The 115,343-nt window shown below is 46.0% G+C and carries 104 protein-coding genes and 4 pseudogenes (2 of these 108 running past the window's edge); 60 read left to right on the plus strand and 48 right to left on the minus strand.

Annotated features, from left to right (window positions below; all coding sequences use genetic code 11):
* Positions 1 to 1,466, plus strand: partial view of a sodium:solute symporter gene (locus tag BST99_RS12830; RefSeq protein ID WP_105002148.1) — the 3' portion only. The gene continues 208 nt to the left of window position 1, outside the view; 1,466 of the gene's 1,674 nt are visible here — the last part of the coding sequence; the start codon falls outside the window, past its left edge; the stop codon is at positions 1,464 to 1,466.
* A 57-nt stretch (positions 1,467 to 1,523) separates the two neighbouring features.
* Here BST99_RS12830 and BST99_RS12835 read toward each other — a convergent pair whose 3' ends face one another.
* The 3 genes from BST99_RS12835 to BST99_RS12845 form a co-directional block, all read right to left on the minus strand.
* Positions 1,524 to 3,647, minus strand: coding sequence for a glycoside hydrolase family 97 protein (locus BST99_RS12835; protein ID WP_105002149.1), 2,124 nt, complete (start codon positions 3,645 to 3,647; stop codon positions 1,524 to 1,526).
* A gap of 75 nt (positions 3,648 to 3,722) precedes the next feature.
* Positions 3,723 to 5,327 carry a RagB/SusD family nutrient uptake outer membrane protein gene (locus tag BST99_RS12840; RefSeq protein ID WP_105002150.1) on the minus strand — a complete coding sequence of 535 codons (1,605 nt, stop codon included), beginning with the start codon at positions 5,325 to 5,327 and terminating at the stop codon, positions 3,723 to 3,725.
* A 16-nt stretch (positions 5,328 to 5,343) separates the two neighbouring features.
* A complete protein-coding gene (locus BST99_RS12845) occupies positions 5,344 to 8,487 on the minus strand; it encodes a SusC/RagA family TonB-linked outer membrane protein (RefSeq protein WP_105002151.1) in 3,144 nt (1,047 codons plus the stop codon).
* Between the two features lie 374 nt (positions 8,488 to 8,861).
* Here BST99_RS12845 and BST99_RS12850 point away from each other — a divergent pair, with 374 nt between their 5' ends.
* From BST99_RS12850 to BST99_RS12875, 7 genes and pseudogenes are all read left to right on the plus strand, one after another.
* On the plus strand, positions 8,862 to 9,881 hold the full coding sequence (locus BST99_RS12850) for a LacI family DNA-binding transcriptional regulator (RefSeq protein ID WP_105002530.1): 1,020 nt from the start codon (positions 8,862 to 8,864) through the stop codon (positions 9,879 to 9,881).
* Positions 9,882 to 9,924: 43 nt separating this feature from the next.
* Positions 9,925 to 12,238: pseudogene (locus tag BST99_RS12855) on the plus strand (glycoside hydrolase family 65 protein).
* Positions 12,235 to 14,115, plus strand: a complete 1,881-nt coding sequence (locus tag BST99_RS12860; RefSeq protein WP_105002152.1) for a glycoside hydrolase family 13 protein — start codon at positions 12,235 to 12,237, stop codon at positions 14,113 to 14,115. The pseudogene BST99_RS12855 and the gene BST99_RS12860 overlap by 4 nt, the downstream one beginning before the upstream one ends.
* 3 nt (positions 14,116 to 14,118) lie before the next feature.
* Positions 14,119 to 16,005, plus strand: a complete 1,887-nt coding sequence (locus BST99_RS12865) for an alpha-amylase family protein (protein ID WP_105002153.1) — start codon at positions 14,119 to 14,121, stop codon at positions 16,003 to 16,005.
* 12 nt (positions 16,006 to 16,017) lie between these two features.
* Positions 16,018 to 16,761: a glycerophosphodiester phosphodiesterase gene (locus BST99_RS12870; RefSeq protein ID WP_105002154.1), complete on the plus strand. Its 744-nt coding sequence runs from the start codon at positions 16,018 to 16,020 to the stop codon at positions 16,759 to 16,761.
* On the plus strand, positions 16,758 to 16,916 hold the full coding sequence (locus tag BST99_RS15145; protein ID WP_394335627.1) for an NAD(P)-binding protein: 159 nt from the start codon (positions 16,758 to 16,760) through the stop codon (positions 16,914 to 16,916). Before BST99_RS12870 ends, BST99_RS15145 begins: the two co-directional genes overlap by 4 nt.
* Complete coding sequence (locus tag BST99_RS12875; RefSeq protein WP_394335628.1) at positions 16,892 to 18,028, plus strand: aminoacetone oxidase family FAD-binding enzyme; 1,137 nt, start codon at positions 16,892 to 16,894, stop codon at positions 18,026 to 18,028. Before BST99_RS15145 ends, BST99_RS12875 begins: the two co-directional genes overlap by 25 nt.
* Here BST99_RS12875 and BST99_RS12880 read toward each other — a convergent pair.
* From BST99_RS12880 to BST99_RS12890, 3 genes are read right to left on the minus strand one after another with little or no spacing between them, the layout of a single operon-like run.
* Positions 18,025 to 18,777, minus strand: a complete 753-nt coding sequence (locus tag BST99_RS12880; protein ID WP_105002155.1) for an MIP/aquaporin family protein — start codon at positions 18,775 to 18,777, stop codon at positions 18,025 to 18,027. The two genes, BST99_RS12875 and BST99_RS12880, sit on opposite strands and share 4 nt — an antisense overlap.
* A 33-nt stretch (positions 18,778 to 18,810) precedes the next feature.
* Positions 18,811 to 20,304: a glycerol kinase GlpK gene (gene glpK, locus BST99_RS12885; RefSeq protein ID WP_105002156.1), complete on the minus strand. Its 1,494-nt coding sequence runs from the start codon at positions 20,302 to 20,304 to the stop codon at positions 18,811 to 18,813.
* A gap of 10 nt (positions 20,305 to 20,314) precedes the next feature.
* Positions 20,315 to 20,788 carry a TspO/MBR family protein gene (locus BST99_RS12890; RefSeq protein WP_105002157.1) on the minus strand — a complete coding sequence of 158 codons (474 nt, stop codon included), beginning with the start codon at positions 20,786 to 20,788 and terminating at the stop codon, positions 20,315 to 20,317.
* A gap of 80 nt (positions 20,789 to 20,868) precedes the next feature.
* Between BST99_RS12890 and BST99_RS12895 the strand changes: the two genes are divergently transcribed.
* The 5 genes from BST99_RS12895 (at position 20,869) to BST99_RS12915 (ending at position 25,738) form a co-directional block, all read left to right on the plus strand.
* Positions 20,869 to 21,975, plus strand: a complete 1,107-nt coding sequence (locus tag BST99_RS12895) for a diphosphomevalonate/mevalonate 3,5-bisphosphate decarboxylase family protein (protein WP_105002158.1) — start codon at positions 20,869 to 20,871, stop codon at positions 21,973 to 21,975.
* Between the two features lie 64 nt (positions 21,976 to 22,039).
* Complete coding sequence (locus BST99_RS12900; protein ID WP_105002159.1) at positions 22,040 to 22,972, plus strand: mevalonate kinase family protein; 933 nt, start codon at positions 22,040 to 22,042, stop codon at positions 22,970 to 22,972.
* Positions 22,973 to 23,027: 55 nt separating this feature from the next.
* A complete protein-coding gene (locus BST99_RS12905; RefSeq protein WP_245916269.1) occupies positions 23,028 to 23,888 on the plus strand; it encodes a geranylgeranylglycerol-phosphate geranylgeranyltransferase in 861 nt (286 codons plus the stop codon).
* A gap of 30 nt (positions 23,889 to 23,918) precedes the next feature.
* Positions 23,919 to 24,896 carry a carbon-nitrogen hydrolase family protein gene (locus tag BST99_RS12910; RefSeq protein WP_105002160.1) on the plus strand — a complete coding sequence of 326 codons (978 nt, stop codon included), beginning with the start codon at positions 23,919 to 23,921 and terminating at the stop codon, positions 24,894 to 24,896.
* Positions 24,896 to 25,738 (plus strand): pseudouridine synthase, encoded by an 843-nt coding sequence (locus BST99_RS12915; RefSeq protein ID WP_105002161.1) that lies wholly within the window; start codon positions 24,896 to 24,898, stop codon positions 25,736 to 25,738. The genes BST99_RS12910 and BST99_RS12915 overlap by 1 nt, the downstream gene beginning before the upstream one ends.
* 7 nt (positions 25,739 to 25,745) lie before the next feature.
* Here the strand turns inward: BST99_RS12915 and argH are convergent, their stop codons facing one another.
* The 14 genes from argH to BST99_RS12985 form a co-directional block, all read right to left on the minus strand.
* Positions 25,746 to 27,032, minus strand: a complete 1,287-nt coding sequence (gene argH, locus BST99_RS12920; RefSeq protein ID WP_105002162.1) for an argininosuccinate lyase — start codon at positions 27,030 to 27,032, stop codon at positions 25,746 to 25,748.
* Complete coding sequence (locus BST99_RS12925; RefSeq protein WP_105002163.1) at positions 27,029 to 28,093, minus strand: M20/M25/M40 family metallo-hydrolase; 1,065 nt, start codon at positions 28,091 to 28,093, stop codon at positions 27,029 to 27,031. Before BST99_RS12925 ends, argH begins: the two co-directional genes overlap by 4 nt.
* Before the next feature lie 7 nt (positions 28,094 to 28,100).
* Entirely contained in the window at positions 28,101 to 28,898 is a 798-nt protein-coding gene (argB, locus tag BST99_RS12930; protein WP_105002164.1) for an acetylglutamate kinase, read from the minus strand.
* Positions 28,895 to 29,839 carry a Rossmann-fold NAD(P)-binding domain-containing protein gene (locus tag BST99_RS12935; RefSeq protein WP_105002165.1) on the minus strand — a complete coding sequence of 315 codons (945 nt, stop codon included), beginning with the start codon at positions 29,837 to 29,839 and terminating at the stop codon, positions 28,895 to 28,897. Before BST99_RS12935 ends, argB begins: the two co-directional genes overlap by 4 nt.
* Positions 29,836 to 30,954 (minus strand): aspartate aminotransferase family protein, encoded by a 1,119-nt coding sequence (locus BST99_RS12940; RefSeq protein ID WP_105002166.1) that lies wholly within the window; start codon positions 30,952 to 30,954, stop codon positions 29,836 to 29,838. Before BST99_RS12940 ends, BST99_RS12935 begins: the two co-directional genes overlap by 4 nt.
* A 2-nt stretch (positions 30,955 to 30,956) precedes the next feature.
* Positions 30,957 to 31,754, minus strand: coding sequence for a pyrroline-5-carboxylate reductase (gene proC, locus BST99_RS12945; protein ID WP_105002167.1), 798 nt, complete (start codon positions 31,752 to 31,754; stop codon positions 30,957 to 30,959).
* A 12-nt stretch (positions 31,755 to 31,766) separates the two neighbouring features.
* Complete coding sequence (gene argC, locus BST99_RS12950; RefSeq protein WP_105002168.1) at positions 31,767 to 32,741, minus strand: N-acetyl-gamma-glutamyl-phosphate reductase; 975 nt, start codon at positions 32,739 to 32,741, stop codon at positions 31,767 to 31,769.
* A complete protein-coding gene (locus tag BST99_RS12955) occupies positions 32,738 to 33,916 on the minus strand; it encodes an argininosuccinate synthase (protein WP_105002169.1) in 1,179 nt (392 codons plus the stop codon). The genes argC and BST99_RS12955 overlap by 4 nt, the downstream gene beginning before the upstream one ends.
* Positions 33,891 to 34,532, minus strand: a complete 642-nt coding sequence (locus tag BST99_RS12960; protein WP_105002170.1) for a GNAT family N-acetyltransferase — start codon at positions 34,530 to 34,532, stop codon at positions 33,891 to 33,893. Before BST99_RS12960 ends, BST99_RS12955 begins: the two co-directional genes overlap by 26 nt.
* Positions 34,533 to 34,738: 206 nt before the next feature.
* Positions 34,739 to 36,091 carry a mannosyltransferase gene (locus BST99_RS12965; protein WP_105002171.1) on the minus strand — a complete coding sequence of 451 codons (1,353 nt, stop codon included), beginning with the start codon at positions 36,089 to 36,091 and terminating at the stop codon, positions 34,739 to 34,741.
* Positions 36,092 to 36,094: 3 nt separating this feature from the next.
* Positions 36,095 to 37,579, minus strand: a complete 1,485-nt coding sequence (locus tag BST99_RS12970; protein WP_105002172.1) for a cellulose synthase family protein — start codon at positions 37,577 to 37,579, stop codon at positions 36,095 to 36,097.
* Positions 37,580 to 37,584: 5 nt separating this feature from the next.
* Positions 37,585 to 38,268 (minus strand): glycosyltransferase family 2 protein, encoded by a 684-nt coding sequence (locus BST99_RS12975; RefSeq protein ID WP_245916270.1) that lies wholly within the window; start codon positions 38,266 to 38,268, stop codon positions 37,585 to 37,587.
* Between the two features lie 18 nt (positions 38,269 to 38,286).
* Positions 38,287 to 39,879: a 4Fe-4S binding protein gene (locus BST99_RS12980; RefSeq protein ID WP_105002174.1), complete on the minus strand. Its 1,593-nt coding sequence runs from the start codon at positions 39,877 to 39,879 to the stop codon at positions 38,287 to 38,289.
* A gap of 3 nt (positions 39,880 to 39,882) precedes the next feature.
* The gene (locus BST99_RS12985; protein WP_105002175.1) at positions 39,883 to 41,232 is read right to left on the minus strand and encodes an NAD(P)/FAD-dependent oxidoreductase; all 1,350 of its coding nucleotides are present in this window, start codon (positions 41,230 to 41,232) and stop codon (positions 39,883 to 39,885) included.
* Between the two features lie 170 nt (positions 41,233 to 41,402).
* Between BST99_RS12985 and BST99_RS12990 the strand changes: the two genes are divergently transcribed.
* The 3 genes from BST99_RS12990 (at position 41,403) to BST99_RS13000 (ending at position 43,517) form a co-directional block, all read left to right on the plus strand.
* The gene (locus BST99_RS12990) at positions 41,403 to 42,419 is read left to right on the plus strand and encodes a glycoside hydrolase family 113 (RefSeq protein WP_105002176.1); all 1,017 of its coding nucleotides are present in this window, start codon (positions 41,403 to 41,405) and stop codon (positions 42,417 to 42,419) included.
* A gap of 112 nt (positions 42,420 to 42,531) precedes the next feature.
* Positions 42,532 to 43,122 carry a hypothetical protein gene (locus BST99_RS12995; protein ID WP_105002177.1) on the plus strand — a complete coding sequence of 197 codons (591 nt, stop codon included), beginning with the start codon at positions 42,532 to 42,534 and terminating at the stop codon, positions 43,120 to 43,122.
* Positions 43,101 to 43,517, plus strand: a complete 417-nt coding sequence (locus BST99_RS13000) for a hypothetical protein (protein WP_105002178.1) — start codon at positions 43,101 to 43,103, stop codon at positions 43,515 to 43,517. The genes BST99_RS12995 and BST99_RS13000 overlap by 22 nt, the downstream gene beginning before the upstream one ends.
* Here BST99_RS13000 and BST99_RS13005 read toward each other — a convergent pair.
* The 5 genes from BST99_RS13005 to BST99_RS13025 are packed head-to-tail and all read right to left on the minus strand — an operon-like array spanning position 43,506 to position 47,109.
* On the minus strand, positions 43,506 to 44,213 hold the full coding sequence (locus BST99_RS13005) for a TIGR04283 family arsenosugar biosynthesis glycosyltransferase (RefSeq protein WP_105002179.1): 708 nt from the start codon (positions 44,211 to 44,213) through the stop codon (positions 43,506 to 43,508). The two genes, BST99_RS13000 and BST99_RS13005, sit on opposite strands and share 12 nt — an antisense overlap.
* Entirely contained in the window at positions 44,204 to 45,169 is a 966-nt protein-coding gene (gene arsM / locus BST99_RS13010; protein ID WP_105002180.1) for an arsenosugar biosynthesis arsenite methyltransferase ArsM, read from the minus strand. The genes BST99_RS13005 and arsM overlap by 10 nt, the downstream gene beginning before the upstream one ends.
* On the minus strand, positions 45,166 to 45,981 hold the full coding sequence (locus BST99_RS13015; protein WP_105002181.1) for a purine-nucleoside phosphorylase: 816 nt from the start codon (positions 45,979 to 45,981) through the stop codon (positions 45,166 to 45,168). The genes arsM and BST99_RS13015 overlap by 4 nt, the downstream gene beginning before the upstream one ends.
* Positions 45,978 to 46,610, minus strand: a complete 633-nt coding sequence (locus tag BST99_RS13020; RefSeq protein ID WP_105002182.1) for a TIGR04282 family arsenosugar biosynthesis glycosyltransferase — start codon at positions 46,608 to 46,610, stop codon at positions 45,978 to 45,980. The genes BST99_RS13015 and BST99_RS13020 overlap by 4 nt, the downstream gene beginning before the upstream one ends.
* Entirely contained in the window at positions 46,603 to 47,109 is a 507-nt protein-coding gene (locus tag BST99_RS13025) for a rhodanese-like domain-containing protein (RefSeq protein ID WP_245916271.1), read from the minus strand. The genes BST99_RS13020 and BST99_RS13025 overlap by 8 nt, the downstream gene beginning before the upstream one ends.
* Positions 47,110 to 47,179: 70 nt before the next feature.
* On the opposite strand from BST99_RS13025, the gene BST99_RS15055 reads away from it, so the two are divergent.
* The 4 genes and pseudogenes from BST99_RS15055 (at position 47,180) to BST99_RS14830 (ending at position 48,757) form a co-directional block, all read left to right on the plus strand.
* On the plus strand, positions 47,180 to 47,365 hold the full coding sequence (locus BST99_RS15055) for a hypothetical protein (protein ID WP_317046176.1): 186 nt from the start codon (positions 47,180 to 47,182) through the stop codon (positions 47,363 to 47,365).
* Positions 47,366 to 47,415: 50 nt separating this feature from the next.
* A complete protein-coding gene (locus BST99_RS15060; protein WP_317046192.1) occupies positions 47,416 to 47,610 on the plus strand; it encodes a glycoside hydrolase family protein in 195 nt (64 codons plus the stop codon).
* A pseudogene (locus tag BST99_RS15065) lies at positions 47,610 to 48,199 on the plus strand (glycoside hydrolase family 32 protein); the annotation flags it as partial. The gene BST99_RS15060 and the pseudogene BST99_RS15065, both read left to right, overlap by 1 nt.
* Positions 48,200 to 48,301: 102 nt before the next feature.
* The gene (locus BST99_RS14830) at positions 48,302 to 48,757 is read left to right on the plus strand and encodes a GH32 C-terminal domain-containing protein (RefSeq protein WP_262494670.1); all 456 of its coding nucleotides are present in this window, start codon (positions 48,302 to 48,304) and stop codon (positions 48,755 to 48,757) included.
* Here BST99_RS14830 and BST99_RS13035 read toward each other — a convergent pair.
* Complete coding sequence (locus BST99_RS13035) at positions 48,754 to 48,981, minus strand: hypothetical protein (RefSeq protein ID WP_105002184.1); 228 nt, start codon at positions 48,979 to 48,981, stop codon at positions 48,754 to 48,756. The genes BST99_RS14830 and BST99_RS13035 overlap by 4 nt on opposite strands.
* A 222-nt stretch (positions 48,982 to 49,203) precedes the next feature.
* On the opposite strand from BST99_RS13035, the gene BST99_RS14240 reads away from it, so the two are divergent.
* Positions 49,204 to 50,520, plus strand: coding sequence for a PD40 domain-containing protein (locus BST99_RS14240; protein WP_146106298.1), 1,317 nt, complete (start codon positions 49,204 to 49,206; stop codon positions 50,518 to 50,520).
* Entirely contained in the window at positions 50,442 to 50,957 is a 516-nt protein-coding gene (locus BST99_RS13040) for an alpha/beta hydrolase family protein (RefSeq protein ID WP_181044231.1), read from the plus strand. Before BST99_RS14240 ends, BST99_RS13040 begins: the two co-directional genes overlap by 79 nt.
* 4 nt (positions 50,958 to 50,961) lie before the next feature.
* Here the strand turns inward: BST99_RS13040 and BST99_RS13045 are convergent, their stop codons facing one another.
* The 5 genes from BST99_RS13045 to BST99_RS14535 all read right to left on the minus strand — a co-directional run bounded on the left by BST99_RS13045 (position 50,962) and on the right by BST99_RS14535 (position 57,805).
* Entirely contained in the window at positions 50,962 to 51,825 is an 864-nt protein-coding gene (locus BST99_RS13045; RefSeq protein ID WP_105002186.1) for a hypothetical protein, read from the minus strand.
* Between the two features lie 280 nt (positions 51,826 to 52,105).
* Positions 52,106 to 53,002 carry a sugar phosphate isomerase/epimerase family protein gene (locus BST99_RS13050; protein WP_105002187.1) on the minus strand — a complete coding sequence of 299 codons (897 nt, stop codon included), beginning with the start codon at positions 53,000 to 53,002 and terminating at the stop codon, positions 52,106 to 52,108.
* 3 nt (positions 53,003 to 53,005) lie between these two features.
* Positions 53,006 to 56,266, minus strand: coding sequence for a VPS10 domain-containing protein (locus BST99_RS13055; protein WP_105002188.1), 3,261 nt, complete (start codon positions 56,264 to 56,266; stop codon positions 53,006 to 53,008).
* Positions 56,267 to 56,342: 76 nt separating this feature from the next.
* A complete protein-coding gene (locus BST99_RS14530) occupies positions 56,343 to 56,852 on the minus strand; it encodes an alpha-amylase family protein (protein ID WP_219843845.1) in 510 nt (169 codons plus the stop codon).
* 35 nt (positions 56,853 to 56,887) lie between these two features.
* Positions 56,888 to 57,805 (minus strand): alpha-amylase family glycosyl hydrolase, encoded by a 918-nt coding sequence (locus tag BST99_RS14535; protein ID WP_219843846.1) that lies wholly within the window; start codon positions 57,803 to 57,805, stop codon positions 56,888 to 56,890.
* Between the two features lie 179 nt (positions 57,806 to 57,984).
* On the opposite strand from BST99_RS14535, the gene BST99_RS13065 reads away from it, so the two are divergent.
* The 10 genes and pseudogenes from BST99_RS13065 to BST99_RS13100 all read left to right on the plus strand — a co-directional run bounded on the left by BST99_RS13065 (position 57,985) and on the right by BST99_RS13100 (position 68,869).
* Entirely contained in the window at positions 57,985 to 60,348 is a 2,364-nt protein-coding gene (locus tag BST99_RS13065) for a hypothetical protein (protein ID WP_146106299.1), read from the plus strand.
* 88 nt (positions 60,349 to 60,436) lie between these two features.
* On the plus strand, positions 60,437 to 61,066 hold the full coding sequence (locus BST99_RS13070; protein WP_105002190.1) for a hypothetical protein: 630 nt from the start codon (positions 60,437 to 60,439) through the stop codon (positions 61,064 to 61,066).
* Positions 61,067 to 61,173: 107 nt separating this feature from the next.
* The gene (locus BST99_RS13075; RefSeq protein WP_105002191.1) at positions 61,174 to 62,481 is read left to right on the plus strand and encodes an MGH1-like glycoside hydrolase domain-containing protein; all 1,308 of its coding nucleotides are present in this window, start codon (positions 61,174 to 61,176) and stop codon (positions 62,479 to 62,481) included.
* 29 nt (positions 62,482 to 62,510) lie between these two features.
* Complete coding sequence (locus tag BST99_RS15070; RefSeq protein WP_317046177.1) at positions 62,511 to 62,738, plus strand: sodium:solute symporter family transporter; 228 nt, start codon at positions 62,511 to 62,513, stop codon at positions 62,736 to 62,738.
* 14 nt (positions 62,739 to 62,752) lie between these two features.
* Positions 62,753 to 63,534: pseudogene (locus tag BST99_RS15075) on the plus strand (sodium:solute symporter family transporter).
* On the plus strand, positions 63,531 to 64,112 hold the full coding sequence (locus tag BST99_RS15080) for a sodium:solute symporter family transporter (RefSeq protein ID WP_317046178.1): 582 nt from the start codon (positions 63,531 to 63,533) through the stop codon (positions 64,110 to 64,112). The pseudogene BST99_RS15075 and the gene BST99_RS15080 overlap by 4 nt, the downstream one beginning before the upstream one ends.
* A gap of 4 nt (positions 64,113 to 64,116) precedes the next feature.
* A complete protein-coding gene (locus BST99_RS13085) occupies positions 64,117 to 65,247 on the plus strand; it encodes a glycerate kinase (RefSeq protein ID WP_105002192.1) in 1,131 nt (376 codons plus the stop codon).
* 9 nt (positions 65,248 to 65,256) lie between these two features.
* Positions 65,257 to 66,390, plus strand: coding sequence for a DUF819 family protein (locus tag BST99_RS13090; RefSeq protein ID WP_105002193.1), 1,134 nt, complete (start codon positions 65,257 to 65,259; stop codon positions 66,388 to 66,390).
* Positions 66,391 to 66,395: 5 nt separating this feature from the next.
* Complete coding sequence (locus tag BST99_RS13095) at positions 66,396 to 67,430, plus strand: succinylglutamate desuccinylase/aspartoacylase family protein (protein WP_105002194.1); 1,035 nt, start codon at positions 66,396 to 66,398, stop codon at positions 67,428 to 67,430.
* 353 nt (positions 67,431 to 67,783) lie between these two features.
* Positions 67,784 to 68,869, plus strand: coding sequence for a zinc metalloprotease (locus BST99_RS13100; protein WP_105002195.1), 1,086 nt, complete (start codon positions 67,784 to 67,786; stop codon positions 68,867 to 68,869).
* A 62-nt stretch (positions 68,870 to 68,931) separates the two neighbouring features.
* On the opposite strand, the gene BST99_RS13105 is transcribed toward BST99_RS13100, so the two are convergent.
* Together BST99_RS13105 and BST99_RS14245 are read right to left on the minus strand one after the other, a co-directional pair.
* A complete protein-coding gene (locus BST99_RS13105; RefSeq protein WP_219843847.1) occupies positions 68,932 to 69,255 on the minus strand; it encodes a carboxypeptidase-like regulatory domain-containing protein in 324 nt (107 codons plus the stop codon).
* Positions 69,239 to 69,406, minus strand: coding sequence for a DUF4382 domain-containing protein (locus tag BST99_RS14245; protein WP_146106300.1), 168 nt, complete (start codon positions 69,404 to 69,406; stop codon positions 69,239 to 69,241). Before BST99_RS14245 ends, BST99_RS13105 begins: the two co-directional genes overlap by 17 nt.
* A 202-nt stretch (positions 69,407 to 69,608) precedes the next feature.
* On the opposite strand from BST99_RS14245, the gene BST99_RS13110 reads away from it, so the two are divergent.
* Both BST99_RS13110 and BST99_RS13115 read left to right on the plus strand, forming a co-directional pair.
* Positions 69,609 to 70,082 carry a lipocalin family protein gene (locus tag BST99_RS13110; protein ID WP_105002197.1) on the plus strand — a complete coding sequence of 158 codons (474 nt, stop codon included), beginning with the start codon at positions 69,609 to 69,611 and terminating at the stop codon, positions 70,080 to 70,082.
* Positions 70,083 to 70,084: 2 nt separating this feature from the next.
* Entirely contained in the window at positions 70,085 to 70,789 is a 705-nt protein-coding gene (locus BST99_RS13115) for an OmpA family protein (RefSeq protein WP_105002198.1), read from the plus strand.
* A gap of 93 nt (positions 70,790 to 70,882) precedes the next feature.
* Here BST99_RS13115 and BST99_RS13120 read toward each other — a convergent pair whose 3' ends face one another.
* From BST99_RS13120 to BST99_RS13130, 3 genes are read right to left on the minus strand one after another with little or no spacing between them, the layout of a single operon-like run.
* Positions 70,883 to 71,452 (minus strand): T9SS type B sorting domain-containing protein, encoded by a 570-nt coding sequence (locus BST99_RS13120; RefSeq protein WP_105002199.1) that lies wholly within the window; start codon positions 71,450 to 71,452, stop codon positions 70,883 to 70,885.
* A complete protein-coding gene (locus BST99_RS13125; RefSeq protein WP_105002200.1) occupies positions 71,419 to 71,943 on the minus strand; it encodes a hypothetical protein in 525 nt (174 codons plus the stop codon). The genes BST99_RS13120 and BST99_RS13125 overlap by 34 nt, the downstream gene beginning before the upstream one ends.
* Positions 71,944 to 71,953: 10 nt before the next feature.
* On the minus strand, positions 71,954 to 73,450 hold the full coding sequence (locus BST99_RS13130; RefSeq protein WP_105002201.1) for an MSCRAMM family protein: 1,497 nt from the start codon (positions 73,448 to 73,450) through the stop codon (positions 71,954 to 71,956).
* Positions 73,451 to 73,846: 396 nt separating this feature from the next.
* Here BST99_RS13130 and BST99_RS13135 point away from each other — a divergent pair, with 396 nt between their 5' ends.
* The 3 genes from BST99_RS13135 (at position 73,847) to BST99_RS13145 (ending at position 75,812) form a co-directional block, all read left to right on the plus strand.
* Entirely contained in the window at positions 73,847 to 74,281 is a 435-nt protein-coding gene (locus BST99_RS13135) for a hypothetical protein (protein ID WP_105002202.1), read from the plus strand.
* A complete protein-coding gene (locus BST99_RS13140) occupies positions 74,281 to 74,814 on the plus strand; it encodes a helix-turn-helix domain-containing protein (RefSeq protein ID WP_105002203.1) in 534 nt (177 codons plus the stop codon). Before BST99_RS13135 ends, BST99_RS13140 begins: the two co-directional genes overlap by 1 nt.
* Before the next feature lie 95 nt (positions 74,815 to 74,909).
* Entirely contained in the window at positions 74,910 to 75,812 is a 903-nt protein-coding gene (locus tag BST99_RS13145) for a hypothetical protein (protein ID WP_105002204.1), read from the plus strand.
* 9 nt (positions 75,813 to 75,821) lie between these two features.
* Here BST99_RS13145 and BST99_RS14430 read toward each other — a convergent pair whose 3' ends face one another.
* Together BST99_RS14430 and BST99_RS13150 are read right to left on the minus strand one after the other, a co-directional pair.
* A complete protein-coding gene (locus BST99_RS14430; RefSeq protein WP_181044234.1) occupies positions 75,822 to 75,986 on the minus strand; it encodes a hypothetical protein in 165 nt (54 codons plus the stop codon).
* A gap of 125 nt (positions 75,987 to 76,111) precedes the next feature.
* A complete protein-coding gene (locus tag BST99_RS13150; protein ID WP_105002205.1) occupies positions 76,112 to 76,987 on the minus strand; it encodes a pirin family protein in 876 nt (291 codons plus the stop codon).
* Between the two features lie 125 nt (positions 76,988 to 77,112).
* Between BST99_RS13150 and BST99_RS13155 the strand changes: the two genes are divergently transcribed.
* Genes BST99_RS13155 through BST99_RS13170 form a run of 4 tightly spaced genes read left to right on the plus strand, consistent with a single transcriptional unit; the run spans position 77,113 to position 80,769 of the window.
* Entirely contained in the window at positions 77,113 to 77,466 is a 354-nt protein-coding gene (locus BST99_RS13155; RefSeq protein WP_245916272.1) for a VOC family protein, read from the plus strand.
* Positions 77,463 to 78,860: a Gfo/Idh/MocA family oxidoreductase gene (locus tag BST99_RS13160; RefSeq protein WP_105002206.1), complete on the plus strand. Its 1,398-nt coding sequence runs from the start codon at positions 77,463 to 77,465 to the stop codon at positions 78,858 to 78,860. The genes BST99_RS13155 and BST99_RS13160 overlap by 4 nt, the downstream gene beginning before the upstream one ends.
* Positions 78,861 to 78,862: 2 nt before the next feature.
* Positions 78,863 to 79,915 carry a mevalonate kinase family protein gene (locus BST99_RS13165; RefSeq protein ID WP_105002207.1) on the plus strand — a complete coding sequence of 351 codons (1,053 nt, stop codon included), beginning with the start codon at positions 78,863 to 78,865 and terminating at the stop codon, positions 79,913 to 79,915.
* 2 nt (positions 79,916 to 79,917) lie between these two features.
* Entirely contained in the window at positions 79,918 to 80,769 is an 852-nt protein-coding gene (locus BST99_RS13170; RefSeq protein WP_105002208.1) for a sugar phosphate nucleotidyltransferase, read from the plus strand.
* 180 nt (positions 80,770 to 80,949) lie between these two features.
* Here the strand turns inward: BST99_RS13170 and BST99_RS13175 are convergent, their stop codons facing one another.
* A complete protein-coding gene (locus BST99_RS13175) occupies positions 80,950 to 82,635 on the minus strand; it encodes a GMC oxidoreductase (RefSeq protein WP_105002209.1) in 1,686 nt (561 codons plus the stop codon).
* 7 nt (positions 82,636 to 82,642) lie between these two features.
* Complete coding sequence (locus BST99_RS13180) at positions 82,643 to 83,218, minus strand: gluconate 2-dehydrogenase subunit 3 family protein (RefSeq protein ID WP_105002210.1); 576 nt, start codon at positions 83,216 to 83,218, stop codon at positions 82,643 to 82,645.
* Positions 83,219 to 83,476: 258 nt separating this feature from the next.
* On the opposite strand from BST99_RS13180, the gene BST99_RS13185 reads away from it, so the two are divergent.
* The 6 genes from BST99_RS13185 to BST99_RS13210 all read left to right on the plus strand — a co-directional run bounded on the left by BST99_RS13185 (position 83,477) and on the right by BST99_RS13210 (position 87,177).
* Positions 83,477 to 84,469 carry a CPBP family intramembrane glutamic endopeptidase gene (locus BST99_RS13185; RefSeq protein WP_146106302.1) on the plus strand — a complete coding sequence of 331 codons (993 nt, stop codon included), beginning with the start codon at positions 83,477 to 83,479 and terminating at the stop codon, positions 84,467 to 84,469.
* Between the two features lie 57 nt (positions 84,470 to 84,526).
* Entirely contained in the window at positions 84,527 to 84,778 is a 252-nt protein-coding gene (locus BST99_RS13190; RefSeq protein WP_105002211.1) for a hypothetical protein, read from the plus strand.
* 6 nt (positions 84,779 to 84,784) lie between these two features.
* On the plus strand, positions 84,785 to 85,222 hold the full coding sequence (locus BST99_RS13195; RefSeq protein ID WP_146106303.1) for a hypothetical protein: 438 nt from the start codon (positions 84,785 to 84,787) through the stop codon (positions 85,220 to 85,222).
* A 35-nt stretch (positions 85,223 to 85,257) separates the two neighbouring features.
* Positions 85,258 to 85,797, plus strand: coding sequence for a Crp/Fnr family transcriptional regulator (locus tag BST99_RS13200; RefSeq protein ID WP_105002213.1), 540 nt, complete (start codon positions 85,258 to 85,260; stop codon positions 85,795 to 85,797).
* Positions 85,798 to 85,876: 79 nt separating this feature from the next.
* Positions 85,877 to 86,236 carry a nuclear transport factor 2 family protein gene (locus BST99_RS13205; RefSeq protein WP_105002214.1) on the plus strand — a complete coding sequence of 120 codons (360 nt, stop codon included), beginning with the start codon at positions 85,877 to 85,879 and terminating at the stop codon, positions 86,234 to 86,236.
* A gap of 11 nt (positions 86,237 to 86,247) precedes the next feature.
* Positions 86,248 to 87,177 carry a DUF5996 family protein gene (locus tag BST99_RS13210; RefSeq protein ID WP_105002215.1) on the plus strand — a complete coding sequence of 310 codons (930 nt, stop codon included), beginning with the start codon at positions 86,248 to 86,250 and terminating at the stop codon, positions 87,175 to 87,177.
* 34 nt (positions 87,178 to 87,211) lie between these two features.
* Here the strand turns inward: BST99_RS13210 and BST99_RS13215 are convergent, their stop codons facing one another.
* Positions 87,212 to 88,147, minus strand: coding sequence for a CPBP family intramembrane glutamic endopeptidase (locus tag BST99_RS13215; RefSeq protein ID WP_105002216.1), 936 nt, complete (start codon positions 88,145 to 88,147; stop codon positions 87,212 to 87,214).
* Between the two features lie 199 nt (positions 88,148 to 88,346).
* Here BST99_RS13215 and BST99_RS13220 point away from each other — a divergent pair, with 199 nt between their 5' ends.
* From BST99_RS13220 to BST99_RS13240, 5 genes are read left to right on the plus strand one after another with little or no spacing between them, the layout of a single operon-like run.
* Positions 88,347 to 88,865, plus strand: coding sequence for a DUF4442 domain-containing protein (locus BST99_RS13220; RefSeq protein ID WP_105002217.1), 519 nt, complete (start codon positions 88,347 to 88,349; stop codon positions 88,863 to 88,865).
* Positions 88,862 to 89,410 (plus strand): hypothetical protein, encoded by a 549-nt coding sequence (locus tag BST99_RS13225; RefSeq protein WP_105002218.1) that lies wholly within the window; start codon positions 88,862 to 88,864, stop codon positions 89,408 to 89,410. Before BST99_RS13220 ends, BST99_RS13225 begins: the two co-directional genes overlap by 4 nt.
* A 33-nt stretch (positions 89,411 to 89,443) precedes the next feature.
* Positions 89,444 to 90,643 carry a S41 family peptidase gene (locus tag BST99_RS13230; protein WP_181044236.1) on the plus strand — a complete coding sequence of 400 codons (1,200 nt, stop codon included), beginning with the start codon at positions 89,444 to 89,446 and terminating at the stop codon, positions 90,641 to 90,643.
* The gene (locus BST99_RS13235; RefSeq protein ID WP_105002220.1) at positions 90,644 to 91,864 is read left to right on the plus strand and encodes a sulfite oxidase; all 1,221 of its coding nucleotides are present in this window, start codon (positions 90,644 to 90,646) and stop codon (positions 91,862 to 91,864) included.
* Positions 91,861 to 92,337 (plus strand): monoheme cytochrome C, encoded by a 477-nt coding sequence (locus BST99_RS13240; RefSeq protein WP_105002221.1) that lies wholly within the window; start codon positions 91,861 to 91,863, stop codon positions 92,335 to 92,337. The genes BST99_RS13235 and BST99_RS13240 overlap by 4 nt, the downstream gene beginning before the upstream one ends.
* Here BST99_RS13240 and BST99_RS13245 read toward each other — a convergent pair whose 3' ends face one another.
* Entirely contained in the window at positions 92,338 to 94,374 is a 2,037-nt protein-coding gene (locus tag BST99_RS13245) for a lipocalin-like domain-containing protein (RefSeq protein ID WP_105002222.1), read from the minus strand.
* Between the two features lie 106 nt (positions 94,375 to 94,480).
* Here BST99_RS13245 and BST99_RS13250 point away from each other — a divergent pair, with 106 nt between their 5' ends.
* From BST99_RS13250 to BST99_RS13285, 7 genes are all read left to right on the plus strand, one after another.
* Positions 94,481 to 94,831, plus strand: coding sequence for a hypothetical protein (locus tag BST99_RS13250; protein ID WP_105002223.1), 351 nt, complete (start codon positions 94,481 to 94,483; stop codon positions 94,829 to 94,831).
* A 75-nt stretch (positions 94,832 to 94,906) separates the two neighbouring features.
* Positions 94,907 to 96,169 carry a DUF7477 domain-containing protein gene (locus BST99_RS13255; RefSeq protein ID WP_105002224.1) on the plus strand — a complete coding sequence of 421 codons (1,263 nt, stop codon included), beginning with the start codon at positions 94,907 to 94,909 and terminating at the stop codon, positions 96,167 to 96,169.
* Positions 96,170 to 96,216: 47 nt separating this feature from the next.
* Positions 96,217 to 97,950, plus strand: a complete 1,734-nt coding sequence (locus tag BST99_RS13260; protein WP_245916273.1) for an alpha/beta hydrolase-fold protein — start codon at positions 96,217 to 96,219, stop codon at positions 97,948 to 97,950.
* A gap of 724 nt (positions 97,951 to 98,674) precedes the next feature.
* Entirely contained in the window at positions 98,675 to 99,928 is a 1,254-nt protein-coding gene (locus tag BST99_RS13270) for a S8 family peptidase (RefSeq protein ID WP_219843848.1), read from the plus strand.
* A gap of 148 nt (positions 99,929 to 100,076) precedes the next feature.
* Positions 100,077 to 101,366: a YncE family protein gene (locus BST99_RS13275; RefSeq protein WP_105002226.1), complete on the plus strand. Its 1,290-nt coding sequence runs from the start codon at positions 100,077 to 100,079 to the stop codon at positions 101,364 to 101,366.
* Between the two features lie 72 nt (positions 101,367 to 101,438).
* Complete coding sequence (locus BST99_RS13280; protein ID WP_105002227.1) at positions 101,439 to 102,578, plus strand: SPFH domain-containing protein; 1,140 nt, start codon at positions 101,439 to 101,441, stop codon at positions 102,576 to 102,578.
* Between the two features lie 21 nt (positions 102,579 to 102,599).
* A complete protein-coding gene (locus tag BST99_RS13285) occupies positions 102,600 to 103,688 on the plus strand; it encodes a DNA helicase PriA (protein ID WP_105002228.1) in 1,089 nt (362 codons plus the stop codon).
* A 207-nt stretch (positions 103,689 to 103,895) separates the two neighbouring features.
* On the opposite strand, the gene BST99_RS13290 is transcribed toward BST99_RS13285, so the two are convergent.
* From BST99_RS13290 to BST99_RS13300, 3 genes are read right to left on the minus strand one after another with little or no spacing between them, the layout of a single operon-like run.
* Positions 103,896 to 107,009, minus strand: coding sequence for an efflux RND transporter permease subunit (locus tag BST99_RS13290; protein ID WP_105002229.1), 3,114 nt, complete (start codon positions 107,007 to 107,009; stop codon positions 103,896 to 103,898).
* Between the two features lie 15 nt (positions 107,010 to 107,024).
* The gene (locus tag BST99_RS13295; protein WP_105002230.1) at positions 107,025 to 108,110 is read right to left on the minus strand and encodes an efflux RND transporter periplasmic adaptor subunit; all 1,086 of its coding nucleotides are present in this window, start codon (positions 108,108 to 108,110) and stop codon (positions 107,025 to 107,027) included.
* A 17-nt stretch (positions 108,111 to 108,127) separates the two neighbouring features.
* Positions 108,128 to 110,335: a TolC family protein gene (locus BST99_RS13300; protein ID WP_219843849.1), complete on the minus strand. Its 2,208-nt coding sequence runs from the start codon at positions 110,333 to 110,335 to the stop codon at positions 108,128 to 108,130.
* Positions 110,336 to 110,826: 491 nt separating this feature from the next.
* On the opposite strand from BST99_RS13300, the pseudogene BST99_RS13310 reads away from it, so the two are divergent.
* Positions 110,827 to 111,642, plus strand: a pseudogene (locus BST99_RS13310) (alpha/beta hydrolase); the annotation flags it as partial.
* 171 nt (positions 111,643 to 111,813) lie between these two features.
* Here BST99_RS13310 and BST99_RS13315 read toward each other — a convergent pair.
* The 3 genes in view from BST99_RS13315 to BST99_RS13325 are tightly spaced (at most 11 nt apart) and all read right to left on the minus strand, a layout consistent with a single transcriptional unit that may run on beyond the window.
* On the minus strand, positions 111,814 to 113,793 hold the full coding sequence (locus BST99_RS13315) for an OmpA family protein (protein ID WP_105002234.1): 1,980 nt from the start codon (positions 113,791 to 113,793) through the stop codon (positions 111,814 to 111,816).
* Positions 113,794 to 113,795: 2 nt separating this feature from the next.
* Positions 113,796 to 114,761 carry a PorP/SprF family type IX secretion system membrane protein gene (locus BST99_RS13320; protein WP_245916274.1) on the minus strand — a complete coding sequence of 322 codons (966 nt, stop codon included), beginning with the start codon at positions 114,759 to 114,761 and terminating at the stop codon, positions 113,796 to 113,798.
* 11 nt (positions 114,762 to 114,772) lie between these two features.
* A protein-coding gene (locus BST99_RS13325) for a gliding motility-associated C-terminal domain-containing protein (protein WP_105002236.1) crosses the window boundary here: on the minus strand, positions 114,773 to 115,343 show its final stretch. 2,981 nt of this gene lie beyond the right edge of the window; the window shows 571 of its 3,552 coding nt (coding positions 2,982-3,552); its start codon lies beyond the right edge, outside the window — the gene reads right to left on this strand; its stop codon occupies positions 114,773 to 114,775.

A 115,343-nucleotide genomic window follows, 5' to 3' on the forward strand; every position in this document is an offset into this window, starting at 1 on the left:
GTGCAGGAGCACGGGGTGCTTTCCCGGAAGCCCAGTTCGAGATTTTAGCGGCTCTTATTCTTCTCCTTCTCGGATGGGTTTTTGTGCCCTTCTACATTAAGAGTGGGGTCTTTACCATGCCAGAATTCCTGGAGAAGCGCTACAACAAGGGATCGAGAATGTACCTCTCTCTTGTATCCATCATCTCTTATGTACTGACAAAAATTTCCTTTACCATATTCGCCGGGGCGCTAGTCTTTGAGGTCTTGCTTGGGATTGAATTTTGGACCGGAGCGCTGATCACCGTTATTGCCACAGGTATTTATACGGTTTTCGGAGGGCTCAAAGCGGTGGTGTATACCGATATGGTGCAGTCTATCATCTTTATTTTAGGAGGCGTAGCTTGTACATACTATGGTCTTGAAGCCATTGGGGGCTGGGATAACGTAATGCTCGCTATCGAAGCCAACGCTCCAGAGCCTGATACCTTTATGAGTTTATGGCGAAATAAAGAATACCCCTGGACGGGGGTTTTGTTAGGGGCACCGATCTTGGGGATTTGGTACTGGTGTACAGATCAGTTTATTGTGCAACGAGTCCTTTCTGCGAAGAATGTCAATGTAGCTCGCCAAGGAACCATTTTTGGGGCTGTTTTGAAGCTTCTTCCGCTTTTCATCTTTGTAATTCCTGGTATTGTAGCCTATGCGCTTTCCGTTACCGAATTCCCTGATTTATTTACGGTAGCTAATCCGATCACGGGAGAGGTAAAAACAACGACAGATGCGGCCCTTCCTGCTTTGATTTTGCGGGTACTCCCTGTAGGGATTAAAGGTTTAGTGGTCGCTGGATTTTTGGCGGCCTTAATGAGTTCCCTTTCCAGTGTGTTTAATAGCACCTCTACTTTATTCACCTTTGATTTTTATATGCAATGGAAGCCGAATGCTTCTGAGAAGGAGTTGGTCAACGTAGGACGTCTAGCTACCGTAGTATTGGTTTTGGTAGGATTGGCTTGGATTCCATTCATGCAGGCCTTGACTGAAGGGGGAGGAATCTACCGCTACCTGCAAAGTGTACAGGCCTATATATCACCGCCAATTGCAGCGGCCTTCTTGCTCGGAATCTTCTACAAGAAGATCAATGGTAAGGGAGCCTTGGCTGCTCTTTGGACTGGTTTTGTTTTGGGAATCGGGCGTTTAGTCTTGGAGTATATGAGTCAGGAAAGTGGACTGAAAATTGACGAGACTTCCTTGCTCGGTACTTTGGTGACGATGAACTTCTTGCACTACGCCATCTTCCTCTTTGTGGTGAGCATTGCTGTAATGGTTACCGTTAGTTTAAGTACTACGAAAACAGCGAAAGAAGTAGATCCGGTCTTGGTCTATCAAAAGAATGCGGAAGATAAGCTGTCTTTGTGGACCAACAAGGAGTTCTACTTGACCCTGGCCATTATCGCCGTAGTCCTTGTGATGTGGGTGTGGTTCTGGTAATGAACGAATAAATTGAAATAAAAAACCCGGCCTTTCGAGCCGGGTTTTTCTTTGGGATTATTTTCCTTCTATCGGAGTGAGGCTGATGGCCAATCCTCCGCCCGAAGCGAGTTTAAAGAACTCCATCGAATTGCTGTTGACGATGCGCTCTTCGATTTGCAGTTCATTGGGGTTTGTTTTGTAATCCGCATTTCTTCCGTCTTGGTACAGACGCGCCCGGTAGGACTGGTTAGGCATCAGGAAATCGAAATTGATGACAATGTCTCTGGCCTTTGCATCGGTGATACTGCCGACGAACCAGCGATCTCCGTTACGCTCTTTACGAGCAATAGTAACGTACTCGCCGACTTCTCCATTCAAGGTGATACTCTTTTCCCAGTCAACAGCGACATCGCGAATAAAGCCAAAGGCCATACTGCCCTCGTAGTTCTCCGGAAAGTCACAGGCCATTTGAATGGGGCTGTAGAGCACCACGTACAAGGCCAATTGCTGAGCCAGTGTTGTGTTGACGCGGTTATCGGGCTTCTCTTGCAACATAATATCAAAGACACCAGGGGTGAAGTCAATAGGTCCAGCCAGCATACGGGTAAAGGCTACAATGGGCAGGTGTTCTACCGGGTTACCACCTTCACTGGACCAGGCATTGAATTCCTGACCCCGTAGCCCTTCTCTGGAGATAGCGTTGGGGTAGGTTCTGCGTATCCCTGTGGCCTTGATAGGTTCGTGGGCATTGATCGCAATCTGGTACTTCGCAGCGGTCTCCAGCACCTTGCGGTAATGATTGACCATCCACTGTCCGTGGTGGTATTCTCCTTTCGGAATGATTTTACCGACATATCCGGTTTTTACAGAACCAATACCGTATTTTTTCATCAAGGCATAGGCGGTATCCATTTGTTGTTCGTAGGTTTTGACTGCAGAGGAAGTTTCGTGGTGCATGATGATCTCTACCCCTCTTTCCTTAGCGTAGTTGGTCACTTCCTCCAGATCGTAATCGGGATAGGAGGTCACAAAGTCAAAGACGCCTTCTCTGTCCTCAAATCCGATCCACTCTTCCCAGCCCGTATTCCAGCCTTCTACGAGTACCCCTTTGATGCCATTCGCTGCAGCAAAGTCGATATAGCGCTTGGTGTTTGCGGTAGTCGCTCCGTGTTTGCCGTGGGCTTTCCCGGTATCGATCCAGTTCTTGTTGGTATCCTTAGTCATTCCGTAATCCCAACGCGAAGTGTTCATGTGCATTTCCCACCAAATACCGACATACTTCTTCGGTTCTATCCAGGAGACGTCGCCCAGTTTATTGGGCTCATTCAAATTGACGACTAATCTAGAATCGATTAGATCCGTGGCCTGGTCTGCTATTTGAACCATTCTCCAGGGAGTAGCGAAAGGGAGGGCCCGACTAACTTTATAGGGTCTATTTTCAGAGCCGACCAAAATACTTTTGAGTTGAAGGGATTCCTTATCAACGCCCAGGGTCATTCCGGAGTAGTCTGTTAGATTCGCTTCGTGGAAGCTGAGGTGAATGCCACTACCGGTACGCAGGGTAACAGGTGTATTCACTGCATTATTGGGAATATAGGTAGCGGCTAGATCCGGATGATCTCGTTTTGATAGAGCATCGATCTCCGATACCTTGGACTTGGTGTAAAGGTGTTCATAGATGTCCCAGTCACCAGGGATCCACCAGGCGGTGTGATCACCCGTCAAAGAGAATTCGGTGTTCTCTTCTAGAATTTTAAGGCTGTCAATTCCCTCTTGTTCCGGAAAGGCGTATCGAAAAGCGACGCCGTCGTCGTAGGCTCTAAAGTAAAGTTCCATCTGTCGGGCATTCTCATCGGTCTCTTGAAGAACGAGCTGTAGTTCCGTATAGTGGTTGCGAACCTCGGTTTGTTCGCCCCAGGGCATGGGCCAGGTATCGTCATGCGTGCTGATGGTGGCTGTTTGAATCATCAGGTTTTGACCAATCGGATCGGCTTCGTAGAGGTCAAAAGAAAGCCATGAAGTATCGAGGACCATGGCGTTATCGTGAAAAACAGCATAGCCTATGCGTCCTTTGGAGGACTGGATAATTTGGATCCTGTTGTTTTTGGAAGGAGAACTGACGGAGATGCTCTGTGGTTCTTGAGAACAACTACCAAGAAGTATAGCCGTGAATATTACGGGAAGTATTTTCTTAATCATTATCGAATAGGATTTGGTCTAAAATAAAAAAACCGCTCCAACAGGAGCGGTTTCTTGTATGAGTAAACTCTAGGATTAGTATCCAGGATTCTGTACCAAGTTTGGATTAGAAAGCAAAGCGTTGGTTGGAATAGGGAATACAGAACGATTTGCATTTCCGATAGCTCCAGCATCTTTGAATTCCCAATCTCTTGTGAATTGACCGAAACGGATCATGTCCGTACGACGTACGAACTCAACATAAAGCTCACGTCCACGCTCAGCCAATAGGTCTGCTTCAGATACAGCACCGATAGGAGCAGCACCACGAAGAACACGTAGTTCGTTAACCATTGCAGTTGGATCACCTCCAGAACGCATCATCGCCTCAGCTTTCATCAAGTGAGCGTCAGAGTAGCGGAAAAGGATTTGATGATCGTCGAAAGCTCCGTAACGAGCAGCGTACTTCTGTACACGAACACCAGTTCTTTCGTTGTTACCAACTAGACCTGGGAAAGCCTTCGTGAATACCAATGGGTTACCAGGACGGTCATTCAATGGAGAACCATCAAGAGCGTACTGTTGTCCAATTAGGAAACCAAGACCAACGTTAGATCCATCTTCGAAACCTCCATTGTCAGAAGTTCCAGCAGCTCCTGAGAAAGGAGTACCAGCAGAGGGAACCCATCCGCGACGCTCTTCCTGACCGTCTAGAGGAGTACCATCCAATTCACCGCGGTTGCTGTCTCCAGCACCTTCGAACATGTCATAGAATTCAGCTAGTGTAGAGAATCCATTCCATCCACCACCAGAAATACCAGTAGAGTTGTAGTGAAGACCGTTAAAGATACGGTTACCAACAGCAGCTCGGACCCACATGATGGTCTCTGTGTCAGCGCTACGACGGAATAGTTCGAAGTAACCAGCTTGTAGTCCAAAACCATCAGCAGCAATAGCATCAACCAAAGAAATCACTTCAGCCATATCAGCGGAATCAGGAGTACCTGAGCCGTTGTAGATGTGCTTGTTTAAGAGAACACGCGCTTTCAAGAAACGAGCGGCAGCTTTAGAAGCAAAACGCAAGTCATCTTGAGAAAGAGCAGCAGTTGCAGGAAGACCAGCAATGGCGTCATCAAGATCAGCCAAAACAAAATCCAAAGCCTCAGTTCTAGAAAGAACGCGAGGGTTGATTTCTGGTCCTTCGTCTACTTCACGGAAAGGAAGTACACCCCACATGTCCATAACTACCCATGCACGGTATGCACGGATGAACTTAGCACCAGCAACTACTTCAGCAGAAGCGTTTGAACGAGGATCGATAATTTCCGTAGCACGGAAAACAGACTCGTTAAACTGGTTCCAAGTGTTCAGGATAAACTGGTGAGTTGGAGTCCAGGTGTGCGCATGAAGTGTTCTCCAGATACCGTTATCACCCCAGTCAGTTCCACGCGTAGGAACCAACTGCTCGTCTGTAGTTACTTCTTGCAGTGCAAAGAAGTTAGCCTGATCACCGTGTTGTCCGTAAAAATCGTTGTACAACTGGTCCAATGAGGACGCGGGATCAGTTACTCCAGTAAACCCAGCGTTGTCTTCCGGAGGGAAAATGGAGTCTGATTCTTCGATTTCCAAGTCTGTACAGGAAACCGCGAGTAGTGCGCTAAAGGCAACACCCCAAACAAATTTGAAATTGTTTCTTTTCATTAGTTCAATTTTTTAATTAAAAGGTTGCGTTAAGACCAAATGTAATAGTACGTGGTCGTGGGAAACCAGTGTAATCGATACCTGCAGTTGGGATTCCGTTTAGAAGGTCTCCACCACCTGGCTGAACGCTGATTTCGGGATCAAGTCCAGAGTAGTCCGTGATCACGAAAAGGTTTTGTCCAGTTACAGATAGACGAAGGCTCTTAAGAGCTCCTTCACCTGATAGAGGCCAAGTGTACCCGATGGTTGCGTTCTGTAGACGAATAAAATCACCTTTTTCCAAGAAACGAGTAGAAACTTCAGCAGCAGCATTAGCTCCTTCCAGGTTTCCAGACGTTGGGCCGAATAGCTCAGGAACAACATCTCTAGTAACGTTTCTTGCGTTAGCAATAGCACCAGCAGTAAAGAAGGCGTTAGCAGTGTTGTTGTAGATAGAGAATCCGAACTGTCCAGTCAAGTAAGCCGCGAAATCCCAGTTTTTGTAACGGATGTTAGTAGAGAAACCAGCGTTGATGTCTGGAAGAGCATCTTCTCCAACGAAAGTTTGGTTATCACCAATTGGCTGTCCGTTTCCGTCGAACCCTTGGAAATCACGCAAGAAGTAAGAGAATAGTGGTTGACCACCAGCAAGGATCTGAGCAAAGGCCAAAGAAAGACCCTGTCCACGAATTGTACCTGAAGGAATAAGACCTCCAAAGTCTTGCAATTCATTCTCGTTGTATGCAATGTTGAATGCAGCATCCCAAGTGAAATCCTCCGTCTGTACAATTCCGTAATCCAAGTTAAATTCAATACCCTGGTTCAATACAGTAGCATCTAGGTTTTGGAAGAATCGTGGTTGAGGAGATGGCTGAGCCGCCTCAATGTTTAACAAGATATCAGTCGTTTCCTTACGGTAAACATTGATCGTACCGCTCAAACGGTCGTTCATGAATCCAAAGTCAAGACCGATGTTGAAGTCAGTTGTTTGCTCCCACTTCAAATCTGGGTTAGCAAATGTTACAGGAACAAGACCAGGAGCGTTGACGTTTCCACCATCGTCGATTCCAGCTCCAGCGTAACGTTCACGACGGATGAATCCACCGTAACCTAGCCCTTCTTGGTTACCCACGATACCAGCACCTAAACGTAGCTTAAGTGTTGAGAAAGCATCTCCGATGAAATCTTCCTCGTGCAACTGCCATGCAAAAGCACCAGATGGGAAGTAACCGTATTGGTTGTTACCACCAAAACGAGAAGAACCATCCGCACGAATTGTACCCGTAAGGATGTATTTGTCAGCGATCGTGTAGTTCACACGAGCAAAGAATGATTGAAGCTCATCCGTGTTGTTGAAACGATCTGCAAACAATGCGCGAACATTGGCAGCAGGCTTAACAGCAACGTCAGTAACAGGTCCTCCACCCATTGGGCTAGATAGTCTGTTTACAAATACGTCACCGGAGCGACCATCCCAACCGTACTGTTGGTAAGTACCATCGATGTTAGCTTCAGTAGCAACAACGGCATCAAAAATGTCTTGTTGCATCATGTTCAAATCCGTAGAGTTGAAACCAAAGGCAGAAGCGTTACGACCACTTGTTTGGAAATCTTGGAAAGAGTAACCAACAACTGCATCGATACGAGAGTTACCAAAGTCTTTCTGGTAGTTCAATGTCAATTCCATCAAACGGTTAGCGATAGACAATTGGTTGTAGTTTCCACGACCGTTACCGAAGATGTTACCATCTAGGTTACGAGCCAAAGAACTACCAACACCGTAAGCATCTGCTTCAGATTGATCATAACCCAAGTTCAACTTAGCAGAAAGCTCATCGTTGATCTTGTAGTTCAAAGATCCGTTTACGAGTAAACGGTTTGTTGTTGTCTCATTCTGAGTATAAGCCAACATATTAGCGGGGCTAATTTGTCCTCCTGAATCGAAGTCAGGGTTAGTTGGCCAAGTTGGGTTTGCAGAGTAAGCAGCACCCAATAAATCCCCACGGAAACCAGCAGACCCAGAAAGTGGTGGAGCTTCGTCGTTAACTTGAGAGATAGTGGCATTCAAGTTAACAGTTAACTTATCGTCTAGGAAACGGTGAGTAGCATTCACACGTCCGGTTATTCTTTCAAGAGATGATTTCTCGATCACACCAAATTGCTTTCCGTAACCAAAAGTAGCTCGTACGTTACCCTTTCCGTAGGTGTGAGAGTAAGACAAGTTATTGTTGGTAGAAGCAGCACGACGAGTAGCAAAATCCTGCCAATCCGTATCGTTGCCAAAATCCTGAGCAGCAGCCAGGTTGTTGTTGCCTTGGTTGATACGAGCAAGACCAAGAGCGTCTAGGAATTGTGTTCTGTTCAACAGATCGTATTCTTTTGCTGGCTCAGCAACACTCACGTTAGAGCTAAACTCAAAAACACCTCCTGTTGCAGCACGTCCCGTTTTCGTTGTAATGATTACAACACCATTCGCACCACGAGAACCGTAAATAGCAGTAGCAGAAGCATCTTTCAAGATAGAGATACTTTCGATATCGCCTGGGTTCAAGAAGTTCAGTGGGTTACGAGGAGCGCTACTACCAAAACCTACTCCGGCAGTTGAAGCTGTAGCACCACCACTTAATGGCACCCCATCAACGACGAAAAGCGGGTTGTTGTTCGAACGTACAGAGTTCGTACCACGAATTCTCAATTCAACTCCAGCTCCAGGTTCACCACTTGTTTGGGTGATCTGTACACCAGCAGTTTTACCTTGGATCAACTGTTCTGGAGAAGCAATTACCCCAGTGTTGAAGTCCTCTGCGGTAACCGCGCTAACAGAACCTGTCGCATCCTTTACAGTAGTCGAACCATAACCAATGATTACAACCTCCCCGAGCTGAGTAGCATCTTCTTGAAGGGTAACATCAATTGTAGATCTTCCGCCAGCTGCAACCTCTTGTGTTGCATAACCGATGTAACTGAATACCAAAACGGCATCGCTTCCGACATTGTTGAGGGTGTAATTACCATCAAAATCGGTCTGCGTTCCGTTAGAGGTACCTTTTACCAGGACACTTGCTCCCGGCAAAGGACCATTGGCATCAGATACCGTTCCTGACACCGTCTGTGCACTCACAGCCGAAAAGCACAGAAATGCCCCCAGCGCAAACAGACTTTTTAGTAACGTAATCTTCATAAAAAGTAATTTTAAGTTTAGTTAATTCAATTCAAGTTTTAAACATATATAAAAAAAGTGTTAAAGAACCATTACCCTGTTAAAACGTTTAACGAAAACGGTTTCGTGTTAATAAATCTAAAAACTTGGAGTTTTGGTAATTCTACACTCAAATTATTACGACATCTGCAAATAAAGCAATTTATCCTAAAATATTGCCTTGCTCACCTACAAATATAGTTTTTTTTGTTAGCGAAAATTTAAGGTTTTATCGTGGGTTGCGTGAACTAAGTGTTAAAATAACGTCATCTGAAGCCCTCGGAAATCCGTAGATTTGAGTTTAGCGTGTAGTGCTTTTGTAGTAGTTCCCGCTCTAATCAATCAAATATTTGGCTTTGAAACAGAAGATCACCTTAAAGCACATTGCCAAGGAACTAAACGTGTCGATTTCGACCGTTTCTAAAGCCTTGAAGAACAGCGAGGAAATTAGTCGGGATACCAAAGAAAAGATCCAGGCCTTTGCCCGCTTATACAATTACAAGCCCAATAATATCGCGATTAGCCTCAAGAACAAGCGCACCAAAAACATCGGTGTGGTCATTCCCGATATTGTCCACCATTTCTTTACCACTGTCATTCGAGGTATAGAGCAGTACGCCAATCAAAAGGAATACAATGTCATTGTCTGCCTGTCCGATGAATCCTTTGACAAGGAAGTCATTAATATGGAAATGCTAGCAAACGGAAGCATTGATGGTTTTATCATGTCGCTTTCTTCAGGCACACAGCGCAAAAACGACTACGAACATTTACAACAGGTCGTCGAACAGGGAATCCCCCTTGTACTCTTTGATCGGGTCACAGACCAAATTGCTTGTGATAAGGTTGTCATCGATGATCAGATGGGTGCTTATAAAGCGGTGAAGAGACTGCTTTCTAGCGGAAGAAAGCGTGTAGGGCTGATCACCACAGAAGATTACTTGAGCGTGAGTTATAAGCGCAACCTGGGGTACGAAAAAGCGCTGGCCGAGTTTGGCGTTGAGTACCAAGATGAATTGGTGCTCAAATTACCCTCCATGGAAGTGGACGAACAAAGAATAGCAGATTTCCTGAAAAATGCCCGACCTGATGCTGTGCTATCAGTCAATGAAATTTTCGGTATAACCGCCATGAGACTTATTCGAGATCAGGGTCGTAAAGTTCCAAATGACATTTCGGTGATTGGCTTTACCGACGGACTTCTGTCTCAGTATGCAAATCCCAGCTTGAGCGCTATCAGACAGCACGGAGAGGAAATGGGCCGGGAGGCTGCCAAAATGCTTATCGAAAAAGTAGAAGGCCTGACGGACTCCGAGTCTTTTGTGACCAAAATTTTAGAGCCCACTCTCATCGAACGTGACTCGACAATTAATTAAGTTTGCCAAGCGATTTACGCCCGAACATCAGCTTACCACAAACATGAATCAAGACTACATCATCGCGGACCCTTGGTCCATCGTAGAAGAGGGTTTTAATCCGGAGCGGGTTCAGTCCTCTGAGAGTTTATTTAGCCTCGGGAACGGTGCCATGGGGCAGCGTGCAAATTTTGAAGAAAACTATAGCGGGGAGACCTTTCAAGGAAGCTACATCGGTGGGGTGTACTACCCGGACAAAACCAAAGTGGGATGGTGGAAGAACGGTTACCCGGAATACTTTGCCAAGGTTCTTAATGCACCCAATTGGATTGGAATTCGCTGGTGGTTTGACGGAGAGGAGTTGGATTTAGCGCAGTGTTCTGAAGTCACCGATTTTCGACGTGAATTAAACATGCAGGAAGGCTGGTACAGTCGAACCTTTAAAGCCCAACTGGCCAACGGAAAAAAGATCGAGGTGAAGGCCACCCGTTTTTTAAGTCTGGAACTGGAAGAAATTGGAGCGATACGCTACGAGGTTTACCTTCCGGAAGAAGGAGCAGAGGTGAAGGCCATGCCCTACCTGGACAGTGGGATCAAGAACAAAGACAGCAACTGGGATGATGACTTTTGGCATACGGACTCAGTTGAGGTAAACGAGAATAGGGCTTATATAGGTTCCCATACCCTGAAGACCGAATTCCATGTCTGTACCTATATGCAGGCGGAGCTAAAGCTGGATGGAACCCCTATCACTCGAAAAGGGGAAGAAACCGAGGAGGAAAAGGCCGCCTTTGTTTTTGAAACAACAGCAAACGCAGGTCAGCGATTAGTACTTGATAAATTCGGAGGATACACCGTTAGCCGAAATCATCCGGTGGATGGATTGCAAAAGGCCGCTGACGCTGCCTTGAATGAAACCCAGGATAAGGGATACGAGGCCCTCCTAGAAATGCAGAAAAAGCATTGGGCGTCTGTCTGGGACATGAGCGATATTGTTATCGATGGTGATACCAAAGCCCAACAGGGTATCCGTTTCAATATTTTTCAATTAAACCAAACCTATTCCGGTAAGGACTCGGGCTTGAATATTGGACCAAAAGGATTTACGGGCGAAAAATACGGAGGTAGTACCTACTGGGATACCGAAGCCTACTGTTTGCCTTTTTATATGGTGACCAAAAACCAGCAGGTCGCACGGAATCTCTTGAAATACCGCTACGATCAACTGGACCGGGCTATCGAGAATGCGCAAAAGCTCGGTTTCAAAAATGGGGCTGCGCTTTACCCCATGGTGACCATGAATGGGGAAGAATGCCATAACGAATGGGAAATCACCTTTGAGGAGATCCATCGCAACGGAGCTATTGCCTTCGCCATCTTCAACTACATTCGGTATACCGGAGATTACACCTATATGCCAGAGATGGGTCTTGAAGTGCTTATCGGGATTGCTCGGTTCTGGGCACAACGTTCATTTTTCGGAGTACCGTCAGAAGTATGTCATGCTCGGGGTGACAGGTCCGAATGAATACGAAAACAACATCAACAACAATTGGTACACCAACTACCTCGCGCAGTGGTGCCTCAAATATGCCAGAGAGCAAGTTGGTAAAGTCAAAGAAGGTTATCCGGAAGACTATACCCGAATTTCAGGGGTAACCCGCCTCAATGAACAGGAACTGTTGAAATGGGATGAGATCGCGAGCGAAATGTATTTCCCCTATTCAGAAAAGCAGGAAGTGTTCCTGCAGCAAGACGGCTTTTTGGATAAAGAAATGATCAGGGTGAGTGATCTTCCATCGGATCAGCGGCCGATCAATCAGAAGTGGAGCTGGGACCGTATTCTTCGCAGCCCTTATATCAAGCAAGCGGACGTGCTGCAGGGTTTCTACTTCTTTGAAGATCATTTTTCGAAAGAGCAGCTGGAGAAGCATTTTGATTTTTACGAGCCCTTTACCGTTCATGAATCTTCCCTTTCTCCTTGTGTCCACAGTATTCAGGCAGCTAAACTCGGTCGAATGGAGCAGGCCTATGCCTTTTACCTGAGAACGTCGCGTTTAGATTTGGACGATTACAACAAGGAAGTGGAAGAGGGTTTGCACATCACGTCCATGGCCGGGACCTGGCTGAGTATAGTCGAAGGATTCGGAGGCATGCGATTACTGGAAGACAAACTTCACTTTGAGCCCCAGATCCCACAAGAATGGACGTCCTATTCCTTTAAGTTGAATTTCCGCGGCCGGGTGATTCGGGTTTCGGTTTCGCATCAGGGTTGCAGCTTCTATCTGGAAGGAGCGGAAGAAATGTCTATTCGGGTTAATGGAGAGCGCCTGGTTCTTCAACCTGGAGTCGAAACAAACGCAAAACAGGGAGTATGATCGGCAGGGCACGACACGGAGTTCTACTTGTTGTGCTATGTGGCCTACTGTTTCAGGGGGCTTTTGCTCAAATCGATAAGGCGGAACCACCCTATTGGTGGGTGGGCTTCCAGCAGAAGAAAGTTCAACTTTTGCTGCACGGTAAAGACCTTGGTCGTTATGAACTGCGTCTTGAACACCCCACGGTAAAGATTCTTGAGGTCCATCGGGCCAAGAGCCTGAATTATCTCTTTGTAGATCTTTTCATCGGCCCGGATACCGAAGCCGGAGAACTCGTCTTTGAACTCAAAGCCCCGGGCAAGCGGAAACGCAAATGGAAATATGAGCTCAAAACCCGTAAAACTGAGGCGACTAAAATTGAGGGCTTTGATTCTTCGGATGTACTTTACCTGATCACCCCTGACCGTTTTGTCAATGCCAATCCAGGCAATGATCGGGTTGCAGGGATGCTGGAACAAGGGGTGAATCGCCAAGATGATTACGCACGCCACGGCGGTGATATTGCAGGAATTATCCAGGCATTGCCCTATCTAGAGCAAATGGGTTTTACGGCGCTCTGGTCGTCTCCCTTACTCGAGAATAATATGCCGGAGCAATCGTATCACGGTTATGCGATTACGGATTATTACAAAGTAGATCCCCGATTTGGAGAATTAAAGGATTATGTAGAATTGGCAGAAGCCTGCCAAGAACGAGGGATCAAACTGATCATGGACCAGGTGGCCAACCACTGTGGACGTCATCATTGGTGGATGAAGGATCTGCCTTTTGAGGACTGGGTCAATCAACAGGATCGGTTTGAAGCCGGTCTTCCCTTGTCCAATTCGAATCACCGACGTACGACTCACCAGGATCCCTATGCTTCTCAAGCCGATCGCCAAGGCATGACCAAAGGATGGTTTGTAGAGGCAATGCCCGATCTCAATCAGGAAAACCCTTTACTGGCCGAATACCTCATTCAAAACAGTATTTGGTGGATTGAGACCCTTCAATTGGGAGGTATCCGTCAAGACACCTATCCGTATCCCGACAAGGAGTTTATGTCGGTATGGGCTGGCCGAATTCTTCAGGAGTATCCCGACTTTTCTATTGTTGGAGAGGAATGGAGTTACAACCCCCTTTTGGTGGGTTATTGGCAAGAGGGTGCGAAGAATGCAGATGGATACCACTCAAATCTTCCGTCTACAATGGACTTTCCGATGCAAAAAGCCTTGACTGAGGCCTTGGTAGAAGAAGAAAGATGGGACCGAGGCTTGATCAAGTTGTACGAGGGCTTAGCCAATGATTTCTATTATCCCAATCCCAAAGCGCTCATGCTTTTTTCGGATAACCATGATATGGACCGTATCGCGACTCAACTAAAAGAAGATCCCGATTTGGTTCGTATGGCCTTGGCTTTTTTGTTGATCAGTCCGCGCATACCCCAGCTCTATTACGGCACAGAAATCCTGATGCAGAATTCGGCAAAACCAGGTGATCACGGATTGATACGGACGGATTTTCCTGGAGGATGGCAAGGAGACGCGATCAGTGCTATTGAAGGAAAGGGTCTGACACAAGAACAACGGAAAACACAGGACTACCTCAAAAGACTTTTGCAGTTCAGGAAGAATGCCCCCGTGATTCACAAGGGAGGTACAACTCATTTTGCTCCAGAAAAAGGAACTTATGTTTTGTTCCGTCATTACCAGGATGAAGTGGTCCTGTTGATTTTGAACAAGAATGAAACCCCCACCGAAATTTCCCTGGACCGTTTTGATGAAATGAAGTTGCAAGGTAGATCTTACCTCGACGTTATAGGGCAAACACAAGGGGAGTTTGGTGATCGCCTCTTGCTGTCTCCAAAATCAGCGACTATATTGCATTTCAAAAGCTAAGTCATGCGGCGTACTCTGCTACTTCTGATAGGCGTATTCCTTGCGTCTTGTCAGTCAGGAAAGGATCAAAAAGAGGATGTAAAACAAGAGCCTATGCGCACACCGGAAGCCCGAAAAGAAGTGGTTTATCAAGTCTTCACCCGTTTGTTCGGAAATACCAAAACAGCCAATGTGCCCTGGGGTACCGCAGAACAAAATGGAGTGGGAAAGTTTTCTGATTTTAACGAAAAGGCCTTGGCCGAAATCAAAGACTTGGGGGTTACTTATATCTGGTATACCGGGGTTCCTCACCATGCGCTGATCCAGGATTACACCGCCTACGGCATTAGCAATGACGATCCAGATGTAGTGAAGGGCAGAGCTGGTTCTCCTTATGCGGTAAAGGATTACTACAATGTCAACCCTGATTTGGCTGATGATCCTGCAAAACGGCTGGAAGAATTTAAGGCCTTGATCGACCGCACTCATGCGGCTGGAATGAAAGTGCTCATCGATATTGTTCCTAACCATGTGGCCCGAAATTATGAAGGCAAAACAAACCCCAATGGGGTAGAGGATTTTGGTGCGCAGGACCGTACCCATATGGAATACCACAAAGACAATAATTTCTACTACATACCGGGTTCTGCTTTTGCAGTGCCGAATTGGGAGGGCGGTTACCAGCCCTTAGGCGGTGAGAAGAATCCCCTGTCAGATTCCCGATTTAAGGAGGTTCCTGCAAAATGGACGGGGAATGGGGCCCGTTCCGTTCAGCCAGGGATGAACGATTGGTACGAAACGGTGAAAGTGAACTACGGTGTTCGTCCTGATGGAACAAGAGACTTTCCGGATTTGCCGGAAGGTTATGAATACAAAGGGTACCAAGCCCATGCTGATTTTTGGGCCGATAAAGAGCTGCCCAATTCCTGGGACAAGTTCCGGGATATTGCGGAATACTGGTTGGACATGGGCGTCGATGGCTTCCGTTTTGATATGGCCGAAATGGTGCCAGTGGAGTTTTGGAGTTATATGAATTCCGCCATCAAGCTAAAAAATCCTGATGCCTTTTTATTGGCTGAGGTGTACAATCCAGATCTCTACCGGGCTTATATCCGCAAAGGAAAGATGGATTATCTCTACGACAAGGTAGAGTTGTACGACAGCATCAAACACATTGTGAAGGGCTATGGCTGGACGGATCATATCCCGGTAGTTCAAAAGGGTCTAAAAGATATCGAACACCACATGCTTCACTTCCTGGAGAATCACGACGAGCAGCGCATTGCCAGTCCTGATTTTGCAGGTAAAGCGGAACTGGCCAAACCGGCGATGGTGGTCTCGGCGACGATTAGCACCTCGCCGACCATGATCTATTTTGGTCAAGAAGTGGGGGAGCCCGGAAAGGAACAGGCTGGATTTGGAAGCCCGACACGCACGTCTATCTTTGATTATATCGGAGTGCCCCATCACCAACGATGGATGAATGAAGGGGCCTTTGACGGGGGGCAGCTGAGTGCAGAAGAAAAGTCCCTGCGCGATTTTTACAAGCGACTCTTGAACTTTACGATCAATAGTCCTGCTTTGATGGGTGAATACCAAGACCTGCATTTCTTCAACAAAGAGTTAAACGCCAAATACGACCACCGAATTTTAACCTATGCCCGCTGGTCCACGGGGGAGGAATTACTGGTGGTGACCAACTTTGACGAAAAGAAGTCCTATCAGCTCGATCTCAAAGTGCCACAGGAATTACTCCGCAAGTGGAAGCTTTCTCCAGGCAAATACTCCTTGGAAGAACAGCTGTACGGATCAGTAAAAAGTGAACTCTTAGTACCTGCAGGGGGAGCCGGAGAGTTTAGGATAGAATTGCAACCCCTGGAATCTCGTATTTTTAAACTTTTAAGACCTTAATACTCCACAACAATGAAAAAATACCTTGGATTGGTTTTAGTCATGATGATGTTTACCTCCTGTCAAAAAAGAGACTTTAAAGTAATCGGCCACCGCGGAGCCATGGGCTATGTGACCGAGAATTCCCTTCCTTCTATTCAAAAAGCGATGGATATGGGAGTCGACATGATCGAAATTGATGTGTTTGAAATCAAGAGTAAAGAGGTTGTGGTCTTTCATGATGAGGAACTCGACGCTCTGACCAATGGAAGCGGTAGAATAGAAGATTACAACATCTTTGAGCTAAGGCAATTGCAACTCAAAGGCGGTCATGAAATTCCTATGCTCCAGGATGTGATGAAGTTGATTGACAACAAGGTTCCTTTGAATATTGAACTCAAAGGAAAGAATACCGCTCCAAGAGTTCAGAGCATTGTCAAGAACTATATTGAGCGCCAAGGCTGGTCAAAAGAAAATATCGTCATCAGTAGTTTTCACTGGGATGCCCTAAGAGAAATGCGAAGATTGGATCCCGATATCGCCATCGCAGTCTTGACAGAAGAAGACCCCTTGGAAGCCTTGGATGTGGCTAAGGAGCTAAAGGCTATTGCCATTAATCCTTGGTTCAAAAACCTGACCCGAGAACAGGTGCAAGCCATTCAGGAAGCTGGATTTATGGTCTACACCTACACGGTAAACGAACCAAAAGACATTGCCCGGATGAAAGAATGGCAAGTTGACGGTATTTTTACTAACTACCCGGACAGAGCCCAGTGATCCACGACTTAGTGGTCATAGGAGGGGGGGCGGCCGGATTTTATGCGGCAGCCATCCTTCGCGAACAATCACCAAAAGCGCGAATCCTTATTTTGGAGAGAGGAAAAGAAGTGCTCACCAAAGTCAAGGTATCTGGGGGGGACGCTGTAATGTAACCCATGCTGCTTTTGAGGTTCCTGAACTAAGCACTAATTATCCCAGAGGGCAACGCGAATTGGTAGGCCCCTTTTATCACTACGGCCCCCTTCAGACACTGGAATTTTTTGAAAGAAGGGGAGTACAGCTTAAAACAGAAGAAGACGGTCGTATTTTTCCTGTTTCTGATCAATCCCAAACGATAATTGACTGCTTGGTTTCGGCAGCTTCGGGCCCCTTTACTGAAGTTTTAAAGGGCCATTCTGTACAGCAATTTCAATGGAATGAGAAGGAAGAGTTGTGGAGGGTCCAAACCAAAGAAGTGGCCTTCTCATCCCGGTATGTTCTGGTCGCCACAGGCAGCAATCCCAAAATTTGGGACTTGCTTTCGCAAATGAATTTGAAGCTAGTGGATCCGGTTCCTTCCCTCTTCACTTTTAGAATCAAAGACGCCCTTTTGGAAGGTCTCGCCGGGATTAGTCAGGAAGTGTCGTTAAGTGTGGTGTTGCGGCAACGTACTGCGGTCGAAATACCCAATCGCTTCCCTAAGGTTTTAGAGGCTTCAGGGCCTTTACTGATTACCCACAAAGGCGTGAGCGGTCCTGCTGTTTTACGCTTATCTGCCTGGGGAGCCTTGCCACTGTATCTACTGAATTATCAATTCCAGTTTGAAGTGAATTGGCTGCCTCAACTAGGCCGTGATGACCTGCAAAATGAGATCGAGAAAAGAAAGTCTGAGCAGCCTAAAAAACAACTTCACGGAACACCATTGAGCGGACTGACCAAACGTCTTTGGCAACGGCTTTGTAAGGAAGCAGGAATTGTTCCTGAACACCGGTGGGTCGATTTAAACGGCAAGCAGGTGGATCGATTGATTGAGCAACTACAGACGACCACTTTTCAGGTCAACGGCAAGAATACCTTCAAGGAGGAGTTCGTCACCGCGGGTGGGGTGGATTTAAAGGAAATCGATTTTAAGCGTTTCGAATCCAAGAAATGGCCCGGACTCTACTTTGCCGGCGAGGTGCTGAATATCGATGCAATCACCGGAGGGTTTAATTTTCAAAATGCCTGGACGGGCGCCTACTTAGCAGCCCTGAGCATTGCCGAAAAGTCGAATGTCGACGCCTAAAACGGAAGGTTTCCTTCCAGATAGTGATTTAGACCAGCAGCGAGTAGTCCGCCAAGAGCAGGTCCAACAACGGGTATCCAGGAATAGCCCCAATTGCTATGCGTCTTTCCTTTGATGGGTACGATAGCGTGGATAATCCGAGGGCCTAGATCACGGGCCGGATTAATGGCATAACCGGTTGTACCGCCCAAGCTCAATCCGATAGCCCAAACCAAAAAGGCTACAGGGATTGCGCCTACTGAACCCAATCCAATCAGTGCGTTTGAATCCACGATTTTGGCATCCGAAAAGTAGAGTACAACAAAGACCAAAACGAAGGTTCCAATAGCTTCGCTGAATAGATTACTGAGGGTATTTGGTACAGCGGGATCTGTACAGAAACTTCCTCTCACTAAGCCCGCGTCTTTGGTGGCGTTGTAATGATCTCTGTAAAGCAGCCAAACCAAAAAGGCACCCAGCATGGCTCCAATAAATTGAGCCCCTACATAGGTGGGTACATCGTAGAGTGAAAACTCTCCGGCAAAGGCCAGACCTAAAGTAACGGCCGGATTCAGGTGAGCTCCACTGTAGGGGCCGGCCACAACCACTCCGATATAGACCGCCATGGCCCAACCGGTGGTGATGACCATCCATCCATCTCCTTGACCCCGGTTACCCTTGGTCTTTTCGAGCAAAACATTGGCATTAACTCCACACCCTAGTAGGATGAGCAAAAACGTTCCGAGAATTTCAGCGGTAAAGGCAGTCATATCAGTTTGGTTTTGATTGCAAAAATGAATGTTTTAGGCTTTACTCCAAAATAGAACCGTTTCAATGGCCCGATCCCACTGAGCGAGTAATTGCTCCATGGAAGAGCGATCTGGATTGGCTTCAAAGGTTTGGTCCTTCTCCCAAATACGCTCGATTTCTTCTGTATTGCTCCAATAACCTACGGCCAACCCAGCCAAAAAGGCAGCGCCACTAACGGTCGTTTCGACCATTTTTGGTCTGACCACAGACACCCCGAGTACATCGGCTTGAATTTGCATCAGGAGGTTGTTCACACTAGCTCCCCCATCCACACGCAGTTCTTTGATTTTTACGCCCGAATCAGCCTCCATAGCGCTGAGGATATCGCGGGTTTGCAAGGCGATCGCTTCTAAGGCCGCCCGAGCAATATGGCCTTTGTGACTTCCCCGGTTGAGCCCGAGGATTTGACCTTTGGCCTGCTGGTTCCAATGCGGCGCCCCAAGGCCTACAAAGGCGGGAACCAAGACCACGCCGTCCGAAGACTCAACGGAAGAGGCGAGCCCTTCGATTTCTTGGGCGTCTCCAAAAAACTCCAGTTGGTCCCTCAACCACTGAACGATGGCTCCAGCCATGAATATACTGCCCTCCAAGGCATAAGAGACTTCGTCCCCAATTTTCCACCCAATGGTGGTGAGCAGGTTGTTTTTTGAAAGTATAGGCTTGTCTCCGATGTTCATCAGCATAAAACATCCGGTTCCGTAGGTGTTTTTAACCCAGCCTTCTTGGGTGCACATCTGACCGAATAAAGCGGCTTGTTGATCTCCAGCAATTCCGGCAATCGGTACAGCAGCACCTAAAAAATCTGCTTGGGTATGGCCATATACTTCACTGGAATCACAAACTTGAGGCAGCATTTTGGACGGAATATCAAACAAGGTGAGCATATCGGCATCCCAGCCTAGATCGGTCAGGTTGTACAACAAGGTCCTTGATGCATTAGTGACATCGGTGATGTGTTTTTGACCCCCGGTCATCTTCCAGATGAGCCAGCTATCGATGGTTCCCATGTAGAGATCCCCAGCCATCGCTTTTTCTCGAGCGCCAGGGACGTTATCGAGGATCCACTTGACTTTGGTCGCCGAAAAGTAGGCGTCAATGACCAGTCCTGTTTTTTGCTGAATCAGTCCCGCCTTACCCTCTGCTTTGAGTTGGTCACAGAAGTCCGCTGTCCGGCGATCCTGCCAAACGATGGCGGGATAAACGGGTTCTCCGGTACTTTTGTCCCAGACCACGACCGTTTCGCGTTGGTTGGTGATCCCGATGGCGGCGATCTGATCGGCGGTGAGCCCGGCGTCTTGAACGGCTTTTCTAGCCATACGCTCCTGGGTAGTCCAGATTTCCAGGGGGTCGTGTTCCACCCAACCCACTTCAGGAAAATACTGCGGGAACTCTTCTTGAGCTGAAGCGAGAATTTTTCCGTTTTTATCAAAGATTAAGGCGCGGCAACTGGTGGTACCTTGGTCCAGGGCGAGGATGTAGCTTGACATAGTCAGAGGATTAATTTAATCTCCAAATTTCATAATTCAATACCGTAGCAAAAAGAACCCAAAGCAAGTAGGGCAGCAGCAGCCAGGCTGAGGGCGTGTAAACCACCCGAAACCAGCGTATCGTCAAACCAATCATAATCGCCAGTACGATGATGACCAATAAGGCTGCTCCTGGATTGCGAAGTCCAAAAAAGACGATCGACCACAGTGCATTCAACAAGAGCTGAAAACCGAAATGGTAGAGTGCCGTCTTCACCCAAAGGTGATGAAAGCCCCTGTCCCAAACCAGCCCTACAGCGATCCCCATAAGGGTGTACAAGAGGGTCCAAACCGGTCCAAAGACTTCATTTGGAGGGTTGAAAATCGGTTTATTCAATTGAACGTACCAGGTGTCCACAGATGATTGTGTAGCGATGCCTGAAAGGGAACCAACTCCAACACAAATCAGTACTGAAATAAGAATTCGTTGTAGTTTTTTATTCATGAACAGCTCTGAATTTAGGAATTATTTACGAGCCAAGACTTGTCCTATCTTTGCCTTTTCTTAAAAAAGGGAACAAATCCATGACCGAAGCTGATTTTAGAACGACCAACTCTCTGGCCTTGCCAGAAAAAGGACTAGTGGCTTGGGAAGCCCCCAGTAATATTGCCTTGGTTAAGTATTGGGGAAAACACGGACTGCAATTGCCTGCCAACCCATCGGTGAGTTTTACGCTCAGTCAGGCGACCACCAAAACAGCTTTTGCTTTTGAAAAGAAGGAAGCCGGGCCGGATTTTGATTTGCAGTTTACCTTTGAAGGCCAGGCAAAACTGGATTTTGAACCCAAGATTCGGCAGTTTTTTGAACGTGCGTTTCCTTATTTACCCTTTCTGAAAGACTACCGATGGTCCATTTCGAGCAGCAACAGTTTTCCACACAGCAGCGGGATCGCTTCTTCCGCAAGTGCCATGGCTGCCATGGCACTCAATATGGTCAGTGTTGAAAGACAAGCCGACCCATCCATGTCTGATCAGGCCTTTTTGCAAAAAGCGTCTTTTTTGGCCCGTTTGGGTTCTGGGAGTGCAGCACGAAGTATTTCGGGCCCACTCATGCAATGGGGCGCCGATCAAAACTGGCCAGGAAGTTCAGATTTATTTGCTGCTCAAGTTAATACCGATCTACATCCGATTTTTGAGAATTACTGCGATTGTATTCTTTTGATCCATCAAGGGAAGAAGGGTGTCAGCAGTACAGCAGGACATAGTTTGATGCATGGGCATTCGTTCGCGACCTCCCGTTTTGAACAAGCCCGCAAGCACATGGGCGATATTCGAGAAATTCTGAAAAGTGGAGATTTGGAAGCCTTTATCTCCCTCATCGAATTGGAGGCTTTGAGTCTGCATGCGATGATGATGAGTTCTGCAACGCCCTACCTGTTGATGTTGCCGGGAACTGTTGCGGTTTTACAAGAGGTTTGGGCTTTTCGAAAAGAGACCCAAATTCCCTTGGGATTTACCCTGGATGCGGGGGCCAATGTTCACCTCTTGTACCCCGAATCCAACAAAGAAGCCGTGGAACTGTTCATTGATGAAAAACTCGTTGCGTATTGTGAAAACCAGCAGTATATTCGTGATTCTGTAGGAAAAGGTGCTAAACCCCTTGAAGGGGAAGCAGTTAGCGACTTTTTTTAGTGCTAAGACACTTGGGCAGAGTTGATTATTTGTTTATATTTATATTAGTTACAGTTAAACAAAAATGAAAGGACCTCTATTTTACTCCAAAATTCTTCTTTTCGGAGAATACGGGATCATCAAGGACAGCAAAGGCCTTTCCATTCCCTACAACTTTTTCAAGGGAGCTCTGAAGACCTCTGACAACCCGGATCAGGTAGCACGCAAATCCAATGGAGAACTGCGCAAGTTGGCGAGCCATTTACGTGCCCTGGAGAAAGAAGAGGGCTATTCTTTTGATCACGCTAGTTTAGACGCGGATCTGGATGCCGGAATGTATTTTGACAGTTCCATCCCACAGGGGTATGGAATCGGGAGTAGTGGGGCTCTGGTGGCAGCCATCTACGATAAGTACGCGACCGATAAAATTACCGTCCTTGAGAATTTGACTCGTGAAAAACTACTTCACCTCAAGACCATTTTTGGGAAGATGGAGTCTTTTTTCCACGGGAAATCTTCTGGTTTGGACCCACTTAACTCATATTTGAGTTTACCCATTTTAATCAATTCCCAAAATCATATTGAGTCTACCAGTCTGCCATCCCAAAATCAGAATGGCAAGGGAGCCGTCTTTTTGCTCGATAGTGGTATTACAGGAGAGACCGCACCGATGGTTCAGATTTTCATGGAAAATATGAAACAGGAAGGCTTTAGAAATGTGGTTAAAAACCAGTTTGTTAAATACACCGATGCCTGTGTAGATCACTTCCTTAGCGGTGATATTAAAGCCCTCTTTGGAGATGTCAAGCGCTTATCTGACGTTGTTTTACATCACTTCAAACCCATGATCCCAGCCGGGTTTCACCAGTTGTGGAAGCAGGGTATAGAAAGTAATGATTACTACCTTAAACTTTGTGGTTCCGGCGGTGGAGGTTATATTTTAGGCTTTACAGAAGATTTAGATAAGGCCAAGAAAGCCCTTGAGGGGCACCAATTGGAAGTCGTCTACACATTCTAGACGACCCTTGGCACTTTCCAGGAAATATAGACTCACCCTGTATAAGCTCTTGAGCTTGTTTTCGGTCGTAAGAGGTTACAACATCCTGATGGTTGTCCTCGCACAATACCTCGCCTCGATTTACATTCTTTCGCCTGATGTTCCTTTGCGTTCCGTTTTACTGGATCCCCAACTTTTTATCATTGTTTTTTGTTCGGCCCTAGTCATAGCCGGAGGCTACATCATCAACAACTTCTACGATGCAGAAAAGGATTTGATCAATAAACCTACCAAGAGTATGCTGGATCGCCTGGTATCTCAGCGATTTAAGTTGACCACCTATTTTATTCTGAATTTTTCTACGGTCTTTGCAGCGAGTGCGATCTCTTTTAAGGCCGTTCTTTTCTTTTCGAGTTATATTTTTGGTATCTGGTTATATTCCCATAAACTCAAAAGGATTCCTTTTTTGGGGAACCTTATTTCGGCCTTGTTGGCCATTGCCCCCTTCTTTGTGGTCTTCGTGTATTACAAGAATGTCGAAACGGTTATCTTTTTTCATGCGGGCTTTCTGTTCTTTGTTATTCTTGCTCGAGAACTGATCAAGGATCTCGAGAATATAGCAGGCGATGTGGCCTTGAATTACCGCACTTTGCCTGTACTCTATGGCACTCGTCTTTCTAAAGCCATTATTGGCTGTTTACTCCTTCTGGCCATATTACCGGCAGCTTTCTTGATTTCGAGTTACGAAATAGGCCATATGTACCTTTACTTCTATCCCTGTATCGCTTTACTCCTGGGCAGCGTTTACCTCTTGAACAGGGCCGAGAACAAGGGCCATTTTGTATGGCTACACAACATCCTAAAATTCATTATCGTTTCCGGGGTCTTTGGGATTTTGTTGATTGACGTACACTTGGTATTAAACCGTATTTTGTAAGGGAAGAAAGAGAAGCCTTTCTAAAACATCATGGAAAAAACGACAATGAAAGTGGCCTTGGCCCAACACGCTCCCGTTTGGCTCGATAAACTCGCTACCCGTGACCGAATTTTGGAACAGATGGAAATCGCTGCTCAGGCAGGGACGGACCTCTTGGTTTTTGGCGAGGGCTATTGGCCTGGTTATCCGTTTTGGTTGGCTTATACCGAAGGTGCCGCCTGGGATTTACCGGTCAATAAAGAAATACATGGGCACTATGTAAAGAACGGGGTTTGCATTGAAGAAGGGGACCTAAAACCCGTCCAAGAAAAATGCAAGCAGTTAAAGCTTGCTCTTTACTTGGGAATCATGGAGCGTCCTTTGCAACGGGGAGGACACAGTTTATACTGCAGCCTGGTGTACATCAATCAGGAGGGCGAAATCGGTTCGGTCCACCGCAAATTACAACCCACTTATGACGAGCGATTGACCTGGTCACCCGGAGACGGGAATGGTCTTCGAGTTCATCCGCTAAAAGGCTTTCGAGTGGGTGGATTGAACTGCTGGGAGAATTGGATGCCCTTGCCCAGAGCGAGTCTCTATGGCCAAGGAGAAAACGTACACATTGCCGTCTGGCCAGGAGGACTGCACAACACCAAGGACATCACTCGCTTTATCGCCCGTGAGTCCCGCAGCTATGTCTTGTCGGTTTCGGCGGTTTTACGGAAAGATCAAATCCCATCCGATACACCACATCATGCTGAATTTATAGCTGAGATGCCAGATTGCCTGGCCAATGGAGGGAGTTGTATCGCAGGCCCTGACGGGGAATGGGAAGTGGAACCTGTTCTCGAGGAGGAGACCCTGATTTACCACGAATTGGATTTGGACCGTATCTATCAGGAGCGCATGAATTTTGATCCTGTAGGCCATTATTCCCGGCCAGATGTCACCCGTCTTTATGTGAATTACGAGCGACAGTCCACCCTGGCAGATAAAAGCCTACCTTTGCCGCCAAATTTCAAGTGATGCCCGCGCCAAAAAAGAACAGGAACTCCAAACCCCCACAGAAAAAAGGAGGACGTCCTCCCAAGAAGGACTTTAGAGCTCCCAAAAAATCCACTGGCCCTGCCAAGGGGAAACCAGCCAAGGACAAAAAGGATACGGTTCGGCTGAATAAGTTCATCGCCAATGCGGGGATCTGTTCCCGACGCGAAGCCGACACCTTTATTTTGGCCGGTAGTGTGATGGTCAATGGCAAGGTCATTACGGAGATGGGATTCCAGGTCAAGCCTGGAGACGAAGTGCGCTTTGACGGAAAACGCATTGTTCGCGAGAAGAAAGAATACATCTTGCTGAACAAGCCCAAAAACTTCATTACCACTACCCGGGATGAGCGCGGCCGCAAGACCGTGATGGATCTAGTGGGTAATGCCTCCAAAAGCCGATTATACCCCGTCGGGCGTTTGGATCGCAACACCACCGGCTTACTCTTATTCACCAATGACGGGGATATGGCCAAAACCCTCACCCATCCAAAACACGGGGTGCGCAAGGTTTACCACGTACACCTGGACAAGGCCTTAAAAAAAGAAGACCTGATCAAGATTCAAAAAGGCCTTGAATTGGAAGATGGTCCGATCGAGGTCGATCAGGTGAGCTATATCGCTGACAGTCCAAAGCGCGAAGTCGGAATAGAACTGCACAGTGGACGTAACCGGATTGTGCGCCGCATATTTGAATCCTTGGGATACGAAGTCGTTCGCCTCGACCGCGTCGTCTTTGCCGGCCTCACCAAAAAAGATTTGCCCCGCGGACACTGGCGCCCCTTAAGCGAGCAAGAGATCAACAACCTCAAGATGATCTCTTAGAAAGCACCTATTGCTTTTCTTTCATTTTTAAGCGGATTTCTTCCAGGGCCAATTGACCCAGGCTTCCCAGATGTTGGTGGTCGATACCGTTTTTGGGCTGGTAGCGACCTTCGGCGATGGATTGCCCCATCTGCTGGTAGGCTTCCCGAAAAGAAACGCCGTTCTTTACCAACTCATTCAGGGTGTCCACACTGAAGATAAAGCGGTATTTTTCGGCCTTTAGAAGATCTTCTTTCACTTGAATCTGGGGCAGGGCATAGAGCAAAATATCCAGGCATTCCCGGCTCTCTAACAGACCTTGGATTAAGGGTCCTTTGAGCAGCTGCAAATCCCGGTGGTATCCACTCGAGAGGTTTTGGGTAATGCTCCCAAGGAGGAGCGGAAGTTGTTGCAAACTATTGCCTTTGGCCCTCAGAAGTTCAAAGACATCCGGATTCTTTTTGTGGGGCATGATGCTACTACCCGTCGTTAGACTTTCCGGAAAAGAAATAAAGTCCAAATCCTGACTCAGGTACAGGCAGATGTCCTGACAGAGTTTGGCCCAGGTGCTGCCGAGTTGAGACAAGGCCGTTGCGGTGGATCGCTCGACACGGCCTCGACCCAGTTGGGCAGCCACCACGTTGTATTTGAGGGTGCTAAAGCCCAAAAGTTCCGTCGTTCGCATTCGATCGATAGGGAAACTACTGCCATAACCAGCGGCACTGCCCAAGGGATTCTGATCGGTAATGTCCAAAGCGGCATTGATCATAGTAGTGTCATCAATAAGCAATTCGGCGTAGGCCGAAAACCACAAGCCAAAGGAAGAAGGCATGGCCACTTGCATATGGGTGTAACCAGGCAAAAGGCTTTGGGCGTGTTGCTCAGACAGCTCCAGAAGACACTGAAATAACTGCAGCACTTTGGATTTAATTTCCAGGAGGCTCTCTTTTTGATAGAGCTGCAGGGCAACCAGCACCTGGTCATTTCGCGAGCGTGCGGTATGAATCTTTTTACCGGTCTCGCCCAGTCGCTCGGTCAATTCGAATTCGATTTTTGAATGCATGTCTTCAAAGGATTCTTCAATAACCAGCGTGCCTTCTTCGTATTCCGCCAGTAATTGATCCAAGCCTTTTTGAAGGAGCTGCGATTCTTCCCCAGAGATCAACCTCACTTCTCCCAACATTTGGGCATGAGCCTTGGAAGCCTGAATGTCGTAAGGAAAGAGGTACATGTCCCAGTAGCGGTCCTGGCCTACCGTAAATCGTTCAATTTTTTGGTCAATGCTTTGCAGGGCTTGTTTGTTCCAAAGTTTCATGGGGTTGTATTTATACGGTTAAAAAATTGGGTGAGTAGGTCGGTATAAGCCTGAATACCGGCATGGAATTCAGAAACGTGAATGAATTCATCGGCCGAATGAGATCGGGTACTGTCACCAGGGCCAAATTTGAGGGACGGACAGCTCAAGGCAGCCTGATCCGAAAGGGTAGGCGAACCATACGACCCCAAGCCTAACTCCTTTCCACTAATAATTAGAGGATGATCGATAGGGATCGAAGAACTCTCCAGTCTGAGGGAACGGGCCTTCAGGCTAAAGGGTGCATTGTTCTGCATCCACTGGTCGACCTCGCTATTGCGGTAACAGTCATTTACCCGTACGTCGATGACAAGTTGCACCTGAGCAGGGATCACATTGTGCTGTTTCCCGGCTTGGATTTGGGTGGCGGTAACTTTGACTGGGCCCAACTGCTCCGAAACCAGGGGCAGTTCGCATGTTTTAAGCCATTCGAGAACCTCAATGGTGTTGTACAGGGCATTGTCTGTGTTGGGATGGGCGGCATGTGAGGGTGTTCCAGTAACGACCGCATCATAGACGATCAGTCCCTTTTCAGCTACCGCCATGTCCAGTAGAGTGGGCTCGCCAATGATGGCTACATCCAGTGGGGGAAGCAGAGGAAGAAGTCCTCGAATCCCTTGCTCTCCGGCGTTTTCTTCTTCTGCCACAGCGGCCAGTACCAAGTTGTAAGGCAGGTTTTTCATTTTATAGAAGTGAACAAAGGTGGCCAAGAGAGCCACCAAACAACCCCCGGCATCATTACTGCCCAAGCCGTACAGGCGATCCTCCTCAATGCTGGCTGCAAAGGGATCACGGGTGTACGCCTTATTGGGTTTGACTGTATCGTGGTGGGAACACAGTAAAAGATGAGGTTTGCTCTCGTCGTAATCTTCGTTAAAGGCGTAGACGTTGTTGCGGTGCCGCTGCGTCTTCACTCCCTGCTCTTGCAACCATCCTTCAATAAGGGCTGCGGTGGCCTGCTCTTCTTTAGAAAAAGAAGGCGTTTCAATGAGCTGACACAGAAGTTCAAGTGGACTTTTCATAAGAAGATTATTCAGGTATACTTTTGGTTCGTAATCGGGTCCCTTTTATGGGCCCGTTTTGGAGCATTTGTTGGTTGCCAATCCAGACCTCTTCCACACCCTGCTGGCAGGCCTTAAAACCCGTATATAATTTGGGTTTCATCCCGGCATGAACGATTTTTTGCTGCAGTAGTTGATCCAATTCGGCTTCCCAAAGTTCGGGAAAGAGGGAATCGGGTTCAGAAAGTTTAGCTAAAACCCCAGCATGCTCAAAGCAGTACAACAACCGAACAGAGAAGTGTTTTTGCAGGGATCCGGCCACTTCGCTGGCAATGGTGTCGGCATTGGTGTTGAGGAGATTCCCTTCCCCATTATGCGTGAGAGCGCAAAGTACCGGGCTATAACCCCCTTGCAGGAGTACTTGTAAGAGAGTGGCGTTTACTCCTATGATATCGCCAACCCAACCGTAGTCGATATCCCCAACGGGGCGTTTGACCGCCTGAATGAGGTTTCCATCCGCACCACTCAGACCGATCGCCTGGCACTTCAAGCTCTGGAGTTCGGCCACCACCTGTTTATTGACTGCCCCTGCATAGACCATGACGGCTACCTTCAATTGAAAGTCATCGGTTATTCTTCTGCCTTCGATCAATTGGGCAGGATGACCGAGTTCCTCCGAGAGCCGGGAGGCCTCTCGCCCCCCTCCGTGGACCAGGACCTTAGGGCCATACAGTGCGGCAAATTTTTGCAGGAGTTCTTTGCGGCTGTCTTCTTTTTCTAAGACCGCCCCACCCACCTTAACGACTGTTAGAACGGGTTTTTTCATAACTCCTTTGATTTAAGTAGCTCTTGAAGTACCCATTGGGCGGAATAGGTTCGGTTATTGGCTTGTTCGATTACCAGGGATTTACTGGAATCCAATACCGCATCTTGAACCACCACATTACGCCTTACCGGTAAGCAGTGCATAAAATAGGCTTCCTTGAGTTTTTCCAGGCTGATGGTCCAGGACTCTTCAATCGGTAAGTGCTGGCCGTACTGCTCCGTGGAACACCAACTTTTGGCGTAAACCACATCGGATTCTGCCAAACAAGCCGCTTGATCAGACCGCACTTCAATACCCTCCGTCAAGGCTGCATTCAATTCATAACCGGGGGGATGACACACCTGTATATCGGCTCCCAGGGTCTTCATCATGCGCAAAAAGGAAGTGGGTACGGCTTGGGGTAAAGGCCTTGGGTGAGGAGCCCAGCTTAAGGTGATTTTGGGTTTGGTGGATCCAAAAGTTTCCTGCAAAGTCATGGCATCGGCCAGGGCCTGTAAGGGGTGAGCAAATGCGCTTTCGAGATTGATAAGGGGTTTGTCCGAAAGAGCCTTAAAAGCTTCCAGTACCGGTTCCCTTAGGTCCTCTTCCAAGGACTGCAATTCACCAAAGGAGCGCAGACCAATCAGATCACCGTACTGGCACAACACAGGCACCGCTTCTCGAATGTGTTCAGCTTTTCCCTGATCCATAATGGTGCCGTCTGTAAACTCGAGCTGCCAACTATCGGCACCGACATTGAGGCTCAACACATCTAATCCGAGATTTTGAGCCGCTTTGGCTGTGCTGAGACGGGTTCTCAGACTGTTGTTAAAAAATAGAAGAATGAGGGTCTTGCCCTTACCCAGTCCACTGTTTTGAAGTGGATTGGTTTTCAGTTGCAGAGCTTGTTCAATAGCCGAATGAGGCTGCTTCAAATCGTCAATGCTTAAATAGTGTTTCATTTGCTGAGGTGATTGATGGCGTTAAAAAGGGGTTCCCAGTCCGTCTTGTTCAAGGTGTAAGGCGGAAGGATGCGCAAGAGGTTGGGATTTTTAGATCCACCAGTTAAGATCCCGGCTTCCAGAAGTTTTTTTCGCATCTCGCCTACCGGATGATCGAATTCCAACCCGAGCATAAGTCCTCGGCCTTTGACCCGAATTCCGGCTTTTTCTGCATGGCTTTTAAAAGCGTTCTCCAGTTCTGGAATAGCGGAGAGCGGATCTTCGGACTCCAGAACTTCCAGTACCGCGAGTACTGCGGCACAGGCCAGGTGATTACCTCCAAAGGTGGTTCCCAGTTCTCCGGCAATGGCTTTGTGTTGTGGATGCACTAGAATTCCTCCAACCGGAAATCCATTCCCCATGCCCTTGGCCATGCTGATGACGTCGGGTGTAACGGCGTGCTTTTGAAAAGCAAAGAAGTCGCCGCTGCGTCCAAAGCCGGATTGCACTTCGTCAGTTATCAGCCAGGTACCCGACTTTTGGGCCGCTTTTTCTATGGCTTGTATAAAGGCCGTTGTGGGCTCTTCCAGACCCCCGACCCCTTGTATGCATTCCAGGATCACTGCACAGTATTGCTCAGATTCCAGGGCCTTCACGACAATTTCTGTGGCGTTGAAAGGTAAAAAATCAACCTGGTGTTGGGCGTTTAGAGGCGCCAATGCTTTAGGCATATCCGTGGCAGCAACCGCTGCTGAAGTTCGTCCATGAAAGCTGTTGGTAAAGGCCAATACTTTAGCCCTTCCTGTTCTAAAAGAAGCCAGTTTTAGGGCGTTTTCATTGGCTTCTGCTCCGGAATTACACAAAAACAGTTGGTAGTCGGGAAGGCCGGAAATTCGACCGAGCAGGGCCGCCAGTTCTTGTTGCAGTGGATTCTGCACGGCGTTGCTGTAAAAAGGCAAAGCATCAATCTGCTCCTTTAGGCGCTTTTGAAAATGGGGATGACCGTGACCGATCGAAATAACCGCATGACCTCCATAGAAGTCCAGGTATTGTTTTCCATCGGCGTCTTCCACCTGATGCCCTTTGGCTTGAACAGGAGTGACGGAATAACGGGAGTATACATCAAATAGTGGCATGCTTATTCTGGGGATTTGATTTCACTGATTTTAGAAAAGGAGGCGATAATTCCCTGGATGAGAGAGGAACTCAGACCCTGGTGTTCCATTTCGTTAAGGCCTTGGATGGTGCATCCCTGAGGAGTGGTCACCCGGTCGATTTCTTCTTCCGGATGGGCTCCACCTTCAATCAGAAGTGCCGCCGCTCCCTGGCAGGTGTGCATGGCCAGCAGTTGGGCCTCTTTGGCATCAAACCCAAGCTGAATGGCACCTTGGGTGGTTGCTCGAATTAATCGCATCCAAAAGGCTATACCGCTTGCGCAAATAACCGTTGCTGCTTGCATATGTTCTTCGTGTATTTTTAGGCTGTGACCAAGTTTTTGGAAGATCGCTTCGGCAATTTCAATCCGCTTTTCACCGGCAGTATTGGAACAAAGACAGGTCATGGATTGCCCTACGGATATGGCGGTATTTGGCATCGCTCTGATCAAGAAGTGCTCTTGTCCAAGGATGGCTTCCATCTGGGCAATGGTGTATCCCGTTACGGTGCTGATCAAAACGTGTTTGTCGGTTAAAAGCGGCCTGATTTCGGCCAGAATTGCCGAGAGCTGTGGCGGTTGCACACAGAGTAAGATAATATCGGATTGCTGCACAGCCTCTGTATTGCTGCTACTCAATACGAGTCCACGGTAATCCTTGTAGCTCGCTAGGGATTTTAGGTCGCGACGAGTAAGGACCAATTGGGTGTAGGATCCACTTTGAATAAGCCCATTGGCGATGGCCTGGCCCAAGTTTCCGGTTCCGAGTATGGCGATTTTCATGAGTTCGTTTTTTTAGAATGCGGATGCTTTTAGATCCAATCCTGATGTTTCGGCCATGCCGAACATCAGGTTCATGTTCTGTACAGCCTGTCCACTTGCTCCCTTGAGCAGGTTGTCGATCACAGAGGTGATCAAAAGGTAGTCCCCGTGCTTGTGCAGATGCAGTTGGCAGTTGTTGGTGTTCACCACGGACTTTAGATTGATAGGACGCTGAGCAATATGGGTGAATGGGGCCGAGTGGTAGTACGCCTTATACAAATCCATTGCATCCTCTAAAACCAATGAGGTACGGGTGTAGACCGTCGCATGTATGCCCCTCGAAAAATTCCCTCGATGCGGCAGGAAGAGCAAGTCTCCAATCCCCGAGTTAGCCTGGGCCTTTTGCAAGGTTTCGCTGACCTCTCCCAGGTGCTGGTGGGTAAAAGCCTTGTAGGTCGAAAAGTTGTTGTCTCTCCAACTGAAGTGTGTGGTTTCGGATGGACTTTTACCGGCCCCAGTACTCCCGGTGGTGGCGTTGAGGTGGACGGATTCTGTCAATTCGCCGGCTTTGGCCAAAGGGAGTAAAGCCAACTGAAGGGCCGTGGCAAAACAGCCTGGATTGGCTACATAATGTGCATTAGCGATTTTGGAAGCCTGGTATTCCGGCAATCCATAGACAAAATGGTCCTTTTGAAATGATGCGTCTTTCACTAGTCGAAATTCATTGCTGAGGTCAATGACTTTAGCCCCTGTCAGCGCATGCTTTTGGAGGAATTCTCTAGAGTGACCGTGACCCAGGCACAAAAAGACGACCTCCGCCTCTTGAACATTTTGGGTAGTACTCAAGCTCGTTCTCCCAAGCAGATCCGGATGCAGCTCATGCAAGGGAGTACCCGCTTGGCTGTGGCTGTAGACAAAGGCAATTTCGGCCTCTGGATGTCCTAGTAATAATCTGATGAGTTCCCCGGCCGTGTAACCGGAGCCTCCTACAATTCCAACGCGTATCATAGGCTGTTTTGGTGTTGGTGAATTTTTCCGGCATTGGCCAGAATCTTGATAAATCCTTTCGCATCTTCTGCGCTCCAGGCCAGGTTCTTTTCGCCGTATTGGCCAAAGCTGGACTGCATGAGGTCATGCTCAGAAGACACTCCTAATAGCTCAAAGCGATAGGGGTGTAAGCTCAGGAATACTTTTCCGCTAACCGACTCTTGGCTGCTTTCTAGCAAGGCTTCAATATCGCGCATGACCGGGTCGAGGTATTGCCCTTCATGCAGCAACATGCCATAGACTTGGGCCATCTGTTGTTTGTGAAACTGTTGCCATTTGCTTTGAACATGTTTTTCGAGCAGTTCGTGGGCTTTGATAATAATCAGGGGGGCAGCGGCTTCAAAACCAACACGGCCTTTGATACCGATGATGGTATCTCCGACATGGATGTCTCGCCCGATTGCATAGGCTGATGCCAGTTCATTGAGTTTTTCGATCAGAGCCACAGACTCGCCTTGTTCTCCATTGAGGGAAGTGAGTTCCCCTTGGCTAAAACCCAATTCGATCTGCAGGCTTTCGGTCTTCTGAAGTGGGCTCGGATAGGCCGTCTCCGGTAAAGCTTTGTGAGAGGTGAGGGTCTCGGCTCCACCGACAGAGGTCCCCCAGAGGCCCTGGTTAATGGAGTATTTGGATTTGCTCCAATCGAAGTCGTAACCGGCCTGTTGTAAGGTGGCGATTTCTTCTTCTCTGCTCAGGCTTTGATCCCGGATCGGCGTTATGATTTCCAGTTCCGGGGCCAGGGTCTGAAAAATAAGATCAAAGCGAACCTGGTCGTTCCCGGCTCCTGTACTTCCATGGGCTATGGCATCTGCTCCGATGAGTTGGGCCTGTTCCACCAGAAGAAGGGCCTGCACAATCCGTTCTGCACTTACCGAAAGGGGGTAAGTGTTGTTTCTCAAGACATTTCCAAACACCAAAAAGCGGATCACTTTTTCATAAAAATAGTCTTTGGCCTCCAAGGCCTTAAAACTACTCACCCCAAGGGCGAGAGCCTTTTTTTCCATGTCTTTGAGATCTTGTGGTTTAAAGCCACCGGTATTGACACTCACCGCATGAACTTCATGTTCTTGACTCAGGGTGAGAGCGCAGTAGGAGGTGTCTAGTCCTCCACTATAAGCCAGAATTATCTTTTTCATCTTGGGCTGTATTTTTTTTCAGAAAGAGTTTCTTTTTGATTTCGATTAGGCGCTTAAAGGTCTTGTCTTTTGTTTTTTGGGAATGTTGAGTTTTCTCCTTGGGGTCGTAAAGCATGCCTGTACAGAGGCACATTTTCTTTTCCGTCCTGACCAGTACATCGTAGTTCCGACAGGTTTGACATCCTTTCCAGAATTCCGGGTCTTCGGTGAGTTCCGAGAAGGTGACCGGACGGTATCCGAGGGAGGAGTTGAGTTTCATCACGGCAAGGCCGGTGGTGATTCCAAATATTTTGGCCTCTGGGTAGCGTTCTCTTGAAAGATCGAAAACAGCTGATTTGAGTTGTCGGGCCAAACCCTGCCCGCGGTAGGCTGGTTGCACCAGCAAGCCCGAATTGGCCACATAATCCTTGTCGCCCCAGACTTCGATATAGCAGAAGCCGGCAAATTGGCCACGGTCTAAGGCAATGACCGCATCGCCTTTTTCCATTCGGGAGCGAATGTAGGCAGCACTTCGTTGAGCGATTCCTGTTCCCCTGACTTTGGCTGAGAGGGAGTAGGATTCGCTGATTTCTTCTGCAAAAACGGTATGAGCAGGACCAGCAATTAGAATATCCACGCTTAAATTTTTAGGTAACTGAAATAAGGAGAAATGGAAAGGGAGACGGACACACCTGTCTCCAGAAATAGCGATGCACCCCTAGGGGCGACGGCGGAAGCGACGCACAGGAGAAGTGGCTTGGAAAGCAAGACCGGTATGTAGAGCTGCGCTATTCATTGTGAAATAAATCTACAAAATTGCAGAAACCACCCCCTATTCGGGAATTATTTTTTCCAAAGTCGCAATTTGGGTTTTTTCAAATTCAGGAATTCGTAAACAAATAGCCCAATTACTAGAAAGTACTCAATGCCTAAAAGCGTGGTTGACTCCGAAAAGTTTTCTCTGGCATAGGCTGCATAAGACAGAATCACCAAAGCAGACCAGCCGATAGGGAAGCGGTAAGAAGTAAAACTTCCCAAGAAGACCAAGAAGCAGAGGTACCAAGGATGGACCGTCGTAGAAATGAAAAAGTAGAAACTCAACAGGTAGAGGCAGGAGCGAATTAGTACGGGCATTTCTTCGTTCTTGCGCAATAGGGCGAGGAGCAAGGCCAGCACGATGGTTGCTACAGGTACCCATTGACCGTAGACCTTGATGAATTTCCAGGCCGGAAGGTTGCTGTATTCGGTCACCCAGTACTCTACAAAACTGTACAAACCGGCATTAAACCGGAAATTACCAAACCACAGACTGATGGTTTCCTGGTAATGCTCGAGGAATTCCGGGCTGTAAAGAGGCAGCAGACTTAACAGAACAAAACCACCGATAAAGGCATAGAACCAAAAGAGGTGTTTGGATTTAAAGTACCGGAGCCAGAGCGGCATAAACAGTAAGGGCACCAGTTTGAGACTGATGGAAGAAGCATAGGCTAAACTGCCTCGAATCCAGTGACCGCTTTGAATGCTGTAAAGAGCAAGGCAAAAGAAGAAGATCATAATGCCCTCGAAGTGGAGGTTTCCACTGAGCTCCATAATCACCAGTGGGTTTAGAAAGTACCAGAACGCCTGGTAGGGAGCAATATTCAAAAGCCGAAGCAGTTTACGACCAAAGTAAAGCGTACCGATATCAGCCCCTAAAATCAAAATCCGCATCGCAATGATGGAACCCCAATAGGTCTTACCTCCCAAGGCGACGGACAGCGCAAATATGAGCTGATTCAGTGGGGGGTAATTGCTAAAGTGTTTGGCGCTGAGGGTACCCATTCCCTCATAGAGCTCTTGGGCCATCGGCAATTGAAAATCCGGCATGGCCATTAATTCATTCGGGGAGAATTGGTAAGGACTATAGCCTTCCCAGATCAACAGACCGTCCCAGATAAAGCGGTAAAAGTCTTGCGAAAGGAAAGGATCTGCGCAAAGAAAGAGCAATCGGAAACCAATTCCCAAGCCCAGCAAGAAGCGAAAATTGAGTTTTTCGCGCTGGATAAAGTAGAGGTAAGCGGCAAAGAGAATTCCAAAACTAGCCCACAGTATTAGGGTTTGTTCTCGCTCCAGCGCATGCGCCTGAAAAGCGTATACCAAGGCGCTGACAAGGCCAAGGCCCAGGGCCATACGGTGCAGCTTCCAAAACGCAGACATGATTTATGCCTTAGAAGTCAAGGAATTGAAAAACACAAAGGAGAAACCGAGGAACAACATCAAGTGGAACGGAAACAATCCGTAGTCGTTCAAAGGTACAGCACTGTACATTCCAAAGAGGAAGTAGATCATCAAGGCAAACTCCAATATCATATTCGGAGAGAGCTTTTTGGCCAAGTACTTGTTGCCTTTCCAGCTGTCTTTCAGGTTGTTGATATTGAACTTTGGTGTACGGACGAATTCACTTCTCTTCCCCAAATGACCTTCCAATACAGCAACGGTGTTGTGTAGAGAGAAGCCCAAGGCAACAGAGAAGAAAGAGAAAAAGAGTTTGATGTAGTCGATAAAGTTGTCAAAACCACTTCCTTGAATGCTCTTATAAGTAAACCAGTAGCAAACAAAGAGAATAATGGTACTCACGATAAAGAAGCTGGTCACTTCAAAAACCCATCCCAGGTGACCGTAAATATTTTTGATGTAAAGCATCGGAATACTCAAAATCGACACGATGAAGACGCAGAGAAACATGGAGCTGTTCAACAGGTGCATCACCCCATGGAATTTGGTCTTGAATGGAATGTTTTTGGCGCTCAATACGCTCATAACCGTTTTGCGGAAGTTTTCGGCCCCACCTTTGTTCCAACGGAATTGTTGCGAACGGGCGGCACTAATAACGACCGGCAACTCAGCAGGAGTTTCCACATCTTCCAGGTACTTGAATTTCCAGTTTTTCAACTGGGCTCTGTAGCTCAGGTCCAAATCCTCTGTCAGGGTATCTCCTTCCCAGTTTCCAGCATCCAAAATACACTCTTTTCTCCAGATTCCTGCCGTACCGTTGAAGTTGATAAAGTGTCCTTTCGAATTTCTTCCAACCTGTTCTAAGGTGAAGTGAGCATCCAGGGCAAAAGCCTGAATTTGGGTCAATAAGGAGTAATCGCGGTTGATGTGCCCCCAACGGGTTTGCACCACTCCGATTTCTTCATCCTTGAAGTAGGGTACCGTCTTCTTGAGCCAATCCGCTTCTGGTAGAAAGTCAGCATCAAAAATGGCGATGAATTCTCCTTTGGCGAATTCCAATCCTTCTTTGAGGGCTCCGGCCTTAAATCCTTCGCGGTTGGTTCTGCGAATATGTTGGATATCGAGTCCTGTCTTTTGCAGTTCAGCCACCTGAGCTGCCGTCGTTTCTACAGAATCATCGGTAGAATCGTCCAAGACTTGAATTTCTAATTTGCTTTTGGGGTACTCGAGCTGGGCAATGTTGTCCAGGAGTCTTTCCATCACATACTTCTCGTTGTAGATAGGAAGTTGGATGGTCACATAAGGAATCTCCTTTGGGTCCATAAGATTGAACTTAGGAGCCTCCTCGTTTTGTTTTTTATACCCCAGGTAGTTGACCAAGAGGTTCAACTGAGCCAAGCTGTACATAAAGATGAGCAGCAGGGCTGAGGTATAAATAACGATAATGATAATAGCTAGCGATAGTCCCATAGTGCTCAGTATATACCATACCGGAAAATCCACCCTAGGATTTTCACGCCCGCAAATATAGTACCTTTTACGGTACCGGACACTTTAGAAACACCAATTCTTTGTTTGTAACGCACTGGTACTTCGGTATATGCCAATTTGTAGCGTAAAGCCTTGAGTTGCATCTCTACGGTCCAGCCGTAGGTTTTGTCTTGCATTTTAAGCTCCAGAAGCCGGGGGTATCGGATAGCACGAAAGGGGCCCAGGTCAGTGAATCGGGCACCGTAGAGCAATTTCATCAAGCCGGTTGCCAAGGCATTTCCGAAGACTTGTTGGGGGGTCACCGAACCGGGTTCCCGAAGGGATTTAACCCGCGCGCCCACCACAAAATCTACTTTTCCATCCAAGATCGGTTGAAGCAAATCATTCATGTCTTCCGGATAGTCGCTGTAATCCCCGTCTAAAAAGACCAAAATATCGGGTTCGGGATCGCTTGTACTCAGGTATTCCATACCCTTTAAGCAGGCATAGCCATAGCCTTTTTCTGGCTGATAAAGCACAGTTGCTCCGCCATTGCGGGCATTCTCTGCGGTTTGGTCTGTGGAAGCGTTGTCGACCACAATGACCTCCTGAACAGAGTCGGGGATCTCTTCCAGTACTTTGCCAATCGAATCCGCTTCGTTAAAAGCGGGAATGATCACTTTGATCAAAGGTGTTTCCAGGGCTGTTTATTTTTGGTTGACCAACTGCATCAAATCAACATCATTGCCCAAAAGTACCTGTTGGCTGTCAATTCTTCCCTTTAGGGGCCCATTTTCTAGTTTGAGAACTCCACGAGGACAAACGGCTGAACAGATGCCGCATCCGACACAGCTCGATCGAACGATGTTTTCGCCCTTTTGAGCGTAGGCACGAACATCAATTCCCATTTCGCAGTAGGTAGAACAGTTTCCACAAGAGATACACTGTCCGCCGTTGGTTGTAATTCGAAATCTGGAGAAAAGACGCTGTTGGAAGCCTAAGATGGCCGCCATAGGGCATCCAAAACGACACCATACGCGGTTACCCAGTACAGGATAAAAGCCGGTTCCAATAACCCCAGAAAAGATGCTTCCAATCAGGAAGGAGTAGTTCTTTCGCAAGGTTCCGGACTTAAACAAAAAGATATGACCTTCTTCGCTGTACAAATGCATTCCGACAAGTGCAATGATGATCACGAAATACCCGATGGCACCGTATTGAGCATCCTTGGCCAGTTGCTTGCGTTTAAAAAGCATCGCCCAGCCAAAGACCAGGGTCAGCAAACCAACCACCCCATATAAAAAGGTGCTTTTCGTAAGCCAGTATTTACTGGTATCGTGTCCGAGGTAAGAGTACACCACGGCTGTTGTGGTCAGGGTCACAAAGACCAGTACACTGTGAATGACCCAACGCTCGATATTCCAGGCCTTCACACTTTTATCGCTGAGTTGGCGGAAAGAATCTCCGGCCGTTTCGGCCAAGCCTCCACAGCCACAAACCCAGGAGCAGTACCAGCGTTTTCCAAAATAGAAGGTGAGGATAGGCGAGATGATAAAGACCGAAGCAATTCCAAAAATCAGAAGGGCCAAACCAATATCCCCTGAACTGATGAAGCTCTTCACACGGTAGGCTTCAAAATTGTAGTAGTTGAGTGGCCAGATATTTTTGAGATCATAATAAGGCAAATTCAATTTATCCCCGTTGAGACGCGCCATGAATTCTGGTATCAAAAAGGCGAAGGCCGTCTGAAAGAACATGACACTAATGGTGCGGATGATTTCGTAGCGGTTGTGGCGGTACTTCCACAAAAATTTGATTCCAAAGGCGAGGATGGCAACAGTGTAGAGGGCTCCGTAAACAAACCATTGGCTGGCTGGATTTCCGCTCAGTAGTTTGCTCAAAGGATCAAAGAGGGCAATGACCCCGGTATTGCCACCTTTTTCGGCAAGACCCAGGTATTCCGGATAAAAATAGAGGACGATATAAAAACCGGTGAGAGCGACTCCGGCCATCCAGCCCCAGAAGCCTTGGCTCGAAATCGACTTGAACCAAACCCCATCGTTTTTAATCCCTTTGTGTTTGCCAGCATAGGTGCTGTAAGAATACCAAATGATTCCGGCACTCATGGCGAGTAAGGAGGCGCTTAACCACCAACCGGATGCGGGAAATTCAACATTGAAGGCAGCTAACACTAAAATAAAGAGACCCGACATACCCAGAAGACTCGCCAGTTTTTGGCTTGTTTTCATTTGCTTTGGAGGTTGACCCGTCAGGGCCATACTTCTTTCGTACGTACTCATGGGTTATAGGGATTGAAAGATGCGTTTAAGACTTTTTTTCTTTGGAGTCAAAGACTCTCCGGTATGCTCGCTAAAGGCATGAAGGATATCTTTTTCGTAGGTCCGGAAGAACTCCGGATCAAAATTGGCGTCTGCCAGGTGGGTCATCACATGCTTGACTTCTCTTCCTTCGGTTAGCCAGCGATCAAAGAGTTCATGCCGCATGCGGATGCCAAAGGTGTTGATGCCTAAGAAGGCCTGGGAGTCTTTATCGTAGGCTACGGTGAGGCAAATTTTTTCTTGCGGATGTCTCCAGTGGAATTGGGCTTCGTTTTCTTTTCGACCTCGTGCGCCGAAGACCCATCCATAGGTTTGGTATTCGATGTCCAGGAATTTGGCTGAATTGAACCAGTGCCCAGGTTTGTATTCGATTCGGTTCCCACACAGGGTTTGTGCCAGGGTTTCCCCCATCATGCGTCCCGTATACCAGACCGCTTCGATAGGACGGCGGTTGCCAATGGCTTCGTGTTGTTCCGCACAGTCACCGATGGCGTAAACGTCTTTTACATTGGTTTCTAAAAAGCGGTTCACTTTGACGCCGCGCCCGAGCTCAATGCCGGAATCCTTTAAAAAATCCACGTTTGGACTGACCCCGGCCGTTAGACCCACAAATTGGCAGGGCAGTTCTTCCCCGGTTTCTTCAATGATGATGGATTTTACTCGACCGTTTTCATCTGCCTTGATTTCCTTCAAATTGGTCGCCAATCGAAGATCGATATGGTGTTCGGTGATGTGTTCGTTAATCATCTGGGACTCTCCTTCGGGTAAAACCCCATTCCAAAAACTGCTTTCCCGAACCAGAAAAGTAACAGGGATGTCTCGACTTCGCAGCATTTCGGCCAATTCGATTCCGATCAATCCACCACCGACAATGACGGCCCGTTGACACACTTTTTTGTTGGGGGCATTGATCTCGAGAAGATCGAGGTCTTGTTTAGAATAAAGGCCCTGAACTCCGTGCAGGTCTTGTCCGGGCCAGCCGAACTTATTGGGTTTAGAACCGGTAGCGATGACCAGCTTGTCGTAGGGGACTTTTCGGCTACCGTCCAGGTAAAGGAGTTTGTTTTCTGTATCGACCCGGTTGACAAAACCGCGGACCAATTCGATACGGTTTTTGGCCCAAAAGTGATTTTCGTAAGGCTGGGTGTGTTCAAACTTCATATGGCCCATGTATACATACATGAGGGCCGTTCTGGAAAAAAAGTAATCGGTTTCTGCAGAGATAATGGTGATACGCTTATCGAAGAGTTTCCGAATATGGCGGGCTGCAGTTACACCTGAAATCCCATTTCCAATGATGACGATGTGCTCCATTGTACTGGTTTGTTGTGAAAGTTCGGTCGCTCCTAAAGATAGAACCTTAAGTAAATTATATTATTTAGAAGGAATTTAAATTGGAAAGGAGTCGTTTTTGATTTAACACCCCCTTTGCGATATCGCCGGTTGTGATTGCCTAATTTTAGAGCAACCAATCCCTGAGTGACATGCGTCTTGCCCTCTTGTTTTGTTTCCTTTTGGTGGTCTCCTGTAAGTCCCAAGCCCTTCAAAAAATGAATGGAGTCAGTTTTGTTGCATCGCGCCAAGCTGTTTCAGATGAGCAGGTTAAGCCTGTGCAAGCGATCGCGGCCAATTATGCGGCGATCATGCCTTTTGGTTTTGTTCGCAGTCTGGATCACCCGGAACTGGTCTTTGATTCAGAACGTCAGTGGTATGGCGAAACGAGAAAAGGGGCCAAACAATACATAGCAACCCTACAAAAGCAGGGGATTCAGGTCATGCTTAAACCCCAAATTTGGGTCTGGAGAGGAGAGTTTACCGGAGACCTCAAAATGAAATCCGATAGTGACTGGAAGAGCTTTGAAGAGGGGTACCGATCCTTCGCTATGACCTATGCCCGCTTGGCTGAAGAAACAGGTGTTCCGGTCTACTGTATTGGTACAGAATTGGAAGAGTTCGTTCTGGCGAGACCAGCCTTTTGGACGAGTCTCATTCGGGAGATTCGAAAGGTATACAAAGGGAAGTTGACCTATGCCGCCAATTGGGACGAGTATGGAAGGGATCCTTTCTGGAAAGAACTCGACTACATTGGGATCGACGCCTACTTTCCGCTATCCGAAGAAAGAAATCCGGGAGAAGTGGTGCTGAAAGAGGGCTGGCAGAAATGGAAAAAAGAAATTGCAGCCCTGAGCAATTCTACAGGAAAACCGGTGATTTTTACCGAATACGGCTACCGCAGTATGGATTTTACAGCCAAAAAGCCTTGGCTGGTAGACCGCAATCAGGAACGGGTAAATTTGGAAGCTCAGGCCTTGGCTACCCGGGTACTCATCGAAGAATTTTGGCCAGAAAATTGGTTTGCCGGTGGCTTTGTTTGGAAGTGGTTTATCCACCACGATCGCTCTGGAGGCAAGGAAGACAACCGCTTTACTCCTCAAAACAAGCCGGCAGAGCAGATTCTACAGGAATACTACCAAATGTATGCTTCAGAAAAACAGAAGTAGCAGTAAATCAGGTTATTAGAGAACTTTTAACGCCCCTTGTTGCCCATTAAGTTTTGGATGCAACAAGTATTTTTTCTTTATTTGCCTCTGCGCCCCACGCAAAATCTTACGTATGTTCAAAAAACTACTCTCAGTTCTTGGGATCTGTATTCCCATGGTTTTTGTGAGTGCTCAGGAAGATTATGCCGTGGTGGAAGCCCAGCCAGGGGATGGAATCTTTTCTATACTTCGCAAACAAGGTTTGAACCCTGGAAAGTACTACGGAGAATTTCTGGAACTCAACCAAGATAAACTCGTTAACGGAAGCAATTTAAAACTCGGAGAAGAGTACAAAGTGCCTTTGGCGGAAGACTCTTTCAAGCAAACGGTGGTCAAGGTTCAGTCCAAGGATTCTTTGGAACAACCTCTTTTTGACAAAGAGTTGGCCGAAATCAATCCCATCAGCAATAAACTCTCCGAAGCAGTGATCTACCTGATTGCAGGGAATGATTTGCGCAACGCCTCTGATTCAATCCGAAGCCTTTCAAAAGAGATAACAGAGCGTTTAGCACGTGAACTCATGATTCACGGGGCACAAGTCTACCTGATCGAAAGTGATAGAATTTTGGAACCGGACCCCGTTGTGATCAGTGGCTTGCCGGAAGATAAAAAACTCGAAGCGCCCATGGCTTCTTTCGCCAGATGGAAGAGTATGTGGATCTGATCAATAAGCGCTATGTAAAGCACTGGGGGAAGTACCAACGCTTGATCATCACAAGAGTAGAGGAAGTGGTTGAACGTCCGTCTTGGGAAGTATCCATCTTCCACCAGGAAAACAATGGCGAAAGCAAACAAATTGCCGAAAATCTTCAGGAGTTGTTCCGCGACCAAAGTGCGAAGAGCCAGGCGATAAGCCGCTACACGGAAGTCTTTAAGCACCACAATAACCTTTATCTAGCCAAAAACAGTTTACCCGCTGTTACTCTGATTGATATCGGAAAGCGCGAAACACCTGAACTCATCGACCGTATTTCATTGAAAGGAAATTATACGGACTTGAGTAGTTTGATCGCTAAAGGAGTAATGCTGGATTACGCTCAGCTGCAGCTAGATGACTAAATCTTCCTTCGCTTGGATGTGGCGTTGGTAATGCGCTGCGAGCTCCTCAGGAGAATGCCCGAGGTAGTATTTGAGGTGAATCAGGCCAAAATGGGTCTGTAGGTAAAGCCAGCCCACATTTTTGTATTTACGACTGGAGGTAATCAAGGTCGCCGGTAGTACTTTAAACTTTCCTGTTTTATAAATACGGCGGATGAACTCACTGTCTTCGTAAATGGTGTAGGCTTCATCAAAGCCTTGGAGTTCTTCAAAGAAAGATTTTGTGATAAAGAGGGATTGGTCCCCGCCTCGGCAAATCGGGTGATTAAATCGGCTCATCCAGGCAAATCCCTGCAGGATCCAAGGTGCTCGATCAAACTGCATTCGAAAGCAGCCCGCAAGTCGGTCTGAATGGATGGCCTTGCGGATCTTTTGATCAAAGTGATGCGGCAATTGACTATCGGCATGAACAAAGTAAAGGATGTCTCCGGAGGCTTCTTTGGCCCCTGCATTCATCTGATGAGCCCTGCCTTTTTCGGAACAAACCAATTTTACCCCTCTGTTTTGAGCGATTTGTCGGGTTTGATCTGAACTTCCCCCGTCGATGACCAGAATTTCTAATTGATCAAAAGAAAAGGCCTGCTCCTCAATATTATCGAGGAGTAGGCCCAAGGTTTTTTCTTCATTCCAACAGGGAATGAGAAGGCTTAACAGCATCCGCCTCCGTTGTAGTGCCAGGTGCTTTCGCTGACGTGAATTTGATCACTTGCCGCTGCCAAAGCCACCGCCGTTTTATCGCAGACTGCCAAAGGCATATTTTGGGTGAGAACATGACCATTCTTATCGTCAAAGTATTCTTCGTCTCCGTAATAGATGGCCGTTTTACCCGTAAATACACAAGGTCCATCAGCAGGCATAGGGTCTTTGATGGCGGCTACTTCCACAGATTCTATATAGAGTAGTTCGTCCGTCGGGTAGTGGTTCGGAGTTAAAACACGGTAAGATCTCCTGCCTCGAATTTCGATGGTTCCGAAACCAGCGTCTGTCAAAACCTTGATGTAGTCTTTTAGAGGAATACTTCCGCTCAGGCAAAGCGCCCGCAGTCGATCGTCGTTTCGAAGAGTTTCGTTCATGGGTTGTTCGCAGATGGGATCACTCATGACCAGTCGACCGTGCGGCTTGAGTACGCGGTACATTTCGGCTACTGCTTTTTTCAAATCCTCCATTTTAAAAATGTTGAACAAGCAGTTTTGGGCGGCTACATCCACGCTTTCGTCTTCGATGGGCAGGCTAAGGGCATCCCCTTTTCGAAGCTCCACGAAATCGCTTTGGAACCAGTCGTTTTCTTCTTCGGCAACTTTGAAATTATTTCTGGAGGCTTCCAGCATCTCGGGAACGGCGTCTACACCGATCACTCCTCCTTTTTGTCTGGAGAAATAAGAGAACTGAAGTAATTCCATTCCTCCTCCAACTCCGACATAGAGTACTTTGGGGTTATTCACCAAGTCCTGAGCTGAGACCGTACTTCCGCATCCGTAGTTCATTTCTTGCATGATTTTGGGGATCGAAAGACCCGGGAACTGCCAGATGGGGTTGGTGGTGCAGCAGAGTCCTACATCGGGGGTAATGGCTGCTTCTTTATACAGCTCTTCGGTGGCACCTAAATAACTCATAGTCGTTTAATTAAAGATTTAAATAATTGGATCATCTTGGGTTCTGCCTTTTGAGCGATTTCAATAATTTCCTGAATATCAATTGCTTGAAGGTTGTCAGGATCGCACTCATCGGTCAAAACACTGATGGCTACAATAGGTAGTCGTAAATGATTGGCAACAATTACTTCTGGAACCGTACTCATTCCAACAGCGTCCGCTCCCAGGGTTTTGATCATTCGGTATTCGGCTCGTGTTTCGAGCTGAGGTCCAACCACGGAAGCGTATACCCCTTCGTGTAAAGTGATTTGCTCTTTCCGGGCTGTTTCCAAGAGGATTTCACGCATGTCTACATCATAGGGTTCCTTCATGTCCACAAAGCGGTCTCCAAATTCAGCCACATTTTTAAAGGCCAGAGGAGATCCTCCTTGCAGATTGATGTGGTCCTCAATAAGCATCAGATCCCCTTTGCTAAAATCGAGGTTGACAGCTCCAGCCGCATTGGATATCAGCAAATGCCCAATACCCAATTGTTTCATGACCCGAATGGGGTAGGTGATGTCTTGAAAGCCGTAGCCCTCATAGAGGTGAAATCGGCCTTGCATGACCACGACCTTTTTGTCTTCAATTTCGCCGTAGATCAATTTTCCAGAATGAAACTCAACTGTGGCCAAAGGAAAGTAAGGGATGTGGTTGTAGTGGGCCACTACAGGGTTTTCTATAGCGTCAGCGAGCTGGCCTAGCCCCGTTCCCAGGACAATTCCAATTTCGGGCTTGTCAAAGCCCTTTTTAATCAAATACTCAACCGTTTCGTCCAGTTGTTGTTGCGTCATTCTTTTAAGTGTTTTAAGAAAGGCTCAAAGGCCTTGATATCTTTGATGTCTTCGTAATAATCCACATCGTTGCGGGTGGGCAACAGGGTGTATCCCTCGTTTTTTAAATCGTTGATGGTGTCGAGTAAAACACTGTCAGTTCCCCAGTCCTTTTCTTGGAAGACCTCCTTTTTGAATCGATTCATGCCCAAAAAGTAGTAGCCTCCGTCTTCTGCAGGTCCGATGACATAATCGTGTTTATCCAGCAGTCCGAAAGCCGTATTCAGGTCCTGGCTGTCCAGGTGAAACATGTCTGAACCAATAATACCAATTTTTTTATAGCCCGCGTCAAAGCCTTCCTGAAAAAGGTGCATCATTCGCACCCCCAGATCATGTCCTTGTTGTCGTTTTTTGTGGTAACGGTTGGCGTCCCAAAGATCGGATTCCGCAATGGCTTCTGAATAGCACACCCAAATATCCATAGGCAAGGGCATGGTAATGTGCACGGTATGCTCCAATAAAAAGGTGTAGATGTCCAGGGCCGCCTGATCTCCGACGGTGGCAGCCAAACGGGTCTTGCATTTACCTAGCTCAGGGTTTCGGGTAAAGACAAGAAGAAGTTCTTTGGAAGTAGATTGAATCTTATTCATAGACCTTTTCTCCTTTGGTCAAAAGTTTGCCCCAACGCTTATCAAAGGCATGAACGCGTTGGGTTTGTTGTTGAAGTGAGTCGACCACGGGGAGGTCTTGGTTCTTCCATAAAAAGATACCTCCATACAGGTTGCGAACTTGGGTATACCCCGCTGCCATGAGTTCCTCTCCTATATCTTCAGAGCGCACCCCAACCGAACAGTACACCACAACGGGTGTACTCTTATCAGGCCACTGCTTTTCAAACTCTTCTAGATCGAATTGCTGGTACCCCACCCAGTGAGCACCGGGTAAGGCACTAACCTCAAATTCTTCTTTTTTACGGGTATCCAAAAGGACCAAGGCATTGTCTTGTTGTACTTCTTTGGGCTGAATGTAAGGAACGCTCCCCTTGTTCAGTTGATCGAGTGTTTTTTCTATAGAGGATTGGGGGTAGCCACACTGCTTAAGACAGAGGGCTAAAATCCCGAACAGTAATAGACGCATAAGTCTTTTCATGGTGCTTCTGTAAAAATAGTCGCTTCGTTTTTTAAATCTTTATCTTGTATTTAAAATTTAACACGCTTCTATGAACCGATATGGGAGGATATGTTTGGCTCTGCTCTTTGTCTTGAGTGCCTGTGATCAGTTGGGGAAAAACCAGAAAGGCAGTGCTGAATCAGGGGATTCTGAATCGACATACTATACCGAAAAATACAGACCACAGTACCACTTTAGTCCAGAGCAGAAGTGGATGAATGATCCAACGGCCTAATCTTTCACGAGGGGAAGTACCACCTTTTTTATCAGTACCATCCGGAAGATATTGTGTGGGGTCCTATGCACTGGGGGCATGCGGTGAGTACGGATATGCATCATTGGGAACACAAGCCCATTGCGCTCTATCCGGATGAACACGGCTTGATTTTTTCCGGAAGTGCGGTATTCGACAAAAACAATACGTCAGGCTTTGGTCAAGACGGTAAAGCACCTCTGGTCGCCGTCTATACCTACACTTGATGAAGGGGGAACAAGAGGGCCGAACTGATTTTCAAACCCAGGGGATTGCCTACAGCCTCGATGGTGGAGATTCTTGGGCCAAGTACGAAGGTAACCCCGTAGTTCCCAATACAGGGATTAAAGACTTTCGGGATCCCAAAGTATTCTGGCATGAACAAACAGAGCAGTGGGTTATGGTATTGGTCGCCGGAGATCACGCCCAATTGTTTTTGTCTTCGGATTTAAAGGAGTGGACCTACAGCAGTTCTTTTGGCAAGAACCAAGGAGCCCATGGCGGCGTATGGGAATGCCAGATCTTTTTTTGCTTCCGGTCGAAGGTATGGAGGAAGAGCACTGGGTGATGACCATCAGTATCAATCCAGGCGCTCCAAATGGGGGTAGTGGAACCCAGTACTTTTTAGGGGACTTTGATGGAAAGACTTTCACTTCTGACCAAGAAGAAACCCTTTGGTTGGATTACGGTACCGACAATTATGCCGGGGTGACTTACAACAATACGCCCAACAACCGCCGAATTTTTATCGGTTGGATGAGCAATTGGGAATACGCTAGACAAACCCCTACCGAGATCTGGAGAAGTGCGTTGACCTTACCCAGGACTTTGAGTTTGGTTTCGACTGAAGAGGGCATTCGTTTACGGCAGCAACCTTTGGTGGAGCTTCAAAATTTAGAAACAGAAACGGAAATAGTGATGCAGGAAGTGCCTTCTTCCTCAGAGCGAGATGCCGTTTTTGCAGCGCTTCAGCAATCGAAGATTAGTCTGCGGAGTACAAGTGATAACTTCCACCTGGTCCTTTCCAATGATTCCGGAGAAGAGCTGGTCTACAAGTTCAATCAAAAGACAGCTTCTGTTTTGGTGGATCGCATCCAGTCCGGAGTGACCGATTTTAACCCTGAGTATGGTAATCGACAGCACTATATGCCTTTGGATTCAGGACAAGAAGTTTTGGATGTTGAGCTGTACCTCGATCAGTCTTCGGCAGAGCTTTTCATCAATAAGGGGATGGGCGTGATGACTTCCCAGGTATTTCCTCGAAGTCCATACACAAAAATGACCATAAAGAATCTAGCCCCTTCAGGAATCGTTGAGGGGATCGAGGTTAAAGAACTCGATAATGTGTGGCGAAAGAACCCACAGGTCTATTAAATAAGCGGAGCTCCTTTAAGTCGTTTTTCGATTTTCCTTTTTTTCTCTGTAAGTCGCTTCATGACTTCCATGAGTTCAGCATCTTTGGTTTCTTTATAAACCTCATTGATGGAAAGGATGAGTGCTTTGGCTTCTCTTGATGCGGCTACCCGATCGCTTGTAGACATATGACTCAAGCTTCTGTTTTCGAACTCGGATGCACGCGACAGCAAATCTGCTACCATTTTTATTTTCAAATTAACAGGTGAAAAGGGAATTTACCCTTAGTGGGTTATCTCTTTTTGTTATGCAAGTATCGTTCAAATTTATTTAAGAAATCGTTAAGAAGATGATAAACCGTTTAACCTTATGCAATTTCCCCAACTGCAAATTGCTCGAAATTACGGGCATACATACGATTGGAGCTGTTAAAAGAGTTATACAAAAGAGAGAAAACTACATTGATAATGAAAGCCTGCCATTTTCTTATTGCCTTCCTTTTTACTGGTTTTTGCCAGGCGCAATCCATCGAGCATCTTCGCATATCTCCACAGGCTGATTACCTTGTTTTTATTCGCAATGGCGACAGCCTCTTTTTGGATGAGCTGCCGCAAAATAAAAAAGAACCTACACCCCTATTTTTAGGAAGGGGTTTAAAGGAGAATTTCAACCAGCGCTTTCTGCAGTGGAGTCCAGATCAAAATTATTTGATATGGGAAAGCGAAGGCCAGCTTTACCAATATTCGATGGGTTCAAAAACCACGGTAAAGGCCCGTCTCGACTCCCTGAATCTGGGGAAGTACTTTCGTATTGATCAGGTTGCCTATTCCAACCAAGGGGTAGTGTATTTTTCTGCCGGTCCACCGGATCAGCCTTCCGTTTTTGCCCTCTACGCTTTTGATTTTAGTGCCAATGAATTGAAAGAGTTGGCGAGGCAGAAAGGGGACATTGCCAACATAAGCCTTTCTAAAGACGGTAAAATACTGGCCTATTCCGAGTATCGTTTTGAGGAGGAACAGTACCGATCCCGTATTCATTTTATCCATCCAAAAAGCCGTATGCCCTTGGGAGAATCAACTTGGTATGACAAGGCTTTCTTTAATCGGCTCTCCTTTTCTGATTCCGGAAAATTGCTCTGCCGGAACGTCTATGGGAAGGCTTATGTATTTGAATTGCCTGAACTGGAGGATTTTTTGGAAGAAGTGGCCTCTCCCGAACCGGAAGGAGTTTTCTTCTTGCGCTATTTCGGGGAAGAAATCCTGAGCACAGAACAGGGTGTAAGCGGACGAGTATACAAAATGCGCGATCAGAGCGGAAAGCCCCTGCGCAAATTAGGACAATTGCGTCAAGGAGAGCAAGCCTATTTTGATCAGAAAGGGCAGCTTTTTCTCAGCTACGAAAACGGGGTGCAACCCAAAAGAGTTTACCGCCTGCAAGATCAGCGAGAAGGGTTGTATTCCTTCTTGGGTGAAAATCCTCTGGACTCGATCGCCTATGAAATCTTTACTTACGAAGGTCAAGGGGGGCTTCAGCAGCAATCCTTTATTTATGGAGCGGGTCAGACAGGGCTGTTCATTTTACCCTATGGCGGTTACAAGGACCGCTACCCCCAACTGACCTATTTTTTAAACGAGCTGGCTTTTTCGTTGGTGCAAGAAGCTATCGTTTGGTATTCCTCAACACCAATGGCTACGCCAATAAGCGATTGGGCAAGGATTATGGTCGCGCCCAGTTGGCCGATACGGAGCTGTTTTTGGACCAGTGGAAAGATCAGAAGGGCTTGAACCTTCCGGTGTATTTATTGGGTCACAGCCATGGAGCAACCCTGGTCTACTACTACCTGACCCATTCCAATCGGTTTAGGGCAGGCATTGCCATCAATGGGGCCAGTGATTGGATCAAGCAGGCAGAACTCAATCGCATGACCGGTTTACCTGGAGAAATGGGGGGGACTCCTGAAGAAGTTCCAGAAGTGTATCGAGCGGCTTCTCCCGATCTGAATATCAAAAAGAAAATGCCACCCCTCTTGCTGGTCTCTGGTGCCCAGGATAGACAGATTCCAGCCGAGATCAACGCGCTTGCGTTTTATAAAAAAGCCAGAAAGAAGAGAGCTAAGGTGCGCCAACTTCATTTTGAAGAGGAAGGCCATCTGATCAAAAAGCAAAAAAATAAGGACAACCTCAGGGAAGAGGTCCTCCGTTTACTGAAGAAATACCGATAATAGCTTACTGCAGCTTGTAAAATACACCTGCATTGAAGGACGGGTTGGCCGCAATGATGCGTCCGGAAAAGGCTCCGTCAATACCGACACTGAGGCCCCAATTATCGTTCAGAAAATAGTTGAGTTCGCCACCGACAGAAAGGTATTCGATATTGTTGGCGAAGATGTTGCCCTGAGCGCTGTTTGCTGCATTCAAGGAGCCATTTTGCAAGGACTCCACTCCGTTGATACGAGCGATAAACAAGACCTTGTCTTCGAAGAAACCAAAACCACTTTCGATTCCAAAACGCAATTCATCAGAAAAGTTTTGGGTGCGGTTGTTGAAGCCAAAATGGGCCTTCGCATAAAAGATGCGGTTGGGAATATTAAAGCTGTAGCCTGCCAGAACCGCAAGGTATTGGTTGAACTCCCCATCCCCCGTTTGAAAACTACCGTCACTTCCACCCTGATCTTCTCCGGTGGGGATACCGAAGATCAAGCGAGTCGAAACAGCCCAGTGCTCGCTTTTGTGTACGTTGACGTTCAGCCCTAGCTCCAAGTCCCCAACGCTATTGATATCTTCTCCAGGAGTAATTTCTTGTCCTGTGGTTTCGGACAGTACACTGTATCTGCTGGTTCGGGCAAAGAAAGGGAGGTAAGCCACCGCATCCACTTTTTCTCCCAAGCCGTATTCGGTGTACAGACTCACAAAGGTCTGACTGCGGGTCACATTAGGATCGATGTCTCCGCTAGCACTAAAGTGCTGGTTAGTATTCAGGTACCAACCACCCAATTTAAAGTAACCATTGCCTTTGCCTTGTGCCCATTGTGCCGGGGCGGATTGCAATACCAAGAATGCCAGTACGACCAAAAGTGAATTTATTTTCATGTGAGTAGAATTATTCGGTATGGTGTGTTGACCTCTGTACGATAGCCCCTTGCAATTTCAATGCGAGAGGAACCGGTAGCTGGAAGTTCGCCAAAAACAATTTCTCCTTCGAGTATACAGGAGATGGTGGTGTGGATCGTTCCAAAGCAAAAGAACCCGAAAGTTCAACGCTTTCGGGTGAAACAGCTGTCACTCCAATCGTGGTTTGGCCCTTGGCATCAGAACAATTTTTTCTTTTGGTCTAAGAACCAAGAGCCACCTTACGCCTAAGACTTAAAATTTATTTGAACCCCTGTTTTTTTAACCCCTTTCGGCTAATGGCAATAGCTTCCAATGGATCTAGGCCCCAGGTCTGATCTTGCTCCACAAAATAGTATTCCATTCCGGCTTTGGACTTTTCTGCAAGAATGGCAGCAAAGTCTATCGTTCCTTGGCCAACCGGAGCAAACTTGCCTTCGGTATCCATGTCCTTGATGTGCCACGCTTTGATTCGTCCTGGAGCTTTTTCGAAATAAGCGATCGGGTCTGCCCCGGCTTTAACCACCCAAAACAAATCCATTTCGAAATTGACATACTTCGGATCGGTATTTTCAATAAAGTAATCCATTGGAACCACGCCATCCTCGTTCGGACGCAGTTCAAAATCGTGGTTGTGATAGAGGAGTTCAATCCCAATCTCATGGGCCTGCTTCCCCAGGGTGTTCAGGATAGAATTCACTTCTTCTACCGTTCCACTCATCCCCATGGTCTGGGTCTCGTTGTCGTACCAGAAGTGGCCCATCGGAGGGATCGGTACAACCAAATACTTGAAGCCCGCCTCTTTGGCATCTTTTAGCATCTGTTCTCCGTTTTCCAAGGTGATGGCCGACTGGTGTGAGCTCACCCCTTCCAATCCCAGGGAATCTATGTAAGCCTTAAATGCCAAGGGCTCCATCCCGTAGTACTTGCCGTCTTCGTAACCGGCAGCTTCTATATAGGCATAGCCCATATCGGCTACCTTTTTCAAGGTGCCTCGTGGATCGGAAGCCATAGCGTCACGGACAGTGTACAAGGCTAATCCTCCAAAGCGTTTTTCGGTTTCTTCCATCGGCTCTGGGCTTTCTTCTTTTTTTGCTTCTTGCTTGCAGGAAGCGAGTACTAGGAAGCTCCCTGCAAGTAAGTAGATCAGTTTTTTCATGTTTTATTTTTCGTTGTTATCGGGTTGCCCCATGATGTAAGGGGCTCCTGCAGCTTGCATTTGTTGCTCAATGGCAGGAAGTAATTGTTCTGTGATGGGCTTCAACTCTGCTTGCAGCTCTGCCAAGCTCTCTTTGGCCATTTTAAATTGCGCTTGTTGCATGGCTGTGGGCCCGTAAGAGGTATTCATCCCTCTATAAGCGGCAAAGAAATGATTGTATAATCCTCCTGGATTACGCTCTCCGATTTCATCTTTCGCGTCGCTGTTTCCTGTGCGGTGGTTGAGATCGTACAGGGCATCTTCAACCGCCTTGATTCGCTCCGCCAATCCGGCAGGAGAAGCAGGTGTTCGCGCTAAGGCTTTTTGAAGCCCTTTCAAGCGACTCTCGGCCTGATCCAATTTGTCGTTGAACATCGAAAGACTTCTCTCAAAAGCAGCAAACTCTTTGCGGAACTGGTTGTAGGTGGCATAGTCCATCCCCTTTAAAAGACCTTCGCGAATCGGTTTTACCTCAAAGCTGACGGGCCCGCTCAAAGGAGTGACCTTTCCGTTTTCTTCTAAAGCCATGGTCGCGGTGTAGGTTCCAGGAGTGACCATGGGGCCTCCACGGTTACGCCCTCGGTTGCTGTCTCGGTTGATTGCTGAAGTCGAAGCATGGCGTAAATCCCAAGCCAGACGGTGACTTCCTTTGGAAGCTTTGGTTCTGAGGTGGCGAATGACGTTGCCCTGGGCATCACTGATGGTGATCCATACCTGAGCGGCCTTTTCGCGTTTTTCGTCATCCAGCGCATCCCATCCAGGGAAGGGAACATTCTGCTTGTTTTTATTTAGTGCTTTTTCCGCCTTTTTACGGTCTTTGGTTGCGGATGAAAAATCCCCGGAAAGGTGGTAAGTGAAGACCGCCCCGAACTCTGGATTATCGGCCAGGTAATAGTCTGCACCAGTGTTCCCTGTATTGCTTCGAGGGATGTACCATTTGGCAGTTCGAGGAGCAAATAGTACTCCGGGCTTGGCGCGGTTTTCGGCCGTCATTTCGCGGAGAGCACTGTAGTCGTCCAAGACGTAAAAACCACGTCCGAAGGAGGCAGCCACCAAATCGTTCTCACGTTTCTGAATAACCAGGTCGCGGAAACTCATATTCGGTGTCCCAGGCAGTTTGTGCCAGTTTGTTCCCCCGTTTAAGCTGGTGTAAAGACCAAATTCCGTAGCGGCAAACAGGAGCTGAGGATTCTTGTGGTCCTGTACCATTCTCCAAATCAGGGTTCTTTCTGGGAAATCAGAACCGATGGATTTCCAGCTTTTCCCTTTGTCACTACTCTTGTACAGCATGGGGCGGAAATCTCCTTCCTTGTGGTTGTCCAGTGCCACATAAACCGTGTTCTCATCAAAGAGATCAGCTTTAATGTCATTGACAAAGGCGCGGGCCGGTAAACCAAGGCGAGTAGATGGAATCTTGGTCCAGCTGTTTCCTCCATTTTCGGTTACTTGAATAAAGCCATCATCTGTACCTGCATAGATTAGACCTTCTTTTACAGGAGACTCACTCAGGGAGGTAATGGTGTTGTAATTCGACATCGCGTTGACATCCCAAGGGTTATCCCAGCTCTGCTGACGCCCCATAATGGGTAGCGTGATGCGCTCTTCATTTCGGGTCAGATCTTCTGAAATGGCTGTCCAGCTATCTCCGCGATTTTCTGATTTCCAAACCCGGTAAGACGCAAAATATAGTCGGGCAGGGTTGTGGGGACTAACCAAAATAGGAGCGTCCCAATTGAATCGCTCGTGCGGCTCCCCCTTACTGGCCTGCGGCTGTACGAAAACCTGTTCTCCGGAAGTGAGATCAATTCGGTGCAATCCACCCTGCTGGGTTTCGGCGTAAATCAGATCGTTGTAGACCGGATCGGTCGCTGACTGGTGACCGTCAGCAAAGAGGGTCTTGTACCAGTGTTTGTTAGCGATCCCCTCTCTTTCGTCCGTAGCAACCGGCCCTCCGGCTGAACCGTTGTCCTGAGTTCCTCCAAACACGTGGTAAAATGGCTCAGCGTTATTCACGGCGACTTTGTAGAATTGGGTCAGGGGCAGGTTTTTGATATAGCGCCAATTTTCGGCTAAATCGAAGGTCTCGTAAATCCCCGCATCGGTTCCCAGCATGATGTAGTCGGGGTCGTCTTTCTTAAAGACTATGGCATGGTTGTCGGAGTGCTTCTTTTGTTCCTTGAGTTGGTTGAAGGTCTTTCCTCCATCCTCTGAGGTCAATACCCGTACATTCATTAAGTAAAGGCGATCGAACTTGTGAGGACTGGCGTAGAGTTCTTGGTAGTAGTGCGGCCCCGTTCCCCCAGAAACAGTGTTCGACATTTTTTTCCAGGATTGTCCGCCATCAGCAGAACGGTAAACTCCTCCTTTGGTGCGGTCCAATTCAATGGCGGCATAGAGCACGTCCGGTTGTTGAGGCGACTGAGCTATACCGATTTTACCCAAATTCGATTTTGGGATTCCGTTGGTTAGTTTTACCCAAGTCTCTCCACCATCGGTGGATTTGTGAATTCCAGAACCCGGGCCACCACCCATGTAAGCGGCTACGGTACGGTGACGATCCCAAGTGGCTGCGTAAAGCACATTCGAATCGCGAGGGTCCAAAAGCAATTCTGTTGCTCCAGTCCATACCGAATCTCCCAAGACGCGCTTCCAGTTTTTACCACCATCGGTGGTTTTGTAAACACCGCGTTCACCGCCCGAACTCCACAGGGGACCTTGAACGGCTACCCAAACCACGTCAGAATCATCTGGGTGTACGATAATTTTCGAGATGTGCTCGCTCTTTTTTAGACCGAGGTTTTTCCAGCTTTTACCTCCGTCGGTGGAGCGGTAAATCCCGTCTCCATAACCCACGTGGCGTCCGCCGACATTCTCACCCGAACCGACCCATACCGTTGAGGGATTCGACGGATCCAAGGTGATGCATCCAACCGAGTAGGAGCTCTGGGTGTCGAACAGGGGCGTCCAGGTGGTCCCTGCGTTTTCAGTTTTCCAGACGCCTGCAGATCCAACAGCGACGTACCAAACGTTGTCGTTGTCGGGATGAAAAACGATATCGGCAATACGGCCAGATAGAAAGGCTGGTCCAATATTTCTCATTTTAAATGCGCCCAGGGAAATGGACTCTTTTTTAGGGGAGTCGTCTTTTTTCTTACGTCTTTGGGCCTGCAGATCTGCGCTGACTAAAAAACTACAAGCCAAAAGACCGAGGAGTAATTTTTTCATTTTGATTTTAGGTTTTGATGTAAAATATTGAAAAATGCAGAAAATGTCCCGGTAAGGAACTTCTTTTCTACGGTTACTATTTGCTGTTCATGATTAGTTCTTCTATTCCATATTCGGTACTGAATTGAAGGCGGCCCTCGCCATTTTCTACATCGATATAGAGTTCACTCCAGTGATTGTCATTTTTCCATCGCAGTTGAAGTTCATGATCTGCCGTTTCTCCCAGGCTAAAAACTCCTTGGAAGGAGGGGTGGGAGTTTCGAAGTATCATGATTTCCTTGAGCTTTTTAACCAGAGGTGTCTTTAGTTTTTCTTCGATTTCCGCTTTGCTGTAATAGTGTCGATTGATATCCCTTCCTACCCCTGTTTTGCTCAGGAGTTCCATGTCATTCACATCCCCGAAGAGTCCAACATAATAGACCTGTGGCACTCCAGGTAAAAAGAATTGAATAGCCCTGGCCAAAAGGTATTCGGTATCGTTCTGTCCCAAGGCCTCGTAATAGGTGCAATTGACTTGGTAAAGATCGAGGTTGGAGGCGGCTGCCCCGGTCGATTTACGGCTTTGTTCTTTGTTTTTGGCGTGCATGGTTTCGACTAACTTCTCCAGGATATCATCCGGAATTAGTCCAGCTGCCCATTTTCAGAGGCTACGTCTATTATGCCAATCCCATCATGAGTGTCCAGCACCGTTACGGTATTGACCGGGCGAACGCCAATCCAGTTCTTGAGTCTGCTACAGGTTCTGTTGTAGAACAGATCTAAGACCAAAACAGGCAAGGCAAAATCATACACATAACCCACCTTTTCAGCAATGGCTATTTGGGTTTTGTAGTACGAGTGAATTTCGACCAATACATCAATCCCACGACGACTGGCCTCCGCCTCAAAGTCCGCAATGAAATCAAAGGTCTCGTCAATCATAAAGCAGTTGGTCCCTGCTTTCTTTATAGCGTATCCGGCTGCATCCAAACGGATCATATTGACGCCGGAAGCTTCCAGCTGATCCAGAATTCGCCTGAGGTAAAGTTTACCAGCCGGACTCTGTACATCAATATCGATCTGATTACTCGTAAAAGTGGTCCAGATCAAGCGATCCTCCCCCTTGATCTTCATATTGGTAAAAGAGAATCCCGGTCGGGGGCGGTAGATCTTGGCTAAATCCTCTTCCTGAGCCCCTTGCGGAAACACCCTTTTGTAGCTGAGAAAGAGATCAGCGTATTCGGACTCTTCACCTTTGGCCTTAAAATCCAGAAACTCTTTGGATTGAGCCGACATATGATTGACGATGACGTCTGACATAATATCGAGGTTCTCACTAAGGTCTTTTATATTGGACCAATCGCCCAGACGAGGGTCGACCAGGGTGTGATCTATCGGATCAAATCCAGCATCCGCTCCGTCAATTGGATGAAAGAAGGGAAGTAAGTGAATGCCTCCAAAAAGTCCTTTTAATTGATGGTCAGTAAGTTCTCTGAGCTCTCTGAGGTTCTTTCCCCCAACACGATCGACGTAGGTAATGAGTTGAATTTGGTTCTTCATGTTGAGTCTTTTCTTCCAAATGGCTGCGGGGATTCTAAATTTAAGCTATTCCCTACTATTTAATTTATTCTGCAACATTTTATTTGCCTTGAAAGCCTATTCGGAGTAACTTATGAGACAGGGAAAAACGGAGTGCTCTAAGGCGCTTGGGATTGCCCTTCATCTGAATCGAAAAGCGCTTGAAAAAGAAGATTTTTGCTGTCTTGTTGCTGCAGTTTTGTTGGTGTCTTTTGGCTCAACAGAATCCAAGACCTTTTTTGGAGACCGATAAAGAAATCTATACCGCCGGGGGAGTCCTCTGGTTTAGTGTTGCTTTTTGGGATGCAGAGGGGTTAAACCTTCAAAACAGCCCTGATCATGTCTTGGCGGCTCTAGTCAACGAAAAAAGGGAATTGCTGGATCTCCATTATTTTGAGACCCTGGACGCCTTGAGTCAAAACGCCTATTACCTTTCTTCTTCCTTAAAACCCGGTCGTTATTTCTTTGTAGTTTTTCCTCCCGCAGCATTGGGCAAGAAGCAGTACCGTCCGGTGGTCAAACCGATATTGGTGCGCAGACAACTCGTTTCTAAGCTCCTGGTCCAAACTCAGTGGCTGGAAGGGGAATCCGGAATAACACTACAAGCGGATATTCGCCGCAGATCAACTGATGAAGGCGTTCGTGCCTTGCTCGTACTGGAAGGAAGTAAGAACCGCATCGATTGGGATACCCTGGCTACTGGAAGAAGTAACAGGGATGGAAAAAAACAGTGGGCCAATTCAGATTTTCAGAATACCGATTATCCCTTTATGCGATTACAGGTACAAAGTTCCGTGGACTCCTTGGTTCATCCGGTTGCTCAGCGTCCTAACCTCAATTATAAGGTTCGGTTTTTACCGGCTGGAGGAAACCTCGTATATGGTTCTGCTAATACCCTTTATCTACGAACGACAACAAAAACCCAACAAGCAGTGCGTCTTCGGGGAACACTCCTGCAAGACGAAAAACCTATTTCTACATTTAACTCCGATGAAGGAGGCTGGGCGACCCTGAAGTTCAAACCGGAGAAAGGGCGTTTTTACCGTGTTGAAGTGGAATCCAAAAAGAAAAAGGCGGGATTTGATTTGCCCTTGGCTCTATTCAACATCTGGGGGATGCAATTGGTTCGCTATGGTTCAGAAGGGATGGAGGTTCAGCTAAAAGGCCCAAAAGAAAATACCGAACTACAACTGCAAGCGACAAGTCCAGAGGGTCAATCCTATTCCTGGGATCTTGCCTGGACCGGGAAGGATAGCCTTTACACCTTGCCTTTGGATGCAGGGACTAAAAAACTAAACTTCAGACTCCTAAAGGGGAAGCAGACAATGGCTCAGCAAGAAGTTATTCTTCGTCCTCCTTCGGACGATTTGCAGGTTGTGATCGAACCCGAGTCGGAACAGGATTATTATCAGAGCAGGGAAGCTGTGAAGTTGGGTATTCAAATCCGAGACAAGAAGGGCGAAGTACCCCAAGGAGTTGTTTACGGAATTAAGGCAGTTTCGTTATTGAATCTGGAAAAGGGAAGGTCCAATCAATTGCATCAATTCTTGAGTCAGGAACGATTCTTAAAGCAAGAGGAGTGGGCTTATCCTCAGGAAGGCTTTAGCCTGGTATTTCAGAATAAGCCTGTGGCTGGAACAGGACGGTTCAGTGTACTGGATGAAGTTCCCCTGCAAACCTTGGTGACCGGAGAGATTTACCAGAAAGCAGAAAAGGGTCTGAGCACAGCGGGAGCTACCAATTACCTCTTGATTTCGGCCAATGGAGTCAGCACCCAGTTCACCCGATCCAATGGCAGTTTTATTCTTCCAATTTTGGAATTGATGGGTAGACCAGGAGAACAGATAATTGTAAAACCGGCTTGCAAAGATTGCCAGATTCAACTCAAAAATACCAAGAAACACTTGGAGCGTCAACTCAAGGAATACCTCAAAAATCAACACTTCGACTGGCCATTGGAGACGCAGGATGATTTATTCGATCAGCGGGTACAGGAACAAATTAGTTTGTCCGGGATGAACTTTTTGGACGAAGTGGTGGTGGTGAAAAGAAGAAAAGAGAAAGACGGGGAACGCAGAAACGAATTTGGTGCCTACATGGGTGGTGTTGGGGATTATGTCTGTCACGCCTTCAATGTTTTGAACTGTATTAATCACAACACCGGCGGATACCCTCCGGAAGATGGCAAGTATTACAGAACCAATACAGGAGGGCGAATTCTCTACCGCAAAAAGAAACCCAAGCCCGAACTTCTGGACCCCTTTAAGTTAAATCCATTTGCGTTGATTGAGGGGTTCTACCCGAGTCAGGTCTTTGAAGATCCAGATTATTCTTTATCCAAAGAAAGCGGGACGGCAGATCAACGAGAGACCCTGGTCTGGAAGCTCGTCAATACCACAGAATCAGGTGAAGCAAAGCATACCTTTTTTACAGCAGATTACCCTGGAATTTATCGGGTAGAGGTTGTGGCCTTTACTCAGGAGGGCAAGAGTGGTTGTGCCGAAATAGAAATCCGTGTTTACTGAATTCTTTTTCATTTTTGGCTATATTTATAAGTTATCACCATTATAACTATAAAGAAATAACGACATTCCGTTATAAACACAACCAAAAATGATAGCAGTATTAACTGGAGAGTTGATCTTCCCTCGAACTCAAGAGGGGAATTTGCTATGGCAGGATCAGCTCCGGGAACTTTTGCAAACGGCAGGAAATTCCCCCGAAACTTGGCAGCTCTACAGAGAAAACCGCTTCGAGCTTAAAACCTCACCTGAGGAAGCTTTGCGCTGGGCCCTTAAAATCGATACCTGTATGCGAACGCACAAAGGAATGAGTGCGAGAATTGGTATTGGAATAGGAGAAGAAGGAACGCGAACCAGTAGTATTCTGGACAATCAAGGAGAGGCTCGCCAAAATGCCGAAAGTGCGGTCAAAAAAATCAGCAAAACCCAGCAGTCTTTGTGGTTAAAGAGTCCTTTGACTGAGATGGATTCTGGATTGAACAGCGGCATGGAACTCCTGATGGCTTTGGCCAGGCAATGGAGCAGTAACCAGGCCCATTTGGCTTTGGCTCTGTTGTCTAAACCTCACTACTCTCAGGAAGAAATCGCCGGCTTGTTTCACATCTCACAATCCGCGGTAAGTCAACGGAAGAAAAGAGCCCACATTGACCCGATCGAGCACTATTTGCGTTACGCGCAGGATTTGGTTCAGAAACGGTTGGGTCAGCTCATCCTTGCGTAGTCTTTGATCAGGCCCCAGCGAAGGAGGAAGCCCGAATGATCAATTGGGTTTTGATTTTTACTACTGGAGGTTGTCATTAACCGCCAGTAATTTTATATTCTTGCCTAATGAAAACACAACTTATCCAAGACGCGATTGACGTTTTAGAGGGCAATGTGCAGAAAGGCGGATTTACTATACCCAGCAAGGGGCTTTATCCTTTTCAATGGAAGTGGGATTCAGGTTTTATTGCCTTGGGATTTGGCCATTATGATATGGACAAGGCCTTGCGCGAAATGAGTACACTGTTGGATTCTCAATGGGGTAACGGTTTTATCCCCCACATTGTGTTTCACACCAAGACGGACACCTACTTCCCGGGGGAGGATTTTCATCAATCTGAATTGCATCCTCAGTCCTCCAAAAAGTACCGCTCAACAGGGATGACACAACCCCCTGTTTTGGGCTTTGTTCTGGAACGACTTTACCAAATGAGCAAAGAGAAGGCCCAAGTGCTCGAGTTCATCGATGCTCATATTGATAAAGTCTACGATAACCACGCTTATTTTTACAACAACCGCGACCGGGACCGAGATGGCTTGATATACATCTACCACAATTGGGAATCCGGTACAGACAATTCCCCGATATGGGACGTGGTGTGGGAGACCATGGACCCACCACACTACGAATTCGAAAGAAAGGACACCACACACGTCGACGCCTCCCAAAGGCCCACCAAAAGAGAATATGATCACTACCTCCACATCATTGAAATGGCCAAGGCCGTCAATTACAATGATCAGGCGATAGCGGAGCAATCGCCCTTTTTGGTGCAGGACCCTCTATTTAATGCCATGTTGGTTCGGTCCAATGAGGCCTTGATCTCGCTCTACGAATTGATAGGCCGGTCGTTGGATAAACAGGAGCAATTGGAACAGTGGAGTCAGAAGACCACCAAGGCGATGAACATAAAACTCTTCGATGAAGCCTTAGGGGCCTATATCCATTACGACTTGCGCAACGACAAACCTATTGCAGCCCTGACCTCTTCTTCCTTTACCCCTCTTTTTGCTGGAGTCCCTAGTTCCGAAAGAGCTCTGCAAATGGCCCAGGTTTTGACTCAGCGATTTGGAGGGAAAGACCGTTATCTCTGTGCGTCTTTTGATCCAGAGGATGAACGTTTCAACCCAAAAAAATACTGGCGAGGACCGATATGGATAAACGTCAACTGGTTGCTGTACCACGGTTTAAAACGCTACGGAATGGAAGCCCTATCGGCGCAGGTAAGGTCTGACTCTTTACATTTAATCGAGCAGTTTGGATTTTACGAGTATTTTGATCCGAGAAAAATCAATGGAGAAAAGACCAATGCCTATGGCGGTGGAAATTTTTCCTGGACTGCTGCTTTGACTATTGATCTCTTGTCTGAATAGAACCAAAAGAACCTTAAAACTCAACCACCATGAATTACCTGGATTACTTGATTATAGTCGTGTATCTCTTTGCCTTTCTCGGCTTGGGTTACCTCTTTAAAGAAAACAAGTCGTCTGGGGATTACTTCCTCGGTGGTCGCAGTATGGGGTGGTTCCCTTTGAGTTTGTCTACCATGGCCACTCAGCTTTCGGCCATCAGCTTTATTTCGGCCCCAGCTTTGTGGGGCTTAAAGAGGGGGGAGGTTTGCAATGGCTGACCTTTGAGTTCGGGGTGCCCCTGGCCATGGCCTTTTTGCTCATCGCTTTGATCCCCAGTTTGCACAAGGCAGGGATTGTAAGTGTTTACGAGTACCTCGAAAAGCGCTTTGATGCCTCTTCTCGTCTCTTGATTAGTGTTGTCTTCCAGATTAGCCGATCTGTGGCAACCGGGGTAATGGTGTATACCATGGCCCTCATTCTACAAGCGACCGTTGGGGTAGATTTTTGGATCTCGGTGTTGATCATAGGGGTAATTACCCTCATCTACTCTTTTCAGGCGGAATGAAGGCCGTGATTTGGGGGGACGTCGTTCAGATGTTTATCCTCTTTATCGGAATTGTGCTCTGTCTGGCCTTTGGCCTGGAGGCTCTGGGAGGATTCGATAACTTCTTGACCCATGTCGATACGGATCGAATAACAGCCGTGGATTTTTCGAAATGGGGTTTCAACAATGCCGATGGGCAGGATGAATTTGGATTTTGGCCCATGGTGATTGGAGGCTTCTTTTTGTATGCCTCTTATTACGGAACCGATCAAACCCAAAGCCAGCGCCTGTTGTCAGCCAAAGACTTGCCGACCATCAATAAACTTTTACTGGCCAACGGGGTCTTTCGTTTTCCGATAACCCTGACCTATTGTATCATGGGCTTGGTTCTGGGAACCTTGTTCTTTCAGGATCTCGGGTTTCAGGAGGCGCTCGATGCTACCTACCAGAAGAATATTGGTTCCCTGGAAGGCAAACGCGCTGACTTGATGGTTCCGGTTTTTATCATGACCTATTTACCAATGGGGTGATTGGGGTCTTGATTGTAGCCATTATGTCGGCCGCCATGTCGACCTTGAGTTCCACCGTGAATTCTTTGTCGGCGGTGACCATGGAAGACTTCGTCAAGCGCTTTAAGCCCGGTATTTCGGAAAAGGCTTATGTGCGTAATTCTCGACTGCTCTCCTTGTTTTGGGGGGTTGTCTGTTTGGCGATTGCCTTTTTTGCCGGAAAGATTGAAGGCACGGTGATCGAGGTGATCAACAAGGTGACTTCGGTCTTTTTTGGCCCTATTCTGGCTTCGTTTATATTGGCTATCCTCTTTAAGCGAGTTCATGCCTTGGGCGCCAATCTAGGGATTGTCGCCGGGGTTGGTCTGAATATCTACCTCTGGCTCGCGGTTCCACAAATCTTTTGGTTCTGGTGGAATGCGATCGGCTGTTTGGTTACCATAGTCGTTGCCGTTGTTGTTAGCCTCATCATTCCTAGGCCAAGCAAAGAAGGGATTGCCCTGGTCTTTCAGGACAGCAAAAAAGAATTGGGGATCTTACTCGGTTTCTTTGCCCTGATCGTTTGGCTTAGTGTCCAACTGCCTTCTTGGTTGAGTTAAGCACATGAAGATTGTCCTTGCACCCGATAAATTCAAAGCTTCCCTTACTGGAGCAGATTTTTGTCGCATCGTAAGCGGGGTACTGAAGGGGGTGAAACCGGATTTAGAAGTCACAGAGATTCCCTTGGCCGATGGTGGCGATGGAACAGCGGAGGTTTTGGAAGCGCGATTAGGAGCAGAGCGCATCGAAGTCAATGTTTCTGACCCTTTGTTTCGACCTATTCAGGCCGACTATCTCTTTGAAACCAGAACCAAACTGGCTTTTATTGAAATGGCCAAGGCTTCGGGTTTTGCCTTGCTCAATCCGTCAGAGCGAAACCCGATGAACACCAGTAGTTATGGGACCGGAGAACTGATTCGGGATGCCCTGCAAAAAGGGGCGAAGCGTATTGTTCTCGGAATCGGTGGAAGTGCAACCAACGATGCGGGTATAGGCCTGGCAGCGGCTCTCGGGTACCGGTTTGTAGATGCTCAGGGAGTTGCTTTGTCTCAGGTCGGAAAGAATTTACCTCACATTCATCAAATCATCAGACCTGAAAACGACTTACTCGACGGAGTACAGATCGAACTGGCTTGTGATGTATCGAATCCCTTCTATGGAAAAGAGGGGGCAGCCTACGTCTACGGGCCTCAAAAAGGGGCCAGCGAACAAGAGGTGGAGTATTTGGATCAGGGCTTGCAGCATTTAGCGGATCTGATCAAGTCTGACTTTGGCCTAGACGTCCAAACGGTGCCAGGCGCTGGTGCTGCCGGAGGCATTGGGGGCGGTGCGGTTGCTTTTTTGGGAGCCAAGCACCGTGCCGGTATAGAACTCGTTAAGGATCTTCTCGATTTTGACACTCAGATCAAAGGGGCCGATTGGATCATCAGTGGTGAGGGTGCTTTGGATGAACAATCTTTTTACGGTAAAACCATTAAGGGAGTCTGTGACTCGGCTGCTGCCCTAAGCATTCCGGTCGCCGTTTTTTGTGGCCATTTGGATTTGACCCGTCAAAAGCAAAAGGAGGTGGGGATTGCTTATGCTACTTCGATCAATAAGCCCGGTCAATCCTTGGAAGAGGCCATCGCTTCCACTTCCAAAAATCTCAAAGACGCTGTCGAACAGTTTGCAAAAGAGTCTATCTTGGAGGGGTAAACCCACCTGATGGAGCCATTTCTTCCTTGGATAATTGTCGTTTTTACCATGCTTTTCGTGCGTTGGGTGGGCAGCCGGAAAAACAAACTGATTCAGCGGATGCTCAATTGGTTACCAGCCATTTTACTCGCTTACATCTTGCCCGCCACCATCAGTGCTTATTTTGGGCTGGATTACAGTCAGCACAGTATTCACAGCGGAAGTAAACTCGTCTTGATTCCCTTGGCTATTCTATCGGTAATGGCCAGTATGACCCTGTCTCAGTTAAAAACCATCGGCTGGAAGCCCATTGTAATCTTCCTGGCCGGTTCCCTGTGGATCGCCGTTTTCCCGGTCGTCTATCTGCTGTTTTTCGCCCCTTCCGAGCTCTTGGACAACTTCTTTATTGACCTGGAGTACTGGAAAGGCTTGCCGCCCATTGTGGGCAGTTGGATTGGCGGAAGTACCAGTCAGCTCGTTCTAAAGGAAGTGGTGAACTGCCCAGAAAACGTCTTTTTGACCATTTTGATTCTCGATAGCATCCTGGTCAATATTTGGACTTTAATCATGTTCCAAAGCGTTAAGCGCAGCGATTGGATTAACCAGGTATTAAAGATTAAAAACAGTGAACCGCCCAAAGAAATTCACACGGATAAAGAGGGTCGTATGTCTGCTTGGTGGTGTCTACTGATCTTTGCCTTAGGGATTGCCCTGGTCCACTATACCGTGCCGAGCTTTATCGTGCAGGTGGTGGTCTTGTCCTTACTCGGTCTTGTACTGGGGAATGCGATCAAGCCATGGAATTCTGCTTTTAGCCTTCGTTTAGGGGAAGTGTCCATCCTCTTTGTGATGGCCATTTTAGGACTCAAATTGCGCTTTGAACTGATCTCTTTTGAATCCCACTTTATTGGGTTTCTGGTCTTATGGCTTGTTGGGCACTTCGTTTTTATGTTGCTCTGCTCCAAACTACTGCGGGTTAATACCGCTTGGGTGTCTATTGCCAGTATGGCCAATGTCGGCGGGATAGCGACCGCCCCGGCTGTTACGGCGGCTTATAAAAGGGAGTGGATGCCTCACGCCATTGTCTTGGCCATCCTCAGTATGGCAACCGGGACCTTTTGGGGATTGTTGACTATCTTCCTGATTGAGAACTGGGTTATTTAAACAGTATGAAACAAACACTAGTGGTCGTTCTGCTCCTTATGGTCGGAACGGTATCGGCTCAATGGAGCCCCCAAAGAGTGGATTCACTGCCTTTGGATGAACTCAAACCCTCTTCCAGAAATCATTTTCTGTTAAAGATGGGGGAGGAAGCAGCCGGCGTTGCTCAGGAAGTCCCTGTCATTGTTATACGAGGAAGGCAAGCCCTACCGGTATTGGGCATTTTTGCAGCTATTCACGGAAATGAAGTCAATGGCATTCAGGTCATTCGAGAGTTGGTGAATGGCTTGGACCCTAAGGAATTTAAGGGAACCCTTATCGCTGTACCTGGACTCAATATACCTGCTTTACGGAATAACCAAAGAACTTATCCGGATGGAGTGGACCTGAACCGAATCTTTCCTGGTAAGGCGAAGGGCAACGGTTCACAGCAGTATGTTTGGCAGATTACCCAAAAACTCCTCCCTTCTTTGGACTACCTCGTTGATCTTCACACCGCCAGTTTTGGAAGAGAAAACTGCCTCTATGTGCGGGCGGATTTTTCTAATCCAAAGATTGCAGGCTTGGCCAGATCACAGCTGGCTGATGTGTACTTGAACAGCGGAGGAAAACCCAGTGCAGGGGCTGCGGCGAGTGGTTTAACTATGCGGGCTCAAGCCATGGGTATGGGTATTTCGGCGATTACGGTGGAGTACGGAAGCCCCCAAGTTTACCAGAAGGAGATGCTGCAAAAAGGTCTCCCTGGTCTTCGCAATACCCTCGTCCATCTGGGAATGCTTCAAGGAGAAGTCCAGCCTGTTCCGGAGCCTGTATTCTGTAAAAAATCCTACTGGATCTATACCACACAAGGGGGGTATTTGGATGTTCAGGTGAATCTAAAAGAAAAGCTTACCAAAGGGCAGGTTATTGCTGTGCTTCGCGACCCTTTCGGGCAAACCAAACAGACCTATTATTCCCCAGAAGATGGAATCGTCATCGGGAGGAGTTCCAACCCTATCAATGAAAGCGGAGGGCGGATAATTCATCTGGGCATCCGGGATTAAGAAGATTCTCCCAGAGTAGCTTTATGTTTTCGATCAAGAGTGAGTAGGTGCAATTTGGTTAGCCTTCCCTACTGTAGGCAAAAGAAATCAGCAAGATTCCTGCCAATACGGAACAAAACATAAGGGTATTGGATCTGTATATTTACATAGTGTTAGGTGTTTGTTTTTGGGTTAGGTTTATTGAGATGCACGTCCACTGAAAATCCTGCGGGAAATGTGCGGTTTTAACAATTCTTCTATCTATATCACACTCTTAGAAGGTAAAACCATAATACAGTGTTATTTTCTTAACAAGAATTTTTCTTTCTGTTAAATTGTGTTAAATTCAGTGCGCATTAATTAACACACAAGAAATGAAAAAAGGATTTTTAGCACTGCTATGCGGTGTATTTGTAATGGTGAGTTGTGAAGAAGACACTCTCCCCCAAGTGGATGACAGCCTCTCTTTTCAAGAAATCAAAGTGGACATGTCTGACTTTTATGTCGAAACCGAAGACTTTGAAGAATTGGATTTTAACTCTAAATCTCATGGAAAAAACTGTTACTCCATGAAAGTTCTGAATGAAAGACTGGCCGCAAACCCTGGATTGTATCAGAAAATGTACAATGTCGAGAAGCACACCCGTCAGTTCATCGCTTCCAAAAAGCCAGATAATCCTGGTGGTGGAAACGGCGGCGGTGGCGGCGGTGGCGAAGACCCACCTGTTGATGACAATTTAGGGGTGATTACCATTCCGGTCATCGTCCATATCGTTTACAACACAGCCTCTCAAAACGTAAGTGATGCACAGATCAATTCTCAAATTGCTGTATTGAACGATGATTTTAGAGCGACGAATAGCGATGTTAGTCAGGTGCCTTCTCTATTTGCAGGAGTCGTGGCGGATGTAGAAATCAATTTTGTTCTGGATCAGGTTATTCGCAAGCAGACAACTAGAACTTCCTTTGGAACAAACGACGCGATTAAGTTCGATTCTCAAGGAGGTAGCAATGTGGTTACTCCTGGAACTCATTTGAATATGTGGATTGGCCCAATTGGTGGAGGAATCCTAGGATATGCTCAGTTCCCAGGTGGAAGTAGTTCTACCGATGGTGTAGTGGTAGACCCACTTTACTTCGGAACAACCGGTACGGCTACTGCTCCATTCGATGGAGGACGTACCATGACGCATGAAGTAGGTCACTGGTTGAACCTTCGCCACATCTGGGGTGATGGTCGCTGTAACCGGGACGATTTTGTTGATGACACACCACGTTCTGATCGTCCAAACTACGGATGCCCTGGGTTCCCAACAACCCACTGCCGTACAACGGATATGACCATGAACTACATGGATTATGTAAACGACGATTGTATGTACATGTTTAGTGCTGGTCAAAAAGAAAGAATGCGCGCTCTTTTCGCTCCAGGAGGGGTAAGAGAAAGTATTTTGCCTTAATCCTCTGAATAAGAGTTAAAGAAAAAAGGAGCGCCAATGGGCGCTCCTTTTGTTTTTGGTTATTATTCTTGACTAGCTTCTAAAACAAAATCAGCCTCGGTCTTACTTTCCTCTGTAATCTCAACCGAAAGCATATCGCTGCTAATAAAACCTTCTTTGGCGGCTAAGTCCTTGTAGGTGCCGTGGGGATCCAATCCAAGGTTCTTATAAGCCCCATTCACATAAGAAAAGGCTTTGGTATTGATGGTGTCCCCGGCAATGACGGTTATTTGTGCTCCATGCACAGGTATAAATGATTCCTCCATTAAAGTCCTAACTGAACCTAAAAAACTACCTGTTTCTCGATCTGCACGGACTTTGATCACCGGTTTAAAAGGCGAATCCACGGATTACTTCAAGCGTCTTTGAATTACCCTGAGGAACAAAGGAACGACTCAGGTCAAAATCCAAAAGGAGATTGGTGGGGAGGTTCCCTTTTACATCAAAACAAGGGTTTAGCTTGAGTTTACTTCCACTGTTGGAACCACTCCATTCCATAAGATAATAGCCAGAAAAAGGTAAAATAATGATCTCAAAGGAGTTACCTTTTGTAAATTGTGTGATAAAAGTGTTGGAAATGGAGGGTGAACCCTAAGAAAGTTTCGTGTTTTTCGATGAAAGGCATGCTTTATTATAGCAGAAATCCATTTGGCCCTTATTTTTCCCAATAGAATATGTTAACCATTAAAGAACCAGTTCAATGAAAAAAATAATCATCTTGATCGCTTTGATTGCCGTATCCTGCGGTAGCTCAAAAACGGTCACCGCTTCCAAAAAGGTCATTAAAGGCAGTTGGACCTTGACCGATGTTACTTATTCCAAGCAAGGAGGTTTCACGGTCAATCTCTTAAACGACGCTGGAACCGAATGCTTTGAACAGAGCAATTGGAACTTTATACCCAATAACAATAAAGGTACTTATACCCTTCAAGGAGCAAACTGTGATGGGGAAGAGCGTTACTTCATCTTTACCCTTGCTGAAGTGGATGCTGAAACTGGACTCTATGATTTCTTGATCAAGCCGACCAATGCGAAAGGCAAATCTACGACTAACAACAGTGGATTTAGACTGCATTTGGATCAATTGAGCGAAACGAATATGCGCTGGTCTCAAACGGTAGACGTTGTGGGAACCCCGCTAACTATTTACATGAACTTTATTAAAAATAACTAGCCATGAAAGCAACAAAACAAGCTGTCATTCTTACTTCAGCCATTGTATTGAGTTTATTCAATGTCAACTGTTCTGTCATTCAGAATGCAAACAACAAGCAAAAAGGTGGGGCAATTGGCGCCGCCGGAGGAGCCGTTATTGGTGCCATTATCGGGAATAATATCGGAAAAGGAGGTAACGGAGAATTAGGCGCCGTGATTGGCGGTGTCCTCGGTGGTTCCGCTGGAATACTCATTGGCTCTAAGATGGACAAGCAAGCCCAAGAGATCAAAAACGAAGTGCCTGGTGCTCAGGTTGAGCGTGTAGACGATGCCATCGTTTTGACATTTGAAGATGGGAGCGGAATCTACTTCGATACCAATAAATTCAATATCAACAGTGCATCGAGAACAACCCTGAACAAGCTGACCGTAATACTAAAGGACTACCCGGACACCAATATTTTGGTTGTGGGTCATACCGATAGTGTTGGTTCCGAGGAGTACAATATGGAACTTTCTAAAAACCGTGCCTATTCGGTTACGAATTTTCTGATCAACAACGAAGGTTTACCCAGCAGCCGATTGAGTACCAACTGGTTTGGGGAGCAACAACCCCTTCACAATAATGAATCGGCAGAAGGCCGTGCGAAAAATAGACGAGTAAACATCGTCATCTTGCCCAATGAAAAGATGAAGAAACAGGCTATTCAAGAAGCAGGTCGCTAAAGGGGTCTGGACTATCAATAACAACAACCGGCTTTTAGGCCGGTTTTTTTTGCGAGAAAAGTTGACCTCATAATTTGATCAAGCTCTGAGGAGCTAACGAACCAGGCTAAAGTGACCTATGAGTTCGCGTGTTTCGTTATTAAGCGTAAAGCGCATGATATACCAGTAATCACCGGAAGGCAACCGACTTCCATTGTAGGTTCCATTCCAGCCTTCTTCTGTTCCTTGAATTTGACGAATTTCACGTCCAAATCGATCATATATGGTGGTGATGAGATCAGGGTAAATACCCGGGCAGCCCGGAGTCCAAAGATCTCCAATACTGTCACCATCGGGCGTAAAGAAGTCCGGGTTTTCTCCTGTACAAACCACTACCTCTATTTCTCCCGTGACTTCACATCCAAGTTGGTCCACTACCCGAACTTGAACAATACCGTCTTCCATAGCTAAAAAACGATTGTTCGCGCCGTAGTCCTCCCCATTGAAGAAGAATTGATAGGTGGCTTGACCTCCTTGGGTGACCACTTCAATTTCGTTAATCCCCGACTGTCTTAATTGCAAACTAAGCGGGGTTTGTTCTTCGATAACAAAAGGGAAGATTTCCTGACAGCCATTTTCATTTAATACACTCAAAAAGTGCTCTCCAGCGTCAGGTTTTGCCAAGTTCTTTGAGTAAAAAAATCGCTGGGATCTGTGCTGTCTATGGCGAAAATCCAATTGTCACTATTTAGATTGTCCGGAATTTGCACGCGAAGCTCATTTTGAATGGTGTTTCCAAGGCAGCTGTAAGAGGGCATTAGCTGTAATTCAATCACTGTATTGAGTTCAAAACTGGTTTCTTGAAGACAATTGCGCTCGTCTCGCACACGAAGTACATAGATTCCGTTCTGATTAAGACCATCAAAAACACCATCGGTGGAAGATCTAACGGTTGCATTATCCGGGTAAATCAATTCAAATAAGTAATTATCCCAACCTCCACTTGCTCCAACAATTAAGGCTTCTTCATTAGGACAGACGGGCAGATTTAATGGGTCCAAACTTAGTGGCTGAAGCGGTTCTTCGATCAGTAAGTTTTGCGCTGAATTACAGCCATTGATCAAATCAACCACTTCCAGATCATAATTTCCGCCTGGGAGATCCTGAAAGACCAATTCCTCAATATTAGAAGTGCCTGTTCTCGAAATCCCCGGGCCATTGAGAATATAGTTGAATCCAGAGGTGAAATTCAATTGAAAAGCGTAATTCGCCGGTAGCTTGTCCAAAGCAGCTTATTATATCTCCTTGGCTCTGGGTAATTGCAATTGAGGGAGTTGCTTGAATTTCAGCGTTTTCCTCATATTGACAACCATTGGCATCGGTTACCCGGACCGTATACTGACCAGGCTCCAATCCCGAAAACTGAGCCGTGGTACTCATTGTATCGTCAGGCAATAGGGATGAGGGGGAAATAATTTCGTATTGAAACGGGGCAATGCCTTGGTCTGCAGTAGCATTAAGCTGTAGACTGCTTCCGTCACAATTCAGGGGAAAGGTTTCAAAATTCAGGGCGGTTGGAGCAGCAGCTTCAAGAAGGAATAAGGGGTCTGTAGTAAATTCACAGTTATTTGAATCGCGAATTGTAACGGTATAATTTCCCTCTGCAAGGTTGTCAAAAGAATAGGCATTGGTTGGGCTATCGTAAAAAGTAATACCATCAATAGAAAAACGATAAGGGGGAGTTCCTCCAACTACATTAATAACACTGATTTCTCCAGGAGTTGTGCAAGTAGGAGCCCGACTTTCAACAAGACTTCCGAACACCTCTTGTTCTGGGCTGCTAATGGTAAAGTACTCGATATAATCACAGGTTCTTCCCCCCCTGGTTTGTGTAATCGTTAGTTGGTAATCTCCCGGTTCTAAGTTGGTAAAGGAAGTTGTCTCAACCGCTTCTGTTGTTCCGTCAGGGTAGGTAAGGGTATAGCTGACCAAGTACCCATTGCTATCAATGATATTTAATCGAAAGGCTCCATCGGTCTCGCCAAAACAACTGATATCTCTTTGAGTAATACTATAGTCGATGGATGGTCTAAGTTCAATTTCTACCGGATTGGAAAGTGTTCGACAATTATTATCGTCCATTAAAACGAAAATGTAAATACCGGGTTCATAGATGTCGAATATGTTGCGGGATTGAAAAGCAAGTAAGGGAACCTGATCGAGAGAAGGGTAGCTGATTTCTTGATTGCCTTGCGTATCCGTAAATGACCAGATGGCAAACTGATGGGGTGTTACACCCCCTTGAGGGTTCATTAAAATATTGCCCTCTCGGCATGTGATGTGCTGTGAAACCCGGGCTTGAAGGGTTTGTGTAGTATTTCCGGCAATAGTGAAGTTTTCTTCATGAAGGTAACCTGTGGCAGCTTCCACTCTCAACTGGTAGTTCCCTTGCCCAAGGTTACTCAAGCTATAGTCAGGGAAGAATTGCAGACCCGAATCATGGATTTGAATGCTGTCCTGATATATTTGATAAATGTAGGGCCCATTTTGCCCACTTACTTCAATACTGATTCCTCCGAGGTTGGAGCAATTAGCGTCAGAGGTAGAAATTGTAGTTTGAAGAGTTGCTCCAGGATTTATCGCTGATTCCAGCCCGAAATCCCAAATCAGAAAATGGAGCATTATCCAACTAGAAGTCAATAGGACAAATACCCTTGTCATGCGGCAGGTGGTGGTATTGTTGAAAGATTAAAACAGTCTTTCAATATACAGCCCGAACAAGCAGAATGACAAGCTTCTTCGATGAGTTGCATGTTTAGGGAAAGAATTCTGACAGCGGTTGTCGGAATCTCTTAAGAAAAAACCCTGAGGCTGATAAAACCGACCGGATCTCCTAAATACAGGATTCTGGAAATGCTTACGCGCTTTTGGATTCGCTTGTATTCTTGGGGTAAGAAGGCGTATTTTCTTTGGTTTGCTCGCTGACAGCGAGGAATAAAAGGGTCTTTGTCAAGTTCATAATCGGTATCTTAGTTATTCTTAGGACACCAACTTTTTTAAAAAGTCACATTCAATCGTATGCGCCCTTTAATCATCTGTTTTAATTGTTTGATCATCTTGTTCTCCTGCAGTGAAATAAACGGGCAGGAAGAACAGATACAGGAGATAACCTACCGAACCATGACCCGCGGGAGTCAGAAGGAGGTGGTGGTAACGGCTAATCAACTCCGTGCACAAGCCAATGGAGTGCTTAGCTTTCAGAACACAGAAGAGCTCAGTACTGACCAATGGAATAACTACTTAGAGAAGTGTAAATCAATTCAATTAGCCACCCTCGAGGATCTCTATGCCTCGGTAGAGAACCAAAGTGTCGATCGGGGTGCAGCTGCCGAGTTAATCATTGTTACTGATCAGGGCGAATACCATTCCCCGCTTTTTGACGAAAACAACCCGCCACAGGAACTCGAACCCTTATTGGCACTTCTCAAACCTCATTTAGTGGTCCAAGAGTAATGCAAAACCAACTTAAAAGAATTCGAGAATCGAGGCATATGACTCAACACCAGCTCGCTGAAGAGTCGGGACTTTCTTTGAGGACCATTCAGCGCGTGGAGGCCGGACAAGTGCTCAAAGGCCATACCCTTACTACTTTGGCCGAGACCTTGGGGCTGAAAGAGGAAGAACTTCTGCAACCGGTGGTTTCGGTTGATTTGGTCGGAGTAAAATGGATCAACCTGAGCAGTTTGTCTTTTCTGATTTTTCCTTTTGGTAACATTCTTTTGCCGCTTTATCTGACTCATAAGGCCAAGTCCCCTCAGGTAAAGGAACAAGGAAAACAAATCTTTTTGGTGCAGATTGCCTGGTTCGTCCTATTTGCATTTGCTTTGGTACTTACCCCTTGGCTTCAATCGACTCTCGGTTTAGAAAGTCCTTTGATATTTCCGGTTATTTTCGGTTTTCTTCTCTTAAACCTGGTGATCACCATTTGGAACGCCATTCATTTGGAAAAGAAGGGTGAGTTAGCTATTCGTCTCACAGCCAAATAATTAAATTCCGTGTCGTGGAATTGGCGGCTTATTGTCGCCCTCATCTTGAGCATTCACAAGCAAGAAAGAATCAGTTTTGCCCCAAAACCAAAACGATGATTAAAAAGACGCTTCTTGTGTTATTGGGTCTTCTGGTGCTGAGCATTATCGGGGGCTATTTCTATTTTGATAATAAGTTTACTCCACCCGAAAATAGTCTTCAGCTAAGCGGAACCGGGGAGGTTGATATTCAGTGGGTAGGATCAGCCAAGGTCCCCTATCAGGCTATGCTGGTACCTGTTCAGGTCAATGGGTTTTCCGAGACCTATTATCTCCAATTGGATTATGGCGCACCCAATACCATGTTATTCACGGTTCCGCTAAAAGAGTTGGACAGCTTGACAAGAAGCGAAGGGAAGCCTGATTTCAGTTCCCTGCACTTAGGGGATATGAAGATGGAGAGAGCGGGCTTTTATTTGAAGGAGTATGGATATTCTATAAATGATAATCAATACCCTATTATTGGTACCCTGGGGTCCGATATTTTAGAAAAAAGAGTGGTGGAAATGGATTTTGAAAAAGGTCATTTTCGCTTTACTCTGGAGTCGCCTCAGGCGGATTGGACTACTCTTTCGTTTGATAAGCGTAAATTGATTTTTCACGCCAAGATCAACGAAAGGGATTTAAAGTTGCTTTTCGATTCGGGAACCAGTGCCTACCAATGGATTACTGATAAAGGAAATTGGGAAGAGGCTAGGGTGCCCGATGGCCCAGTAAGGGAGGATAAGGCGAATTCATGGGGTAGAACGCTCTATGTTTACACGGCTCCCGCGAAAGGACTTGTTCAGATGGGGGATGTTGGCATCCCTCTGCAGGAGGTCACTTATGTGGAAGGGTACAGTATGACCCAGGAATTGCTGATGCGCTTTTCCGGAATGGAAGGCATGATCGGAAACAAGTTCTTCCTCGGAAAAACCCTTGTATTAGACGTTAAGAACCAGAGGTACAGTTTAAAATAGGCGCGGGTACTATTGGTTTTCGGGCAGGTCCCAAAACTTACCTTTTCCCCCTGATTTCATCCATTCCAAGATGGAGCGCTCTTTGTTGGTCAACTCCCCTGAGAAGAAATTTTCTAGACTGTTCATGAACAGTTCCTCAATTTCTTCATGCGAAAGATTCTTTAAGGTTGCCATGTGACTCGATTTAAGGTTTCTTAAAGATCGATCACTTTTATTGTGAATACAATGTAAATAATTACATTTTATTAACGATAAATCAATAAAATGGTTAATAAGTAATTGGTGTGTCCTCTTATAATTCAGGAAGGAAAGGAAATATAGGTGTCGTCTCCAGGGACTTTCGGAAAGTCCTTAGCGATCCATTTCGCCTTCGCTTCTTCTAATTTGGCCTTGTCACTCGAGGCGAAATTCCACATTAAAAACCGCTCTTCCGGAAAGGGCTGACCACCGAACAACAAGAGTTGTGCTTGCTCGTCCAGTTCTAAACAACAACTGTTTTCGGTTTGGGAAACCAGCATCTGGCCTTGTTCCATGCACTCACCATCAACAAGGACTTTTCCTTTGACGACAACTACTGCAATTTCGCCCTGTAATTCTCCGGCAATATTGATCCGACCTTCCTTGGTTTTGGAGCGGATGTCTACCATAAACAGAGGGGAAAAAACTTCTAGAGGAGATTGACGACCAAAGCCTTCACCGGCGACTAAAGTAAAGCGAAGATCTTCCGTTTCCCATTGGGGTAATTCAAGAGCTTCGTGATATTGAAAATGCGGGTCACTCTCCTCGAGTTTTTTGGGTTGAGCGACCCAAACCTGGTAACCGTGAAGGATGTATTGAGCACCGTCTCTTTGGTGTTGAGGGGTGCGCTCCGTATGGGTGACTCCTTTCCCCGCACTCATAAAGCCAACATCTCCGGCCCGTACAACCTGTTCTGCTCCGGTGCTGTCTTTGTGTTCAATTTCCCCTTCAAATAAATAGGTGAGGGTCGAAAGGCCAATGTGGGGGTGCTGATCCACATCGCTGTACTGACCAGGTCCTATGGGAGAAGGTCCCATATGGTCAATAAAAACAAAGGGGCCGACCTGTCTCTTTTTGCGAAAAGGCAAAAGTCGACCGACTAAAAAATTCCCAACTTCTCGTTGGCGTTCGTCAATGATGAGTTTGTTGTTGCCCATACTTTAAAGGTATATCTTCCTTGCTATTTCTCGAGAGAAGTGAATTGATCTTGATTATATTTTAACAGGCTCCTGAAGTTGTTTCAACTATTACTAACTTATTCTCCGAACCAATGTGAACGCTCATGCCCAGTACACCGATCCATTATATTGAACTTTACGCTACGGATTTAGTGAAAACCAAAGCCTTTTACAGCCATCATTTTGGCTGGGAATTCACCGACTATGGCGAAGGCTATACCGCCTTTAGTAAAGCGGGGATTGATGGGGGATTTGAACTTGTCGATATGCCGAGAGCTAAAGGAGCTTTAGTAGTTTTATACCATCCCGATCTCCAGCAAATTCACAACCAATTGGCTGCAGCGGGAACCCAAATTACTGTAGATATATTTTCCTTCCCCGGAGGCGTCGCTTTCATTTTGAAGACCCTTGCGGGAATGAACTGGCCATTTGGTCCGAATAAAAAACAGAAGAGATGAGTGAACTGAACAGAAGAGATTTTCTCAAGAAAACGAGCTTGGCTTCTGCGGCCATTGGGTCTGCTACCTTGTTCCCGGAATATCTGCAAGGGCAAGAAAGTCGCCCCGCCATGGCGCAATACATGGGCGATTACGCTGCACCCAAACTCGACAATGTTCGAGCCGCCTTTATCGGCGTAGGAGCTCGAGGAGGCTACCACCTGAAGTTTTTAGCTGCGCTTCCCGGAACTGAAGTCGTCGCCATTAGCGACTTGTACGAGGACTTGGTCAAAGAAAAAAAACAGTGGGTTCGCGAGGTGGCTCCCGAGAACCGCCATACCAATATCAAACTGTATTGGGGCGCTGAAGACCGGTGGAAAACCATGCTGGATGAGGTCAAACCGGACGTGGTCTTTATCGCAACCAATTGGCACAACCACGCCCCTATGGCTATTGAAGCCATGAAGAAGGGAGCCCATGCCATGGTCGAAGTACCGATGGCGGTAAGTTTACAGGAAATGTGGGATATCGTCGATACCAGCGAACAGACCCGAAAGCACTGTATGATGATGGAGAACGTCAACTACAGTCGCGATGAACTGATGTTTTTGAACATGTGTAGACAGGGCGTGATCGGTGAAATTCTGCATGGAGAGGCCGCTTACATCCACGAACTCCGGTGGCAAATGGAGGAACAAGAAAGAGGAACGGGCTCTTGGCGAACCCATCATTACGCTAAGCGGAATGGCAACTTGTATCCGACCCACGGTTTGGGACCAGTCGCCCAATACATGAACCTGGGACGGGGAGATGATATGTTTGAGCACTTGGTCTCTTATTCCACTCCGGCTTTGGGCCGACAAGACTACGCTAAAAAGAACTACCCAGCCGATCACAAATGGAATGATTTGGATTTTAAGGGTGGGGATTTGAATACCTCCATTATCAAAACGAGGCTCGGACGAACGGTTATGGTGCAATGGGACGAAACCAGTCCCAGACCCTATTCTCGTTTAAATCTGGTTCAGGGCACCAAGGGAACATTGGCTGGTTTTCCAACCCGGGTCGCCTTGGAGGGTGGGGTCGAAGGCCTGACCAAGGACCATCACCGCTGGGTACAAGGAGAACAGCTTGAAACCCTTTACCAAAAGTACGATCACCCCTTGTATAAGCGCCTAAACCAAGCCGCCAAAGGGAGCGGACATGGCGGAATGGATGGGATCATGGTCTACCGGATCGTAGAGTGTTTACAAAAGGGATTGCCCCTCGATCAAAATGTTTATGAAGGGTGCCTGTGGAGTGCAGTTGCGCCCCTTAGTGAGCGTTCTGTTGCTCAAGGAGGTTATCCGCAGCCCTTCCCAGACTTTACTCGTGGGGAGTGGAAAAACACCAAGCCCTTAGCAATTATTAGTTAAGTATGATCAGTCTTCGCGTCCCTGGACGGATTTGTTTTTACGGAGATCACCAGGATTATTTGGACATGCCGGTTATTGCAGGGGCGATAAATCGTTACCTGTTTCTGGAGGCGAAACCGCATCAAGACATGTCTTTCCTCTTGGAACTTGAAGATTTACAGGAGAAAAGGCGTATTGGATTGCCTGTCGGGGACTCCGAAATCGAAAAGGGAGACTTTTATCTTTCGGCTATTCGTATACTCGAAGAAAATGGCTTCGAATTTAAGGAGGGGTATTCAATTCGCATTTGCAGTGAGATACCCATGAATGCAGGTCTCTCGAGCTCTTCTGCACTAGTGGTCGCCTGGATTCGATTCTTGGTTGCCACCCAGAAGAACAGGGTCGTTAGTGATGCGCAAATCGGCCACTGGGCTTACCAAGCGGAAGTGCCTTTTTTTGGCTTTCCAGGAGGTTTGATGGATCAATACACTATCGCCCAACAGGGTCTACTTTGTATCGACACCAAGGCCCAAAGCACCAGAGCACTTCCTGCTCGCTTTGAAGCTTTGGTTGTGGCGGAATCGGGACTGCCAAAACAGACCAATACCATTCTAAAAAACGCACGAAACTATCAGGAACGAGCCATCGCACAGGTACGGGAAGTACATCCGGAATTTGATTTATCGCAGTCTGTACTCGAAGATGCGGAAAGTTACCTTCACCTGGTTGATGAAGAGTACAAGAAACATTGGATCGCTGCGGTGAAGAATTATCATATTACCCTGGCAGCGCAAGAGCAGCTAGAAAAGGAATTCCCCAATCACCATCAGCTCGGAGATTTGATGAACGCCCACCAGGACCTGCTTGAAAATAACATTCAGAACACCCCAGAACCAATACGGATCATGATGGCTGCTGCCCGAAAGGCCGGAGCTTACGGATCTAAAATTGTGGGTTCTGGAGGGGGAGGATCCATGGTCGCTATGGTGCCGCTAAAACAGAAAGAGGAGGTGGTCAAGGCCTTTTTGAAAGCCGGGGCTCAGGCTGCTTATGTTGTTGAATTAAGCTATCCGTAAGTATGAAAACCGCATCACTTTTGGTTATGGTTGGCGGCGCCTCTTCCCGAATGAAGAAAAGTCTCGATAGGGTGCACTTAAATCCTGAGATCAGGACTTTAGCTGCGGCTGTTCATAAAAGTTTAGTGCCTGTAGACACCAAAGGGAATCCACTCCTTTACTACCTCTTACGCAATGCCCACCGTGCCGGTATTCGAGAGGTGTTTTTAATTACTTCCCCAGAGAATGAGGCGTTTACATCCTTTGTTATTGAGCTCAAAAAGACTTCTTGGGGGACAGAAATGAGGATTGAATTAGCCGTTCAATACCCGCCTGAACAAGGTGTAAAACCCTTAGGGACTGCCGACGCCGTCTTTCAGTGTCTGGAGCAATTTCCGCAATTGATAAAAAGCCGCTTTTTGGTGTGCAATGGGGACAATGTCTACTCAAAAGAGGCGTTTAGGGATCTTCATGCGCAAGGGGAATTTCGGCATTCCCTGATTGCTTATCGCGGCGAATCTCTGGGACACCCACTCGAAAAAATTCTGCGGTTTTCACTGCTTGATTTTGATCAGAATCACGCCCTGATATCCATCATAGAGAAACCGGATGAGGAGGAGCTTTTGGCTTATAAATCCCGTCATACTTCCCTCTGGGTCAGTATGAATATTTTTCAGTTCGAGGGAGAAGAGATTTATCCGTTTTTAAGGGATTGCCCGATAGATCCCATCCGCAATGAGAAGGAGTTGCCCACCGCGGTGAGCCAACTGATTGCTGATAAACCAGGAAGTGTAGTCTGTATGGAACGATCCGAAAAAGTTCCTGACCTCACCTCGGCACAAGACCTGGATTCACTTTCTGCTCAGCTCGAATAATTTCCGCTTCACACTGCATATTTCCCTTGGACTTCCATCGATAAGTCAATACCTGTAGTTTTATCTATTTCGCCTTCAAATGCCCTGATAGACCGCCTCTAACGTCCTTTTGATATGAAGAAGAACGGGTTTTACTCCTACGGATCAGCACTTTGGTTGGGGAGTTTGTTTAGTTAAGAGTTAGATGACTTTTCTGCAAAAAAGATCAATCGCATGATGGCAGGCTCTAGCGGTCAAAGCCATATAGGTTAGAGACGGATTCTGCCATGCCGATGAGGTCATTGCGCTGCCATCGGTAATAAAAACATTCTGTACTTCATGCATTTGATTGAATTGATTCAATACAGATGTTTTTGGGTCTTTCCCCATTCGAGCCGTACCCATTTCATGAACTGCTGACCCAGGAGTAGGGGCTGTTCGGTAACTGCTGACATTTTTAAATCCTGCATGGCGAAGAATCTGCTCACTCTCTTGGGTCATGTGTTCCAACATGGCATTTTCATTGGAACCATATTGAAAAGCGATTTTTACCAAAGGCATGTTCCACTGGTCTCTACGGTTGAAATTCAGGCTAACCCGATTGTCTGCATAAGGCAGAATTTCACCTCTTCCGCCGAGGAATATCCGCCAATCCCCAGGCTTGGCTAAATCCTCCTTTAACTGGAGTCCGATAGAGTCGATAGTAATATTCTGCCAGTTCCCTCGCACGCCTTTTCCTTGTAGTCCATAACCTCTCACAAAGCTGTTGTTAGTGTCTTGGCCGTCGATATTTTGGAATCGTGGAATAAGAACCGTTCCGGGAGATCTTCCAATGTAGTACTTGTCTTGTAATCCGTCAAATGTTCCAGAGGTACCATGTCCAACAATATGATCCATTAGGTTCCGTCCAACCTGATCACTTCCATTCCCTAAACCGTTGGGAAAGCGCTCAGAAACGGAGTTGAGCAATATGGAAGCCGTACCAATGGTGGAGGCATTGAGGAAAATAATACGGGAATAGTACGTTTTTTCTTCTTTTGTTTTTGCGTCTATGACGACGACCCCTGTTGCCCTTTGTGATTGTTCATCATAAAGAACCTCCTTGACGATAGAATTGGCTTTTAGCGTCATATTTCCGGTCAATTCTGCATCGCGAAGAGTGGCTGAATTACTGCTAAAATACCCTCCGAAAGGGCAACCTCTGCTGCATTGATTCCGGTATTGACAGGGAGCTCTGTTTTCTTTTCCTTCAGTGAGATTGGCTACCCGGCCATGGATGAGCCTGCGATCCGGGTAATGCCTATTGATTTGATTCTTTAAATGATCCTCAATAGCATTCATCGGGATGGCTGGTTGAAAAACACCATCTGGAAGATGCTCAATGGAATCTGTATTCCCGCTAATTCCTACATAGTCTTCCACATAGTCGTACCATTTTTCGAGGTCGCGGTATCGAATAGGCCAATCCACCCCATGCCCATCTTTTTTGTTGGCTTCAAAATCCAGATCAGAAAGCCGATAACTCTGCCTTCCCCATGTCAAGGATCGGCCACCAACTTGGTAACCGCGAATCCATTTGAAAGGATCCTTCTGGATATAGGGATGTTCAGAATCCTTTACATAAAAGTGTTTGTCGGCATTATTGCAATGACTGCTTTGTATGGGACGTTCTTTGAGGTCTTTTTGAGATAGGTGCAGGCCGTGTTCGAAGTCCCAAGGGTTTTTGAAGGCGGTGGGATAATCGTGTACGTGCTTGACCATTCTACCTCTTTCGAGAACGAGGGTTTTTAGACCTCCTTCTGTGAGTTCTTTGGCTGCCCAGCCACCACTAATTCCGGAGCCCACCACAATTGCATCGAAAGTGTTATTTGTTGGATTTGGTTCCATGATTTTGCTATTTGGTGGCCCAGCAGGGCTGATTAGGTTCAAGAGGAATGATCGCGTTATACTGACCTGGAATCGGTTGGTAGGCCAAGTGTACCGTCGCCCCGATTTGAGACTGACAGTAGCCTTCTACCGTTAATTTTCTCAGTAGCTGTACAAAGGATTTACCACGCAGTTTTTCTTTGATTTTTGAAATCGTCCCATGACTCTTATTTTCCTCTATAAACTGCTCAAGAAGCTTTGTTTGTTCTTTTAACGTACAAAGAGCGTATTCATTGCTGGAGTTTCTTAATGTAAACTCTTGAAAATCAACAAGTCCATTGTAAAAGTTTCGGTACTCTTTGTCCGTTGCGCAGTGCTTCATAAAAGAAGTAATGAAGAGATAGGCCCGGGCTTCTTTACCTCCGGGTGTTTTGGATGGAGGGATAATGACATCTACTATTTCGGCTAGTAAATCCTGAAATTCAACGATGGCCTCTCGGTTGTAACCGGATGGATTTTTAACATAAGCGTAGCCGCATGAACCCGCAATTATGGTCGTCCCGGTAACCCCCAGAATTCCTTTTAAAACATTCCTTCTTTTCATGACAATAGTCGTAAAGCGTTGTAAATAAAGCTATAAGGTGAAGGGTTGTTGGCCTTTAGTCGAGTATCTAGAGGCCTTGTTCTGACGTTGACTGACAAGAAAATGTAGACGAGACCATTTTGGAAGAAGCGATGTTTTAAAGGAGGTGATCGTTCAAAGGCATATTTATCTGTCGATTGTTAAAGAAATTTCTGTAAAAATGAGCCTTGAGGGCCTAATTATTTTAATTTCAAGGAAATAACTAAAAGCCGCTCCTTGATGAAAGACCTTTTCAACTCTTTTCCGGTTATAAGCTTCTTGCTGATCACCTTTGCCATTACTTTTTCTACTTGGTTTTCGCCCGTGTTTTTGGATCTTCCGGTAGACATTGCCTTTGCTATGATGCTGCTTGGTGGGTGCGGACCCCTATTGGCGGGATACATCATTCGAGTTGTGCAATCTCAGACTACCTTTCGTGTACGGTCTTGGCCGGTCTTTATCGCTGTATTCGTAGGGTCCCTCTTTGTACTGGGGATGCGACTATATCTGATTGACCATGGAATGAGTGATGTCAATGGCAGGATTCCTAAAATGGAGGAGGTAAGCACACTGGGATATGGCCTTTTTGTTTTAATGGCGATTGTTTTAGCCTGGAATGCTTCCAACTGGAATAACCCAAACATCAAAGAAAACTACTTGACTTCCTTTCTTTTTCAGAAAAAGGCCCTCCCCTGGTATCTGATTGCCTTGGGTTTACAACCCATTTTTTCGGTTGTCAGTTATTTGGCTGGTCGTGTTCTTGGTTTTGAGCTATCTGGAGAACTGGTCTTTATTGATGGAATGTGGTTTGTTGGTCTTTTAAGCACCTTTTTCTTTTTTGGTGGAAATGAAGAGTTCGGTTGGAGGGGTTTTATGCAACTGGAACTTCAAAAGAAATATAGCCCCTTGGTCACCATTTTAGTCGTTTCTTTTTTCTGGAGCATATGGCACCTGCCCCATTACTACAACGGATTTTATTCTACCGCTGGGTTTATGGAAATGCTTCCACGCTTTTTCTGGACCATTCCCCTGACCGTGGTGATTCATTGGGTGTACAACAACTCGAATTACTCCATGTTGGCTGTGGTTTTGCTGCATACCATGAACAACAATTTTGGGAGAGGGTTTGGAAGTTCTGGAAAAATCTATGTTGGACTGTTGTTCCTTTTTTGCCTTTACCTCATTGTACGAGATAGAATGTGGCTTTCTAGACCAAGTCAGCTGCCGAGTTAAATCAAGGACAAGAAAATCTTTAGAAAAATTCGCCAAAGACTAATTGAAGAGGATCGATTGAAAAAGTACCTTCTCTACGCCCTAGGAGAAATAGTCTTGGTCGTCTTGGGAATTCTTATCGCCGTCAGTATTAATGAGGGTATACAAGACAGGAAAGCTCGTGCAGCTGAGATCGAAAATTACCGACTTATTATTGCAGATTTAAGAGGAGATCTCAAGCTCTTTAAGGATTATGACAAGCAGTTTAAAGGGATGCTCAATGCCTACTACAAGATGAATGATATTGCTCAGGGTAAGGGAGACTTTTGAGGGCTCTTGTCTGATTTCATCGTAATGAATATCGAGTTCAATCCTGTAACGCAGGAAAACCACCAATCCAATATTGAAAAAATGACTGATCGTGAAATCAGAGAGCAGTTGGTTGTTTATTTCCGTGAATTGGATCGGGTCAGACAGGCGCGGGATGAATTCAATAATTTCCTGGAAGAGGTGAGTAGACCTTATTTTTTAAAAGAGCAGGAAATTTTTAAAAACGAGGAAGTATTTAATCCAACCGATAAGGGATTTCCTCCTGCCCGGCGAAAATCGGTGATTGACACATTGAAACTGAAAGAAGCTATGAATGAACGCTCTTTTAAGCCCATCCTCTCGGCCCAAAGAATGTCATTGGGTTTTTTCCTGCATAGTCTGGAATACTCAATCGCCGAAAACCAATTGCTTATTTCCTTTTTAGAGTCACAGCTGGAGGACTAATTCGCGAACAGATTTCCTATTTTTAAGTCAAGCTTATGGAGAATCTACAGGAAATACTGAATTGCAATCCCACAGCGGTGACTCAAAGCGTGAAAAAAGGAGAAATCCTCCAACATGCCGATGAGCAAAACATCACTGCTTTTTATGTCAAAAGCGGCCTCTTAAGGAGCTATTTGATCGACAGTAAAGGGAAGGAGCACGTCTATATGTTCGCTCCGGAAGGCTGGGTGATTGGCGATATCGAAGCCATGGAATTCGAGCAGCCGGCTCAGCTTTTTATTGACTGCCTGGAAGATTCAGAAGTAATTGCTTTTAAGAACAACGAGCTCTTTCACCTCGACCTGGACAAAGAGAACCTGGCGGCTAGCGGTCAATTGCTCTACCGCAGAATCGGTCGTCTGCAAAGGCGGGTACTCATGCTCATGGGTGCGCCGATCATTGACCGCTACCAGTACTTTTTAAAGACCTATCCGGACCTACCAAACCGTGTACCCCAGCACATGATCGCCTCCTTCTTAGGGGTGATGCCGCAGACCCTGAGTACGGTCCGGGCCAAACTCGCCAAAGCCAAATAGGGATTTCTTCATCTAGATGAATGCACAGCAAAGCGCTGTGGAGGAATTTTGTGGTGTAAATCACTAAAATTCTATTGCAATGACAAATCTAGAAAGAGCACAAGACCTGTATAACCAAGTAGGACAAGGAGATATTTTGGGAGCCTTTGACCAGTATTATGCCGACGGGGTAGTGATGGAAGAACCTCGTGGCGTACGAAAAGGAAAGGCAGAGTGCCGCGTGTACGAAGAGCAGTTTGTGTCCAGTGTGGAGGCCTTCCACGGAATGGAACTCAAGTCCATCGCAGAAGATGCCGCCACCGAAAAAGTTTTTATTGAAGTTACCATGGATGTTACCTTTAAGGGAGGAGATCGTGTCAATATGGAACAGGTCGCTGTACAGCAGTGGAACAACGGACAGATCGTCCACGAAAGATTTTACTACGACAACCAAGGATAAACCCTTTGTTTATGGAAACCACAAAAAGAAATCACGATTGGCCCGTTTTGGATTTTGCCCGAATACAACCAACGATGGAAAGCCTTCATCAGTGGTTGCAAATTGTGGGAAAGATTCGCCTGCGCACCATGCCTTGGCAAAATCACTCCTGGCATACGGCCCTATATGTTTCGCCCAGAGGGTTTTCTACCAACGGGATTCCTTACGGAGAAGAAGTCTTTCAGATCGATTTTGATTTTAAAAAGCATCAATTGCTGATTCAGTGTTCCCACCGTGAACCGATTGGTTTTGCTTTAGAGCCTATGACGGTCGCCCGCTTTCATCAACTACTGTTCGAAAAGTTAGAAGAGTTGGGAATTAAAGTGAAGATTCACGGCAGCCCGAACGAAATGGAACCGGCGATCCCGTTCAAAGAAAACACCGTCAACAAGGCCTACGACCCGGAGGCAGCACGTAATCTCTGGCAGGCCATGTTGAAGTCGAGCAATGTGTTCCAGGAATTTCGATCGGAGTTCATCGGAAAATGCAGTCCCGTTCACTTGTTTTGGGGAGCCTTTGATTTGGCGGTGACCCGCTTCTCTGGTAAAGGAGCTCCTCTGCATCAGGGTGGAATGCCCAATATGCCTCTGGATGTCATGCAGGAAGCCTATTCTCGAGAAGTGAGCAGTGCCGGTTTTTGGCCGGGTTCTTCGGACTTTCCTTTTCCGGCCTTTTATGCCTACGCTTACCCGAGTCATGAGGACTTCGGAAAGCAAGCGGTAGAGCCCAAGGAAGCTTTTTACAGTGAAGACATGGGTGAATTCTTCCTGAAGTACGAAGATGTGCAGCAGTCTGAAGATCCTCGTGGGATGCTGATATCCTTTCTACAGACAACCTATGAGGCCGCAGCCAATACCTCCAAATGGGACCGGCAGCACCTCGAGAGTCCCTCGAAGCAATAATTAAAAAACCCGCTTGAATCAAGCGGGTTTTATTTTAGGCGGTTGTTTCTTCTTCCAGGACCAAGGCCTTCCCAAAAAGCTTGTTTCCCCAATTTTTCCAGCGGTAACGCAAGGCGAAAATCCCCAATAAGACGACAAACATCCCTCCGAGGAAAAGGAGCATTCCTCCGAGATCAGGTTCTGCTGAGCTCACGTAGAGGGCATCGGTTTGCAGGGCCGACCAATCGGTGGTTACCATCAGGGCAATAGTCATGTTGTTGGCCGCGTGGAAGCCTAAGGCCAGCTCCAAGCCTTCATCCATCAGGGTCATGATCCCCATCAGGAATCCAAGTCCGATGTATACGGTTAGAACGGCGTAGCCAATTTTCTGGATCTCGGGATTGAATATGTGCATCAGTCCAAAGAGAGATGAGGTAATTACCAGAGACCAAAACCTCGAATTGGTCGCCACTCCGAGACCTTGCAAAAGGTATCCCCGAAAGAAGTACTCTTCAAAACTCGTTTGCAAAGGCAGCATCAAAAGGACGATGGCCGCCAGGATGATAAAGGCTTCTTTATTGAAATTCCATTGGTAGCTGTCGGGTTCCATCATCACTCCGGCATAGAGGAATCCGCCGATAAAGAGGATGGTTACAAAGAAGGAGAAAAAGATGCGCCCCCAATCGATTTTTTCGCGACTGGTGGTCAGCGATCGAATGCTTTGTTTGTGTACAAATTTCACGTAGAGAAACAAGCCAATCAGACCCAGAACAAAGGAACTCAGCATAACGGACAAAAAGAGATTGGCTCCGAGTAAATCAGCTAATCCAGCCGGCGTCATGTCAATGCTACCCAGATCAGATGCCTTGGTAAACATAGCCGCAATTAAGGGGATACTTCCGAGTCCTCGCCAGAAGAAAACAACCACAATAAGACCAATGATGTATTTCCAAAGGTTGGGTTTTTGCGGGAGGGCGTTTTGAATAAACATGCTGGTGGTTTTTGTTTTTACGAAGATAGGGGGCATCTGTTTTATTGCCCATAGGATTATGGGTAGTGGTTGTTTCATTTGCTTAAAAGCACAATAGAAGGGTGTGAGCGGTAGGGCAGATTCTGGTTATCTTTAGAGCTAACTAAGGAAAAAACACTCTGGTTTTAGAGTTCTTTACAAGTAAACCGGATAATTAAGCATGTCCCTCTACAAATCCATTGCCGATATCGGTTCCAAATTTTTCCCCAAGCATAAGCTGTTTAAATACGGTTTTAACCTTTCGCCTATGTACCAAAGAAGCACGGCGAAGATCACTGAGGTCTCGCCGGATTTGATGGAAATCAAGGTCAAATTGCCGTTGAGTTACAAGAACCGCAACTACGTCAATTCCATTTTTGGAGGGAGCTTGTTTTCTTCCGTAGATCCCATCCCTATGGTGCAATTGATCAACCTATTGGGGGATGATTATGTTGTCTGGGATAAGTCGGCTCAGATTTTCTTTAAGCGACCAGCGAAAGAACACGTGTATGCCGAATTCAAGGTCACTCAAGAGGAGTTGGACGACATCAAAACGCGGGTAAAAGCAGAAAACGAAATCAACTTGGAAAAGGTCACCGTACTCAAGAATAAAAGCGGAGACAAGGTATTTTGTGAGGTACATAAGGTCATTTATATCGCAGATAAAACATACTACAAAAGCAAAAGAAGAAAGGAATGAAAAAGCTGTTGATCACTTTTTTTATAACAGCCACTCTAGCGGCTCAAAACAAGAAGACTATGGAACTCCCCTTTGAAGAAATTCCGGCTGCCCAAGAGCAGTACACTAGAGGAAATATGGTCAAACGCATGGTAGACGGCTTGGGTTATCGCTATTACTGGGCCACTGAAGGCTTGCGTCCTGAGGATATCGAGTTTAGCCCTTCGGCCGATTCCCGCAACGTACGCCAAACCCTGGAGCACCTCTTCGGTCTCTCTGATATGATCGTCAACGCGGCGAAAAATACACCCAATATCCGTCCTGCCGATTATACGGGGATGAGCTTTGAAGAACTGCGAGAGGGCACCCTTCAGAACCTGAAAGTGGCCAGTGACTTATACCAGGGCAAGTCAGCTGAAGAAATCAGTACGCTTGAAGTCATTTTTGAATCCCAAGCGGGCGCCGGGCTTTCCCCTTTTGGCAGATGCTCAATGGGCCTATTGCTGATGCCCTCTATCATACGGGGCAGATTGTCTCGTACAGAAGGGTCTCGGGCAATCCGATGAACTCCGAGGTGAATGTTTTTATGGGCAGAAACAATGAATAAAATAATCCTCCTTTTGTGTGTTTTACTGGCGGCCTGCGGCACGTCCAAAGCACCCACTCCTGAAGATTCAGAAAACCTCCAGGAGTTCGATCAGTTGATGAGCGATATTCGGGAACAGCACATTTACCTGAAAGAGCGCAAGGCCCTTATCCGCTGTATCGAAAAGACCTACCGACCTCTGGTCGATACCATCAGTCACCCCTACTACAAGGTCCTTTTTTATGAGAACCTGATGAACGAATTCAACGATTCTCATATGCACCTCACCACCAATACGGAGGATTCTTATCGTCTGAATTCACCGGTTTACGTGGAGCTCCGGGAGGGTCGCTATTATATCAAAAACATCTTCAGTTCTGAACTCCAGTACGCGCCAGAGGCCAATGTGATCGGAGCCGAAGTGGTCTGGTTCAATGAACTGCCCTTTCAGGAGGTGATTGATGCCTTCCCCACCCAATGCCACAACCGCAAAGACCCAGCAGTAAAAGAATGGCTCGCCAATAAGGTGATCGCAGGAGTCTACAACGAGGCCCGCTTTTTAGGGTTGCGGCTGACCAACGGGGAAGAGTTCAACCTCGATGTGGACAAGATGAGTTTTAAACAGAGACCGGGGCTGTTGGAAGCGACGCGTCAGAAGGACATCGGGATCATCAAGATCAACAATTCCCTTGGGAATGACAGTTTGCCCTATTACTTCGATTTGGCCTTAGAAGAACTCATGGATACCCAAGCTCTGGTTTTGGATTTGCGCAACACCTCCTCAGGAGGGAACACCAGTGTGGCGGAACCCATCATGGGGCGATTCATTTCGGAAACCAAGGAATACCAAGGTGTTGAGCTAAAGGAAGAAAGCTATGTGCGCACGATTTCGCCTGTAGGAGAAACCTATACCCAACCCCTGTACGTGCTGGTCGGTCGCTGGACCGGCAGTATGGGAGAAGGGATGGCCATCGGATTTGATGGGATGAAACGAGGAACCGTCGTAGGAACCGAGATGTACCGTTTGGCCGGAGGCATGACCACCATCATGCTCAAGAACAGCAACTATGGGGCGCGTGTTTCGATCGAAAAGCTTTATCACCTCGACGGTCGCTTGCGAGAAACCTATGTGCCTGCTCAGTATGTCAATCAACAATCGGTCACGGAGGATGAGTTTTTACAAACGGCTTTGGATCTGATCAACAGCAATTAGATGAAAAGAAGAAACTTTATCGCTGGCGCTGGACTGGCCTCCTTAGCCGCCGGTTTGGGGGTCGAAATAGTCTACGGTTCTCTCTTGCCGGAAGGAGTAGTTCCCTTGGTATTGCAAGACCCGGACCCCTTTAAGCTCTTCGATAAAGACACTCAAATGGTGGTGCTCAATGAGCGCCCCTGGAATATGGAAGCCCAGGCGCATCTGCTGGACGATAAGGTGACGCCCGGTCGGGTGATGTTTATTCGCAATAATGGACTCATTCCCCAAGACATTGATCCTTCCAAATGGGTGTTAGAAATCAAAGGAGAGGCGGTTAAAAAGCCCAAGACCTATACGCTGCAAGACCTCAAAACAAACTTTAAAGCCCACACCTACCAACTCACCTTGGAATGTGGTGGGAATGGACGTTCCGAGTTCAACCCGCCGGCCAAAGGCAATCAATGGACTGTTGGGGCCGTTTCCTGCGCGAATTGGACAGGCCTGCGTCTGCGGGATTTGTTGAAAGATGTCGGGATAAGCGAAAAGGCCGTCTACATTGGTTACCACGGAGCCGATATCCACCTCAGTGGTGATGCGGCCAAAGAACCCATATCAAGGGGAGTACCCCTCGAAAAGGCTATGCAAGACGAAACCCTTCTTGCCTACCAAATGAATGGCAAAGACATACCCTTGGCTCATGGATTTCCTTTGCGTCTGGTGGCTGGTGGCTGGCCCGCCTCTGCCTCAGGCAAATGGTTGAATGGACTTAGTATTCGGGATCGCGTTCATGACGGGGCCAAAATGGGAGGTTCCTCTTACCGTGTTCCCTGCGAAACCGTAGCTCCCGGAGAAAAGGTAGCTCCAGAAGACATGTGCATTATTGAATCCATGCCCGTTAAATCCCTGATCACTTATCCCAAAAGCGGGGCGAGGATTAAGGAAGGGAGACGTCTCATAATTAGGGGCCATGCCTGGTCTGGTGAACAGCGGGTTAGCAAGATGCAGTATTCCATTGATTTTGGCAGCAGTTGGAAGAGCTGCTCACTTGAAGACCCGGTGAATCGATTGGCCTGGCAGCATTTTTCGGCCTCCATTGACTTCCCGAAAAAAGGCTATTACGAAGTCTGGGCACGGGCCACCAACGATAAAGGAGAATCACAGCCCATGGTCCTGCCGGGTTGGAATCCTAAAGGCTATTTAAACAATGCTTGTCACCGCATTGCAATCAAAGTGGTATGAGTGCCTCCCCTGAAAAGTTTAAGCGCGCAGTCCGGCAACTGCAATCTCTAACCCTCCTTTTTGTGGCCGTGATTCTATTACTCTGCGCCTTTTTGGTTGGGGTACTCGTTAATCCTAAGATGTTGCGGTTTGAGGCTTCAACAGAGCCCTATGTGGAGGTCGAGGCCGATGAGGAATACGACCGCATCGAAAATGGAATTCACCTGAGAACCGGCTTCGTGGAAGGAGAGGGTTTGATGGCTGTGGTAAACAATTGCACCAACTGTCATTCAGCTCAACTCGTCACGCAGAACCGCATGTCAAGGAAGCGCTGGGAAGCCACCATACGTTGGATGCAAGAGACCCAGAACCTGTGGGATCTTGGGACCAATGAACCTCTTATCCTGGACTATCTTTCAACCTACTATGCGCCTCAAGAGGAGGGGCGTCGTCCGAATCTCGTGATTGAAGAGTGGTACGACCTGGAAGATTGATTAGGGAACAATTTCTACAAAAAGATCCGGTCTGGGAGCAAAACCCGTCAGGCCTTCTCGCTTAAACCAAGATGAAATACTGACTTGTTGCCCCAAGTGGTTTTCGAACACAAAGAGGGGGTAGCCTGTTGTCTCGGTTTCGCTGGCAGAACTCGAATTGATATCGAAGAATACTGCTGTACGCCTGTGCATAGACTGTTCGTCAATCGTCCAATCCGGATCGTTGTCTGTTCCCAGGATGCGCTCACCATTCTGACTTAGGGCCGTCCCTAAGAACGGTCTTGGGAAGAAAGTGGTAAAGCTAAAGTTCTGGGTTTCGTAAATCCCACGATCCAATTGGTCCAGGACAACATCTGCTGTTTCGTTGTAGAAAAGGGTTTCTTTCGCGTCTTGCCATCGAATCCCGGTAAAGGTCGTCTGATTTTGAAATGCACCAGCCGCGGTTACATCGAATCGGTAGCTCTGATCGGAAAATTGATGACCCACCAACACTTGGTCATTCCCCATATTGAGAATTTGAAATTGCCCGGCATTGGTCGTCGTGGTTAATCCGGCCTGGTTAATCAAAGTGAGCTCTGCATTGTTTCGGCTAAAGGTGTAGACCGTCTCGCTGTCGGTAAAGACCCAATTTCCGTTGCCCAGATAATCAAAATCCGTAACCGATAGGAAGCCGCCGGACCAATTGAGTTCGTATTTAAAATCCAGGGTGGAGGCATCGTAGACCGATACGTCAAACCCCTTGAGAAGCATCAGTTCTTTCCCGACATCCGAGTCAATGACCTTTAGAAAGACCTGGGAGGAGGTATTCGGGGAGCTGGTCGAAACCGTTGTTTGGTTGGTGCTGTAATCAAAACGCACCAATCGTTGCTCGTCTTCATTGGCGGAATCCCCTAAAAAGTAAAGTACGGTATCGCTCGGATCAATCGCCATCAAATTAATGAAGGACAGATCCAGTAGTCCCGGCCGCTGATAAGTCACTTCCAGCCCTCCCTCGGCGACGAAAGCGGGTCCATTCCCGAAAGTATTCACTACCCGAACTTCGTAAAAGGGGTTGCGGACAAAAGGAGGAGTCGTATCCGTAAAAGTCGTCGTTTCTTTATCGTCAATAACCGCGACCAACTGCTCTTGGAAAGCATACCCCGTGGTGCCGTTTTCGTAATTTCTCACATAGATCTCATAGCGATCAAAATAAAAACCGGTGTAGCTCTGCCAACTCAGATCAATCTGATCACCCGAGGCAACGGCACTTTGAATCATCACGGTTGGCACTTCCAATTCATCCGGAATCACGGTGACCAATTCGCTTTCGCCCAGTTGTTCCCCGTCGGCGATCAGGCGCATAAAGTAGCAGATCTGCTCCGCATTGGCCGGGTTTTCGTCCACAAAGGAATTTTGGGTTTGCTCGGTCAGGGAGGCGATTAATTCGGCATTGCCCTTGTCGCAGTTTCCAGGGGTGGAACGGTAGATTTCGTAGCGATCAAATCGGCCACCCGTATAGGAATTCCAACGCAGTTGAATACGGTCCTGAACGGTTGGATCTTGCTGAAAACTCTGCGTAACATTGTCTCTTAAAGGCGGATCGTAAGGCACGGCCGCAAAGGTGAAAATATCGTCATCTCCATCCTGATCAAAATCAATAGCTGATCGAAACACCAAGGTGTTGGAGGTGAGTTGAGTAATCGTCAGTTGACTGCTTTGACCGGATCCATCTCGGAGGGTAATCACTCCTTCGTTAAGCGTCCAGCTGAGGTTACTAATCTGAGGAGCACAAGAAGATCCATCAAAGAAAACATAGTCCGAGTAGCTACCATCTGCGCTGTAGATAAAGTAATCTCTGCCGCAGGCCGGGCTGGTAGGTGGAACCGGAACAGTTTGCCCTTCGAGGGTTCCCTCAATGATCGTCCAGATTCCTTCCAACAACGCCGGATCTGCGTTGCGCTGAACACCACGGGTCAGCGGATTGTCGTCTGCGGAACAGCCGATGAATAAGGCAAGGGTGACAATAGCGAGGATGCGCGAGGCATATCGGTTAAGCATGGGTTAGCATTTTCAATTTCTACCTCCAATATCGCACATCTGAATGGCAATCAAAAAAGAGCTTCGTTAAATTATTTGGATCTTAGAAGAACCAATAAATTCAACCATGCGAGTTGTTTTGGTTTTTCTACTTTTTACGACGGGTCTGCAGGTCCACACCGATCCTCAAGTGCCGCAGCACTACCATGACTTTGATTTTTGGGTCGGGAAGTGGTACGTCTACGTGGTGGGTTCGGATCAGCCCAGAGCCCAAAGTTATACCGAATCCATCATCGACAGTGTCGGAGTTTTAGAAAACTACAAACTGCTCCAGAGACCATCAACAAGATTCAGTGGGAAACCCAAGAGAATGGAGACGTACGTCAAACCTGGACTTCGAGCACCGATGGCGGCAATACTTGGAATACGGTTTTTGATGGAATGTACAAGAGGAAGGAAGAATAAAAAATCTTTTTAGTACATTCCAATGTCTTTTTGCCCAACTTTTTTCGTTGGGTACAGGAACACACTAAATAACCACCATCCACCACCCATGATTAAAAAAACCATCCTCCCATTACTCCTTGTTCTCTTTTCTTCTACCACTCTATTTGCCCAGTACTTTGAAACCAGTTGGATTAGCAACGGGGTGAAGTATACCGGTTTTGCAGTAAAAACGGGTGAATACGAGTACCTATTCCGAATAAAGTACATCTCCAAAGGCGAAGACAAACTGGCCAGCTACCGGGCTGTCTTTAAAGGGTTCACGAAATCTGATGGAACCAAGGATACTTATTTGGATGGGCAAAACGGAGAAATTATTCGAGGACCGAGTGGGACAGGGTACAGCGCTGATAACTGGTATTTTAAGATGGATTGGGAAAGTGAAGATGGTCAGGTTATGGCTTATACAGTAGATGACAATAAAATTGGTGGTGAGGATATCACAAAAACTATGCAGCCTGCCTTGTATTGGATAAAACTGCAAAGCGATGCCCTGACCGAGAATTACTTGAGTGATTATTTTAATTCAGATGATCCGGTTTACAAACTCATTACAATGGATAAAAAGAAAGAGTTTGAATTAACCAACATGAAGACTTCGGTAATTGATCTAGATTATATTGAAATAGGTCCTCAAAAAGAAGATATTTGGACTGTGGTCTTGGGTAAACGCAGTGGGGTAAACACTACCCAAATCATGAAGTCATTTAAGCAGTTTCCCAAAGATTGGATTGCAAAGAAATGGTCAGAAGGCTACTCCATTAGCCATTCTGATTATAACAATAAGACGTCTGAATATTTAATGGTCATGAGTAAACCGACCAATTGGGGAACACAATCATGGAAAAGATCGCAGACTATACCCTTGGAATGGATTAGTTCTAAGAAGGAATTGAATTACAGTATTACCGATTTAACCTTTATCAACAAGGAGTGGTTTGTGGTGATGAATAAGAATACAGGCTATGCGGATCAGTTGCATAAGTTTGCGACTGAATTGCCGGAAGACTGGATGCAAAGGAATTTAACCAAAGGTTATCGTGTTACCTCTGTGGATTTTGGAGGACAATTTTGGGGTGTGGTTCTATCAAGAGGAACTACTTATAAAAATCAGGAATGGAAATGGGTTAAGGACTATCCCACAGATTTTTGTCGTGCTAAGTTTGATTTGGGATGGGTCTTGACGCATATTTCTTATGGCGCAGGTAAGTGGTTTGTGGTCATGTCTCAAGATCCCGGCATTACATTAGGGGAGTTCAATTATAAAAATGGGGATATACCCTTTAGTTGGATTATGGAAAGGGCCAATTGATAGGTTTCACCCCCCCCCCCTCAAATACAGAAAAAAATAGATCAATTGTGAGACAGTTCGTTGCCATTCTTTTCTTCGGATTATTGCTTGTGGGATGCGGTAAAGAATCCCCTAAAGGAGCAGTAGCCACCTTTTCCATTTCCGTATCGGATTCCCTAATCGACGCTCCTTTGGACGGTCGCTTGCTGCTGATGCTGGTCGATAATCCAGATACTGAACCCCGATTTCAGATCAGTGCAGGTTTGAGCGCGCAGCCTGTTTTTGGGATGAATGTCGATCAGATGAAGGCCGGCGAATCACAGGTGTTTGACGGGGAAGTGTTTGGTTTTCCGTACGCCAGTTTAGCCGACCTTCCTCCCGGTGATTACTGGGTTCAGGGACTCTTGCATATTTACGAGACCTTCAATCTGTCGACCGGTCAAACCGTCAAGCTGCCGATGGATCAAGGAGAAGGTCAGCAGTGGAACCGATCGCCCGGCAACCTTTACAGTAGGCCTGTAAATATCACCATTCCCGAGAGTGGCCGGGTTTCCTTTGATCTGGTCTTGGATCAAAAAATCGCGCCCATTGAAGAGGCCAAAGACACCGAATGGATCAAACACATCAAGATCAAGTCCGAAAAACTCTCTGCCTTTTGGGGCCGAGATATGTATTTAGGGGCTCATGTTTTATTGCCCAAGGGTTTTGATGAGCATCCGGAGGCGCGCTACCCCTTGATGGTCTTTCACGGGCACTTTCCTTCAGATTTTGGTGGCTTTAGAACCACTCCTCCCGATGAGGATATGGAGGATGACTTTTCGGAGCGCTTTCAGGTGAAGGGTTATAACCGGATCCAACAGCAGGAAGCGTATGACTTCTACCAGCGATGGAACGAGCCGGACTTTCCGCGCTTTTTGATTATACAAATACAGCATCCGACCCCTTATTACGACGATTCCTATGCCGTGAATTCGGCCAGTCAGGGACCTTATGGCGATGCCATTACCCACGAACTTATTCCCCATATCGAAAAGGAATTTCGTGGCTTAGGCGAGGGCTGGTCCCGCTTTTTGTACGGCGGGTCTACCGGAGGCTGGGAGGCCTTGGCCGTGCAGGTCAAATATCCGGATGATTACAACGGTTGTTTTGCTGCTTGTCCGGACCCTATTGACTTTAGAGCCTATTGCCTGACCAATATTTACGAGGATCAGAATGCCTATTACTACGATAGCAGCCACAAGCAATTAGAGGTGCCGGCGCACCGGGATTATTTGGGTCATATCCAAAGTACGGTTCGGGATGAAAATCTTCGCGAATTGGTCTTGGGAGACAAGTCTCGTTCAGGTCAGCAGTGGGATATTTGGGAGGCCACCTATTCTCCTCAGGGCGCCGACGGCTATCCTGAACGACTGTGGGACAAGGTTACAGGCGATATCAACCCCGCTGTCGCTGAATACTGGAAAGAAAACTACGATCTGCGCCATATCCTGGAACGGGACTGGGACCAGTTAGGGGAGAAGTTGCGCGGCAAGATCCACATCTACTGCGGGGATATGGATAATTACTATCTAAATAACGCCGTCTACCTGATGGAAGACTTTCTGGAAAACACTAGCGATCCCTATTACGAGGGAGAAGTGACCTATGGCGATCGAGCAGAACACTGTTGGAACGGAGATCCCGATCAACCGAATCACATTAGTCGCTTGAGGTACAACAGCATGTATGTGCCCAAGATCATGGACCGCATTGCCAAAAGCGCTCCCCAGGGTGCCGACCTAACGAGTTGGAGGTACAAGTAAGCAAGGATAATCTTATTTTGATCCTGTTAACCAGCCAAGTTGAATGCTTTTTTCAGTACCAACTTTTTGAAGAAATATTTTGCATTCATTGGATTTCCTGTCCTTTTTAGGGGTCTCTATCTCCTGGATACTTTGGCTCTGCAGGAACAGAGGTTCAAGATCAACCCTATTCTTACTATACCTTTTACGCAAGAAAAGGGAGCTCTCAGAAGCATTTTGTCCTTGGCGTTCAAGATGGGGAAAAGGAGGTTGAACTGGTTTCCGGAATTAATGGTGTTTTAGCTTATTTGGCTGTTTATCACGCTTTACGCTTACGAAATTTACAGGTGAAGATTTAGGCGGGTACCCCCATAGAGGATAACGGCGTTAGAAGAGCTCTCCAAAGGCAAAACAAGGCCCTTAGTGCCAGAATTGCTAATCCATAATCCAGGCGGTTTTGGTTTTCAATCGATACTTCTGCAATCCCAAGGGTTTGGCACCCAAGATTCAGGGAGGCAGAGTAGTCGCTCTTGAAAAAAAGATGAGGTATTTCAAAGAAAAGTACAGGGTCTCGCCGAGTAACGATGCTTAAAACACGTACTTGAATTCAAGCAGGAGATTATTATGTTATTCTCTAATATATTGAAATATGTTGAGTAATTGGTCGAATGAGCTGATAAAAGCTCAATTATTTTGTTAATTTAACATAATATTTTTAGCAATTTCTAACCTAATAAATTAACAAATGAAAAGAAGTTTATTGAAGGGATCAGCACTTCTGCTGATGTCCAGTTTTGTGTTTTATGCATGTTCGGAAAACAATTTGGAGGATGCGCTCGAATTACAAAACGATTTAAGTGATGATTCCTCTCAAGACCATTACGATATGGGGAGCTATGTTTTAGAGGGTTCCTATATCGTGGTTTTTAATGAAGATGTAGTCGGTGATTCAAGTTCAAAATACGGAAGTGATTATCCGTCAACGACAAGAATGGTCCGTGAGCTAGCGACAGAGGTTCTTGGTTCGTTCCAAATGAAAGGAGATTTAATTGAGCATGTTTACAGCCGTTCTGTAATGGGTGTTTCTGCTCAACTCTCAGACGAAGAAGCAAACCTACTTTTAAAAGATCCTCGTGTTGCTTATGTCGAAAAAGACCAAATGTTCACCCTAGCTCCCCCTCCTGGAAAAGGGCCCGGAGGTGGTGGAGATGGTGGTGGAGGTTCTGATCCACAAGAGATTCCTTGGGGAATCACTCGAGTTAATGGAGGGGCTACTTACACCGGAAGCGGAGTTGCCTGGATTATTGACAGTGGAATAGAAGCTTCTCATGAAGATTTAAATGTGGATGTTAGCAGAGGTTTTAACGCTTTCACCAAAGGACGTGATGGAGATTTGTCTTCTGACAGAAATGGTCACGGAACACACGTTGCAGGAACTGTTGCTGCCAAAGACAACAATGTTGGTGTGATCGGAGTTGCTGCCGGAGCTACTGTTATTCCTGTAAAAGTTTTGGATAGTCGCGGTAGTGGTTCTTACTCCGGTGTTATCGCTGGAATTGATCATGTTGCGGCCAATGGTTCCAATGGCGATGTGGCTAATATGAGCCTTGGAGGAGGATTCTCTCAAGCGGTAAATGACGCCGTAGAGGCCGCTGCTGCTACTGGGGTTAAGTTCGCTCTGGCTGCCGGGAATGAATCTACGGATGCGGGTACTAAATCTCCTGCTTCGGCTAATGGACCCAATATTTATACTATTTCGGCTATGGCAGAAGGTGATGTTTGGGCTTCATTCTCTAACTACAACAATCCTCCTGTAGACTATTGTGAGCCAGGTGTTGCTGTAAAGTCAACATGGCCAGGGAATGGGTACAACACCATCAGTGGTACTTCAATGGCTTCTCCTCACGCAGCTGGTTTGTTACTTCTAGGTAATATTTCTTCTGACGGAAGTGTCAGTGGCGATCCTGACGGTAACCCAGACGCTATCGGAGTGAACTAGAGAGAGTAAAACTCACGCAAATAATAAAAGGCCCCAGATAACTGGGGCCTTTTTGTTTATCTGGAACCCTGTTAGATTCACTATCTTACTACTTGTATTTTTCTTTCCCAACCAATGCAGGCTGGGTATTTAACGAACACACCTCCACATGAAAAAGAAGATACTAGGCGGTTTAATCGCACTGGGCCTCATTGTTTTAAGTGTATTTCTCTACAATTTAGGGCAGCGCCCGGACCGAGAATACCCTTCCTTTCCTTTAGATCCAGAAAACAAGGCCTCCACAGTCCACGACAGTATTCCCTTGAGGGATGTGGTGGTGACCGGAAACAACTGGGACGGGGTCATCACCATTTTCGACCCGAACACCCTCGAGATCATCAAGAAAATCAGCGCTATGCCGGATCGCGAAGAGCGCTTTACCGATATCTATTCCGGCTTTAAGAGAAGATTGGCCTCAGGCTTTATCCGGGACTATATCGGGGAAGGAAACGATCAGTTGGTAGACGATATGTTTACTTCCAATGATGGGCGCTTTATCTATGCATCCAGACCGAGTTTTGCCGACGTAGTCGCCATTGATGTGAATTCAGGGGAGATTGCCTGGAGAACCCCAGTAGAAGGGTTGAGAGCCGACCACTCGGCTATTTCGCCTGATGGAAAAGTCTTTTTGGTTTCTGCTTCCACGGCCCGAAAAGTACATGCCATTGATGTGACCAATGGAGAGATCATTGGGGAATTTGAGTCTGGCGATCAGCCCCACGAGAATACCTATTCTGAAGACGGGAAGAGAATCTACCACGCCAGTATTGGAAAGGTGTATGTCGCTTCGCCCAATCTCGATTTTATGAAGGGAGATCGCTGGTTTCAGATCGTCGATGCCGAGACCTATGAAGTGATTCGCCGAGTCGATATGAAAGAGAAGCTCGAAGAAGCCGGATTTGAATGGATCGATCGCGCGATCCGTCCCATGGCCATTACCAAGGACGAAAAGTTCGCTTACCTGCAGATCTCTTTGTTTCATGGTTTTTTTGAATACGATATCGAAAACGATAAGATCACCCGCCGACTGGAGCTGCCGGTTCCAGAAGAGAACAAGGACCTTTCTCCTGGTGATCACCTCTTAAATTCTGGGCACCACGGGATTGCCCTGAGCGGTGATGATAAAACCATCTGCGTGGCGGGAACTATGGATGGGTACATCGCCTTGGTCGATAGAGAAAGTTTTGAGGTCACCCTGATTGAACTTTCCGAGGATCCCAAAAAGGCGAAGCCTTATTGGGCGACTTCCAGTAAAGACGGGACCCGGGCCTATGTTTCGATTAGCGGAATGGACAAGGTTACTGTGGTGGACTATGCCACCAAGAGCGTTGTTGGAGAAGTTCCTGTGGGGAATCACCCGCAGCGGGTGCGCAACGGGCAGTTGAGGTTGGTGGACTGAGAGCTGTAAATCCTTTTTTCATTCTATCTGCTTTTAGTAGTTTTAAGACTACAAAACAAAAACACGATACCCTTGGATATTTTTGGAAGAATAAAGGAGAAACTGAGTAATGAGTTTATTGATATCATCGAGTGGCTCGATTTCACCGATGACACCATCGCCCATCGCTTTGAACGCTATCAGAACGAAATAAAGAACGGGGCCAAGCTCATCGTTCGCGAAGGACAGACGGCGGTCTTTGTCAATGAAGGGCAGCTGGCCGATGTCTTTAGTCCAGGCACCTACGATCTCACCACCAAGAACTTGCCTATTCTGGCGACACTCAAGGGATGGAAATACGGCTTTAATTCCCCTTTTAAGGCAGAAGTCTATTTTGTGAATACCCATTTGTTTACAGACGAAAAATGGGGAACCAAGAACCCGGTAACCCTGAGTGACGAGCGTTTTGGTCTGGTCGAAATTCGGGCTTTTGGGACCTACGCCTTTAAGATTTCAGATGCCGGGAAGTTTATCGTAGACATTGTTGGAACAGACAATAACTTCACCAATTTCGAAATCAACGAACACTTAAAAAGCTTGATTGCCACGCGCTTTACCGATACGGTTGGCGAGGCCAATCTGCCGATAGAACTTTACGCCGCGAACACCACCGAGCTTTCCGATACTTGTCGGGAGGTCATGGCACCGGAGTTTGAATCTGTGGGGATTTCCTTGGAGAAGTTTTTTATCGAAAACGTATCCATGCCGGAAGACTTGAAGAAAGAAATTTTCGAATACAGTCGCTTGGATAAGCTGGATATGCAAAAGCTTGCTCAGTTCAAAGCCGCCAAGGCTATGGAAGCTGCGGCCAAAAATGAAGGAGGAACCGCCGGTGCCGGAATGGGCATGGGTATGGGCTTTGTTCTGGCTCAGCAAATGGGCGCCATGATGGGTGGAAATCCTGCCCAGCAACAGAGCTTTCCGCCTGCCGCAGGGGGTGCAGCCGTGCCTCCGCCGATGCCTACTCAAGTCCTGTATTACTATGCGGTCAACGGAGCCCAGCAAGGACCGGTGTCGATCGAACAGCTACGGGCCTTGTTTGCCAGTCGAACGATCAATCGCGAGAGCTTGGTTTGGAAACAAGGGATGAGCAATTGGGCCGCTTTGCAAGAGGTCGAAGAACTCAAGTCCTTTTTAGGAGGGAATACTCCACCGCCATTACCAAATGCATAAGTAATCTTCTAACTCTTCTGCATGGAGGCTCCCATTAAATCCACAGAGCTCAAAAAAAGTTGTGTCAACTGCGGGGCGGAGATGAAGTACCAGCCCGGTACCGAGAACATTTCTTGCGAGTATTGTGGTCATCAGGAAACCATTCACCTGGACGAGAGCGGCTTTGAGGAATTGGAGCTGTATCCCTATCTGCGCGAAATGGGGGCTCAAAAGCACGGTGAAGAAATTTCGATGCTGCAGTGCAAGAATTGTGGAGCGACCCAACATATAGAAGAGAACTACAAATCGCTTCATTGTGTCTATTGCAGTATGCCACTGGTTTTGGAAGATCAGTTCAAAGAAGAGTGGATTCTTCCGGGGGCGGTGCTGCCCTTTCAGATTGATCAGAATAAGTCTTTTCAAATATTCCAGAAGTGGGTCAAGGGTTTGTGGTTTGCGCCCAATAAGCTGAAAAAGGCGGCTCTGGACCCTCAGTTTACCAAAGGGCTCTACTTGCCCTATTGGACTTTTGACGCCCAATTGCGAGCGAAATATTCAGGGCAACGCGGGGAATACTATTACGAAACCAAGCGTGTTCGAAATGCCCAGGGCAAAACCGTGACCAAACGGGTTCGGAAGACGCGCTGGTACCCGGCTTCAGGGCAGGTTTCCGGATTTGTGGATGACACCCTGGTAGAAGCGTCCAAGCAGCGCAAAGGGCGGGTGCCCGCAAAAATAGCGCGCTGGAATCTGGACTTATTACAGCCCTTTAATTCCAGTTTTTTACGAGGGTTTGTGACCGAGAAATACACCATCGAACTAGAGAAGGGCCATTTGGCGGCCAAGGACAAAGCCGAGGATATCGCCAGGCGGTGGTGCCGTCAGGATATTGGTGGAGATACCCAGCGCATAAGCCGAATGGACATGGCGCTATCTGAAGAGACTTTCAAGCACATCCTTTTGCCGGTTTATATTAGCTCGTACCGATTCAGTGGAAAGGAGTATAACTTTTTTGTAAACGGCGAGAACGGGGCTATTTCAGGAACACGTCCTTACAGTTTTTGGAAGATCTTCTTTGCGGTACTCGGAGTTCTACTCGTCGTTGGGGTGATTGTACTGGTGAGTAGTTAGGGCCTTGATCCTAGTTTTAGATTGAAAATGATAAAAGATGATTTTTTTTACAACGCAATGGGTAGGCAGAAAAAGTGTAAGCTAGCTATCACTCATTTCTGTTCACAATGGGCTGACGGTCTACACCAATCAGAATCAAATACGGAGTGGCTAAAAACTAATTCGAATCGCAATGTATAGGGGTTTTCTATCGATTCTTAAACTGATTTAGTCATCGATTATGGAATCATCAAATACATAATTAGAGTAATTCAAACGGAAGAGAAGACTGTACATTGAGGGGATAAAAACCAGTGTAATAACGGTTCCGAATAATAACCCGACTATTATTCCTATTGCCATTCCTTCCCACATCTCACCACCTGATAAATACAAAGGAAGAAGTCCGAGGACTGTAGTAAATGTTGCTAACAAAATAGGTCGAAATCTTTGCAAGCAAGCGGTAATTACGGCGTCACGTTCATTTCTGCCCAATTCCCTTTGTTCTACCTCCATTCTGTCAACCAGTACGATTGCATTGTTAATGACAATTCCTGCCAGAGAAATTAGCCCCAATAGAGGCATAAATCCAAAGGGTTCCCCAAAGACCAAAAGCCCAACCACCACACCAATAATTCCTAAGGGAATGGTCATTAAAATCATAACCATTTTTCTAAAGGAGTTGAATTGAATCACTAATAGCAGAACGATAATAAAGCCCGAAATAGGTAAGTATCCAATAACAGAACCTATACTTTCTGCAGACTGCTTTGCTTCACCACCAAATTCATAAGAATAACCTTCAGGCCATTCCGCACTTTGTACTTCTAACCAGGGTGTAATTTCAGAGGTGATAAAAGAGGCATTGCCATCTTCACGAAGTTCAGAAGAGACATTAACGGTTCTTTTTAAATTAAGGCGTTTTATTTTAGCGAATTGCCATTGTGGTAAAATTCGGGCAACTTGAAGTAGAGGTACACTCTTGCCTGAATTTTGAGAGTAAATATTGAGTGACTCCAGAGAAGAAAGAGATTGTTGCTGGTTCTCTTCACTTCTCATTATAATTGGAATAGAGTTGTCTTGCTCTCTGTATTCTCCTGTTTGAAATCCATCGAGAACTGTTCGAAGAGAGGTAGCAATGTCTTGATTGGTTATTCCAGCTATCTGCGCTCTGTTCTGGTCGATCTCAATCAGAAATTTCTTGCTTTTTGGCCCCCAGTCATCTTTTACATTTTTGGTTCCTTGTATTTTTGAAAGCTGACCTTTTACCAAAGAAGCAATTGCCGACAATTCATCCGGCGACTTTCCTGAAATTTTAATTTCTATTGGTGTGCCTCCTCCGCCGGCACCCAAAGCGCCTACCTTTATATCGGCATTAGAGAAAGTATTAAAGGTAAAATCATCTAACCTGGAAATAATCATCTTATTTTCCTTAAAGCTGGATGTATTGACCAAAATATGGGCGTAATTTGAGTTTGCCTCATCAGGCGAATACCCTAAATCATAAGACTCAGGTCCTTCACCAATATAGGAAGACCAATTCAGTACTCCCAGCACTCTAGTTCCCCCTACCTGAAGAGAATCCGTCATAAACTGTTCAATTCGCTTCACCACCTCGGTAGTGCTCTGGATAGAATTACCTTGAGGAAGGGTAATATCGATCGTAATCATATTTCGATCGCTATCTGGAAAAAACACAAATGGAATCTTTGTAAAGCCAAAAATTGAAACGACAAAGAGGCCGATAACTCCCAGAATAACCAACCATTTCGAACGCAAGGCAAGTAAAATGATGTTCTTGTAGCTCAACTTAAGGCTGTTGATTATCCGATCTATCAGGTTGGGCTTATTTGTCTCTTTTTTATCTGCTCTCAAAAAAATGTAACAAAACATGGTTATAACAGTAAGAGCGACCAACCAAGATGACATTAGGGCAATGGTAATGACTACAAAAATTGGGCCCACAATATCTCCCATTGTTGTTGGTGATAGATAAAAAGCCAAAAACGCAGCAGAAGTCGTTAACGTAGAAATGAGTAAGGGCATCCATAATTCTGTAAATGCTTCCATTGCTGCTCTTTTCTTCTCGATCCCTACCTCTATTTTAACCATTATCGTCTCGGCTACGACGATAGCGTTATCTACGAGCATTCCTAATGCCATGATCAGTGCGGCAAGAGTAACTTGATTTAATCCTATATCCATAATCCCCATGATCATGAGAGTCATTATCATCACGATAGGAATCAAACTAGCAATAACAAGACCTGTGCGCATACCCAAGAAGACCAACATTACCAGTAAGACTATCGCAATTGATTGCATCAGATTAATGATGAAATCATTGACTTTCACTTCAATGTAGGAATCAAGAGAAGAAACTCGATTGAGTTCTAATCCAACTGGTAAACGTTCTTGCCATCGCTCAACTATGGCGTTAACCTCTTGCCCTAATTCAATAATATTGGCATTTTTCTTGAGATTAATGTGTAAGGAAATTGCCTTCTGGCCATTAATTCGGACTTGCTGGGTAGGGGGGTCAATATAGCCTCTACTGATGCGTGTTATGTCACCTAATTTCACAAGTTGTGATCCATTTCCGACAGATATCAACATCCCTTTTATATCCTCTGTGGAAGAAAAGTTTCCGGTGGGTTCCAAAATAATAAGCTCGTCTCCCAAACTTATTTTTCCTCCTGAATTGAGAATATTTGTAGAAGAAATACTTTGCTGTAGCCGAGCAGCTGACAGACCATACTCTTTGAGTACAGCATTATTGAATTCAACAAAAACCCTTTCTTCTTGTTCACCGCCGAGCTCAACCTTAGCCGCATTAGGGAGCTTGATAAAATCATCTTTGATTAGGTCGGCGTACTCTTTTAATTCATTGTACTGAAATCCGTCTGCTGTCAGACCAACAACTATTCCATACACCTCTCCAATCCCGTCATCGTTCAAGAATGGAATTACTCCTTCTGGAAGCCCATTGATTGTATTTAATTTTCGTCTCAGACGGTCCCAAACCGCTTGCATTTGGTCCGGTCCCACTTCATCCTTTAATGTTACTGTTACGACAGAAAGTCCCGTTCGCGAAGTGCTGTTCACTTCCTTTAATTCGGGTAATTCCTGAGCAACTTTTTCTATTTTATCTGTAATCAAGAGCTCAACTCTTTCAGGACTAGCGCCGGGAAACTGTGAAACCACAGTAGCTACTCTAACAGTATAGGGAGGCATGCTATCTCTTGATAAGCCAAAATACATAGCGAGGCCCATTCCTAAGACGGTCACTAAAACCATCCAGGTGATCCGATTTTTATCAATAGAAAACTCCGCGAGATTCATTGGATTCTTTTTGAATTACTGAAGTCTAACTTCTTGGTTATCCAATAGTGTTTGCAAGCCTGCTGTTGCAATTTTTTGTCCTTTAGATAAACCGGCATGGATTATAAATCCCTCCGAGGTCAATGGACCAATATCAACGATAGTTTTCTTTACCCTGAAGGTATTCCCTGACTCCTCAATCAAGAAAACAAAATTGCCATTGCTATCTTCTCCCACGGCGTTGGCAGGGACAACAAGGGTGTCATCTTCCCTGCTGTCTTCGGTAAATTGAATGAAAACATTGGCCGCCATACCACTACGCATATCACGTGATGGTTTAACGACCTTTATCGTCACGGGATAGGTGGCAGAATTCGAATCAACAGAGGGAGAAACTTCTGTTACCAGGCCCTTAAATAAGGCCTCTCCGAGTGCCGGAAATTGAATTCCAACGTCCATTTCTTCTTTAATACTATTGATAGCGATCTCCGGAACCCCAATGGATATTTCCATGTCGGTTCCAGCGTTTAAGGTTGCTATGTTTTGACCGGGACTCACGTTTTCGTCTATCTCTGCATTGACTGCAGCAATTACGCCATCTTCAGGAGCATATAAAAATCCGTATTGAACCTGTTCCTTTTGAATTTCGACGCTTCTCTTAGACGATTCAAAGCCTTCAGTCGCTGTTCGATACGAGTTCTTAGAACTTTCATAATCACTTAAAGATGCTGCTCCTTTTTCATAGAGTGTTCGAATGCGATTTAAGTTTAACTTGGCCGTATTCATTTGAGATTTCGCACTATTCAGTTGAGTATAGGCCTGTTCCAAAGAAAGACGGGATTGTACATTATCCAGAGAAGAAAGCAATTCTCCTTTTTTCACGCGCTGCCCTAACTTGATATTGAGTTTAGTAATAATGCCAGCACTCCGAAAGCTGAGCTGAATTATTTTATCAGTTTGTGCAGTGCCACTGAAAGATCTTTCTTGTTCATCTCCGGAAAAACCGACTTCCTGATATTTAACGGGTCGTACATATTTTTTCTTTGCCCTTGGCTCTTCGGAGCAAGAAATAGCCATTAGTGCCAAGCTGATTAGAAATAAGAATTTAAAATCTTTTCTCATTGAATAACTGATTTAAACTAGTTAGCATTCTTTAAATAAGCCAAAAAGCGGGCATTGAATGCAGCGTTATCTTCTTCTGAATTCAACAAAAAATAATACCCTAAAAAGCGCTCTAATTGCAAAGCGTTTATCAAATAATTATAGACGGCATTGGTACTTGCCAGTTGTGCATTCAGGTAATTATTTTGGGCATCAATCAACTGAATTACAGTAACTGCGCCATTGGAATAGGAGGATTGGGTGAGACTCAATGCCTCTTTCGCGGCTTGCTCAGAAATTTTTGACAACTCAATATTGGAGATCTGATTTATAACATTCAGTACTGTAGATCGAATATTGCGATCAATCGCTAATGTGGTATTCGCCTGATTAATCGTTAACTGATCTATTTGGATTTGATTGATTTGCCGGTTGATATTGTTTTGATTTTGATTGACTATGGGGATGGATAGATTTAGTGCAACATTGTAATTAGTGTTTATCAACTCGAAACCCGATGGAGAAGTGCTTCCTGCTCCACTGCGATTAAATACCTGATTATATTGACTTTGCAAAGACAAGGTAGGTAAAAACCTTCCGGAAGTATTCAATTTGAGACTTCGATCAACGGCTTCAATAGTATACTTTAACGATTTTAGTTCTGGTGCATTTTTCTTAGCCTCTTCCACCAAAAAAGCAATGAAGGGTTCTCTAGAAACAGGGTTGTCTAAAAGCCGAACCAATTGTTCGTAACTGTATTCTTTAAAAATTCCATCCAATTCCAGATCCTCAATATCAATTTCTTCATCCAGATTGTAATTCAGGAGTTGATTGATATTGATGTAGCCCTGTTCAAGCTGATTGACGGCCTCAATAACCGCTTGCTTATCTTGCGCTACCTGACTTTGGAATCGGAGTTGATCTGACTTTCCTGTCTGCCCTGCAGCGAAGTTCTGTTCTGCAATTTTGAGGTTTTCTCTGGTCAGTTCCAGATTGCGCATTTGAATCTGAAGGTTTGCCTTGAGAATAAGGGCATTGAAGTATACATTAAATCCGTCAAACACAATATCCAAAGCCGTAGCTTTATAAGCCTCTTCTTGCGCTTGATTCAGCTTGCGTTGAATTCTGATATTGGCATTGGAAGCCTCTGAAAATAAGACCTGTTGTAATGTAATATTTCCGGTAGTCGAAAATTCAGGGTTTTGTCCCAAACTCACGGCGGCCAAGTCTGGATCAACGTAGACACTGCGGCTTGACGCAGTAATGCTTGGGAGGTAGCTACTCTTGGCTATTCTCACATCCTGACCGGTCAGTGCAACTTCTTTTTCTCCTGAAAGCAGTGTTAGATTACGAGCCAAAGCGAGATCAATTATTTCAAGGGCATTGAATGTCTTTCTGGAGAGGCTATTCTTCATTTCTCCTACGAAAGTCGTGCTATTAATCAAGCTGTATTTGATCGGTACACCAACTTTTTGCGCAGTGTTGTAATTGAGAGTTAAGTGATTGTTAGACTCGATGAACACGGGCATCTCGGCTAGAGATTCCCCGTTGATGAATCCCTCAACCGAAAGGGCGATCCGACGAATAAACTGATCAAAACTATCATCTGATTGGTTGGTGGCCATAATTCCCTGGTGAACAGCCTCGGTACCTAATGAGGTGAATGAAGGTAATTTTTTATCGATTATCAATTGGGCCAATTTTTTCACTTCCTCCTGATTCAACAAAAATCCACCAGCCATATACACGGCGTCAACATCCACCAACCCATCAGAAATGTCTCCAACAGAATCGAAGGGAATAATCTTAAAATCAGCCTTTAACTCCTGAAAAATGGAACTAAACACTTCATCCACATTCAGCCTTTTAACCAAAGGCCGTTCAATTAGAACCCCTACCTTCTTAAAACCAGTCAGTTTTTGAAAGACTTTGAGGTCATCCAAATAGGACTCCTTCTTGATGAGATAAGTGAAATTTTCAGTACCCGAAGTTTGTTGACTCAATTCAAGATTACTTAGGTCCTTGTTGAGAGCGCCAAAAAGAATGGTGGGATTGTCAAAGGTGTCCAGATCCCCTAACACGTTTGCATTTACAAGTCCAAAAGCCAATATCAAATCTGTTTTGGCTGTCAGATCCCGGTAGTTAATTAACGCCTTTTCTGAACTAAATTCATTGGTTAAAAGGTATTCATTTGGAAACCTAATAACCGCATCTTCCCCTACTACTGCGCTGATTTGCCACTTCATTTGGTGAAGTAATGAGTCAATTTTCAAGGTTCGTTTATCCAGAAGAATTCCTATGTCAATGGTTTTTTTCTGAGCAAAAGAGGAGGAAGTAGCTATCAAAATAAATAGGAGCGCAAGCGATCTTTTGGCAGAGTGATTCATTGGATTCAATTAGCGATCGTGGTAATAATGTTAAAATAAACTTAAAAGTCTACATAACCAAAAAAGTAGGAATTGATTCGAAACCAATCTGAGGTAGGGTTTTTAGGACCAAGAATGTTTAAAAATCAAAACCAAAGGAAAACACCAAATATGTCTGTAATGATTAAAAGAAATCTACTATTCTGTCTATTTGCTCTGATAGCAGCCGCATGTGAAACCGAAGAATCACTCCCAATCAATAGCGGTGCTCCTGTTGTAACAGCTCAGGAATCCTATTCTGTTTTGGTAGATTCGGACATTACATACGCGAATGGCCTCAGCCATGACGCAGTTCTCATGCAACTTCAGAAAAAAATTTAGAATTGGATGTTTATTATCCAGATAATGAATCAACCAATAGGCCAGCGTACGTTTTTATTCACGGAGGAGGATTTAAAGGCGGGACCAAAACAAAACCAGAAATTGTCGCTATGGCGCATTACTTTGCTTCAAGAGGCTGGGTGTTTATGTCTATTGACTATAGAACTTCTTCGGATTTAGGATCAATTTATACCGGAATAGCTCCACAAGCATGGATTGATAGTATTCAAACATATGCCACTTCCGAGGAGGATGCTCAAGTGGGTATCGCGATGTATGCCGCACAAAGAGATGCTAAAGCTTCGATGCGTTGGGTTATGGCAAATGCCTTGAATTACGGTATAAATACAGATTTCATAACGGTAGGAGGAGCATCTGCCGGAGCCATCACCACCATTGGATTAGGGATCACCGATGAGGAAGATTTTAGGGACGAAATTTCCATAACAGAGGACCCTACACTACTCAGTACAAATCTGAGTCAGCGCTACAACATCAGAAGCATAGTAAATTTTTGGGGGTCCAATATTAAGTTGGAGTTATTTGAGTCGGTTTATGCGAAAAGCCCTTATGACGGCAGAGACCCTGAATTACTAACAGCCCATGGAACAAAAGATTCAAATCCTGTTACTACCTATGGCGAGGCTGTTGAACTTAAAGGAATATACGATTCTTACGGTATTTATAATGAACTCGTAACTTTAAATGCAGGTCATGGGGCTTGGAACGCAACCGTCAATAATAAAGGTTTGTCTGAACTATCTTTTGATTTTCTGGTAGATAGACAACAGTTAAAGGTGGAATGATGGACCACTGACTTAAACTACGCGTTTTCATTTAATGCCGAACTAATAACAATTGAAAAGATCCTTGTTGAAAAAAAATCAAAGCCCAATCCCTCTAGCCCGCTCATCAGCTGGGCAATGGGAAGTTGAAGTAGCTTAAAAAAGAGAATGGAAGAGAAAAGATTATGTTAATTAAAATGATGTAATTTCAAATTCACTTCTGCGGTTCTTTAAATGCATTTCTTTGGTGCATTTATTCGTCTCACAGTCTACAATTGGCTTCATCATTCCATGGCCTACTGCACTAATCCGCTCAGCAGCGATACCTCCTGTATTTATTAAGTAATCAGAGGTTGTTTTTGCTCTTCGGTCTGACAGTTGTTGATTAAATGCTTTTGAACCATTTAGGTCAGTATGTGAGTTTACTGTAATTTCTAAACTAGGGTATTTTTTTAGTTTATCAATTAGTTTATCGAGTATTCCTTGTGAATATTCGGTTAATCTTGATTGATTAAATTCAAAATGAATGCGGGGTAATTCAAAATACAATTTACCTGCCCGAGCTAATATTTTGGGCTCTGTTTTGTCTCTTATTAGAGATCTAACAACATCCTGTGAAACCGGTTGTTTTCCCTTAATTATTTCTTTGATCTCACTGGAAATTTCTAAAAAGAAAGTAAAGTCATTTTGTTTTTTGGAAACGTCGAACTTAAAAACTGCAGGAATATAAGAGGGTGAGGAGGTGTTTATTTTATAACTTCCTTTTTCTAATTCAATAACCAAGTTACCATCTTCAATAAAGGTTTTACTCAGAATTACAGTACCGCCTTCATCCAATATTTCTACGTTGGTGTCTCTTAGATATTGCTCTTGCTCTTTGTCTTTAAATGAAATAGTTACGAGGTATTTCTGATTCGTTTGTGTCTTTTTAAAGGCATAGATATTATCGTTGTTAGCATTTCTATTGCTGCTAAAGAAACCGTTCATCTCACCTGAAAGTGAAAACGAAAAATCATCATAAGCCGAATTAAATGGAGCCTTTAAATTTTCTGGCTTATCAAATGAACCATCCTCATTTATTGAACTGACGAAAATATCTAACATCCCCAGGCCCAGGTGCCCATTAGACGAAAAATAGAGATTGTCTTCCTCTGAAATAAAGGGAAATTGTTCCCTGTTAATCGTATTTATTCTATTTCCTGCATTTTTTACTGAACCAAAGTTTCCAATTGAGTCAATATCAACATAATAAATATCAAAACTACCCAAGGAGTCAGATCGGTCAGAAGCAAAGTATAATCTTGTTCCTTCTTTGTTTAGGCTAGGATGTTCATAGTTGGCGGAATCGTTACAGAAGGGTAGCATAATTGCAGATGACCACACTCCCATCTTGTTTTTTTTCGACCTATACAGTTTCACTCTATTTTGCCTTGAACTGCTTAGCACTAACTTACCCTTACTTTGTTCACTTTGGGTGAAATAGATGGTAGTACCTTGGTTGTCAAAACAAAAAGAACCTTCGTGGAACTTGGTGTTTAAAACATCTGAAAATGAAATTGGTTTATCAATGCCCTTACCAACACTATCAACTTCAATAGAAAATATATCTAAAAATGGTCGTTGTGTCCATTTGTATTTGTTCGAGTATTTCGTCTGTTCTCTATCGGAAACAAAATAAATCTTATCGAGTTTTCGGATAGCTGAAAAGTCAGAGGATTCGGAGTTAAAATTTACTTCTTGAATACTATTAAGTCCATCATCAATTCTCCACTGGTCAATATGACTCAGCGCTTCTTCCTCTTCTATCGTTTTAAGACCCAGTATTGAATAATACTTATTACGGTAAGCAATGGCCTCTTTGTAGTTTTTGGCAATAGATAGAAAGTGCAGGTGTAAAAAGTAGTACTCTCTTTCGATTGTATTCTCATCAGTTATATCTTCAAACAAAAGCTGAGATTTCTCTAGCCCTTGCTCAAAGTTTAAGGTGTTGTAATAGGCTAGTACTAATTTTTTGAGGTATTCTTTGGACTCGCTTTTTTTGTATAAATCTTCATAAAGAGAGGCTGCAGCTAAATAGTCATTTTTCTTAAATAGCTTTTCAGCTTTTTGAAGCTGTGCTGTACAGAGATTAATGTGTAGCAAAATCACTACGGCAATGATAACTTTATTCATGATCAGAAAAATCTTGGGGAGGTAAAGTTTCTGCTCTTCGCAAAGGGTACATCGAATAAGACAATTACCTCATGAGTTCCAGAATTAAAATTTCCAAAGTTACTGGTGGTATAATCGTAAGCATATCCAATTCTAAGACTGGGAAGAACAGAGAAATTAAACATGCCCGAAAAGGAGTCATTCCATCTATAAGAAACCCCAATCTCGAAACTTTCATTGATTAAAAAATTGGTATTAACATCTAATGATAATGGCGCATTGGGTACAACCCTTGTAAGGAATGATGGTTTAAATTTTAGGTTGTTATTTAAATCAAATACATACCCTGCAGTTATGAAGGTGTGCATTGCTTTAGTACCAAGTGAATTGATGCCGTTTTGTTGCTCAATGTGTTTTTCAGTCAGTAAATTAGGTGTAGAAATACCGATGTAATATCGATTACTAAAATAGAAAGCGCCAAATCCCACAATAGGAAACAAACTATTGCTGTTCTCCGTAAAGGCTGGATCAGTAAAAATATCACCACTGTTGAGTTGAAAATCACTAAATCGTGTGTTAAAAGACGCCAAGCCTGATTTTAGTCCCAGCGAGAGAGTTGTACTTTTCCCAACAGGTAGTAAATAGGCAAAATTTAAATTGATGTTAGTTTCATTTAGGGATCCTCCACCAATTTCATCTTTGATTAAGTTTAAGCCTAGTTCGATTTTTTCATTGATCGGCTTATGAACAAAAGCGGTCATCGTTGTTGGTGCGCCTTCGGCACCCACCCATTGATTTCTATAGAGCGCTCCGATACTTATAGAACCCAGTTCCCCCGTTGCATAAGCTGGATTGACAATACTCATATTATACATGTACTGGGTATACTCAGGATCTTGCTGAGCAATCAATGAGCTATTGTTCAGTATAATCAACAACAATACGGTCAACCATTTCAACCCTGTTCTATTTGTATAACTTGTAGCCAACTTTTATTGTTTTATCGATTAAGATAGACGTGACCTTGTTTTGGTGGAATATCATTTCTGTTGAAATAGAAAACATAAAAGTAAACTCCACTGGGTAGCTCAGCATTGCCAAAGACAGAGGACTTATTGCTCGTACCATCCCATGGTGGGGTGTTCTTATTACCCTCGTAAACTAAGTTTCCGTATCGATTGAAAATTTCAATTTTATAATTCTCATATAGAAACTCGGCTCCCTTTAAATCAAACACATCATTTATATTGTCCCCATTGGGAGAAAAGCCATCTGGAATCAATAAATCATATTCGTCCGGGTCACAAGAAGTAAAATCTACTCTAACCATTAATCTGTCTGAACTTTCACAACCGGTAATGGTGTCGAATGATGCTGCATAGTATGTGCTTGAATCCATTAATAAATCAGACATATCTAAAATTTCAGAGGAGGATTCAGTGCTATACCATCGAAGAATAGAATTGTTTGGTAGTGTTACATCATTGCTTAAGTCGCTGAGTGATGCCCTGTCTAAAGCACAATATTCTTCTCTCTGGGGATTTAAGATGGGTATTGCTGTATCGATTATT

Source organism: Aureicoccus marinus, assembly GCF_002954325.1.
Taxonomy (GTDB): domain Bacteria; phylum Bacteroidota; class Bacteroidia; order Flavobacteriales; family Flavobacteriaceae; genus Aureicoccus; species Aureicoccus marinus.

Bases quoted from the DNA above. Each gene is read 5' to 3' on its own strand.
- BST99_RS13135 (WP_105002202.1), top strand. From the start codon at position 73,847: ATGCGCCCTTTAATCATCTGTTTTAATTGTTTGATCATCTTGTTCTCC.
- BST99_RS12970 (WP_105002172.1), bottom strand. From the start codon at position 37,579: ATGGGACTATCGCTAGCTATTATCATTATCGTTATTTATACCTCAGCC.
- proC (WP_105002167.1), bottom strand. From the start codon at position 31,754: ATGAAAATCGCCATACTCGGAACCGGAAACTTGGGCCAGGCCATCGCC.
- BST99_RS12995 (WP_105002177.1), top strand. From the start codon at position 42,532: ATGTTCAAAAAACTACTCTCAGTTCTTGGGATCTGTATTCCCATGGTT.
- BST99_RS13210 (WP_105002215.1), top strand. From the start codon at position 86,248: ATGGAAACCACAAAAAGAAATCACGATTGGCCCGTTTTGGATTTTGCC.
- BST99_RS13180 (WP_105002210.1), bottom strand. From the start codon at position 83,218: ATGAAAAGAAGGAATGTTTTAAAAGGAATTCTGGGGGTTACCGGGACG.
- BST99_RS13185 (WP_146106302.1), top strand. From the start codon at position 83,477: ATGAAAGACCTTTTCAACTCTTTTCCGGTTATAAGCTTCTTGCTGATC.
- BST99_RS12900 (WP_105002159.1), top strand. From the start codon at position 22,040: ATGAAAGGACCTCTATTTTACTCCAAAATTCTTCTTTTCGGAGAATAC.
- BST99_RS13045 (WP_105002186.1), bottom strand. From the start codon at position 51,825: ATGAAAATAAATTCACTTTTGGTCGTACTGGCATTCTTGGTATTGCAA.
- BST99_RS13235 (WP_105002220.1), top strand. From the start codon at position 90,644: ATGAAAAGAAGAAACTTTATCGCTGGCGCTGGACTGGCCTCCTTAGCC.
- BST99_RS12895 (WP_105002158.1), top strand. From the start codon at position 20,869: ATGACCGAAGCTGATTTTAGAACGACCAACTCTCTGGCCTTGCCAGAA.
- BST99_RS13090 (WP_105002193.1), top strand. From the start codon at position 65,257: ATGGAGCCATTTCTTCCTTGGATAATTGTCGTTTTTACCATGCTTTTC.
- BST99_RS13270 (WP_219843848.1), top strand. From the start codon at position 98,675: ATGAAAAGAAGTTTATTGAAGGGATCAGCACTTCTGCTGATGTCCAGT.
- BST99_RS12910 (WP_105002160.1), top strand. From the start codon at position 23,919: ATGGAAAAAACGACAATGAAAGTGGCCTTGGCCCAACACGCTCCCGTT.
- BST99_RS13220 (WP_105002217.1), top strand. From the start codon at position 88,347: ATGTCCCTCTACAAATCCATTGCCGATATCGGTTCCAAATTTTTCCCC.
- BST99_RS12840 (WP_105002150.1), bottom strand. From the start codon at position 5,327: ATGAAAAGAAACAATTTCAAATTTGTTTGGGGTGTTGCCTTTAGCGCA.
- BST99_RS13130 (WP_105002201.1), bottom strand. From the start codon at position 73,450: ATGCTCCATTTTCTGATTTGGGATTTCGGGCTGGAATCAGCGATAAAT.
- glpK (WP_105002156.1), bottom strand. From the start codon at position 20,304: ATGTCAAGCTACATCCTCGCCCTGGACCAAGGTACCACCAGTTGCCGC.
- argC (WP_105002168.1), bottom strand. From the start codon at position 32,741: ATGATACGCGTTGGAATTGTAGGAGGCTCCGGTTACACGGCCGGGGAA.
- BST99_RS13140 (WP_105002203.1), top strand. From the start codon at position 74,281: ATGCAAAACCAACTTAAAAGAATTCGAGAATCGAGGCATATGACTCAA.
- BST99_RS13225 (WP_105002218.1), top strand. From the start codon at position 88,862: ATGAAAAAGCTGTTGATCACTTTTTTTATAACAGCCACTCTAGCGGCT.
- BST99_RS15070 (WP_317046177.1), top strand. From the start codon at position 62,511: ATGAATTACCTGGATTACTTGATTATAGTCGTGTATCTCTTTGCCTTT.
- BST99_RS13205 (WP_105002214.1), top strand. From the start codon at position 85,877: ATGACAAATCTAGAAAGAGCACAAGACCTGTATAACCAAGTAGGACAA.
- BST99_RS13075 (WP_105002191.1), top strand. From the start codon at position 61,174: ATGAAAACACAACTTATCCAAGACGCGATTGACGTTTTAGAGGGCAAT.
- BST99_RS15055 (WP_317046176.1), top strand. From the start codon at position 47,180: ATGAACCGATATGGGAGGATATGTTTGGCTCTGCTCTTTGTCTTGAGT.
- BST99_RS12955 (WP_105002169.1), bottom strand. From the start codon at position 33,916: ATGAAAAAGATAATTCTGGCTTATAGTGGAGGACTAGACACCTCCTAC.
- BST99_RS13070 (WP_105002190.1), top strand. From the start codon at position 60,437: ATGATAGCAGTATTAACTGGAGAGTTGATCTTCCCTCGAACTCAAGAG.
- BST99_RS13255 (WP_105002224.1), top strand. From the start codon at position 94,907: ATGATTAAAAAAACCATCCTCCCATTACTCCTTGTTCTCTTTTCTTCT.
- BST99_RS14530 (WP_219843845.1), bottom strand. From the start codon at position 56,852: ATGCACGCCAAAAACAAAGAACAAAGCCGTAAATCGACCGGGGCAGCC.
- BST99_RS14830 (WP_262494670.1), top strand. From the start codon at position 48,302: ATGCAGGAAGTGCCTTCTTCCTCAGAGCGAGATGCCGTTTTTGCAGCG.
- BST99_RS13005 (WP_105002179.1), bottom strand. From the start codon at position 44,213: ATGCTGTTAAGCCTTCTCATTCCCTGTTGGAATGAAGAAAAAACCTTG.
- BST99_RS13020 (WP_105002182.1), bottom strand. From the start codon at position 46,610: ATGAATAAGATTCAATCTACTTCCAAAGAACTTCTTCTTGTCTTTACC.
- BST99_RS13115 (WP_105002198.1), top strand. From the start codon at position 70,085: ATGAAAGCAACAAAACAAGCTGTCATTCTTACTTCAGCCATTGTATTG.
- BST99_RS13160 (WP_105002206.1), top strand. From the start codon at position 77,463: ATGAGTGAACTGAACAGAAGAGATTTTCTCAAGAAAACGAGCTTGGCT.
- BST99_RS12925 (WP_105002163.1), bottom strand. From the start codon at position 28,093: ATGAAAAGTCCACTTGAACTTCTGTGTCAGCTCATTGAAACGCCTTCT.
- BST99_RS12990 (WP_105002176.1), top strand. From the start codon at position 41,403: ATGCGTCTTGCCCTCTTGTTTTGTTTCCTTTTGGTGGTCTCCTGTAAG.
- BST99_RS13175 (WP_105002209.1), bottom strand. From the start codon at position 82,635: ATGGAACCAAATCCAACAAATAACACTTTCGATGCAATTGTGGTGGGC.
- BST99_RS13100 (WP_105002195.1), top strand. From the start codon at position 67,784: ATGAAAAAAGGATTTTTAGCACTGCTATGCGGTGTATTTGTAATGGTG.
- BST99_RS13150 (WP_105002205.1), bottom strand. From the start codon at position 76,987: ATGGGCAACAACAAACTCATCATTGACGAACGCCAACGAGAAGTTGGG.
- BST99_RS13155 (WP_245916272.1), top strand. From the start codon at position 77,113: ATGCCCAGTACACCGATCCATTATATTGAACTTTACGCTACGGATTTA.
- BST99_RS12980 (WP_105002174.1), bottom strand. From the start codon at position 39,879: ATGAGTACGTACGAAAGAAGTATGGCCCTGACGGGTCAACCTCCAAAG.
- BST99_RS13000 (WP_105002178.1), top strand. From the start codon at position 43,101: ATGGAAGAGTATGTGGATCTGATCAATAAGCGCTATGTAAAGCACTGG.
- BST99_RS13055 (WP_105002188.1), bottom strand. From the start codon at position 56,266: ATGAAAAAATTACTCCTCGGTCTTTTGGCTTGTAGTTTTTTAGTCAGC.
- BST99_RS14245 (WP_146106300.1), bottom strand. From the start codon at position 69,406: ATGGAATGGAGTGGTTCCAACAGTGGAAGTAAACTCAAGCTAAACCCT.
- BST99_RS13240 (WP_105002221.1), top strand. From the start codon at position 91,861: ATGAGTGCCTCCCCTGAAAAGTTTAAGCGCGCAGTCCGGCAACTGCAA.
- BST99_RS13230 (WP_181044236.1), top strand. From the start codon at position 89,444: ATGAATAAAATAATCCTCCTTTTGTGTGTTTTACTGGCGGCCTGCGGC.
- BST99_RS13025 (WP_245916271.1), bottom strand. From the start codon at position 47,109: ATGAAAAGACTTATGCGTCTATTACTGTTCGGGATTTTAGCCCTCTGT.
- BST99_RS12890 (WP_105002157.1), bottom strand. From the start codon at position 20,788: ATGAATAAAAAACTACAACGAATTCTTATTTCAGTACTGATTTGTGTT.
- BST99_RS12845 (WP_105002151.1), bottom strand. From the start codon at position 8,487: ATGAAGATTACGTTACTAAAAAGTCTGTTTGCGCTGGGGGCATTTCTG.
- BST99_RS13015 (WP_105002181.1), bottom strand. From the start codon at position 45,981: ATGACGCAACAACAACTGGACGAAACGGTTGAGTATTTGATTAAAAAG.
- BST99_RS13215 (WP_105002216.1), bottom strand. From the start codon at position 88,147: ATGTTTATTCAAAACGCCCTCCCGCAAAAACCCAACCTTTGGAAATAC.
- BST99_RS13110 (WP_105002197.1), top strand. From the start codon at position 69,609: ATGAAAAAAATAATCATCTTGATCGCTTTGATTGCCGTATCCTGCGGT.
- argH (WP_105002162.1), bottom strand. From the start codon at position 27,032: ATGAAACTTTGGAACAAACAAGCCCTGCAAAGCATTGACCAAAAAATT.
- BST99_RS13095 (WP_105002194.1), top strand. From the start codon at position 66,396: ATGAAACAAACACTAGTGGTCGTTCTGCTCCTTATGGTCGGAACGGTA.
- BST99_RS13290 (WP_105002229.1), bottom strand. From the start codon at position 107,009: ATGAATCTCGCGGAGTTTTCTATTGATAAAAATCGGATCACCTGGATG.
- BST99_RS12940 (WP_105002166.1), bottom strand. From the start codon at position 30,954: ATGCCACTATTTGATGTATACTCCCGTTATTCCGTCACTCCTGTTCAA.
- argB (WP_105002164.1), bottom strand. From the start codon at position 28,898: ATGAAAAAACCCGTTCTAACAGTCGTTAAGGTGGGTGGGGCGGTCTTA.
- BST99_RS12915 (WP_105002161.1), top strand. From the start codon at position 24,896: ATGCCCGCGCCAAAAAAGAACAGGAACTCCAAACCCCCACAGAAAAAA.
- BST99_RS13250 (WP_105002223.1), top strand. From the start codon at position 94,481: ATGCGAGTTGTTTTGGTTTTTCTACTTTTTACGACGGGTCTGCAGGTC.
- BST99_RS12935 (WP_105002165.1), bottom strand. From the start codon at position 29,839: ATGAAACACTATTTAAGCATTGACGATTTGAAGCAGCCTCATTCGGCT.
- BST99_RS13285 (WP_105002228.1), top strand. From the start codon at position 102,600: ATGGAGGCTCCCATTAAATCCACAGAGCTCAAAAAAAGTTGTGTCAAC.
- BST99_RS13315 (WP_105002234.1), bottom strand. From the start codon at position 113,793: ATGAATAAAGTTATCATTGCCGTAGTGATTTTGCTACACATTAATCTC.
- BST99_RS14535 (WP_219843846.1), bottom strand. From the start codon at position 57,805: ATGAAGAACCAAATTCAACTCATTACCTACGTCGATCGTGTTGGGGGA.
- BST99_RS13300 (WP_219843849.1), bottom strand. From the start codon at position 110,335: ATGAAGTGGCAAATCAGCGCAGTAGTAGGGGAAGATGCGGTTATTAGG.
- BST99_RS12965 (WP_105002171.1), bottom strand. From the start codon at position 36,091: ATGTCTGCGTTTTGGAAGCTGCACCGTATGGCCCTGGGCCTTGGCCTT.
- BST99_RS13035 (WP_105002184.1), bottom strand. From the start codon at position 48,981: ATGGTAGCAGATTTGCTGTCGCGTGCATCCGAGTTCGAAAACAGAAGC.
- BST99_RS13085 (WP_105002192.1), top strand. From the start codon at position 64,117: ATGAAGATTGTCCTTGCACCCGATAAATTCAAAGCTTCCCTTACTGGA.
- BST99_RS13145 (WP_105002204.1), top strand. From the start codon at position 74,910: ATGATTAAAAAGACGCTTCTTGTGTTATTGGGTCTTCTGGTGCTGAGC.
- BST99_RS12860 (WP_105002152.1), top strand. From the start codon at position 12,235: ATGATCGGCAGGGCACGACACGGAGTTCTACTTGTTGTGCTATGTGGC.
- BST99_RS13295 (WP_105002230.1), bottom strand. From the start codon at position 108,110: ATGAGAAAAGATTTTAAATTCTTATTTCTAATCAGCTTGGCACTAATG.
- BST99_RS12870 (WP_105002154.1), top strand. From the start codon at position 16,018: ATGAAAAAATACCTTGGATTGGTTTTAGTCATGATGATGTTTACCTCC.
- BST99_RS12985 (WP_105002175.1), bottom strand. From the start codon at position 41,232: ATGGAGCACATCGTCATCATTGGAAATGGGATTTCAGGTGTAACTGCA.
- BST99_RS14430 (WP_181044234.1), bottom strand. From the start codon at position 75,986: ATGGCAACCTTAAAGAATCTTTCGCATGAAGAAATTGAGGAACTGTTC.
- BST99_RS12865 (WP_105002153.1), top strand. From the start codon at position 14,119: ATGCGGCGTACTCTGCTACTTCTGATAGGCGTATTCCTTGCGTCTTGT.
- arsM (WP_105002180.1), bottom strand. From the start codon at position 45,169: ATGAGTTATTTAGGTGCCACCGAAGAGCTGTATAAAGAAGCAGCCATT.
- BST99_RS12835 (WP_105002149.1), bottom strand. From the start codon at position 3,647: ATGATTAAGAAAATACTTCCCGTAATATTCACGGCTATACTTCTTGGT.
- BST99_RS13050 (WP_105002187.1), bottom strand. From the start codon at position 53,002: ATGAAAAAACTGATCTACTTACTTGCAGGGAGCTTCCTAGTACTCGCT.
- BST99_RS13245 (WP_105002222.1), bottom strand. From the start codon at position 94,374: ATGCTTAACCGATATGCCTCGCGCATCCTCGCTATTGTCACCCTTGCC.
- BST99_RS13165 (WP_105002207.1), top strand. From the start codon at position 78,863: ATGATCAGTCTTCGCGTCCCTGGACGGATTTGTTTTTACGGAGATCAC.
- BST99_RS13170 (WP_105002208.1), top strand. From the start codon at position 79,918: ATGAAAACCGCATCACTTTTGGTTATGGTTGGCGGCGCCTCTTCCCGA.
- BST99_RS13275 (WP_105002226.1), top strand. From the start codon at position 100,077: ATGAAAAAGAAGATACTAGGCGGTTTAATCGCACTGGGCCTCATTGTT.
- BST99_RS12880 (WP_105002155.1), bottom strand. From the start codon at position 18,777: ATGACTGCCTTTACCGCTGAAATTCTCGGAACGTTTTTGCTCATCCTA.
- BST99_RS14240 (WP_146106298.1), top strand. From the start codon at position 49,204: ATGAAAGCCTGCCATTTTCTTATTGCCTTCCTTTTTACTGGTTTTTGC.
- BST99_RS13200 (WP_105002213.1), top strand. From the start codon at position 85,258: ATGGAGAATCTACAGGAAATACTGAATTGCAATCCCACAGCGGTGACT.